This is a genomic window from Erythrobacter sp. F6033, assembly GCF_023016005.1.
In the GTDB taxonomy this organism is placed as follows: Bacteria; Pseudomonadota; Alphaproteobacteria; order Sphingomonadales; family Sphingomonadaceae; genus Erythrobacter.
The window spans coordinates 1-113,923 of the sequence record NZ_JALKAZ010000001.1; the positions used below are offsets into that span (position 1 = coordinate 1).

Below are 113,923 nucleotides of genomic sequence, written 5' to 3' on the forward strand. Positions count from 1 at the left end.
ACCCGAACCCGAACCCGAACCCGAACCCGAACCCGAACCCGAACCCGAACCCGAACCCGAACCCGAACCCGAACCCGAACCCGAACCCGAACCCGTGCCGGAGCCGGAGCCGGAGCCGGAGCCGGAGCCGGAAGACTATGTCGGACCTTGGGAGCGGGGCGGGCGCTATGCCAGTGAGCAGGACATCGTCGACAGCTTCAATCTCGACGATCAACTGGGCATCGGGACTTCGGAAGAGACTTTCGAATATCCCGACTACGATGAGCCGATGGATGACAGCCGATATATTCCGGCAACCCAGAAACCTGTCTCTGCCGAAGATCGTCAGTCGGACACTATCGTCGGTTTTGCAGAGCGTTATCAGCTGCGTAAAAACTGGTTTTGGTGGGTGATCGGGATTGTCGTGCTGACAAGCTATTGCAGCTCAGACGGAGATGAAGACCCCGATCCAATCACGCGCCCACCCTATCAAGCAATCGGACCAGATACGGGGCAACCCGCGGGCGTTCCCGCTTCCCCAGCGATTGCTCCTGCGCGGGCGAATGCAATGGTCGAGGCATTGTTTGGTCCGCAATTCACCTATCCTGATCTGCTAGAGGCCGATCCCAGGCTGGCTGCGGAGTTGGTTGAACGCATTGGAACAGACCCCGAAGGTTTCGGCAGCGCTCGGGCGCATTTGCGCACCCAAATTTTGCGGGCGCGGGCGATTGTGCCGCGCGAACAGGCGTTCTCCATCGCCGAGTTGCACCTCGCTTGGCTTCAAACCGCGCAAAGCTCGGGGTCTGATGCATGCCGCGAAGTGACCAGCGAATTGTTCTTCGAAGGTGCGCCTGAAATGCGCGATGACTGGATCAGTTTTGAAAGGAGTGTTGCGGCGCAATTGCTTGCATCTGGCGCCTACACGACCGTGATCGATAGCGATGCACCACGGGTTAGTGCCATCCCGCAATGGGCGTTTGCAGATGCCGCGACGAACAGTGCTTTGGGCCAAGCTGATATGCGGGCCGCTTTGCGAAGCTACGCCCATCCAGATCGCTGCGAGACCGAGATTTCCCTCATTGTAGCAATGCTCGCGCGCCCGGAAGATACAACGAGCGCGATGCTGTCTGCGATCTAAGGTGTCTGGATACTTGCGCGCGATTGAGTCATTAAGTTGCCAATTCAATTCGGAGACATCGTCATGAAAACCCGCACATTCCTGTCCTCAACCCTTGCATTGACAGCATTCGCCCTAACCCCGTCACCTGCTTTGGCTCAGGATGAAGATGAGCAGGTCGAGATGGCTGAGGGCGACGAGACTGGGGCCGATGAATTGGGGCAAGCGATGGCCATGCTCAGCGGCCTGTTCCCCGTCGAACCTTTGACAGCCGATCAGGAAGCCCGCTTGCCGCTGGCTCAGAACATCATAGCGAAGATGATCCCTGAAGGGACGCTCGGCGAAATGATGGAAGGCATGATGGGAGATATGCTTGGCCCGATCATGGAAATGGGCCCCAAGGCATCGACGACGACCGTTGCAGATAGAATTGGCGTAACGGCATTCGAGTTGGAAATGGACGACGAACAGGCAGCCGAAATCGCCAGCATTTTCGATCCGGCCTGGAAAGAGCGTAGCGATCGTCAAGCGGCGATCATGCCAGAGATGATGCGCGAGATGATGACGGCGATGGAGCCGGGCATGCGCAAGGCCATGTCAGAGCTGTATGCCATCAATTTCAGCGCCACCGAATTGACTGAAATCGACGCGTTCTTTTCAACCGAGACTGGTGCCAATTTCGCCCGCAAGAGCTTCACCATGGCGAGTGATCCGCGCGTGATGAGCGCGAGCATGGAGGCATTGCCGCAAATGATGGGTCAGTTCGCCAATCTTGAAGCGCGCATGGTCGAGGTGGCGGCAGATCTGCCAGAGCAGCGGAATTTTGCAGACCTTTCAGATGCCGAAAAGGCGCGTATCGCCGAGGCTACCGGGTTCACAGTGGATGAGATCGAGTCCAACCTCTCTATGTCGGAAATAGAGTGGGACGAGGAGGCGGCCGAAGAGGCAAGTGAAGACGCCTCATCCTGATCACAGCTTGCGATGATCGGAGGGAAACGCCACATCCATAGATGTGAGTTCCACCTTGATCCCCGATGAAATCCAGCAATGGTTCGATGCGCGCGGTTGGCGTGTGCGCCGACACCAAAGCGATATGCTGGCCAAAGCGCGCGAAGGTCGCCACGCTTTGCTTGTGGCGGATACCGGCGCGGGCAAAACGCTCGCGGGATTTCTGCCGACTCTTTGCGACTTCGCGCCGTCTACCGGTGCTGCGCTGCACGATGGATTGCACACGCTCTATGTCTCGCCGTTGAAGGCGCTGGCGCATGATGTGAAGCGCAACCTGCTGACACCGATCGAAGATATCGGCCTGCCGATCAAAGTTGAAACCCGCAGCGGCGATACGCCGTCTGATCGCAAGAAACGGCAACGCGAACGGCCTCCGCATGTCCTTCTGACTACGCCAGAAAGCCTGTCACTTCTGCTGTCCTATCCCGAAAGCCTAGATTTGTTTGCGGGGCTCAAGCGGATTGTTATTGATGAAGTGCACGCCTTTGCGACGGGCAAGCGAGGTGATCTGTTGGCGCTTTCGCTTGCGCGGTTGCAACGGATCGCACCGGATGCACAGCGGGTCGCGCTTTCGGCGACGCTAGCAAATCCGCTGAGCTTTCAAGAATGGTTGGCGCCGCAGCCGGCGGATGGGACAGGTGAAATCCATGCAGCCGATCTTGTGCTCGGCGAAAAAGGCGCAGAGCCCGAGGTCGAAATTATGCTTCCGATCGAGGAGCGCGTTCCATGGGGAGGGCATGCAGGGCGATGGGCCGTCAGTCAGCTCTATGAAGCAATCAAGGCCAATCGCACGACGCTGGTGTTTACCAATACGAGATTTCTTGCCGAGTTTATTTTCCAGTGCCTTTGGGAAGAGAACGAAGATCACCTGCCCATAGGCGTGCATCATGGCAGCCTGTCTGTGGAGGCGCGCCGTAAGGTCGAAGAAGCAATGGCACGCGGCGAACTGCGCGCGCTGGTCGCCACGGCCAGCCTCGATCTGGGGGTCGATTGGGGTGACATTGATCTGGTTGTGCAAATGGGGGCGCCGAAAGGATCGTCCCGTCTGCTGCAAAGGATTGGCCGAGCAGGGCACCGGCTCGACACCGCAAGCCGTGCCATGCTCGTCCCCGGCAATCGGTTCGAGTTTCTCGAAGCGATGGCCGCCAAAGACGCCGTTGATGAGGGCCAGCGCGATGGCGAGGATTTTCGTGCCGGCGGCCTCGATGTGCTCGCGCAGCATGTAATGGCTTGCGCCTGCGCCGGGCCGTTTCATGAGGATGACTTGCTGGCCGAAATCCAATCATCACTGACCTATTCGTGGGTTGATGAGACCGCGTTTCAGCGGGTGCTCGGCTTTGTCGAGAATGGCGGATATGCGCTGAAAGCATATGACAAATTCAAGCGGATCGTGCGCGCCAAGGATGGCACCTGGCGGCTTGCGCATCCGAACCAGGCGCAGCGGCACCGAATGAATGCAGGCATTATTGTCGATAGCGAAATGCTCACCGTGCGATTCAAGAATGGACGCAAGCTTGGCAAGGTGGAGGAGCGTTTCGCCGCGCAGCTATCCTCTGGAGACACCTTTTTCTTCTCCGGGATGAGCCTCGAAGTTGAGAGCGTCAAAGATATGGACGTGATTGTTCGCGCGGCGAAAAAGAGCGCGACCATCCCTTCTTATGGCGGCCTTCGTTTGCCGCTCACCACGCACCTTTCTTCGCGCGTTCAGGAGATGTTGAGTGATCGTGCGGGCTGGGGCCGGTTCCCCGATGACGTGCGGGAATGGCTGGAGGTGCAGGATTATCGGAGCCGCATGCCAGCGCCGGGTGAGTTGCTGGTCGAAAGCTTTCCGCGCGCGGGTAAGCACTACACCACTTACTATACTTTCGAAGGGTGGAACGCGAACCAGTCGCTCGGAATGTTGATAACGCGGCGGATGGAAGATCGCGGATTGATGCCCGGCGGATTTGTGGCGAATGATTACTGTCTGGCGGTATGGGGTTTGAAGCCAGTTGATGATCCAAAACCATTGCTGTCGCCGGACATCCTCACAGATGAGTTCACCGATTGGGTGACCGAGAGCCATCTGCTCCGCCGCGCCTTTCGCGAAGTCGCCGTGATCAGCGGCCTTGTCGAACGCCAACATCCCGGAAAGCGCAAAACCGGTAAGCAGGTGACGTTCTCAACCGACCTAATCTACGACGTGCTCAAGAAGTATGAGCCCGATCACGTTCTTCTTGAGGCGGCCTGGGCCGATGCGCGGGCGCGGATGACGGATGTCGGGCGGTTGGCGGATTTGCTCGAACGGTCGCAGCACGAATTGGTTCATGTTGAGCTTGATCGGGTCAGCCCATTGGCTGTGCCTGTCATGACCATGATCGGTAGGGAGGCAGTTCCGCAAGGGGCGGTCGATGATGAATTGCTGATCGAAGCGGAAACGCTGGTGGGCGAGGCAATGCGGATTGAGCCTGAGCCTGAGGGTTAGTCGCTGCCTGTTTCTGGCACGCGGTATTTCTCGTTGCCGACAAATCCAAATTTTGCGACGCCGGACTCCCTAATTGCGCCGAGCACTTGGACTGAGACATCGTAGCTCGCATCGGGTGCTGGCTCGAATTGCAGTTCTGGCTCTTTTTCTAGCTCGTTAGTTTGCCTTAACAGCTCGGGGAGATCGGCAAGCGAGACAAGTGCGCCATTCCAATGAATGGTGTCATCGGCTTTGATTTCGAGGCGGTTTCTATCGTGATTGATTGTCGGCTCGTTAATGGCTGATTGCGTTTGCGGTGCGTAGCAACCGGTGATGACGATTGGGATCGCTAGACCGAGCGCTAGCGGTCCCAATCGCTTAAACCGGGCAAGTGTGAGCTTCTTCATAGCAGGAAATATAGCGACTTATGGCCGTGACCAAAAGGCCGCGATTACATTCACCGCCCAAACTCGCGGTGCCTCGCATTGCCCACAAACGCGAAGCTCTCGGCACCGGATTCTCGGATGAGCGCGATTGTGCGGGCAGAGCGATCATAGCTTGCCAGTGCATCCGGCTCGAAGCGCAGCTGTGCTTCGGGCACAGCGGTGCTGGCGTTTTCTACCTCGGCGCGCAATCTGGCGGGCGTAACTGAAGTCCCGTTCCACAGCAGCTCGTCCTGCGCGGTGATTGCTACCACATTGATGTCGGGGTTGGCTTCGCAGTCGAAGCAGGGGGTGGTTGGGAGGTCGACGGTCGTTTGGTTCACTTTGATCGGCACGGCAAGAATGATCATGACAAGCAGCACCAGCAGTACGTCGATGAAGGGGGTGACGTTCATATCCCCCTTGGGCTGGCGGCGGGTGATGCGGGTCTGGGCCGCGTGGCGGCGGGCATTGGCGCTTTCTGAAAATCGGCTCCGGCGGGTTGGTGCGGCACTGGTCACGTCTCTTCTCCACTAATCACAGTTTCGATTTGATAGAGACTGTATATCATAACTGATAAGTTGCCTAACGCATACCTGTATGCAGTTTGCGACTGATCGGTTGGGTTAGCGTACGTCAGGCAAAGAAAAGGGGCGGTCCCTTGATGGGCCGCCCCTTTTCTGTTCCGTGCGAAAGCCAGCTAGCCTTCAGAAGGGCTTACTTACCAAATGCACGATACTTTTCGTTGCCGACAAAGCCAAACTTGGTCACGCCGGATGCTTTGATAATGCGAACAACATTCGCGGAAAGCTCGTAACTGGCCTGCGGTTCAGGCTCGAATTGCAGCTCAGGCTCAACTGCCATAGCAGTGGTCTCCTGAAGCAGGCTAACCAATTGGCCCTGGCTGATTGTTTCAGCGTTCCAGAGGATTTGGTCTGAGTTGGTCAGAACGAGTTTGTTCTTTACCGGCTCAATAATGATGTCTTGCGGCGGGGGATCACCCTGCGGAAGATCAATATCTACCGAGTGCGTCGCCACCGGAATGGTGATGATGAACATGATGAGCAACACGAGCAAAACGTCGATCAACGGCGTCATGTTCATGTCGAGCATTGGCTCGCCGTCAAGCTTGCCTCCTGCCATACCCATAGTCGTTACTCCTTAAACTTTGTACGCCAGATCAGCCGTTAGGGTCGACTGGGTTCGAGATGAAGCCGACTGTCGGATAACCTGCAGCCTGAACATTGTAGATCGCACCAGCAACACAGCGCCAAGGCGCATTCTTGTCAGCGCGAATGTGAACTTGAGGAATCCGTTCCGGATCTTCCATGATCGCTTCTGGGCCACCGGCCGCCTGAACGATTGCATCTAGGCGGTTGAATGCCTGATCAAAAAGTTCTTCCGAGGTTACGGCGGTGATGTTGTTGAAGTACACTCGGCACTCGCCTGTACGGGTAGCGCCTGTAAAACCGGTCCGAGTTGTGCGGGCCGTATTGCCAGCCGCGTCGGTCGTGCTGATCGTCAGAAGCAAGTTCTCGACTTTATCCTTCGACTCTTCCGATCTGAAAACCGGAATTTCGAGTTCCTCAATCGTCTGGATCGCAACCGGAACTGCGATGAGGAAGATGATCAAGAGCACGAGCATCACGTCCACCAAAGGGGTGGTGTTGATGTCCGACATGGGCGTCTCACCGCCTCCCATCGAAATCGCCATTGCCTAATTCCTATCCCTAAAAAGTAATATCGTTCTGTGGTCTTGGTGCGGGGGTGACTAGCTTAGCCGACCCCCGCAGTGATCCTCAGAAAATTAGGCTTTCTTCGCCGGTGCCGGCTTTGCAGCTGGCTTGGCTTTGCCAGCAGGTGCCGTAACGGCGGGCTTAACAGCGCCGTTTGAGCCGATGAACGCAACGATGTTGTTCGAGAAATCGGTCATCAGAGCGTCGATACGGCGGTTGCGCGACTGCAGCCAGTTAAACGCAAGCACAGCAGGAACCGCAACAAGCAGACCAATCGCGGTCATGATGAGCGCTTCACCAACCGGACCAGCAACCTTATCGATCGAAGCAGAACCTTCGATACCGATGTTGATCAGAGCGCGGTAGATACCGATAACCGTACCAAGCAGACCGATAAACGGTGCAGTAGCACCAACCGATGCGAGGAACGACAGGCCGCCTGAAAGCGACTGGTTGATGGTGTTCTGCGAGTGAGCGAGTTCTTCTTCTACGAAGTGGATCTCGTTGCCGGCACCTTCCATTTTGGAGTGGTGCTCTTGAGCGGTCACAGCATCGTCAGCGAGCTGGCGCCATGCGCTGTTCTTTTCGAGCTTGGTCGCGCCTTCTTTGAGCGACGGAGCGCGCCAGAATGCGTTTTTAACACCGTTATACTGCTTCATCACTTTGTTCTGTTCGAACAGTTTCGTGAAGAGAATGTAGAACGAGCCAACCGACATGATGACCATGACGGCAAGGATCGACCAGGCGACTGGGCCGCCTTCTTCCATGGCTTTCCAGAAGCCAAATTCGTTGACCGGCGCTTCAGTGGCAGCGGCAAGAGTGTAAAGGTTCATTGCGAGTAGTCCTCTTAAAAAATCTTATGTCCCAGCAATCGAGGCCTCTTTGAAAAGCCCCGATCGGCGTGCGTTATCAATTCAAACGATACGTAATCCGCGTCGCATAGCGGCCAGTGGTCGGGTTACCAGCATCATCAAGTGCCGGATTGAAACGGGCATACCGTTCCATCCCTTTACAGGCAGCGTCATCGAGAATGCTCGAACCGCTTGATGCGGTGACCGAACATCCAGTTGCGCGACCGTTAGCAGTTACGGTGACGCGAACGCCCACGGTGCCTTCGATCTCCTCACGCAACGCGCGTGATGGATAGTTTTCCTGGATACGCGCAGCCCAACGGCGTTCGCCGCGTGTCGTTGCACCACGTGCCTGTGAAGGCGGAGGTGGTGGCGGAGCAGGCGCTGCGACCGGAGCAGGAGGCGGAATCACCAACGCCGGCGGTGCGGGCGGTGGGATCGTTGGCTGCGTCTGGATCGGTGGCGGCGCCGGAGCAATGCTAATCGGCGGCGGAGGTGCTACCGGCGGTGGCGGCGCAGTTTCCTGCGGCTGCTCGGGCGGTGGCTCATCCGGTTCTTCAGGGGGCGGGGGCTCCTCAATGTCAATCGTGGTAACGCGCTCAGCGATCTCTTTCACGGCAGAAATAGCCAGTCCAGAGATGAGCAAGTACCCGATCAGCACATGGATCAACGCCACGATGATAATGGAAACAACCTTGTTTCCACTCATTTGTTGGTCAGCGTAGGCCATCCAGTCGCTTTCTCTCCATACACAGGCCGGCGGACATACCGGCACAAATTCTCACAACACGCCCGAATCAGGTTTCGCCGAATCGGGCCACAACGATGTGAATCCCAGAATATTAAACCTCATAGATCGAAGCTTAAGGACTGCTTTTGGCAGTCTGTCCTCTCCTTATGAGGCACTCGTCGCAAATGTTGCCACAAGTGCTTGCATCTGTGCGGACGATGTCCCCGATAACCGCACAGACCTTCATGGCTTTAACGGTCAACCCTTAGGCAATCAAACGCTTTATCGGTTCAGATGCGATTCAGGGCTCTGGTACTGGGGTGGCAACCTATGCAATCTAAGCCAATGATGCGGCACAGGAATAACACGCAATGAGCACCGTTAACCGAAATTTAAGAAGTAAATTCAGCAAGCTAGCGCGATTCGCTGGCGCGGCGCTTTTGGCTGTTGGTGCAGCGCCGGGTGCGCTTGCGCAAAATTCGAATTCGATTGTGGAGAGCGCCGCTGATCGCGCAACCTATGTCGATCTGGTGACTTTGGCGGAGCGGAGTGAGCTGGTCATCCGGGTCGAGATTCGTCGGCAAACACAATTGAAACCCGAACGCGCGCCTGGATTGGAACCGGGATTCGCACGGCTCTACATCGAAGCCGACACTCAAGCGCTCATTGCCGGAAACACCTCTATCGGCGAATCGCTTGTCTATCTGGTTGATGTGCCGCTTACAGCGAAGGGTAAGGCGCCAAAGCTCAAAAAACGCCCGATGATCCTGTTCGCAAACACTGTTCCAGGCAGGCCGGCGACCCAGCGCGGGACAGAGATACAGCTCACTGCGAAGAATGCGCAGTTGGATTACTCCCCCGCGTTCGAAGCGCGCCTGCGCCGAGTTTTGACATCGCTTGCCGGTGCTGACGTACCGCCAAAGATCGATGGCATCGCTGATGCTCTTGCGGTGCCCGGCACTTTGGCTGGTGAATCCGAAACACAGATTTTTCTTCGGACCGCGGATCAATCACCCGTATCGATTACAGTGTTGCGGCGCCCGGGTCTTAGACCGGTGTGGGGTGTTTCATGGGGCGAAATCGTGGATTCGGCTGCGCGCGCACCGGCGGAGAATACTCTGCGCTGGTACAGGCTAGCGTGTTCGCTGCCCCGGGAATTGCCGAGCAATGCCAATCTCGCACGCGATTCCTCGGCGCGCCGTCTGGCTGCGAACGACTATCGTTTTGTGGTCGATGGTTTGGGCGAATGTACGCGCGCTATAACAGAGGCTGAGTGACCTGCTGAAGGTTGTAAGGAAGCGCGGCTTTCGCCCTTTGAAGACAAATTGCTTTTCGCCGCCTGTTCCGTGGGTATAGAGCCTCGCGCTGGGTAACGGACAGGGATCAACCACGTGAAACAGAACAACGAAGCCGCGCCGCTGCGCATTGCCATTGCCGGTTTGGGCACGGTCGGTGCGGGTGTAATCAAGCTCTTGAACACTAACGGCGATCTGATTGCCGCGCGCGCGGGTCGCGCGATCGAAGTGGTCGCTGTCAGCGCGCGTGATCGCAAACTCGATCGGGGCGTCGATCTTTCCGGCTATGCTTGGGAAGACGATATGGGCGCTTTGGCAGCGCGCGATGATGTTGATATTTTGGTGGAGCTTGTCGGCGGATCTGATGGCCCGGCCTTGGCGGCATCACGCGCGGCGTTGAAAGCAGCCAAAGGGGTGGTTACCGCCAATAAAGCCATGATCGCTCATCATGGGCTCGAGCTGGCTGAGCTGGCAGAAGGCGCGGGTGTGCCGCTCAAATTCGAAGCCGCCGTTGCGGGCGGAATTCCGGTTGTCAAAGGGCTGCGTGAGGGCACCAGCGCCAATGCGCTGGCAAAAGTGTACGGCATTCTCAACGGCACCTGCAATTACATCCTTTCTGAAATGGAAGAGACCGGCGCGGATTTTGCCGAGACGCTCGCAGAAGCCCAAAAGCTGGGTTATGCCGAGGCTGACCCTACCTTTGACATCGAGGGTATTGATGCCGCGCACAAGCTGGCCATCCTTGCAGCCATCGGATTTGGCGCAAAGGTTGATTTCGACGCGGTTCGCACAACAGGTATCGTACAAGTTCGCGCCGCAGACATCGCCCAGGCTGATGCTCTCGGTTTCGTGATCCGTCTGATCGCTCAGGCTGATGTCGAGGGCGAAGGCAGCGATGCCCGATTGCTGCAGCGCGTCCGTCCATGTCTGGTGGCAAAGGACCATCCGCTCGCTCCGGTCGACGGTCCGACAAACGCCGTTGTGGCTGAAGGCAACTTCTCGGGCCGCTTGCTCTTTCAGGGTGCGGGTGCTGGCGATGGACCAACCGCCAGCGCAGTGGTTGCTGATCTCATCGATATCGCGCGTTCAGAGGTGGGCGCGCCATTCTCTATGCCTGTGGCTCAGCTTACGGCTTTGCCTCCGGCCGAACCGGGTCACCGGATGGAGCGTACTTATCTGCGCTTTACTGTGAATGACCGGCCTGGCGTGCTCGCGGAAATAACGGCGGCAATGCGCGATGCCGATGTGTCGATCGAAAGCCTGATTCAGCAAGGCCGCGCCAATCAGGGCGGCGATGTTCTTGTCGCGATGGTTACGCATGAAGGGCCTGAGGCGAATGTCCGCCGCGCAATAGAGCTGCTGGACGGTTCGGACAGTCTGACGGATGAGCCTCTAATTCTACCCATCCTGCCGGCTTAAGTCGTCAGTTATTGTTGGCGCGGGCAGGTTCAGTTCGCTTTCCGTGATCGGGCCGCGCCCTGCGTCACCATCTGCGCCAAGCGGCGGAAGACCGCGGGCAATACGATCTGCGTCCGAACCAGCGGGCGCTTTCGGCAGAGCCTGTACGTCGACATAGAGGACTGGCTCCGCGACGCGGCCAAACTTCACCGTCACGAGCGGTGCCATCGGCGCGCCGCCCGGTGCGCGAAGACCCGATCCGTCAACTGGCACTGGCTTTGGCCCCTGGGTTGCCTCGGCATAGCGGCGCTCGAAATCTTCTTTGTCAAACCCGCTGAAGCCGGCGTCGTCACGGCTGCGACAAACGATGATCTCATTGGCGATGCGCGCGGCATCGGCCTCATCTTCGCATTCTTTCACGATGATCGGGTCTGGAGCTTTTGAGGGGACGTTTGCCTTCACATCAATTTGAAGCGTTCCACCATCTGGCTCGATGTCTTGCGCGGGCTCTTGGTTTGCGGCGGTTATGATCGACGCAGGTGCCAGCAAAAGCGGGGCAAATCCTGCAACAATCTGTCCGCTGAGCATCCTACTCTGGGTCGCTTCTAACGGGCGGCGCGTCGAGCCCCAATTTCCGGCGGCGCTCGGCAATCTCGTCGGGGGAAGGTTCCGGATCTTTGCCCAATGGCGGAAGTCCGCGCGCGATTCTGTCAGCATCCGAACCTTCGGGAGCCTGCGGTAATGCCTCAACGTCGATAAAGATTGCGGGCGGCGGAACGCTGCCAAAGCCGATTGCGTTGCCGTGATTGGCGATGCCAAACGTATTCGGAGTGCTGCGACCTTTGGTCTTTTCTGCGTAGCGCTTTTGCCATTCTTCTTTGTTCCATGAACCGTCGGTGGCTTCGCCCAATTGGCGGCACACGATGATTTCATTGGCAATACGCGCGGCATCGGCTTCTTCTTCGCAGTCTTCCTCGAGCAGTTGATCCGATTCTGCTTTGGGTACGGTTACGGATAGGTCGAGGCGCAAAGGTTCCGGTGGCGGCCCAGCTTCTTCGGCTGCCTCTTCGGTGTCGTCTTCCGAAGTCACATTGCCGTCATCTTGCGCGCTCACAGGCGCTGCGAGCCCGGCAAAGGCGGCAAAACAGATCGCAAAAGTGGAAAAGCGCAGGTCTGGTTCAGCTTTACTCGACAAGCGCGTCTCCTTCGGCCTAAGCGCGTCAGCATACGAATGCACACGATACATGCACTTAAGCAAGCGCCATGTGAAAGAGAATAGGGACTGAATTTCCGATGAATATCCCCGCAAATACCGATGTCCTCGCAGAAAAAGAGTCAGACACAGAGGGCGCTCTCAACCGTGTTCTCGTGCTCGAAATGGTCCGCGTGACCGAGGCTGCCGCGGTTGCCGCTGCGCAGCTCGTTGGTCGCGGCGATGAAAAAGCTGCCGATGCGGCTGCTGTTGAGGCAATGCGCCGTGCCTTCGACAATCTCTACATGGATGGCACTGTTGTAATCGGTGAGGGCGAGCGTGACGAAGCGCCAATGCTCTATATCGGCGAAAAAGTTGGCGGCGCTCCGGGCAAAGGGCCCAAAATCGATATTGCGCTCGATCCCCTGGAAGGCACAACCATTACGGCAAAAGCTGGCCCGAATGCACTCGCCGTTCTGGCCGCTGCGGAGGAAGGCAATCTTCTCAACGCACCTGATACTTACATGGATAAGCTTGCTGTTGGGCCGGGATATCCAGAGGGCGTGATTGACCTTGCGAAATCTCCGACTGAAAATGTGAAAGCCGTTGCAGCAGCGAAAGGTGTTGAGCCGGGCGAGATTAACGTTTGCGTTCTCGATCGCCCTCGGCATGCTGATCTGATTGCCGAACTGCGCGCGCTTGGATGCGGCGTTGTCCTTATCGGTGATGGCGATGTTGCTGGCGTGATCGCGGTGACCGATCAGGATACTACTGTCGATATGTATATGGGCCAAGGTGGCGCGCCAGAAGGCGTTCTTGCCGCCGCAGCCCTGCGGTGTGTTGGCGGCCAGTTCAACGGCCGGCTGGTGTTCCGCAACGACGATGAAAAAGCCCGTGCCAAGAAATGGGGCATCACCGACTATGACCGCATATATAAGCTGGAAGACCTTGCGAAAGGCGACTGCATCTTTGCGGCAACGGGTGTGACAGATGGCTCGCTGCTCGATGGTGTGAAAAAGCGCAAGAAAGCGACCGGCGCGACGATCATGACAACCGATAGCGTGGTTATGCGTGCATCAAGCGGCACTGTGCGTTGGATCAAAGGTGAACACCGCATCACGCCGCATAGCGCTGGCTGAACTGAGGATAGCGCAACACGCTCTGTTGCGTTTCCATGACTCTGGTTTAGGCAATTTCCAACAAAACAGCCGAGGATTCGCGCAACCATGAAGATCATGTCCGGCAATTCAAACTTGCCACTCGCCCGGGCGATCGCGGCCTATCTCGAAATACCTCTGACCGATGCCAGCGTGCGCCGGTTCGCTGACGAGGAAATCTTCGTCGAGATTCACGAGAATGTGCGCGGCGAAGATGTGTTTATCCTTCAGCCAACAGGCTTTCCGGCGAACGACAATCTTATGGAATTGTTGATCTGTATCGATGCGCTGAAACGCGCTTCGGCAAAACGGATTACGGCTGTTATTCCTTACTTCGGCTATGCACGTCAGGATCGCAAACCCGGTCCGCGCACGCCAATCTCTGCCAAGCTGGTGGCAAACCTGATCACCGAAGCCGGTGCTGACCGTGTGCTGGCCGTTGATCTGCACGCAGGGCAGATTCAGGGCTTTTTCGATATCCCGACAGACAACCTTTATGCCGCGCCTGTCATGGCTGCCGATATTCAGGCGCGCTACGGCGATCAGGACTTGATGGTTGTCTCTCCCGATGTTGGCGGCGTTGTCCGTGCGCGTGCTCTTGCCAAGCGGCTCGACAACGCGCCGCTCGCTATTGTCGACAAACGCCGCGATCGCCCCGGCGAAAGCGAAGTGATGAATATCATCGGTGAAGTCGAAGGGCGTCACTGCATTATGATCGATGATATCGTCGATTCAGGTGGCACGCTTTGCAACGCGGCAGAGGCTTTGCTCGCCAATGGCGCGAAATCGGTCGCTGCCTACATCACGCACGGTGTGTTGTCGGGCGGAGCTGTGGCGCGCATCAACGGCTCGAAATTGAAAGAGCTGGTCATTTCGGATTCGATCCGGCCGACAGAAGCCGCCGAAGCAAGCGACCGTATCCGCATCCTGACCATGGCGCCGCTGGTCGGCGAAGCGATCCGCCGGATTGCCGACGAAAGCAGTGTCAGCTCGCTGTTTGATTAAGCGGCAGGCTATGCTCGCTGGGTCAGAAACGGCTTGCGCATCCACGGTCTGACAGCGCCCGGCTCAAGCCGGTCGAGCAATTCAAGCCTGCGTGCTTGCCTAATCTCGAGACTGAGTGTGAGCAGAGCCGAGCGATTGCGCTGAAACTCCATTGGAGTCATGCCGAAGAACACCTGAAATTCGCGGATCTGATGCGCCTGATCGAAGAAACGGAGCATGATCTCTTCTTCCTCTTCATCTGCCACCCCGCAAAGCCTTGCAGCGAGATCGAGGATGCGCGCACGCCGCATAATCTGACTTGGCTGAAGGCCGAAATCGCGTTTGGCGGTGCGCTCAACCGTTCTCTGCGAAACGCCCTGACGATCGGCGAATTCATTCAATGAGCCGTTGGGGTCGGTAAATGCCTGCAATTCTAGCGCTTGCGCAATCGGGCTGGGGTGCTTTGCCCCTGTGCGTTGAACAAATTCCGCAAGCCAGTTTTCAATTCTCAAAAGCCATGCGGTCGGGCTGAGGGATTCGTCAAAGAGGCTGGTGACATCGTCATCATCGACCCCGCCGCGCTCAATCGAAACGATCCGGTCCAGCATCGCGCTGTCCTTTAACCCAAAGAGAGTGCGCAACGCGCCGGGGCGCAGCATCAGACCGGCCACTTTGATGCCGCCTGAATATCTGAGCGGCATTACCTGACTGTGCTGTCCGCAAAGGAATGTCTCGTCGCGAATGGACAATTCGCCATCCTTGGTGTCCACGGTCCAATCAACGCCAACGGCACTGCGGAGATACGGTGCGTCATTGCAGAGCACCCCTTGAAGTGTCTCTGTTCCGTTCGGGTACGCGTAAGCCACCATTGATCGGCTTACCCACGGTCTGATCCGCTTATCCGGCGCCCTGTTAATCGATAGAGGGTCGCCTTCATCGGTCGCTCCGGTCCGTGACCGAAGCTTTGTGCCAGCATCTGTTTCGGATTTCATTTCGACCCTATCCGCATTTTCGAGGCTATTTTGGACGCAGAGCTAGGTTTTGTCACGTAGTCTTAAGCACATGCCGCGAGCGACGCTGAATTGGACCATCATTACCGGTGAAGTTTTGACCGCAGTATTTGACCGCAGCATTGTTCAAGTGTTTAGGGGCGGGGTCGATTTTCGCGCCAATACTTGAGGCATAAATGACCCCTGCAGATTTAGAACTCGCCCATGCACTTGCCGACGCAGCCGGTCATGCAATCCGCCCCTTGTTTCGGGGCGAATGGGACCATGAGCGCAAATCGGATGCGTCTCCGGTAACCGAAGCGGACCGCGCTGCAGAGGCGGCTATGCGTGCGATCATCGAAGAGCGCCGGCCTGATGACGGGATCATCGGCGAAGAATACGGGACGCGAAACGAAGGCGCAGGGCGGCAATGGGTGCTGGACCCGATCGACGGTACAATCAGCTTCATGGCTGGCCGTCCGATTTTCGGCACACTGATCGCGCTGATGCAGGATGGCTGGCCCGTACTAGGCGTGATCAATCAGCCGATTGCCGGGGAACGCTGGTCCGCGCGGATTGGTGAAGGGACCATATTCAACGGCAAGCCCGTAAAGACACGGGCGTGCAAGGAATTGTCCGATGCGACCATCGCATCATCCGGGCCGCAATATTTCACCGATGATCAGGGCGCGGCATTCATGTCGCTTGCGGCGCAAACATCGCAAATCGTGGTGTGGGGCGGCGATTGCTACAATTACGGCCTGCTCGCGGGCGGGCATCTGGATGTCGTGTGCGAAGCGGGGTTGAAGCTTTACGATTACGCTGCGCTCGTGCCGATTGTTGAAGGTGCGGGCGGCATGATGAGCGACTGGCAAGGCAATCCGCTCGACGCGAACAGCGACGGTATGGTTTTGGCCCTTGGCGAACCAGCGCGTTTGGAAGAGGTGTTAGAGGCGATGGGGTAGCTTTGTCCTTCGATCCATCTGGCGGATTTGGCTTGATCTGATTTGGCAAAACCTCTTACTTCAATCCATGGATATAAGGACAACCTCGGATTCCGAAATCGGAATACTTCGCAGTTTGAATGATGATGAAATATTGGCGAATATTGGTCTTGAGGACAGCGGGGTTACCGCAACGAAAGCTCTGGGCGTCGCTGGTAAAAACTTTCTGAGACAAGGCGATTTCTCGACTGCTGGTATTTCAGAGACATTCGATGATCTTGTCGCGCGGGGTAGAGCGTTCTTCGCAAAACTTTGGGGCCAAGCCCGGAACGTCGTTTGTGCTCTGTATGATCAGCTCAATTCCAACAATCCGGACCGGGAATGGCTCAAGCTAGTCGCGGAGGAGCTCGTCAAGCTCCTCGGGATCGGTGGAAGGCTTGCTTTGCTGGTGGTGCAAGCGGCGATTGGGCGAGGGTTGCAAAACCTTTGTCAGATGAAAATCCAGCCCGCTTAATGACGCGCCGAATCGCTTGCAAACCCCGGCAAAACCGTTATGCGGGCGTCCTTCACGACACAGATTTCGAGTCCGGCCTGGCGAATAGGGCTGCCAGGGCTGGTCCAATGTGTCTCTGATAAAGGAGATAGAAATGCCCAAGCTTAAGACCAAAAGCGGTGTGAAGAAACGCTTCAAAATCACCGCAACCGGCAAAGTGAAGCACGGCGTCGCTGGTAAGCGTCACCGCCTGACGCACCACAATGCCAAGTATATCCGCCAGAATCGCGGTACTTCGGTGATCTCTGATCCCGATACCAAGACGATCAAGAAATGGGCGCCATACGGCCTCGATTGAGGGTGACGCGAGCCTCGTGCTCCTCCCCATCAGAATAAGGATATACTGATATGCCACGCATTAAACGCGGCGTTACCACGCGCCAAAAACACAAGCGTCTTCTGGACCAGGCCAAGGGTTACCGCGGCCGCCGTAAGAACACGATCCGTATTGCTCGCCAGGCTGTCGAAAAGGCCGGCCAATACGCATACCGCGATCGCCGGATTAACAAGCGCAACTTCCGCGCTCTGTGGATCCAGCGTATCAACGCTGCGGTTCGCGCTGAAGGTCTCACATACTCGCAATTCATGCACGGCGTGAAACTTGCCGGTATCGAACTTGACCGCAAAGTCATGGCGGACCTCGCCATGAATGAAGAAGCGGCGTTCAAGACAATTATCGCTCAGGCCAAGGCTGCACTGCCAGCCTAACGCGCCTTTTCGAAGTTCAAAAAGGGCTCCGCTGCAGTTCGCAACGGGGCCCTTTTTGTGTCTGCGTGGCACAGCGATTTGTACAGAACCGCCAAAAGCCTTGTACAAAACCGTCATTCTCGGCACATAGCCGCGCATGGCAACGAGTAAGCGCGATGTCGGAGGATCTTCGACGGACTATACAGTCCGCAGCAACTTCCACTCGCCTCCAAAGCAGTTCGATGGTTGCTTTACGACTTTCTATCACTTGTCTCTGAATGTCGGCGATGGCGGCAGTGTTCATGATTATCTGCAACCCGAATGGGGCAATATCCGCTTCTTTTGCGGCGGCCGCCCCACGGCAAAGATCGGCTCGTCGATGGTATCGGGGGCCAGCTTCAATGCCACGGGCCCCAGTTCGCTTCCCGCAGAGTTTGAGCTGGGAACATCCGAGATGTGGGGCATAGGGTTCCTGCCGGTTGGTTGGGCGCGCTTTGTTGAAGCGGATGCCCACGAGCTGGCAAACACTGTGCATGACGGCACGCAGCATCCGGCCTTCGCCAAATATGCTCCGCTGGAAAGCGCACTTTGCGATCCCGATGTGACCCGCGAAGAACAATTTGATGCGATTGTGGAATTGATGGGCCGGTTGATGCGGCCCAATCGGGATGAGCCAAAAATCGTGCGGGTCCATCAAGCGTTGGTTGATGGCGAGTTTTTGGCGGTCAGCGATCTGGCCGATGCATGCGGCATGTCGATCCGCACTCTGGAGCGAGTGTGCAGGCGCTATTTCGGCTTTACGCCCAAGAAATTGATGCGCCGCCAGCGGTTCACGCGGTCATTGACCAGCTTCATGCTGCATCAAGGCAGCCGCTGGACCGAAGCGATGGACGGGGAATATCACGATCAGGCGCAATTCACGCGCGAATTCCGTGAATTCATGACGATGAACCCGAGCGAATATGCGGCACTCGATCATCCGATATTGTCTTCCTTTATGGAGGCGCGGGCACGGGTGTGGGGCAGTGCCGCTCAGGCGCTCGATAAACCCAGTCGCTAAAAGAGTTTGCCGCCTAGGCGTTATCGCGTTTTACATTTTCCTCCGATAAATCCATTACATAGTCGCGCTCGGCGGGAACCGTCTGTCCGCGCCTTTACCACCGCTTGAATCGGAGCAGAAATGCACGCCAGTACGGGAAATGCGGTCACGATCCGCTTCGCGCTGCCCGCGCCCGAACTGCGTGCCTACGTCACGACATATTACCACACCGATGTGCTTTGCAGCCCGTCAGAGCCTGTTCTCGAAGATTATCTCCACCCCGAATGGCCGAATTTGCGGTTCCTGACCAAAGGCTCATCGCATTCAGCGATCGGCAGTGAGCCTTTGTCCGAAAGCCCGGAATTTTCTGTCACTGGCCCGACCAGCCGCGCGGCGCGGTTCAGGCTTTCCAGCGGACGGAATTGGGGCATTGGCCTGCTCCCGCTTGGGTGGTCTGCATTGATCAATGCGCAGGCGGGCGATTACGCAGATCGCTCTGTTGACGGAGCACAGGACACCGCCTTTGAAGCGTTTCTGCCCCTTGCAAAAGCCTTGGTCGAAACTGATGGTGATTTTGATCGGGGTCTGTCGGAGATCGAGCGGCACATGGCTGGCTTGGCGGACAAAGTATCGCCGCAGGACCGCGCAATTTCCGCGATCAACGCGGCTCTCGTTGACCCAGAGCTATCAAGCGTCAAAGATCTCGCCGAGCGTGTGGGTATGAATGTTCGTTCTTTGGAGCGTTTGTCGCGCCGTGCATTCGGCTTCACGCCCAAACTTCTGCTGCGGCGGCAGCGTTTCTTGCGCAGCCTTTCCCGGTTCATGCTCGACCCTTCGATGAAGTGGCTGAGCACTTTGGATTATCAATACCATGACCAGGCGCATTTCGTGCGCGATTTCAAACGCTTCATGGGGATGAGCCCGAGCGCTTACGCCAAATTGGAGAAGCCATTCCTGATCGCGGCTGCGCGGGCGCGGATGGAAATTGCGGGCGCGGCGGTGCAGGGCCTCCACAATCCCGACCGTGACGTTTGAGCAAAGAGTGATGTGAAAACGCGCCGGGTTTCCAATCGCGCTTTGCAACGCGCCCGATAGAACGCTAACGGACGCGCTCATTCTATTGAGCCGAAACATGACTGATTTGACACCACAAAAAGACGCGGCCCTCGCCGCAATTGCTGACGCCGCTTCGTTGGAGGCGCTGGACGAGCAACGCGTCGCTGCGCTGGGTAAGAAAGGCTGGGTCAGTCTGGCCCTGAAAACACTCGGCGGAATGAGCCCTGAGGAGCGCCAAGAGGCGGCTCCCGCGATACAGGCCGTGCGCGGCGAAATCGCCCAAGCTATTGATGCGAAGAAAGCCGCATTGGAAACAGCCGAACTCGAAGCGCAGCTGGCCAGCGAGACGCTCGATCTGACGCTCCCGGCTCCGGCCACGCCGCAAGGTTCCATCCACCCTGTCAGTCAGGTGATGGATGAGTTGGCGGAAATTTTTGCCGACCTCGGCTTCTCGGTCGCAACCGGACCTGAGATCGAAGACGATTGGCACAACTTCACCGCGCTCAATATGGATGAAAGCCATCCTGCCCGCGCGATGCACGACACGTTCTATTTCCCTGATGCGGCACCTGATGGTGGGCAGATGCTCTTGCGCACGCACACGTCGCCCGTCCAAATCCGCAGCATGAAAGAGCACGGCGCGCCGATCCGTCTCATCGCGCCGGGCCGTGTGTACCGTTCTGACAGCGATGCGACCCACACCCCTATGTTCCACCAAGTCGAAGGCTTGGTCGTGGACCGTGACATCCATCTCGGCCATTTGAAGTGGACATTGGAGACATTCTTCAAGGCATTCTTTGAGCGCGAAGACATCACTTTGCGCCTGCGTCCGTCCTACTTCCCGTTCACCGAACCGAGTGTGGAAGTTGATGTGGGCTATTCCAACGAGGGCAACCGCCGCGTTGTCGGTGGCCACGGCGATGCCGAGGGGCATGACTGGATGGAGCTTGGCGGCAGCGGCATGGTCAATCGCCGTGTGCTCGAAATGGCGGGCGTTGATCCCGATGAATATCAAGGCTTTGCCTTCGGCCTCGGGATCGACCGGATTGCCATGCTCAAATACGGCATGAACGATCTGCGCGCTTTCTTTGACGGCGATCCGCGCTGGCTTTCGCATTACGGATTTGCTGCGGTTGATCAGCCGACCCTTTCCGCCGGTGTGGGAGCAGCCTCATGAAGTTCTCTGTCACATGGCTCAAAGACCATCTGGAAACCGATGCGACGCTTTCCGAAATCACGGATTGCCTGAACGCAATCGGCTTGGAAGTCGAAGGCGTCGAGGACCCGGCACAGAGGCTTGCGGGCTTCACCGTTGCTAAGGTTCTGACCGCTGAAAAGCACCCTGATGCTGACAAGCTTCAGGTGCTGAGCGTTGATACTGGCGCGGGCGACCCTTTGCAGGTTGTCTGCGGCGCGCCCAATGCGCGTGCTGGCATGATGGGTGTGCTCGGCCAGCCGGGTGCGGTTGTTCCGTCCAACGGTATGGAGCTGCGCAAAAGCGCCATTCGCGGTGTCGAATCCAACGGCATGATGTGCAGCGTGCGCGAGCTTGAACTGGGCGAAGATCACGACGGCATTATCGAATTGCCTGATGATGCACCCGTTGGCCACAGCTTTGCCGATTATCACGGTTCCTCTCCGATCATCGACGTTGCGATCACGCCGAACCGGCCGGATTGCATGGGTGTGTACGGCATTGCCCGCGATCTCGCGGCGGCTGGGCTGGGCAGGCTCAAACCGATTGCGTTTCCGAAATTCGACGCATCCGGCGAATGCCCGGTCGAAATCCGCACCGATGATGCAGAGGGTTGCCCTGCATTCTATGGCCGCGTGATCAAAGGCGTGAAAAACGGTCCGTCGCCTGATTGGCTGCAGCAACGTTTGCAAAGCGCTGGCCAGCGCCCGATCTCGCTGCTGGTCGATCTGACCAATTATCTCATGCTGGCCTATGGCCGTCCGGCGCATGCTTACGATCTGTCTAAGCTGTCGGGTGCAGCTATCGCGCGTCGTGCAAAGACCGGCGAGCAGGTCCTCGCGCTTAATGAGAAGACCTATACTCTCGATGACAGTATGGTTGTGATCGCGGACGATAAAGAGGTCCACGACATTGCCGGCATTATGGGCGGCGAGAATTCGGGTGTATCCGATGACACGACCGATCTGCTGCTGGAGATCGCCTATTTCGATCCGCCGCGCATCGGTGTGACGGGCCGGAAGCTTGGCCTTGCTTCGGATGCGCGCACGCGTTTCGAGCGCGGGGTTGATCCGGAATTTTTGGATGATGGCCTGGACCTGCTCACCGGCTTGATCGTCGAACTGGCGGGCGGCACGGCGAGCGGAAAAGTGCATGCAGGTGCAGCACCGGGCGACGCCAAAGTGGTGGCTTTCGATACCGCGCTCACCGCAAAACTGGGCGGCGTCGAAGTCGCGGGTGATGAACAGCGCCGTATTCTCGAAAGTCTCGATTTCGCGGTTTCGGATGATTGGCAGGTCACCTGCCCGCTGCGTCGTCACGATATCGAAGGGCCAGCCGATCTTGTCGAAGAGATCGTGCGTATTCACGGCCTCGACAAAGTGGAAAGCGTCGCCTTGCCGCGCGCCGAAGGCGTTGCGAGGCCGACCGCTACGGCGGAGCAAATCCTTGAACGCAAGCTGCGCCGCGCAGCAGCGGCAAGCGGGCTCAACGAAGCGATTACGTGGTCGTTCCTTCCCGAAGCGGAAGCTGCGCATTTCACCGCGACCGATGATCTTTGGAAGCTCGCCAATCCGATCAGCGAAGACATGAAAGTGATGCGCCCGTCGCTCATTCCCGGACTGTTGATGGCGGCGAAACGCGCGGCAACGCGGGGCAGCACGTCGAGCCGTCTGTTCGAAATCGGGCGGCGGTATTTCCGAGGCTCTGACGGCATGAGCGATGAACGCGCTACGGTGGGTGTTGTGCTGTCGGGTGAGAAAGTGGCGCGCGGCTGGGCCAATGGCAAAGCTGCGATGTTTGACGCTTATGATGCGAAGGCATCGGCGCTCGAATTGCTGGCCGCTGCGGGCGCGCCAGCGGACAAGCTGATGGTTATGGAGCCTGTCGTCGATGGCGAGGGCACGCAATTCCATCCGGGGCAATCGGCAACTCTGCGCCTTGGTCCGAAGAAGGTGCTTGCGCGGTTTGGCATGATCCATCCTGCGACGCTCAAGGCGTTTGATGTGGATGGCCCGATCGCCGCGGTCGAGATTTTCCTCGATGCGATCCCTCAGAAGAAAGCCGGCAAAGGCCCCGTCAGCTTCGCACGGCCAAGTTTCACGCCGCCGGCCTTGCAATCGGTGACCCGCGATTTTGCGTTCCTAATTCCTACAAGCACAAGCGCAGCCGATCTCATTCGCGCAGTCCGATCTGCTGATAAGGCGAACATTACAGACGCCCGAGTGTTCGACGTTTTCGAAGGCCAAGGCGTGCCGGAAGGCAAGAAATCGGTCGCAGTCGAAGTGACGCTTCAACCGCAAGAGAAGTCTTACAAAGACGCCGATCTCAAAGCGATTTCGGATGCGATTGTGGCCTCTGCAGCCAAACAGGGGGCGGAACTGCGCGGTTAAGCCGTTCGGGTCTGACACATCATGTCCAATCGCCGCACCTTCGCGATCATTTCGCACCCCGATGCCGGTAAAACGACGCTAACGGAAAAGCTGCTGCTGCAAGGCGGCGCGATTCACTTGGCGGGCGAGGTGAAAGCTCGAGGGGCGCAGCGGCGTGCGCGGTCTGACTGGATGAAGATCGAGCAGCAACGCGGCATCTCGGTCACGTCTTCTGTGATGACATTCGAGAAAGAATACGAGGGCGAAACGATCACCTTCAACCTGCTCGATACGCCGGGCCACGAGGACTTTTCAGAAGACACCTACCGGACCCTAACCGCCGTAGACAGCGCCGTAATGGTGATTGACGCGGCTAAAGGTATCGAGCCGCAGACCAGAAAATTGTTCGAGGTTTGCCGGCTTCGCAATGTTCCGATCATCACCTTCGTCAACAAGGTAGACCGCGAAGGCCGCGATCCGTTTGAGACGCTCGATGAAGTGGCCGACATGCTCGCCCTCGACGTGTCGCCGCAAATGTGGCCCATCGGAATGGGTGGCCAATTTGAAGGCATACTGGATTTCGCCAGCGGCGAAGTCAGCCGTCCCGAGGGGCCGTCCAAAGAGTTTCTCGGCAAGCGCGATAGCGATCCTGAAATCCCTGACAATTTCGCCGAAGAAGCCGAACTGGCGCAGGTCGGCTATCCCGAGTTTGACTTGGAGGCCTATCGCAGCGGCGATTTGACGCCTGTCTATTTCGGATCGGCTCTCAAGAACTTCGGCGTTACCGAACTGATCGATGCGATTGCCAAGCACGCTCCGCCGCCGCGTCCTCAACCGGCTGGCGATGAGCAAATTGCGCCTGATCACGATGAAGTCACCGGCTTCATCTTCAAAGTGCAAGCCAATATGGACCCGAACCACCGTGACCGGATCGCCTTTATGCGTCAGGTTTCGGGCACGTTTAAGCGTGGGATGAAGCTGACACCGTCCGGTCTTGGTAAACCGATTGCGATCCATTCGCCGATCCTGTTTTTCGCGCAGGACCGCGAGATTGCGGATACCGCCGAGGCAGGCGACATTATCGGCATCCCGAACCACGGCACTTTGCGCGTCGGCGATACGCTTTCTGAAAAGGACGTGCTGCGCTTCACAGGTCTGCCAAATTTTGCACCGGAGATCCTGCGCCGCGTTCAGCTGAAAGATCCGACCAAGACGAAACAACTTCGCAAGGCGCTCGACGATCTTTCCGAAGAAGGCGTCATCCAGGTGTTCTACCCGGAGCTGGGTGCGCAGCATATTGTTGGTGTTGTCGGACAGCTTCAACTCGAAGTGCTGATCTCGCGTCTATCGGCGGAGTATAAGGTCGAGGCTGCTCTGGAAGCAGCGCCCTTTGCAACCGCGCGCTGGGTTAAGGGTGATCAGAAGGCGCTGGATGAATTCGAGCAGTTCAATCGCGCCAACCTCGCAAAAGACCGTGATGGCGACATGGTGTTCATGGCCAAGAGCCCTTGGGATGTGAATTATCAGGTCGAAAAGAACCCCGACCTCACCTTTTCCGCCACCAAGGAAAGGTAGTCTTGCAGGCTTGGCCCATTCGCGGCAAAGCCTGATCCATGACTGTATCCGGCCCGACTTCGCAGACCTTTATCTCGCAGCGCCTCAAGCTGAACTATTTCGACTGGGGCAATCACGAAAAGCCGCCGCTTGTTCTCGTCCATGGCGGGCGTGATCATGCGCGTAGCTGGGATTGGACTGCCGAGCAGCTGGCGCAGGATTGGCATGTCGTTGCGATGGATCATCGCGGGCACGGGGACAGCGATTGGGTGTCTGACGGCAACTACAATTCCAACGATATGGTCTATGATCTTGCGCAGCTGGTGCATCAACTGGGGCGTGGGCCCGTTACGATTGTGTCCCATTCGATGGGAGGCAATGTCTCGCTGCGATACGCCGGTATGTTCCCAGATATGGTAACAAAGCTGGTCGCGATCGAAGGGTTGGGGCCGTCGCCAGAGTGGAAAGAAAAGCAGCGTTCCACCCCCTATCCCGAGCGGATGCGTGAGTGGATCGAGAAAAAGCGCAAGGCCGCTGGTCGAAGCCCGCGCAAATACGACACTATCGAAGCTGCCTTCGCCCGGATGATTGAGGAAAACTCCTACCTTACCGAGGTTCAGGCCAAGCATTTGACTGTCCATGGCGTGACCCGCAACGAAGATGGCACCTATACATGGAAATTCGATCCGCATCTGAACGTGTGGGGCGTGGAAGATGTCGCTGATGAATTTATCGAGGCGACATGGGCGGCGATCTCCTGCCCGACTTTGCTGCTTTATGGAGCGGACAGCTGGGCTTCCAATCCGGAGAAAGACGGCCGGATCAAACACTTCAATAATGCGGAGGTGGTCGAATTCAAGGAAGCCGGGCACTGGCTTCATCACGACCAGTTCGACAAATTCATGAAAGTCTTGCAAGACTTTCTCTGAACTGACGGAGCGAAAATATGGCTGATTTCTTCGATGCGCTTGAGCCCAAGCATGTGGCGATGATTGAGAAACAGCCAGTGTTCTTTGTGGCCACCGCTGCCGCCGATGGACGGATCAATCTCAGCCCCAAAGGCTATGATGCCTTTCGCGTCATCTCGCCAACACGGGTTGCCTATCTTGATCTTGCCGGATCCGGCAACGAGACGCACGCGCATCTGATCGCTGACCAAGATGATGCGGGGCGTATCACGATCATGTTCACCAACTTTGACCGGCCTGCACTAATCCTGCGCATTTATGGCAAGGGGAAGCCCGTCCTGCCTCAGGATGATGGCTGGGATGAACTGGCGGATCATTTCACAATGATGCCGGGCACGCGGCAAATTTTTGATATTGCCATCGAAAGCATCCAGACCAGCTGCGGCTGGGGTGTTCCGTTTATGAGCCTTGAGGGCGAGCGCGAAACACTCAAAAAGGCGCACCGCCTGTCTGAGCCAGCCGAGTGGGAGGCGAAAGCCGCTACCAGAACCAAAAGCATCGATGGGCTGCCTACCCGGGCAACAGACAGGTATATTACGGGTGAGTAGATTCATCTGAAATTTTGTATCTTGCTCTAGCCCGGCCAGAGCATTCTTATGAATGTGATGCCTAAAAAATAAACAAAAGATTAAATGTTGGGCAAGTTATCTGTCTGTTGTGCCGCCATAAGGGATGCCCGCCGCTCGGGAATTCGATGAATCGAGATTTGGCACACCGTTTGCACTCCTAAACCCGCCGGGATGAACCCGGTGAGCCAAAGGGGGCACAGATGAAGTTCATCATCGCCATCATAAAACCATTCAAGCTCGATGAGGTCCGCGAAGCGTTGGGCTCTATCGGCGTCGCCGGCATGACCGTTTCCGAAGTTAAGGGTTTCGGTCGCCAAAAAGGCCAAACCGAGATTTATCGCGGTGCGGAATACTCCACCAACATGCTGCCGAAAGTGAAGCTCGAAATAGCTGCCAGCGATGAAGTCGCCGCGCAGGTTGTCGAGACGATCCAGCAGACCGCCAACACCGATGCAATCGGTGATGGCAAGATATTCGTGCTCGATCTCGCATCGGCAACTCGCATTCGCACCGGCGAAGCGGGCGAAACAGCGCTCTAAAGGGGACAACGCATGATCCGCAAATTTCTCACCGGAGCAGGTGTCGCTGGCTCCTCGCTCTTCATATCAACTGCCGCCGCCGCGCAAGAAGCCGCTGCGGCAGTTCCCAATCCGGGCAACAATGCCTGGATGATGACATCAACCGTTCTGGTTCTGTTGATGATCCTTCCGGGTCTGGCCCTGTTTTATGGCGGTTTGACCCGTTCGAAGAACATGCTTTCGACCATGACCCAGATCGGCTCGACCGCCGCTCTGGCGATGCTGATCTGGGTGATGTGGGGCTTCTCGCTCGCATTCGGATCGGTTCCGATTGAAGGCTTTTTGGGCCAGTTTATCAGTGGGGGCAGTTACTTCCTTGCTGGCATGAGCGCAGAATCCACGGCCGCGACATTCACTGATGAAGTCATCAGTGAATATGTCTTTGTCAGTTTTCAGATGACATTCGCCGCGATCACTGCCGCGCTGATCCTCGGCGCCACTGCCGAGCGCATGAAGTTCAACGCCGTGATGCTCTTCGTTCCGATCTGGCTGACAATTGTCTATTTCCCGATCGCCCACATGGTATGGGCAGGTGACGGATTGCTGTTTGAGGCGGGCGCGCTTGATTTTGCTGGCGGTACTGTTGTGCACATCAACGCAGGTGTTTCGGGTCTGGTTCTCGCATACCTTCTTGGCAAGCGTCGCGGCTACCCGGCTGAGCCGATGCCACCGCACTCGCTTACTATGACAATGGTCGGCACTGGCCTTCTGTGGGTTGGCTGGTTCGGCTTTAACGCTGGCTCCGCCTTGGAAGCCGATGGCTTTGCTGGTCTTGCGATGATCAACACATTCGTTGCGACTGCCGCTGGCGCGCTGACATGGATGGTTATCGAGCGCATGGCAGGACACAAGGGCTCCGCTCTTGGCTTCTGCTCTGGCGTGATCGCTGGTCTTGTTGCTGTCACACCGGCTGCGGGTAACAGCGGACCATTTGGCGCCATCCTGCTCGGCATCGCATCTTCTGTCGTTTGCTACTTCTTCGTTGCGAAGGTGAAGGCGAAGTTCGGATATGACGACTCGCTGGACGCATTCGGCATCCACGGCATTGGCGGCATTGTCGGCGCTATCGGAACAGGCCTTGTCTATCAGCCATTCCTCGGTGGTCCTGGCGACGGTTCTACCCCCCTCTTGGCTCAGCTTTGGGTTCAGACTGAGGGTGTGCTCGTGACGATTGTATGGGCCGGTATCGGCACTCTGATCGCTGGCTTCATTGTCCAGATGCTGATCGGATTGCGTGTCGAAGAAGAAGCCGAAGTCGACGGGCTCGACATCTCCGAACACGGGGAACGCGCCTACAATTAGACAACCAGTTTGGCGGGGGAAGAACTCTCTCCTCTCCTTTTCTCCCGCCTCCACACGTTCCTCCTGCGAACGAACAAACTGATAAGGGCCGGAGCGGCATACCCGCTCCGGCCCCTTTTTTTGGTATTTGCCCTTTAAGCAGAGACGCTTGAGTCAGATCAGGCTTTTTCGGCTGCCTTGATAAAGTCAGCGCAGCGTTCGCCGATCATAATGCTGGGCGCGTTGGTGTTGCCGCTTACGATCTTGGGCATGACGCTCGCATCGGCGATCCAGAGACCTTCCAATCCGCGCACTTTCAGCGTCGGATCAACAACCGCATCGTCGTCTGCGCCCATGCGGCACGTGCCGACCGGGTGATAGACTGTGTCCGCTCGGTTGCGGATCATTTCATCGAGAGCGGCGTCGTCATTCAGATCGACTGGGTGCCGATCGGTCGGACCATAGACCTGCAACGGCGGCGCATCCGCAATCCGGTGCGACAGGCGAATACCTTCGCGTAAAGTTGCGATATCGCGATCATCGTCGAGGAAGTTCGGGTCAATCACAGGCGCCGCCGCAGCATCACCCGACCCCAGCCGAACCGTGCCTTTGCTTTCTGGACGCAGCACACAGGCGTGTAGAGAGAAGCCGTAACCTTTCACATTTTCGCGGCCATGATCTTCGAGCACAGCAGGAACAAAGTGCCACTGAATATCCGGTGCTGGAGCGTCTTTCATCACGGTCCAGAATCCGCCTGCCTCGGCATATGGCGTGGTCATCGCGCCGGTGCGTTTGCGGCGGTGTTCGAAAATGGCGCCAGCCATCTTGAGCGTACCTTTCAGCGTGCCGCCAATCGGAACGTCGCTTTCCGTTTCCCAGCCGGACACATAGTCGATGTGATCCTGCAGGTTCCCACCGACATCCTTGCGGTCCAACACTACGTCGATACCGTTGTCTTTGAGGTGCTCCGCCGGGCCGATGCCCGATAGCATCATGATCTGCGGCGAATTGAATGCACCAGCAGAGAGAATCACGCCGCGCTGGGCATAGATCATCTCGCTGCGCTTCCCGCGCCGGACCATCACACCTGTCACACGGCCGCCTTCAACAACGAGCTTTTCAACCAGTGTCTTTGTGCGGATGGCGAAATTGCCCTGCTCACGGATCGGTTCGACATAGGCGCGGGCAGCGGACCAGCGTTCGCCGTTTCGCTGCGTCACTTGATACAGGCCAAAGCCTTCGTGCCGCTCGCCGTTGAAATCATCATTGGGACGCATTTGGAGCGATGCAGCCGCTTCGACAAATGCGTGGCTTGTGGGGTTGGGCGATCCTTGATCGGAGACGAACAATGGCCCGCCTTCGCCATGATATTTATCGCCTCCGCGCTCATTCGATTCCGCCCTTTTGAAATAGGGCAGCACATCCTCATACGACCAACCGTCGCAACCCATCGCCGCCCAGTTGTCATAATCCCATTTGTTGCCGCGAATATAGACCATCGCGTTGATTGCGGATGATCCGCCGAGCCCTTTTCCGCGCGGTTGATACCCGATCCGGCCATTCAGCCCCTTTTGCGGAACAGTGTCGAATTTGTAATTCGAGGAATTGCGGATGAACGGCATAAAGCCTGGCGTTTTGATAATGACATTGTCATTCCGTCCGCCCGCCTCAATCAAACAGACACGGCGGGTGCCATCAACAGCCAAGCGCCCGGCGACTGCGCTGCCACCACTTCCTCCGCCGATAACGACGTAATCGAAACTCTCCATGATCTCTCCTCTTGAGAGACAGGACTACGCAGCTTCGCCTTGGCTTTCAATCGGGTTTCTCGAAGCAACTGGTTTTACAGCGTCGCTTTGGCCGGTTCTGGCGCGCCAGCGTTCGCGGATCGTGTCGGAGGTTTCGCGCGAGCCATCATGGCTCCAGCCGGGAGGACGCAGCAAATAGGACAGCTTATGCTTCCACGGGCTGCGCCAAATGTCGGTGATCATTCCGATCCACTCGTGGAACACGGCCCACAGCAGGTTGAAACTGCCTAGCTGTTTGATGATGCCATACCGGATTTTCTCATCATCGCGTTCGGCCTCGAACGTGCCGAACATCTTGTCCCAGATAATAAACACGCCAGCGTAGTTGCGATCGAGATAGCGTGGGTTGGTCGCGTGGTGCACGCGGTGATGGCTCGGCGTGTTCATTACGGCTTCAAACCAGCGCGGCATCCTATCGATGGCTTCGGTGTGGATCCAGAATTGGTAGATCAGATTGAAGCCGCCGACGATGGCGATCATGGCCGGGTGAAAGCCAAGCAGCACCAATGGCAGGGCAAAGAGCAATCCGAACGTGAATGATCCGGTCCACGACTGCCTGAGCGCGGTTGATAGGTTGTAATGCTGGCTGGAATGGTGGTTCACATGGCTTGCCCACATCCATCGGATCCGGTGCCCCGCACGGTGAACCCAATAATATTTGAGGTCATCAAGAATAAAGACAAGCGGCCATGCCCACCAAACGATCCACCATTCAGGACCGAGGTCAAACAGGCGATATTCGTAAGCAGCGATAAACACATAAAGGGCAAAACCGCCGAACAAAGCGCCCGCGACTGTCGAGCCCAGTCCGAACGCCAAGCTTACCAATGTGTCCATCGGCTCATATTTCTCGGGTGCGCGGAACCTCGCCCACAGCATTTCAGCCAGGACGGCGACTACGAAGAGAGGCACGGCAAATTGGGTGGGGGAGAATTCAGGCATCGTCTGTGCTGTTTAGCCGATTGATCGCTTCTGCCCAAGGCGCAGAGTTTGCGAGCGTTAGGTCAACGTCGCCAAAGCGCGCCTCCCCAGTGGAAACGGTGATTCTCTCGTCTGAAATTGAAGCCATTGCATCGGGCGTGAGGATGCGGCCCGCAAACTGATTGCCATGCGGCTTTATGACCATGATCCGCCCCGACGAATCTTTCAGCAACGCGCCCGCTCCGCTTGCATCCAAGGCGACTGCGACCGCCTCATACCCGTCCTCCACTTCGGCGGCGGCGCGCCGTGCCTCGGCCTCATCGCAGAATGCCGTCTCGCCCCCGAGCCGGAGCAGTTTGGCTAATCCGGTTATGGCAAGAATTGCGATCAATGAACCAGCGAAGATCAGGATTTGCGGATGAATTTCCATGTTCATCCGGGATTGGCATGAGCTGCGCTTTGCGGCAAGCATGGCCGCAACAGGAGATTGCCATGAAATTGCCTTTCACCACGCTCACCGCCGCTGCGTCTGCCACGCTTCTTGTTTCGGCTGCACCGCTGGCTGCCGACGATCACGCAGTCGATCCGACTGCCTTCGTCGAGGCCGATGCAAAGCGGACCGAGCGTGTGGCTCAGCAGCTCTGGGAATTGGCGGAGCTCGGATACCTCGAGACCCAAACAACGGCATTGTTGCAAAGCGAGCTGTCCGGAGAAGGTTTCCGCATTGAGCAAGGCATTGCCGATATTCCGACAGCCTTTCTGGCCGAATGGGGTGAAGGCGGGCCGGTCATCGCGATTATGGCGGAAATGGATGCGCTGCCCGGTATCAACCAGTCTGCCTCGCCTTTGCGGGAAATAATCGAAGGCAAGAATGCGGGCCATGCCTGCGGGCACAACCTGTTTGGCGCCGGATCGCTGGTCGCCGCCATCGCCGTAAAAAAATGGCTGGAGGAAACAGGCACACCGGGCCGTATTCGGTTTTACGGCACGCCAGCCGAGGAAGGCGGGTCAGGCAAAGTCTATATGACCCGCGCTGGCATGTTCGATGATGTCGATGTGGCGATCCATTGGCATGCCGGCGATGAAAACAGCGCGGCGGCGCAAACGAGCCTCGCCAACCGTTCCGCCAAGTTCCGTTTCAAAGGGATTTCTGCTCACGCGGCCGGCGCACCGGAACGCGGGCGCAGCGCGCTCGATGGGGCTGAGGCCATGAACATGATGGCGAACATGCTGCACGAGCATATGCCGCAGGATGCGCGGATGCACTATGTGATCACTTCGGGCGGTAACGCTCCGAATGTCGTTCCTGATTTTGCCGAGGTTTTCTATTACGTCCGCCATCCCGATCCCGATGGAGTTGAAGAGATTTGGGCGCGGCTTGAGAATGCTGCACGCGGCGCCGCTACGGGAACTGGCACCGAAGTCGAATGGGAAGTAATCCACGGCAACAATCCACTTTTGGTCAACGAAACATTGGCCAAAGTGATGGACCAAAAGCTTCGGCAGGTCGGCGGCGTAGAATACACCGATGAAGAGCGCGCCTGGGCGGAGCAGTTGCAAGAATCGCTCGGCGATGCGGCAAAGCCTCTCGCAAGTGCGGGTGAAATCGGTGAATACGAAAAGAGCCTGGGATACGGATCTACTGATGTCGGTGATGTATCATGGGCGACTCCAACGGTAGGCGTCCGTACGGCCACTTGGGTGCCAGGAACGAGCGCGCATAGCTGGCAAGCGGTTGCAGCGAGCGGGCACTCAATAGGACATAAGGGGACACAAGTCGCCGCGAAGTCGATGTCCTTGATGGCTGTGGAGCTGTTCACCAACCCCGAACTGCGCGCGGCCGCTCGGGCCGAATTCGATGCGGCTCGCGGCGAGGACTATGAGTACCGCTCTCTGCTCGGCGACCGCGCACCGCCGCTCGATTACCGTAAGTAGAGTTAGCGCGCGGCGAGCATGTCGATCATCGGACGGATCGGGCTGATGTCATAACCAGCCTGCATGGCCGCTGCGGCGATTTCATCGGGATTGCCGCCGTTTTTCGCTTGGGCAAGCGACCATAGGAATGTCGAGCGGGTGCCCGAGCGGCAATAGGCGAGCACTTTCGCATCATCGCTAGCAAGCGCTGCGACCATCTCGTCGACTTGCGGTTCACTGAACCCGGAATGGCCGATGGGAATTTCTAAATAGGCGATGCCTGACTGTTCAGCTGCCGCAGCAATCTCGCTCCCTTGCGGCGCACTTGGATCTTCACCATCTGGCCGATTGTTGATGATCAGGGTGAAGCCGTCATCCTTGGCGGCCGCGACATCGGGAAGCTCAATTTGCGCGCTGGCGAATACCGAATCGGTTAGTTTGCGAAATTCGTTCATGGAATGATGGCCTCATCTGATTTCGGTTCGAACTACGCTGCGCAGCAATCGAATTCAATTTCGCATTTTGGCGTGATCATCATAAATTCCGTGCGAAAATGTCATAATTATGCGCGATAGAGGCTCTGCAAGTTAAAACATTCGCAAAGCAGGGCTTTGTGCGCTATGACACGCTTAAGAGGGCTGTTCCGATCCATCGGATTATTGCCCGCGTTCGGTACGGATTACTGTCCTCGCTATCGGCGTTTTGAAGGTTTGGGCAGTGTGACAAGGTACGTACGGAATTATGGGTTACGATAGAGGACGTCGGCGCGGCAAGGACAAGCGCGACGGATTCGGCGAGGACAGCTTTGATCCTTTTGGCGGCGGCATGGATGGATATTCCCCGCCGAGCGATTTCGGCAATGACCGTGGCGGCGACCGTTTTGGCGGCGGCGATCGCGGTGGCGACCGTTATAGCGGCGGCGATCGCGGCGGACCTCGCGGTGGCGGTGGTTTCGGCGGCGCAGATCGCGGTGGCCCACGTGGCGGCGGCGGTGATCGCGGCGGCGGCGGTGGTGGCGGTGGTTTCAACCGCATGCCAGCGCAGGTCGTTGGTACCGGCAAAGGCACCGTGAAATTCTTCAATAGTCAAAAAGGCTTCGGCTTTATCGCTCAGGAAACTGGCGGCGAAGATGTGTTTGTTCATATCAGTGCAGTCGAGCGGGCTGGTCTTGAAGGCTTGGCCGAAGGTCAGGAGCTTGAATTCAACCTCGTCGATCGCGGCGGAAAAGTTTCGGCTCAAGATCTGCAGATTGTCGGCGATGTTATCGCAGCGCCTAAAGCCGATGCAGGCCCACCGAAGCGTGAGCTTACCGGTGAAAAAGCGACAGGAACGGTCAAATTCTTCAATTCGATGAAGGGCTTTGGCTTCCTCGTGCGTGATGATGGCCAACCAGACGCGTTTGTGCATATCAGCGCGGTCGAACGTTCGGGCCTTACGGAAATTGCCGAAGGTGAACGGTTTGAATTTGACCTTGAGGTGGATCGACGCGGAAAGCATTCTGCGGTCAATCTTTCGCCTGTTCAGGAGTAAACCTCCTAAAACTTGTCAGGCCGTTTGACCCAGCGAACGAGCGGCCTTATCTCAATCCAGATGGCGGCTCATTTATGGGCCGCCATTTGTTTTTGCACTCGATTTCGGAATTGGGAATCACCGTATGTCCATTACCCCGCTTATGCCTGTTTACCCGCGCTGCGGCGTTCGTCCGGTCCGCGGCGAGCACTGCCATTTGATTGATGAAGATGGCACCCGTTATCTCGATTTCGCGAGTGGTATCGCGGTGAACTTACTCGGCCATTCACACGAAGGCCTGATTGGCGCAGTGCAAAAACAGGCGGAAACGCTGATGCATGTGTCTAATCTTTACGGCAGCCCTCAGGGTGAGAAGCTGGCCCAACAATTGGTCGATAACACCTTTGCCGACACGGTGTTCTTCACCAATTCGGGTGCGGAAGCAGTTGAAACAGCGATCAAGTGCGCGCGCGCTTATCACCAAAATGCAGGTGACGAAGGCGATGCAAACCGGTTTGAGATCATCACCTTCACCAATGCCTTTCACGGTCGGACGATGGCGACGATCAGCGCTTCGAATCAGACCAAGATGCACCATGGCTTCTCGCCATTGTTGGAAGGGTTCAAATACGCTGAGTTTGACGATCTTGAAGCCGCGAAAGCGCTGATCGGGCCGAACACAGCCGGCTTTCTGGTTGAGCCAATTCAGGGTGAAGGCGGTATCCGCCCAGCGTCCGATGAATTCATGAAAGGCCTTCGCGCGCTGGCAGACGAGCATGATCTGATGCTCGTGCTGGACGAAGTGCAATGCGGCGTCGCGCGGACTGGCAAGATGTACGCGCATGAGCACTATGGGATTGATCCCGACATTCTTGCGAGCGCTAAGGGTCTCGGCGGGGGCTTTCCAATAGGTGCGTGCCTCGCAACGGAGAAAGCGGCGCGCGGGATGACCTTCGGCACACATGGCTCGACTTACGGCGGGAATCCGCTCGGGATGGCTGCGGGCAGCGCGGTAATGGACGCAGTGGCAAATGATGAATTTCTCGCCGAAGTCACCGACAAAGGCGAACGCATCCGCTCGCGTCTCGAACAGTTTATCGGGAATTATCCTGAACTGTTTGAATTGGTGCGCGGTAAGGGCCTGATGCTTGGCATCAAGATGAAGGTCGAAAGCCGCCCGTTCTTTGTCCATCTCCGCGATAACCACCAGTTGCTTACGGTGGCTGCGGGCGATCAGACCTTACGTGTGATACCGCCATTGGTGATCGGTGATGCTGAGATCGACGAGTTCTTTGAAAAACTCTCGGCCGGTGCGGCGAGCTTCAAGGTGCCTGAATCAGCATAATGGCCTATCAGCACTTCCTGGATTTAGGCGACGCAGGTCCTGATGCTATCGCGGAGATGATCAATGACGCGATTGATCGCAAATCGGCGCGCGCTGGTTGGCCAAAAGGCAGGGCCGACGCTGATCGTCCGCTCGACGGACGTGTGCTGGCGCTGGTGTTTGAGAAGAATTCGACCCGAACTCGGGTAAGCTTCGACATCGCAATGCGTCAGCTAGGCGGCACGGTTCTCATTCTCGAAGCGGGGTCAAGCCAACTTGGACGGGGCGAAACCATTGCGGATACAGCGCGCGTGTTGAGCCGGATGGTCGATGCAATTATGCTGCGAACGGATGATCACGCGAAGATTGAAGAAATGGCGCGTCATGCGAGCGTGCCCGTGATCAATGGCCTTACGGACCGGTCCCATCCGTGCCAGATCGCAGCAGACCTCCTCACCGTGATCGAGCATGGCAAAGCTCTCCCGGGTCTCGAGGTCGCATGGTTGGGTGATGGCAACAATGTGCTTCACTCGATCCTAGAAGCGGCGGGATTGATGAAATTCAACGTTCGCATCGCGACACCCGCTGGATACGAACCGGAGGGCGAATTCGTCGAAATGGCGAGGGCTGGCGGGGCAATTGTCACGCTCACGCATGATGCGAAGGCTGCCGCAAGCAAAGCCGATGTCGTTGTAACCGATACGTGGATTTCGATGGGTCAGGCTGACGCTGATGAAAAGCGGGCTGCGATGGAACCGTTTCAAGTTAATTCAGAAGTGATGGCCTCGGCAAAATCTGATGCGATATTTCTGCATTGTCTTCCGGCACATGTCGGCGAAGAAGTAAGCGAGGATGTGTTCGAAAGCGATCAGTCCGTCGTCTTCGATGAAGCCGAGAACCGCATTCATGCGCAGAAGTCGGTTCTTCTCTGGAGCTTCGGCTTGCTGGGATAGCCCCGCATAAACCTCGCAGATTTCGCTGAGGGTCTTCCACAGCTGCCTGGGAGGCACCATATGCCCGGTTATGAACACGCAAACGGAAACATTCTCAGATAAAATCCTGGGGTTCACGCTGCCTGCGCGAAATGCCCGTGCTCGCATTGTGCGTCTTGATCAGGTTATCGCGGATGTACTCTCAGCACATGACTACCCTGCACCCATCACGCATTTGTTGAGTGAAGCGCTTGTACTCGCAGCTCTTATGGGAGGCTTGTTGAAGGGGGAGCAGGCACAAATGACGCTGCAGGCTCAATCGCAGACGGGCGTTGTATCCTTGCTCGTTTGTGATTTTCGCGCTGGTGATATGCGCGGCTATGCCGAGTTCGACGGGGAGCGATTGGAGGGGCTTGGTGCGAATCCATCATTGTCCGCAATGTTCGGAGATGGCTATCTCGCGATCACTTTCGAAACCGGACCGGGGCAGCGATACCAAGGTATTGTGCCGCTTGAGGGTGAGACGCTTACCGATGCGTGCGAAGCGTATTTTACTCAATCAGAACAAATCCCGACGATGATTCGCGTGGCCAGTCAGGCGGGAGCGAGCGGCTCGTTCGCGGGCGGTCTTTTGCTTCAGCACCTTGCGGATGGTGAGGAAGGCCGCGAGCGGTTGCATGTCAAAATGGACCATCCGGACTGGGAGCATGTAGCCGTGATGGCGTCGAGCATCAGCCATGATGAATTGCTCGATCCGGCACTTTCGATGGAAGGAATCGCTTGGCGTCTCTTTCACGAAGAAGAGGAGGTGCGAGTGCAGTCTGGCGCCAGCCTATCGCGCGGTTGCCGGTGCAATCAGCAATATTATGAAGGCGTCATCCGACGCTTTCCGACCGCTGAGCAGGCCGAGATGCGCAATGAACAAGGGAAGATCGTGGTGGATTGCGCGTTTTGTGCAAAGGCTTTTGAGCTACAGATTTAACAATTGGCCGCTATTCAGAAACGGCTCATCGCTCAATGGCCACTATGTGCAAGCGATCTTCCGCAAAAAGGCGATGATACACGAATGAAAAAGCGCAAACTTAATCCAGTTAGAAATGTGGCCGCTTTGCTTGGTGCAGGAGCGCTAGGTTTCGCATTGCCCGCGCTCGCGCAATCCGGTGGCCTTTCCATGCTCACTGAGCTGGTCAAAGGCGAATGGACGATCAAGTATCGTGATGGTTCGCCAGAGCGGAAGATTTGCGTTCGTAGTGGACAGGAGCTTATTCAACTCCGGCACGGCGACGGTGGGTGCAACCGCTTTGTAGTCGAAGACAGCGCTTCACGTGTTACCGTTCAATACACCTGTCCGGGCAACGGTTATGGGCGAACATCGATCCGCCGTGAAACTGGCTCGCTCGTGCAGATTGAAAGTCAGGGTATCGCATCCGGAACTCCATTTCAGCTTGCAGGTGAAGCTCGCCGAACGGGCAGCTGCTGATTGCTTAATAAGTGTATCCGGCTAAGTGACTGGCCATGAAAGACACGACTTCCAAACCAACAGCTATCGTCCTGCTCTCCGGCGGACTGGATTCTATGGTAACCGCCGCGATCGCAAAGGAACGGGGTTATGAAGTTCGAGCGCTATCGGTCGATTACGGCCAGCGGCACAAACTTGAGCTGAATTCTGCCAAGAAGATTGCAGAAAAGCTGGGTTTGGCGAGCCAAGTCGAAATCGCGCTAGATCTTCGTGCCTTTGGCGGTTCGGCTCTGACCGATTCAATTGACGTTCCGAAGTCGGGGGTCGGTGACGATATTCCTGTCACCTACGTTCCAGCACGAAACTTGGTATTCCTGGCGCTAACGACGGCATGTGCAGAAGCGGCCAATTCGCGCGATGTCTTCATCGGCGTGAACGCGCTTGATTATTCTGGTTATCCAGATTGTCGCCCAGAATTCATCGAGAGTTTCACCGAGACGGCGCGATTAGGCACAAAGTCGGGGATCGAAGGGCGCCCATTCACGATCCATGCGCCGCTCCAAAATATGACGAAAGCGGACATCGCGGCGGAGTGTGAGCGACTGAATTTGGACCCTTCGTGGAGTTGGTCTTGTTATGATCCAACCGAAGCTGGCAAGGCCTGCGGACTCTGCGATTCCTGTCGTTTACGCAAAAAGGGTTTTGCCGAAGCGGGAATAACAGATAGCACTGCATACGCAGCCTGACGCTTCCACGGCGCAAGCTCAAAAAAATAGTAGCGTGGACGAGGGGATCAATTTTGTCAGAAGCGAAGACTGTCGAGCCGGAGCAGGTCGAACAACCAGTTCCAGCTTATAGCTGGTATGCCCTAAGCGTTCTGGTCCTTATCTACGTTTTGAACTTTATTGACCGGCAAATTCTCTCGATCCTAGCCAACGATATCAAAGCGGACCTTGGCGTTGATGACGCATATCTAGGCTTCTTATATGGTACCGCATTCGCGATTTTTTATGCGTTGTTCGGGATACCGCTTGGAAAACTCGCGGACAGTTGGAAGCGCGTGAGACTTATGACCCTTGGTTTGACCTTATGGTCGGCCATGACAGCCGTTTCTGGATTTGCGAAAGATGCGGCGACTCTTACAGTTGCGCGGATCGGTGTTGGTGTAGGTGAGGCGACGGCAAGCCCTTCAGCATACTCGCTGATCTCCGATTGGTTTCCGGCTCGCTTGCGGGCAACGGCGCTCGCGATCTATTCCTCCGGCCTTTATATTGGCGGCGGCGTTTCACTCGCCATTGGCGGGCTGATTGTCGATAACTGGAATCGCACATTCCCAGATGGCGACCCATTTCTAGGTCTTGCTGGCTGGCAGGCTGCGTTTATCGCGGTCGGACTGCCTGGGCTGCTCCTCGCGGTTTGGGTTTTCACTCTTCGGGAACCGGTTCGAGGGGCAATAGATGGTCTGCCAACTGAAGAAGACCCACACCCATTCCGTGGTTTCATTCAAGAACTCTACACGGTGATTCCACCGTTCACATTTGTCGGGGCTGCCCAACGCGGTCTTGGCTCTTTTGCCATCAACATCGCGGTTTTTCTGGCTGCACAAGTGGCTGCTCACTTTATCACTGTGTGGCTCGGGTCCGGCCAAGGGATAATTATCGCAGCCCTTGGCAACTTGATTGGTTTAGAGATGCCCGCCATTTCGGACCAATGGGCCTTGTTGGCTATCGGCTATTACGCGGTCTTTTGTTGGGCGAGTGCGTTGCGCATTCGAGACTATCCGACATTTGCACTGACATGGGGCTCGCCGGCATTTCTCTGCACGATCTTAGGTTACGGCACTGTGGCCTTCATGGCCTATTCCGCATCATATTGGGGCGCGCCCTACGCAGAACGCGTCTTTGATGTGTCAAAAGCAGAGTTGGGTTTCTGGCTCGGCGGTGGAGGAGCTGCAGGCGGTTTCCTGGGGGTAATACTCGGCGGCCGCATGGCTGATTCGTTGTATCTCAAGACGCAAGGAGGGCGGATATGGGTGATCCTTTTCGGTCTGCTCAGCCCAATTCCTTTTGCTTATGTTCAATATACAACGGAGAGTTGGGCACTGTTCCTTGTGCTTAACGTGGTTGTGGGTGCATTGGCGGCGTCAGCTCTTGGCGCGGCGGCGGCGAGCAGCCAAGCCTTGGTCCTACCGCGGATGCGTGGGACGGCCACAGCAACATTTTTCCTCGCGACAACATTGGTCGGTTTGGGCCTTGGGCCATATACCGCAGGATACGTGTCGGCCCTCAATGACGGTGATTTGAGCGCCGGAGTTTTGTCGACTTTGTGGATTACACCGATCGGATTTGTGTTGCTTGTGTCAGCTCTGAAATTGGTGCCTAAGGCTAACAAGACCGTTGTTGAGCGCGCAACCGCTGCAGGTGAGCCAGTTGGAGCAAAGCAGGTCACCGCTTCATAGGAGCGTGAGTTTCCCCTAGCTGGCCGCTGGAATGAATCGGCTCCGTAGGCACTTGCGTGCACTTTGATGACCGCGATTGCCTAACCCCTTAGATCAACGAGGGCACTTCAGAGGCATTCAAGCGGTTCTCGGGATTTCGTTTTACAAAGGCTATGCTGTCTAACCGCAGGAAGTTTCTTGCGAAGGCACCGGCGTGCCCGCATCCCTCTACTTCAACCTTCGAAGAACTTTCCAAGTGAACTGAATATAAATGTTGGAGTTCGGACTGAACGGTCGTCGATCCTGCCGTTAGACTTAGAGTGGATTGCTTTCGGCGCATCATAGCGCTGCTCCCTCCAAGCTATGATTCATTTCCCGACCTTAATGGCAACAAAAAAGGGGCCGGATTTCTCCGGCCCCTTAATTCGTAGAGCGTGAAGCTCAGTCTTACATGCCCGAACCTGGACCGTAAGATACTTCAACGCGGCGGTTCTGCAGTTCGCGAACGCCATCGGCGGTTGGTACGCGTGGCTGCGATTCGCCAAACGCTTCGCTACTGATGCGAGCACCTGGGATACCACGACCGGTGAGGTAGTCGGTAACCGAAGTGTTACGACGCTCAGCCAGACCCATGTTGTAGGTCACGCTGCCTGAACGGTCGGTGTGACCGGCAAGCATAACGTTCGCCGTTCCGCAATTCGCATAAGCAGTGACAGCGTTATTAAGAACTGTCGCGGCTTCCGCAGTGATGTCTGACTGGTCGAAATCGAAGAATACGATGTACGGGCCAGTGTTGCACGGCGGTGGCGGTGGCGGTGGCGGTGGTGGCGGAGGCGGTGGTGGTGGAGGCGGTGGTGGTGGTGGTGGTGGCGGAGGCGGTGGTGGTGGTGTGTCTTCGCCGCCAAAGTTGTACGTCAGCGTACCCAGCAGCGAGTGCGAGCTAGCATCTGTATCAAGTGTGTTGCCAACCGTATCGAACAATTCGATCGATGGCGCGTTGAAATAGCGATAGCGAAGACCGGCATCCCAGCTGTCGCTGATTGGAGCACGAACGCCCGCAAGAATCTGCCAAGCCAGACCAGTGTCGGAATCATCGATCACTGGCGAAAGGTTGGAGAAATACTGCGCTTCGAAGTCAGTCCGAGCAACGCCGATACCACCGCCGAAGAATGCTTGAAGACCATCATCCGAACCAAAGTCAAAAAGACCGTTCACCATGAAGCTCAGAGCGTTGAATTCGCCGTTTGCAGCTTGCGATGTGCCAGCTGGCACTTGGTTAAGAAAACCTGGCGAAACAGTGAACGTTTCAAGGTTTGCAGTACGATAGCTGGCTTCAGCTTCAAGGCGGAAGGCACCGAAATCGTAGCCAACCAGGCCACCGAAATCTGCACCATTATCATAGTCGCCTGAATACTCTTCTGGGCTACCATTGACGTCGAATTCGATGTCTTCAACGAGCATCGGGCCACCGCCGATCTCGACATACCACTCGCCCTCACGAGCTGTGGCAGGCGCGGTAAGCGCTGTCGAAGCCATCGCCATACCTATGACGAGTTTGCGCATTTCTATATTCCCCTTTTTATAGGATTGAGGCACTGGCTGTATCTAACTTCTCGGCAAAAGGGAGGCAAGCAATCAATACACCGAAACTGTTGCAAGAATGCCGCTATAAGGTGCTCAGTGCGGAAAAATTGAAGCAAGATTGGTAATTATCGCGAAAATCGCGCCTCAACCGCACGCCTTTGACTCAAGCAGCAGCGAAAATGCCAGCGTTTCGAAGCGCTTGAATCAGGTCTTCGATTGCCGCCCTTGCTTGATTGTCAATGATTTGACCACCTGAAGGAATGTCTGGAGCAATGGCCTCGACCCAACCCGATCTGAATAACAAGAATCGGTCAGCGGTACGATCAAAGACTCGCATTCCTTCGTTGGGTTCGAAATAATTCCAACTATCTGCGATCTTGATCGCGATCTTGTTATCTTGTCCCATCCATTCCCCGGTGCCTTCGGGTGTGATCCTGAAGGTTGCGCCATTTTCGGCGTTTGTCGGTGGTTCGGATAGGCTTGCGTCGACAGCTAGCTGAAGCAACCCATCGATCATCGCAAAGCTCTGATTGACAAAGAACTCTTTCTGGGCCTGCCCGGAGAGCGTGGCTGTGTTGAGGGCCTCGAAAAGATTCCGGTTCTGCCGCCGAGAAAATCTGCGCTTGGGCACCATTGGGCCAACGAAGACGTCTTAGAGAGGCCTCGAAAATGGGTGCACGATCAGGTGGGGAGCAAGCCATGATGCCGCTTTCTCCTTCGACCATTACGGCTCGCGCTTCAGCCAAAGATGATGACACAAGAGCGACCCTCGCATTGCAATCCGTTTCCGCGATGTTGCGCACCCATTCTGAGCCAGCCCGTGTCTTCCCAAATCCGCGTCCCGCCATCACAAGCCAAACCCGCCAATCGCCAGCCGGCGGCAGTTGGGCTGGGCGGGCTGTCATACCCCAATGGTAGTCAAATTCGGCCCGTTCGGTTCCGTTCAGAGCATCGGCAATCCGGGAACGAACCTGTTTCGGCTCACAAGCCAGCCAATCCAATCCTGGTGTCACTTCGATTGGCCTGCGCGGTCTTTTTCTTCTTTGACCTTCTGCCTGATGGCTTCGACTTTCCGGTCAATCGAGGCGCGGATCTCTGCCGCGCTGACATTGCGTTGATCGGCCTGAGCGCGAACTGCGCTTTCCCTGTGTACGTTCAACAAACGGATTGCATTGGCGAAATCGTATTTGTCGGAATCGTCGGTTTGTTGGTCGCCTTCCCTAAGCCGGCGCAACACCTCCATTTCCAAATGCACATATCCTTCCCACAGAGCGGCGAGCCACTGACGGGCGAATTCGGGCTCTTCACGGCGAACTTTGTAGGCGCGGCTGGGATTGATGCCCGCTTTGCTCGCTGACTCGGAAACGTTCGAACTTTCCGCCAGATAATCGAGGAACAGGCCGCGCCAGTGACGGTTTAACTTCGCACTTTCACCTTCTTTGAGCTGTTTTTTGATCTTTGTACGCTGCCTTCCCTTGGCGGCCATAAGCAATCTCCGGACCAAGAACGAAAAAAGGCAGCACCCCGGACCGGGAGGCTGCCTGCTGGCGAATCGCTATTTTTTGACTATGCCCTTCTCTAACCAGAGAGCGTGACAATGTCAATCATAAAGTGCCAAATAGGTTAATTATTTCGTGCTTGCTCCCATGTGGTGGCTCGCCTAATCCGTCTACTTAACACCGGATAGGAACTTTTACATTGGCTTGGTTGCGCGCGCTTTACGATTGGACGATGGACAAGGCCGCGCATCCCAAGGCGGTATGGTGGCTGGCCTTTTTCTCTTTCATAGAATCTAGCTTCTTCCCGATCCCGCCGCACCCGCTTCTTGGCCTTATGTGTTTGGCAGAACCGAAAAAGGCGCTCCGATTTGCAGCGGTGGCTACAACAGCTTCGGTCGCGGGCGGCTTGTTCGGATACGGGATTGGGTACTTTCTTTACGAAGCTGTGGGTGCGTGGATCATCGGCGTATTGGGCCTGACAGAGAGCTTCCCGGTCGCGGCTTGTTATATCCGTGAGCAAGGCGCGCTTGCCGTGTTTTTCGCCGCTGGCACACCCGTACCGTTCAAATTGATGACGATCACGGCAGGCTTCATCGAAATGAACTTGCTGACCTTCACGCTGGCCGCCATCGCTGGGCGTGCTCTGATCTTTATGGTCGTGGGGATCCTCTTCCAGCTGTTCGGCGCGCCGATCAAAGCCATAATCGACAAATATCTCGGCTGGGTCACAACCGCATTCGTCGTGCTAGTGGTCGGCGGATTTGTAGCTTTCACCCAGCTCGCTGGCGGGGATGATGAAGCAGCCTCGGACAATGTTTGTGATTCTGTTACAGAGGTTCGCGGAAGTTAGGCTCAAGGTCAAAGGCTTGAGTTTCATCGGCCGTTAGAGCGCTTCCTGCGATATCTCAAACAGCTCGCCATCTCCATCAAGCAGGTAAAAGAAGGTCGAGGCGATACCTGCGCCATAGCCGACAATTGTATCAATCTGCCCTGCATCAGGCACAAAATCATTGGTTTTGTCCTCAAACACATCGGATGAATTGCGGAATCCATTGTTCAACGTCGCTGTCGGGATTGAGAATATGGATCCGTTCACATCGAAGAAGACATAAGCATCGCCAAACGCGGGATCAAAATCACTGCGGAACAGCTGCCCAGCGATAATACCTTGGCCTTCCTTTCTTCCATCTCCGACGCGGTAAACAAGGCTTGGCCCATTTACAGCTGCAGGAGGGTCAGTTCTGACTACCTCACCGCCTTCATAAAACGGCCATCCAAAGTCGAGAGGACGCCACTCTGGACGCAGGATTGTTAGCTCGTGCTCAACGCTTGAACCCTGATCAACCAAATAGGAAAAATCAGCCGCCGACGAAAAACCTCCAGGCCGCTGGATGCCATCTCCAATAATCTCTGGAAGCAAAATCATATCCGAAGGACCAGGAACGCTTGCAACTGCGTACGGGTTGAAATTTCTGAGCTGAATCAGCTTGCCATAGGCGGTCGAACCATCCTGCGCATCAGATTCTGACGGGGAGCCTACGGCGATTAGGGGTTCGCGCTGATTAATAAATGAAACGGTCGTTGGCGCGGACCATGGTTCTGCCAGCTTTGTCCAATTGAAGGCGTTTCGGTCCGGATCGAAGGCTTGCAACAATAGCCCCTCTGTCGGACTATGCGTCACCATGTAAACGCCCCTCTGATTGGGGCCGTTTGGAAAAGCAAACCCAATTGCTAGGATTTCACCTGGCAACCGAAAATCGCGAATAAATGTATCTTCGACGATTGAGTTATCAATCTGGTCAAATCTCAAAACGCGGCCTGATGCCTCGGCTATCAACAAAGTCGGCTGCCCGCCAATTTGCGCAATCGCTACCGGATCTTGGAAACCAGTCGCAACGCGCTTTACGACAATGCCTTCGCGTTCGTTGGTAACGTCAATACGGATTCCAAAGGTCCGTGATCCGCCTCCTGCCGTAAGACGAAGGTTCATTTCGTAAATGTTGTCGCCATTTGCATCGGTCGGCAGATCGAAATTCGGACTCGTGTTGAAGCGGATATTGCTGCCAGCCTCCATCACGAACTTATCAGCATCGGGCCCGGAGAATATCTCGATTGCCACTGTGCCGCCCTGAGGATCGGTTGCGGTGGCTGTGTAGAAAGGCTCTGCAGTATTTTCGGCAACGCTAACCGACGTGCTTGATGTCAGTGTAGGAGCGGTTTGTACTGGTGTCGGTGACGGCGCTGTTGAACCGCCACCGCCGCCACAAGATGTCAGCGCAAGAGCGGCAACGCACACGTAAGCGCCCAGCGCCACTCTAGAAGTTAATACAGCATGCATTGTGTTGAATGTCCCCATTTCATTGAGGAGACTAGGGGAATGCAAATTAATTTCAACAAACCATTGAAATTAGGAGCCAATAATTCCCACTGCCTTTCCCGCACGCTCAAACATATCGAGGATCATCTGCACTTCTTCGGCTGAATGTTCAGCGCAAAGCGAGCAGCGCAGCAGCGTCATGCCCGCCGGAGTTGCCGGTGGCCGCGCAAGGTTGACGTAGAGACCCTCTTTCAGCAGCGCTTCCCACATCATCGCACCCTGCTGAAGGTCTGGCATGATCACCGCGATAATCGCGCTTTGCGGTTCTTGCGTGCCAAGCTCGAAACCGAGGTCCAAGAGACCTTTGTGCAGCGTTTTTGAGTTCTCCCACAAATGCGCGCGTTTGTTTGATCCGTGCATTAGCTTACGGATCGACGTGGCTGAAGTCGCCACAACACTCGGCGGGAGGCTGGCGGTGAAGACATACGGGCGGCAGACGAGACGCATGATGTCGAATTTCGGGTGGTTGGACACGCAGAAACCGCCGACCGTCCCGACGCTCTTTGAGAATGTACCGATGATGAAATCGCAGTCGTCCATGACGCCTTGCTCTTCGGCGACGCCGCGACCATTCTCGCCGATAAAGCCCATGGAATGCGCTTCGTCGACCAGCACCATTGCACCGTACTTTTTAGAGATGGCGACCATCTCTTTAAGCGGAGCGACGTCACCCATCATCGAGTAAACGCCTTCCAGAATAACGAGTTTGCCAGCATCTTCAGGAATACGGCGGAGACGCTTCTCGAGCGCTTCGACATCGTTGTGGCGGAAAGGGACGATTTCAGCATTGCCCATCGCACAGCCATCATAAATCGACGCGTGACTATCGATGTCGAGGATCACGTAATCGCCCTTGCCAGCTATTGTCGAGATGATCCCGAGATTGGCTTGGTAACCGGTTGAGAAGACCATGGCATGGTCCATCCCGTAAAACTCTTTAAGTGCGTCTTCGCACTCTTTGTGCCCCTGGAATGTGCCATTCAATACGCGGCTGCCGGTGGTGCCGGACCCATAATCGGCCAGCGCTTGCTTACCCGCATCCAGAACATCCGGATCAAAGGTCATGCCCATGTAATTATACGTGCCGAGGAGCACCGTATCACGCCCGTTGCAAATCGCACGGGTCGGCGACAGGACCTTTTCCATCACCAGATTGTATGGGTCTTCAACACCGCTCGCGAGAAGCGTCTCGCGGGTTTGAATGATGTCGTCGAATTTCGAGAACAGATCGCCTTTGGGCGCTGTATCCGTGGTCACGTTATCAGTCATGCGCAGAGCCTTTATCAGCTATCCTGCAGTTTGTGCACTGCTGCGACGAGCTGACCGTAATTTTCAATCTCGGCCTGCTGGTTCATGCTGATGATAATATCAAACTCGTCTTCAATCTCGGCGACGAAATCCATCACAGTGAGGCTGTCAAATTCGAGGTCATTTGCGAAGGTTGTGCCTTCGGCAATATCGACGCCTTTCTTATTGAACGGCTCGATCAAAGCGCGGATGCGTGTGTCGACTTCTGCTTCGGTCATAGTGAAACGGGTGCTTTCGTTTTTCCTGCTTGCGGGAATGGTATGCCACTTGAATACGGCTGCAAAGCGGCTGTGGATGCGGCTTGTCAAGTTTTCGTGCGGCTGGCACATCAAGTCTGCGGGCTTGATTTGGGGGTAAATTGACATGGCTCAAGACGAGAGCGATGGATCAGAGCGGATTTCCGACGAGAAAATTGTGCCGAGGCAATTTTCGGCTAATGCCATCCATCTCGCGCGGACCGCACAGCTCAACACGCTCACTCTGTCGCAAATGGCCGATCAAAAAGCCAACATCCTGATCGGTGCGACTTTTGTCGTATTTTCGCTTTCGGTGACGCGCCTGCTGGGCAGCGAGATAACTTTGGCGACAGTCTGTCTCGCGCTTACTGCGTTCATTTCCTCTTTGTTCGCTGTGCTGTCAGTCCTTCCGACGACGGGCCGCATTGATCCGAAGGATGAGAGTTTCAACATCCTGTTCTTCGGGCATTTTACGGGGATGGATGAAGAGGAATGGAAACGGAAGCTGCTCACCGAATTCGAGCGAGACGAAACGGTTTACAGGGCGATGCTGCGCGACATCTACCAGAATGGGCAGGTGCTCTACGGTAAGAAATACCGTTACCTGGCCTATGCCTATCGGATATTCTTAAGCGGCCTGTTCATAACGATGATTGTGTATGCCGGAGAGTATGCCGCTTCCTTAAACTAAGCGGGCAAGAGCTCTTTCACGGCATTCATAAACGGCATGATCGATACGGGCTTGGACAAATAGCCCGAAGCGCCTGCCTTTCGAATTCGTTCCTCGTCACCCTTGGCGGCGAAAGCTGTCACGGCAAGCACCGGAATCTGCGCGAGCAGCATGTCTTGCTGCGCGGCTTCGATGAGATCGACACCAGAAATCCCTGGCAATTGGATATCCATAATGATCAGATCCGGCGTTACAGCGCGAGCTGTTTCAAGCACACTCTCACCATCGGCAACGGGCTCAACGTCAAAGCCATTGGCTTTTAAAACGTCACAAAACAATTTCCGGTTGAGGTCATTGTCCTCGACAACCATTATTCGCTTTGCCACTGCTCGCCCCGATCCGTTAAGTTACCTTCGCTTACCCCGACCAAGAGGCCTTCACAATCCCGCATATGGACGAGTCTTTGCCCGAACCTACTTCATTGTCAGCAAGCACTCTTGCGCTGGCCGTTCTTGGCTGGGTGTTGGAGAATGATGATCGTGCGGAACGTTTCTTGAGCCTGACGGGTTTGACCCCTGACGCCCTGCGCGCCGGTTTGGACGATCCGTCTATCTTGGCCGCACCACTCGATTTTCTTGCCAACCACGAACCCGATCTGATCCGCGCTGCCGAAGCATTGGCTGTAACACCGGAAGAACTGATCGCCGCCCGCCAGGAGCTATCCCGATGAGCCGCCCGCTAATTATCTCCGATTGTGACGAAGTGCTGTTGCACATGGTCGTACCGTTCAAAGAATGGCTTGAAGAAAGTCAGGGTATCAATTTCAACCTAGATGGCGCCAATTTCGGTGAGGCTTTGCGTTGGCAGAAAAGCGGCACTCTGCTCGAAGCGAACGAAGTCTGGCGGATGCTGGGTGGATTTTTCGACACAGAGATGAGCAGGCAGACGCCAATTGCAGGCGCTGTGGAATCGATCAACGCTCTGGCCGAACATGCTGACATTGTGATCTTGACCAACCTGGTCGATAAACGCCGCGATATGCGCGCCGAGCAGCTTGCTGATCACGGCATTCAAGCGCCCGTTTACACCAATCAGGGGCCCAAAGGCCCGGCCTTGCAAAAAATTGTCGAAGAGCTCGCGCCAAGCCGTGCGTTCTTTATCGACGATCTGCCGCAGCACCACCATTCGGTTTCCGAGATCACGCCTGATGTGGTCCGTCTGCATATGTGCGGGGAGCCATTGGTCGCGGGCGCTATAGATTGCGCTCACAAAGCGGGTCACGCTGATGCGCGGATCGACGTGTGGTCGCAGGCCTTGCCTTGGTTGATGAACAAATTGGAGGAGACACCCGCATGAGTATTGAATCGTGTTTGGCTGAACTCGGCATCACTTTGCCAGAGGCTGCTGCTCCTGTTGCGAGTTATCAGCCGGTGGTGGTGCATAGCGGATTTGCCCATGTTTCGGGCCAGTTACCTTTCATCGATGGCGAGCTGGCAACGGGCCGTTTGGGCGAAGATGTTGATCTTGATGGCGGAATGGCCGCAGCGCGCGCATGCGGGCTCATGATCCTAGCTCAACTGAAGGCAGCAGGCTTGCTGGAGAGGGTCGAACGGGTCGTCAAGCTAGGCGCCTTTGTCAGTTCGACAGCCGATTTCACCGACCAACCTAAAGTCGCCAATGGTGCTTCGGATTTGATGTTCGAAGTGTTTGGCGAAAAAGGGCGTCATTCGCGCGCAGCTGTCGGCGTGCCAGTCTTACCGCTCGGCGCTGCTGTCGAAGTCGATGCAGTCATCGCCGTATCTGAAGTGAGGATTGCCGCATCCTTGGCTGGCTGACGAAATGGGAGTATGCTCATCGCGGTTTGCATGGGAAGGGCGTGCCCGAGAACTCTCTAGCCGCCGCTGAAGCCGCTATTGCGGCAGGCATGGGCATTGAGTGCGATATTCAACGCAGCGCTGATGATGTCGCAATGGTGTTCCACGATTGGGATGTCGAGCGATTGACCGGCGCGGCGGGTGCGACGGGCGCTTTGAGCGCTGAGGAGCTTCATCAGTTGCAGTACTCCGGTAGCGACCAGCGCCCGGCGACCTTGCGCGAATTGCTCAGTCTGATTGAAGGATGTGCGCCGCTGCTGATCGAGATCAAGTCAAAGCCCGGGTATGGTGTCGAGCGTAGCTGCGAAATTGTGGCTCAAGATCTCGCCTCATATTCGGGCGATGTGGCGATAATGAGCTTCGATCCGCGAGCTGCTGCTTGGGTGCGAGAGCATTCCCCTGATACGTGCTGCGGCTTGGTGATGCGCGAGGATGAGCATGGTTACACCCAGACCGCTGCGGAACGGTGGGAGGCGTTTGAGTATGCTCAGCCTGATTTCCTCGCCTATCACATCGCAGCGCTGCCAAATGACTGGGTCGAAGGTCTTCGCGCCGACGGGTTGCCAATCTTGAGCTGGACCGTGAATTCTCCGGAAACGCGTCAGCGGGGCTTGTTACATGTCGATGCGTTGGTGAGCGAAGGTGCCGGCTTGCCGTGAGCGACACCGATCCTCCCAACAGCGAACTCACCGTCCGTCTCGCGCCATCTGTTGGCTCGTTTGGACGTGAGGAATGGAACGCGCTGGATAAGACGGGCAATCCGTTCGTGAGCCATGAATTCCTGACTGCAATGGAGGACTCCGGAAGCGTGGGCGAGGGGACCGGCTGGGACCCCGTGCCGATTGTGATCACGGATGATGCGGGCCAGCTACTCGCCGCCATGCCAAGTTATGCGAAGGGGCACAGCCAAGGTGAATATGTGTTCGACCATTCATGGGCCGATGCACTGCACCGCGCTGGTGGTCAATATTATCCAAAGCTCCAGATTGCCGCACCGTTTACGCCTGCCAGCGGCCCGCGCCTCTTGCTATCGGACGATGCGCTCGCGCCGCATCTGTTGAAAGGTGCGGAGGCAGTCTGCCTCCAGAACAACCTTTCATCGGCTCACGCGACTTTCATTGATCCCGCTCAGGTGCAGCTCTTCGAAGCGGGCGATTGGCTGATCCGCAACGATATCCAGTTCCACTGGCTCAATCGTGACTATGACAGCTTTGATGGTTTCCTCGGCGCGCTGACATCGCGCAAACGCAAGGATTTGCGTAAGGAACGGGCCAAAGCGGTCGAGGGTTTGCGGATCGAACGCTTGCAAGGCGGCGATATCAAGCCGGAGCATTGGGACGCCTTCTGGATATTCTATCAGGACACTGGCGCGCGCAAATGGGGCACGCCTTACCTAACGCGTGAAGCCTTTACTCTGCTTGGCGAGCGAATGGGCGATCAAATGATCCTGATCCTCGCGTTTGACGGGGACACACCGATTGCTGGTGCTCTGAATTTTATCGGGTCAGAGGCGCTGTACGGACGGTACTGGGGATGCACGCAGGATGTGCGATTTTTGCACTTCGAACTGTGCTATTATCAGGCGATCGATATCGCCATTGAATTGGGCCTGCCGCGCGTCGAGGCGGGTGCGCAAGGCGGGCATAAACTGGCCCGCGGATATGAGCCAGTGCAGACGCATTCAGCCCATTGGCTAGCCGATCCCGGTTTCCGAGCAGCGGTATCGGGCTTTCTCGAGCGAGAGCGCGAAGGTATCGCGACCGATCAGCTTTATCTGGACGATCGAACGCCCTTTAAAACCAAGAATTAGGCTGCTTTGCGGCGCTCTTCGCTAAGCCATTGGCGAGCGCGACGTTGAGCTTCGGCGATTTCGCGGGCGGTCATTTCATCGGACACATCTGCACGGCACCAGCCAGCTTCTTCATGACCGCGCGATGCGGCGATATTGAACCATTTGTGCGCTTCGACCAGATCGCAGGTCACGCCATTGCTACCAGTGGAAAATGCAACGCCCAAGTCAAACAGTGCAGCGTTGTCTCCGTTCGACGCAGCAGCAAGACACTTTGCAACAACCATATCGACTTCGGCGCTATGGGCTGTTTCAAACTCGCCCCCGTTAAGCGGTGTCAGTTTCATTTTCTAATTCCCCGTTACTGTTTCGATCCACCCCCTCGCGGATCGGGCAAACACAGAAGTCGCGGAACATGGTCAACAAATGGTTAACGCGCTTAAAGCTTTTACATAATCGTGGCTTACCCACTCAGGCAGGATGCGGCGAAAACTCCAATCCACCGATTGCAGACATTCTCTTTTCAAAGCGACTTGTGCCGTAAGGTCGCGTTGCCTATAGGCGCGCCAAGCAACGAGTTGCTGGGGTAAGAGATGCTCTGAAGAAATTCAGGCGTTTTGATGGGACAGTCTCGCGGGAAGTGATTGGGATAAGAGGATCACATGGCCACGGCGGTGTCTAAAGAAACTGAAGTTTTGGAAAATGCGAAGTCGATGTTCGCGGCGGATTATACGCCGAGCGAGAAAGAAGACTATATGTGCGAAAAGCACAAAGCGTATTTTCGGATGCTCTTGATCGAATGGAAACTTTCGATCCGGGATGCGGCTGACCAAACGCTGCAATCGCTCGCGGACGGACCGATCCGAGAGGCTGACCTCAATGATCGCGCCTCCAGTGAAACCGATTGGGGCATTGAGCTGCGCACGCGTGATCGTCAGCGCAAACTCGTTTCCAAGATTGAATCTGCTCTTCACCGGATCGATGACGGTGAATACGGGTACTGCGAAGTAACTGGCGATCCGATCGGCCTGAAACGCTTGATGGCGCGTCCGGTCGCAACGATGACAGTCGAAGCGCAAGAAGCGCATGAGCGGCGCGAGAAAGTCTCCCGCGACACTTAGCAGAACTGAGGGAACATCCCTCTGCAGATGCGCTCGGAATAGACCGCGAACCGTTTTACCTACGACCCCGGTTCGTCTCAGATTGGGACGCACATAGCTTCTCTGTGTCCGCCGCGTACAAATTTTACGAAGCATTTACCTCAAAATCATAGCCAACATGCACGCGGTGCACGTAGTCCCTTTGCAATTCAGGGCGCGTAAGCCGCAGGTGGATTAACTTTGAAGCGCCAAGGAGGCGACCCGAATATGTCAGCTGTTGAAACAAGGACGGTGAGCCGTGACAGTCTATTTCTGCTCGCCAGCATCCGTGTGGAGCAGGATGATGAAGTGCACAAAGTGCGCGTGCGTAATCTCTCTGATGGCGGCATGATGGGCGAAGGCAATATTCGCGTTAAGCGCGGCAATCGCCTGCAGATCGAACTGCGCAATATCGGCAAAGTCGAAGGCAGCGTAGCGTGGGTCCAAGATAATCGTTTCGGCATTGCATTCGATGAAGAAATAGATTCGCAGTCTGCAAGGAAGCCTGCCAGCGAGGCGGATCCCCTTACAAAGCCGAAAAGCGAGAATTCGTGGGCACACCGGGCACCGCCGACACCTACACCTCAGTCGCTTCGCAAAGTCTGACATTCAACATTGCTGATTGTGGCGCTGTGAAGCGCTGACCTTCACGCTGCAAGCTGCTAGGCATCGCAGCGTGAAGAGATTCTCCGTCCTATTTGCGCTGTGCTGGGCGCTTGCCGCGTGCGGACCCTCCAATGGCTCCGGCCCCGTTGCCGTGGCTATTGTCGGCGAGCCGGAAAGCCTTTTTCAACAAGGGGTTCGCCTTTCGCCAGCAGCTCAGCATGTGAGAGCTGCATCGTTCGAGGGGCTCGTATCTCTCGATCCCGCCGGACAGATTGTCCCCGCCCTCGCAGAGCGCTGGATCGTTACCGAAGATGGCCGCAGCTACATTTTCCGATTGCGGAACTCATCTTGGCCGGATGGCGAAGATATAACGGCTCGCGATATCCGTGTTTTGCTGCGTGATACGATCGCGCGGCTTGAGGGTACGTCGCTCGATCTGGACTTGGCAAAAGTCGTCGAAATTAGAGCCATGACCGGTCGTGTCGTAGAGGTGCGCCTTTCCAGCCCGATGCCCGAATTTCTGCGCTTACTTGCGCAGCCCGAGCTTGGCTTGGTCAAGAACGGCGGCGGAGCAGGTCCGATGATTGCTTCGCGCGATGAAGAGGCTCCAATTGTCACGCTAAACGCTCTGCCACCAGAAGCGCGCGGTTTTCCGGCTCGTCAGAACTGGGAGGAGCTGGCCCGGCCGCTCACCGTGCGAGCATTGCCTGCTGAAGCTGCTGTAGAGGCATTCACAAATGGCGATATCGATTTGCTGCTGAACGGCAGGCTTTCAAGCTTCCCTTTGGCGCAGCTAGGACCTTTGTCCCGAGGGGCAATTCAGGTTGATCCATCGCTGGGCCTGTTCGGGCTGGCTATTCGCAATGACAGCGGCTTGCTAAGCGATCCGTCTCGGCGTGAGGCGCTGTCCATGGCGCTTGATCGCAATGCCCTTATTGAGCCGTTCGGGCTTGGTGGCTGGCAGCCAACGACTTGGATCGTTCCCCCTATTTTGTTTGCGACACCTGCCTATCCGGAATCTCGGTGGTCGAACCTGTCCATCGAAGAGCGTCAGAATATGGCGGCTACAAGGATCAGAGGGTGGGAAAGCTCTAGCGGTCAAGACGCTGTAATTCGCGTCGGAATGCCTTCTGGCCCGGGCAGTGATTTGTTGTTCGAACAATTGAATGATGCGTGGTCTGCGATCGGCGTTAATGCTGTGAAAGTTGCCCCGGGTGCCGGAGCCGACGTTGAGTTGCGCGACCGTTTGGCACGATATTCCTCTCCCCGTTGGTTCTTAAATCAGTTCAACTGCGAGTTGGAAATCGGCCTTTGCTCATCCGAGGCGGACGCATTGGTCCGCGAATCTCTGACGCAATCTGATCTCGCGGCCAAGCAGCAACTTCTCGCCGAAGCTCACGCAGAATTGGTCGCGCAGGAGGTTTTTATTCCGCTTGGTGCTCCGGTTCGTTGGGCCTTGGTGCGGGGCGCTATTGGGTCTTATCAAGCCAACCAATGGGGCCTCCACCCCTTGTTCCCGCTGTCTCAACCCACCACATAGGAGGCGTAAGGAGATCGCATGGAAGGCCCTCAGCGCCCGCAAACCCTCAGTCTACAACTGCCTACGGGCACCGACCCTGCTGCAATCCGCGCTCGGGTCGAAGCGGTGGAGTTACTGCTCGAACGGAGCCTGCGTGTTCCTGGCACCAACGTGCCAATCGGGCTCGACGCGATCATCGGATTGGTGCCAGTCATTGGGGACATTGTCACAACCGCATTGGGTGCCTACATCGTTTGGGAAGCGCGCAATCTGGGCCTGTCAAAATGGCACCTGACCCGGATGGGCGCAAATGTGGCATTCGATACGGTGCTGGGTCTTGTTCCGCTCGTGGGTGACGCGGCTGACTTTGTTTTCCGCTCCAACACGCGAAATTTGCGGATTATCAAGAAGCATCTCGACAAGCATCACCCTGAGACGCGTGTGATTGAGGGCTAGTTTCCTTCTTGGCTTGTGGGGTGAGGCTTTGCAGCGCTAGAGCAGCGGCATGACCAACACAGTCACCTATTCAAGCTATCTCGATCTCGGCAAAATTCTTGATGCTCAGCATCTTAGTTCTGGCGCGCATGATGAGATGCTGTTTATCGTCGTTCATCAGGCGAGCGAGCTGTGGCTAAAACTGTGCTTACATGAGCTCACCGAAGCGCGCGAATGCATCGAACGCGATGATTTGCGCCCTGCTTTCAAAATGCTTGCCCGTGTTGCCAGAGCGCAGCAGCAATTGATCCAGAGCTGGGATGTGCTCAGCACAATGACCCCGCATGATTATTCACGCATTCGCCCGCATTTGGGCGGGTCGAGCGGGTTCCAATCGCCGCAATACCGGATGATGGAATTCATGCTGGGCGGACGCGATGAAAAGCATATCCACCTGCATGAAAAAACCGGCGATTGGGCCGCGCGTTTGAGCCATGAAGTCACCCGCGATAGCCTGTATGATGCGGCAATCCGCCTACTTGCGCGGCGCGGTTTTGAGATTGACCAGAAAGTGACAGAGCGCGACTTAAGGGCTCCGTATCAGCATGATCCCAGCGTCGAAGAAGCTTGGGCGGCCATCTATCGCGATCCACAAGAGCATTGGGATTTGTACGAGCTGGCCGAAAAGCTTGTCGACCTTGAATATCATTTCCAACGCTGGCGTTTTGGCCATCTCAAAACTGTTGAGCGGATTATCGGCTTCAAACGCGGCACTGGCGGGACACCGGGCGTTCCCTATCTGGAAGGCGTGCTCAAACAGGCATTCTTCCCTGAACTGCTTAGCGTGCGGACAGCAATATGAGCCGCGTTTGGGACATTTCTCAAAAACTGCGCCCTGACCTGCCGGTTTGGCCAGGTGATACCGCTTTTTCGCATGAGCGGACGTGGCAGATGGAGGAGGGCTCTCCGGTTAATGTTTCGGCTGTCACTCTATCGACTCATACCGGAGCGCATGCTGATGCGCCGCTTCATTATTCACCGAGCGCGCCTGATATCGCCGAGGTGGCGCTGGCCCCGTATTTGGGTGAATGCCTTGTTGTTGACGCGCGCGGCTCTGGCTCATTGATTATGCCTAGCGATCTTCCTGAGCTGGGTGGTGTTACGCGGGTTCTGATGCGGACGTTCGATGCCTTTCCGCATGACACTTGGGATGAGGGCACAACGGCCATTGCGCCCGAAACTATTGACTGGCTCGCCGCGCAAGGCGTGAAGCTTGTTGGTCTGGATGGCCCTTCGATTGACCCGCAATCTTCCAAAGACATGCTGGCGCACAAGACCGTTCTCAAACATGACCTGCGCATACTTGAAGGGCTAGTCCTCGATGATGTGCCGCCGGGCCAGTACGAGCTGATTGCTCTGCCTTTGCCGATTGTCGGAGGCGACGCTTCACCTGTGCGCGCTATTTTGAGGGAACTGCCATGACGGATGCGATGGTGGACCGCGCGAAAACTCTCGACGCAAGCGATCCGCTGGCCGAATTTCGCGGGCGTTTCACATTGCCCGAGGGTGTGATCTATCTTGATGGAAACTCTCTCGGCGCGCTGCCGAAAGCGACACCCGCCGCGATGGCTTGTGTGGTCGAGCAAGAGTGGGGTGAAGGGCTGATCCGTAGCTGGAATGACGCCGAATGGTTTGAAATGGGCGGCCGGGTTGGCGGCAAAATCGCCCCATTGGTAGGGGCGCGGCCGCACGAGGTCATGGCGTGCGACACGGTCAGCGTGAACCTGTTCAAACTCATCTCTGCTGCTCTGGCAATGCGACCGGGGCGCAAAGTGATCCTGTCCGAACCCGGTAATTTCCCGACTGACATTTATATGATCGAGGGGCTGGAGCGTCAGGGATTGGCGACCCAGCGGCTGGCCGAACGCGATCAAATTCAGGAAGCGCTGGACGATGATGTCGCGCTGCTGATGCTGACCCACGCGCATTACAAAACCGGCGATCTGTTCGACATGGCAGCGATGACGAAAGCAGCGAATGATGCTGGCGCCTTGGTCCTATGGGATCTCTCGCACAGCACCGGCGCGTTGCCGGTCGATCTGAACGGTGTAAATGCGGATTTCGCCACCGGCTGCGGATACAAATATCTGAATGGCGGCCCCGGTGCGCCGGCCTTCGTCTATGTCGCCGAGCGGCACCATGGCGACCTCGCGCAGCCGCTTACCGGCTGGTTCGGACATGCGCGCCCCTTTGCTTTCTCGGACAAATACGAAGCCGCGCCGGGCATCGAGCAATTGCAATGCGGCACCTCGCCAATCCTTGGCCTGACAGCGCTGGAAGTGGGCGTTGATCTGATCGCAGAGATCGGTGTTGACCGGCTCTACGCCAAGTCGCGCGCGCTGTCGGAGTTCTTCCTCGATTGTTTGGGCGAACATAGCCTCGAACTCGATTTGGTCAGCCCATCTGAGAGTGGTGCGCGAGGAAGCCAGCTAAGCGTCCGCCACGAAAACGCCTACGCCCTGTGCCAAGCGCTCATCGCGCGCGGCGTGATCGGCGATTTCCGCGATCCGGATATCCTGCGACTGGGCTTTGCGCCTGCCTATTTACGGTTCGAAGATATGGCAGAGGCCGCAAGGCATTTGGCCGAAGTGATTCAGAGCGGCGAATGGCAGCGCGATGAGTTCAGCCAGCGCGCGGCAGTTACCTGAGTACTTGCAAGTGGCGGTGGAAGAAGAGGCCTAACCGTGCAGCGTTCAACGCGGCTTTTCGATCAAGCCAGCCGCGTCATAGACTGCTCTGCGAAATTTGGCCTGCGCATTCAAATCGAATGGCATCATTTGAGTAAAGAATACCGCCGTAATGTCGTTTGCAGGATCGACCCAAAACAATAGGCTTGCGGCACCGTCCCAAAAGAACTCGCCTTTAACGCCAAAGGGTTCAGCATCGGAGTTCGGCGGACCTGTCCTGACGGCAAAATTGAGACCAAAACCCATCTGGCCCTTTGTCATCAGAAAATCTCTGTCCGTCACGCCTTCTGGCAGATGATCACGAGCCATCAGCGCCACCGTTTCAGGCTTGAGAATCTGCACGTCTCCTAGCTTGCCCTCGTTTTGGAGCATAAGTGCAAACCTCAGGTAATCGTCGATTGTAGAGATCAGCCCATGACCGCCATTTATCTGGATCGGTTTCGTCTCACGAAAGCCATAAACGCGATCATCGGATTGCCGGACAATAGTTCCGTCATCTTCTCGCATGTACCCTGCTGCAAGACGGAGTTTCCTCTCGCTGGAAACAAAATAACTGGTCTCCGTCATTCCTAACGGCTCCAATACCCGTTCGGTTACCAGTTCCTCATAAGGGCGGCCGGTGACGACCTCAGCAAGCCGAGCTTGGACATCGACCGAAACACCATACTTCCACGCTTTGCCCGGCTGGCAGAACAATGGGAGCGAAGCCAGCTCGGTGCTGAACTGAGACAAGGGTTTGGATGCGTTGAACAGGTCCGCTTTGGCCATGAAAGCAGCCGCCGGTGCACTGTCCCATTCATAGCCGAAGCATGCTGTGTGGCGAAAAACATCAATGACCTTTATCGGGCGCACTGGTTCTACAAGGATAGGGGTCCCGTCTTCGCGCACTCCGTCAAGGACCTGCACCCCTGCAAACTCTGGAAGATACTGGGATAGAGGATCGTCAAGATCGAACAGGCCGTCCTCGTAAAGCGACATCAGGGTCACCCCTGTGACCGGTTTGGTCATGGAATACAGCGTGGCTAGGGTATCGCGTTGCCAGGGCCGCTCAGCCTCTCGATCTGCAAACCCGAAGTTACCGTAATAGACCTCTTCCCCGCGCATATGAACGACAGCCGATACGCCGACGAGAGATCCGTCCTCTATAAGCGCAGACAGGGCTCTATCTACCCGGTTGCCGTCGAACTCTGCTGAGGCTGGTTGAGCATTCAACGGAGCCAGTCCGACAGTCAGAAGCAGGAGACCCAACATCAATCGAACGTCTAAAATCGGCAATCGAATCATTATTGTTCTCCGCGCAAAAATCAGTTGGAACGTGACCCAAAGAAAAGGAAAGGCAATAGCGAACCGTTCTTGATCGGATCCAAAACAGCGGGCCCGCAATTGGGTCGGCAGCGGAATCTCAAGCCTCCAGCTCGATATCCCAATAGAGCCGATATTGTGTCACTCATTTGCGGTAGGCCAGCGTTAACCTGACGATCGCCCAGATTGGACCTGCGACTGCCGCTGCTACCATGGCCCATCCAAAGTCGGGTTGAAACAGCAGCATCGTTCCGATTGAGCCACCAAACATCTGAGGCACAACAACAATCAGTGCGAATGCCATCGCAGAGGTAGCGATCAAGGGGAACCACAGGCTGAACATGCCAAGAGCGCCCGATTTCGCTCGAAGCTGCTCTCTGCGGAGCCATGCCCAGCCTGCGCTCAAAGCGAAGATGATGGGCAACGATACCATCATTAGATAAGTGAATTGCGGCCAAAATCTCGACCCTTCGCCGGAATAGTCTAGGTTCAGCGCTCTGGCGGTGATCCCATTTCGAAGTTCAAAATTTTCGCCAAAACCTATCCCGCCATTGGCATTGACCAACACCACCACACCCTTTCCATCGGCGGGCACAAGGGTGGCGAGCGTTTCAGTACCCGGAACCAATCCGCTGTGTGATGCGGTCCTCGCTTCGACGTCGATAAACCAGCCTAGGCCGTAGAATGGTGAGGCATCGCTCGCGGGCTGCAGCATTTGCGATTTGCTCGCGGCGGTGATGATGTTGTCTTCACCATCGAGCATCATTGCGAGGTAAAGCGCGAGGTCATTTGCGCTGGCAAAGATCCCTCCCGCAGGAGCACCAACAGGTGTTGTGCGGCCCATATCATACGCGCGTTTGCCGCCGAACCACGGTCGATGCGGGATAGCGATTTTGCCGGGTATCCGGCCATCGGAAACAAAGCTGCTGTCCATACCAAGCGGCCGGAGAATGTTGGCTTCGATATAGCTGGCATAGTCCTGACCGCTGACAGCCTCAATCACAGCGCCCAACACGTGATAATTCGCGTTGGAATATTCCCAACGTTCTCCCGGAGCGTAGGCAGGTTCCCATTGCGCCACATCGGCGACGTGATCCGCCAGCTTGCCCTCGCTCCGACTTGCGTTGCCATGCAAGCTGTTGCCTTGCACCGTCGAATAGCCGCTGGTGTGCGAAAGCAATTGCCGGATCGTGATCGCGGAGGACGGGCGATCAGAAAACGCATCAAGATAGGTGCCGACGCTTGCTTCAAGGTCTATCTTCTCAGATTCGACCAGCTGCATAATGGCCAATGCAGCGAAGCTCTTGGAAATCGACCCGATCAAAAACGGTGTATCGGGAGTGATCTCATCCGTTCCACCGGACAATGTCTTTCCGCGAACACCGGTGCGGACCTTCCCGTCCTCAATAACGGCATATGCGACGCCAGGAGCGCCGGATTCGGGCCAGGATTTGTCGACGAATTCTTCGATGGATTGCGGTGGTTCGCTTGCTTGCAACCCAAATGGAATCGCAAGCACGATCAACGCCAATAACAGCCGCATACATCCCTCTCGGTGCTTTCTAAGCCTCCAGCTCGATGTCCCAATACAGCCAATCGCGCCAAGTTTCGTGCAGATAATTCGGCGGGAATTGCTTGCCGAATTGCTGCAATTGCCAGCTTGTCGGGCGGATCGGCTTCATCTGCACCGGCATATGCGCTTGCTTGGGTGTGCGTCCGCCCTTTTTCATATTGCATGGCGCGCAGGCGGTGATGATGTTTTCCCACGTGGTTTTACCGCCCAGACGGCGCGGGATCACATGATCGAAGGTGAGAGTATCGCCGCTGCCGCAATATTGGCATTCAAACTTGTCACGCAGGAACACGTTGAAGCGGGTGAAAGCGGGAAATTCGCTTTGCTTTACATATTGCCTGAGCGCGATGACGCTCGGGATTTGCATGTCGAGGCTGGGCGAGTGGACCTCGCGGTCATAGCTCGCAACGATATCCACCCGGTCAAGAAACACCGCCTTGATAGCGGTCTGCCATGGCCACAAGCTGAGCGGGTAATAGGACAGCGGAGTGTAATCCGCGTTGAGCACCAAAGCGGGGCAACCTGAAAGGCTGCGCGTCGGATCTTCCTGAGCGCTGCGGAATTTCGCCGCTGTTTCGATCAGTTCGCTTTTGAACACGTCCTGCGTTCCTCCCTGATTGACACGAACATGACTTGGCATGCGCAGGAGTCAAAGCCGTGACACTGTGTATATCCACAGGGATAAACCTGTGCAGGACAAGTGGATGGCGCGCAGCGGGTGCCTGTGGCAGAAGATCGGCGTGGAAATTGTGACCCGCTTTGCCCCAAGCCCGAATGGCCATTTGCACCTGGGCCATGCCTATTCCGCGATCTATGCGCATGATCTGGCAAAGGATGCCGGTGGGCAATTCCTGATGCGGGTTGAAGACATCGACGGGCCGCGTTCGCGCGCCGAGTTTGCCGATGAGTTTCGCCGCGACCTCGAATGGTTGGGGCTGGAATGGGACGATGTGCCTGCTCAATCGACCCGTATTGAAAGCTACGATGAAGCCGCCAATCGCTTGCTTGAGGACGGCTGGCTTTACGCCTGCAGTTGCAATCGCAAGGACATTGAAGCGCTGGAGCCGAGGCAAGGAGCAGATTGCATCGTCTATCCCGGTTCGTGCAAAGGTGCGGCGTGCGGCTCAGGCGAACCGGCGGCCCTGCGGCTGGATGTCGACAAAGCCATGGCGGCGCTGGGCGAGCTGGTCTGGACGGACGAAACAGCAGGCTCTGTGATCGCCGATCCGCGCGAATTTGGCGATGTGGTGATCGTACGCAAAGACTTGCCCGCCAGCTACCACCTCGCCGCCACTTTGGATGATGCCGCCGACGGGATCACGGCAGTTACGCGCGGGGAGGATCTGTTCACGTCGACCCATGTGCACCGTATATTGCAGGAATTGCTCGAACTGCCCGTTCCGCACTGGCATCATCACAAATTGCTGCTGGATGATAACGGACAAAAGCTGGCCAAACGGCGCGGTTCGCCTGCGCTGAAAGACCGCCGGGAGGCAGGCGAAGACGGACTGGCGCTTGCCGAGCAATTGCGGTTGCAACAAATGCAGTCTGGAACTTAGCGCGCGCAGGACTATTTAGACCCTATGGACATATTCCTCAAAATCGTACTCGCCGTGCTTTGTGTGCTTGTGGTCGTTTCGCTCGTCCGCGGCATTATTGCATTCCTGAAAACGACCAAGATCGATCTGGAAACCGGTGAAGGCGAAACCGTCACCGAAATGCAGGCGGTTCAGAACAAAGCGATGTTTTCGCGTATCAAGTATCAGGCGCTGGCCATCGGTGTGGTCGTCCTGATCGCTGTTGTCGCTGGCGGCAGCCAATAGACTGGACCGGTCTGGCACCGACGCCTAACGAGGCCGCATGGTAAAGCTCAACAAGATTTACACGCGCACGGGAGACGACGGGACCACAGGCCTCGTCGACGGATCGCGTTGTCCGAAGCACTCGGCGCGCATTGCCGCCATTGGTGAAGTGGACGAGGCAAACAGCGTCATCGGCCACGCGATTTGCGCAATCGAAGATGAAGCGCAGCGGGCCACTCTCACTCGCATACAAAACGACCTGTTCGATCTTGGAGCGGACCTCGCGACCCCTGCCGAGGATGGTGATTTCGCGCCGTCCGAAATGGTTCTACGCATGGTTCCCGAACAAGCAATCTGGATTGAGGAGCAGATCGATGCTCTCAATGATCGTCTTGAACCGCTGACCAGCTTTGTTCTGCCGGGTGGCAGCGAAGCGGCGGCGCGCGTCCACGTTGCCCGCGCAACGGCGCGTTCGGCAGAGCGCGCGATGACTGCGATGGCGGCTGAAACGCCGGTCAACCCATCGGCGACTGCTTACATCAATCGGCTATCCGACTTGCTTTTCGTGCTTGCCCGCGTGCTCAACGATGATGGCGCTGCCGATGTGAAGTGGGTGCCGGGCGCCAATCGGTAGAAACACCCCGCTAGCAATTCCACGATGCCGCCGCTAACAGGCGCGCAGACACAAATTGCTGCACTTGCGAAGTGCACTTTACGCGAGGGAATTGAGCCATGCGGAATATCGCTGTTATCGGAGCGGGTCAGATGGGGACGGGCATCGCCCAGACCGTGGCCCAGCATGGCATGAATGTGATGCTGTCAGACGTTGATCTGGCGCGTGCTGAGGCTGGTAAAGCGGCCGTTGAAAAAGCCTTGGTCAAGCTGATGGGGCGCGGCAAGATCGAAGCTGACGCAGCCGAGGCACTGCTCGCAAAGATCACCCCTGTTGCCGATTACGCGCCGATGGCCGAAGCCGATATCATTATTGAAGCCGCGACCGAGCGCGAAGAGATCAAGAACGCGATTTTTGAAAGCGCCGGCAAGGTCCTCTCAGCCGATGCGGTGATGGCATCGAACACCAGTTCAATCCCAATCACCCGCATGGCGAACCACTCGCCCGACCCAGAACGCTTTATCGGCCTGCACTTTTTCAATCCGGTCCCGGTTATGGGCCTGATCGAAGTGATTCCCGGTCTTGCGACGTCAGCGAACACGACCGAGCGTGTGACGGCTTTTGCCGAAGCGCTTGGTAAGCAAGTCGTGACAAGTCAGGATGAGCCGGGCTTTGTGGTCAACCGTATCCTGCTGCCGATGATTAACGAGGCGGTGTTTGTGCTGGGCCAGTCGACTGCGGGCATTGAAGATATCGATAAGGGCTGCCGCCTTGGCCTGAATCACCCGATGGGCCCGCTGCAACTCGCCGATTTTGTGGGCCTTGATACCTGTCTCGACATTATCAACGTGCTCTATCGCACGACGCGCGACACAAAATATCGTCCGGCGCCGTTGCTGGTGAAGTATGTTGAGGCTGGTTGGCTTGGCCGGAAAACGGGCCGCGGCTTTTACGATTACTCAGGCGAAGCGCCCGTTCCTACGCGCTAAATTTGCGATGTGTTGAGGCTGCCACCCGGCGGATTATTCGCCCAGATCGCCTATACCGTTGAGGTTGGGTTGTACGTTCGATTTTTTCCGTGAGAACCGGATTTTCGGTTTCTTGCTTGGGGCAGGCGCTGCCGCCGCTCTTGAGCCGCCGCCGCGTGAAATCGATCCGCTTGGTTTAGGAGGTGCGACACCGCTGCCGGGTCCGCCTCCGGGGCCGCGCGCGCTGCGCGAAGGACTGGACGGCGTGATGATCGCCGTTTGATCGTTGGGATTGGCGTCGAAACCGTCCGGGCTGAATCCTGACGCATCATCGATAAGAGCTTCGTCTTCAGCGAAAGCCATATTCCCGAAATCTTCTGCCGGAGCGTAGTCTTCAAAGACCGTTTCTGGCTCTTCGGTCACTTCGGCGACCTGTTCATTTTCATCCGAAACACCACGTTCGCGCTCAGCCGATGGGGACGCAAATCCACCATCGCCCATCGAGCCTGCAAAAATTGCGGCTCCAAAAAGCGTTACGCCGGCAAACGCCAGCGCCACTTTGCTACTTTCGAACATCGTCTTCGACATGCGCCGACAGGTAGCAGAGCGCCGGTTAATATATGGTAGAAATGCTGCTCTTAGAGGTCGCGCTTGAGATCATAGAGCAAGTCCAAGGCATCGCGCGGTGAAAGCGCGTCCAGATCGGCTTCGGACAGGCGCTGGGCCAGCTGCTCTGCTGGAGAAGCTTCAGGCTCGCTTTCCTGCGCTGCTGCGGCAAACAGCGGGAGCTCTCCCAAACCAGCGGCAATCCCTCCCGTTTCGCTGCGCGCTTGTTCGAGCTTTGACAGCACTTGTTCGGCGCGTTTGACGACGGTGGCTGGTACACCGGCAAGCTTCGCCACAGCGAGACCATAGGACCGGTCGGCAGGCCCCTCTGCCAGTTCATGCAGCAAAACGAGATCGCCCTTCCACTCGCGGGCGCGAACATGGTGCAGCGAAAGCGCTTGGCAGGTTTCCGCAAGCCTTGCGAGCTCATGGTAATGCGTTGCGAAGAGGCAGCGGCACGCGATGCGCGAATGCACCGCCTCGACCACAGCCCATGCCAGCGCGAGGCCATCATAGGTCGATGTGCCACGCCCAACCTCATCAAGGATCACGAAACTGCGCGTCGTCGCCTGAGCGAGAATGGCCGCCGTTTCGACCATCTCGACCATGAAGGTGGAGCGTCCGCGCGCAAGGTTGTCCGACGCTCCAACGCGGCTGAAAAGCCGGTCAACCAAGCCGATTGATGCGGCCTCTGCGGGCACAAAGCATCCGGCCTGAGCCATCAACACGATCAGCGCGTTTTGGCGCAGGAAAGTCGATTTACCGCCCATATTCGGGCCGCCAATTAACCAGAGCCGGTCATCGGGTGCGAGCGCGCAATTGTTGGCAACAAAGCGGTCGCCTGACTTCACCAATGCCGCTTCGACCACTGGATGCCGTCCGCCTGTAATCGACAATCCTGCATCAGCGGTGATTTCAGGCCGCGACCATTCGCCTTCGGAAGCGCGCTCGGCATTGCTTGCGGCAACATCAATCCGTGCTAGCGCAGCTGCGGTCGCTGCGATCGCTTCGCGCGCTGCGGTGACCGCTTCGATCAATTCTTCGAAATGCGCCTCTTCGGCGGCGAGCGCTCGCCCGCCAGCTTCGGATATGCGCGAGGCTTCTTCGTGCAGGCTAAGCGAGTTGAAGCGCACTGCGCCTTTCATGGTCTGACGATGCGTAAAGCCGCTTTCCGCATCCATCAGGCTGTCGGCATGGCGGCTGGGCACTTCGATGAAGTAACCGAGTACCCCGTTATGCTTTATCTTGAGCGAGGAAATGCCTGTTTCCTCGCGGTAGCGCGCTTCCATTGCGGCGATGGCGCGCCGGGCATTGCCCGAAACTTCGCGCAGCTCATCTAGGCTCGCGTCGTAACCGTCAGCGATATAGCCGCCGTTTGATCGCTCCGTCGGCGGGGAGGCGACAAGCGCGCGGGACATATGATCGACCAGAGCGCCATGCCCGATCAGGCGCGGCAACAATTCATCGAGCAGGGCAGGGCGGTCCCGCTCCAGCTCCAATCGCTCATGCAACCGGCCCGCTTCGGCCAGACCATCGCGCACCTGCCCAAGATCGCGCGGGCTTCCGCGCCCAGCAACGACCCGACCCAGCGCGCGGCCAATATCGGGTAGCGCGCGCAGAGTATCGCGCAGGTCCGCGCGTTCTATCGGGCGGGCGTGCCAGAACTCGACCAGATGGAGGCGCGCTTCGATGGCGGATTGGTCCAGCAAAGGCGCCGAAAGGTCTTCAGCCAGCAGCCGCGATCCTGCGCCCGTAGAGCAGCGATCCAGAGTGGCGATCAGGCTTCCGGTGCGGCCGCCTGTCGAACTTTCAAGTATCTCAAGGCTGCCGCGGGTTGCTTCGTCCATGGCCATGCCGCTGGCGCTTTCGCGGATGGTGGGAGGCAGCATTAGCGGCAGGGAGCCGCGCCCGACATGGTCGAGATAGGCGATCAGCCCGCCAGCTGCCGCAAGCATAGCGCGGGAGAAATCACCGAAGCCATCGAGTGTCGCGACCCCGTGAACGCTTTTGAGCCGTTCCGCTCCGGCATCGCTCGAGAAAGTGCCGTGCGAATGATAGGTCAGCTCGTCCGGCCCGTGGCTCCAATCTTCGGGTACGACCACTTCGGTTGCGCCAATCCGGGCAAGTTCAGCGCCAAGCATTTCGGGCGCGCATTCTTCCAACGTCATCGTGCCCGTGGAAATGTCGATGCTGGCAATGCCGATGGTGCCGCGAACTTCGGCAAGCGCGGCAAGGAGATTGGAGCTGCGCGGATTGAGCAGCGCTTCTTCGGTCAGGGTGCCCGCCGTGACAAACCGAACAATGTCGCGCTTTACGAGCACTTTGGAAGAAGGTTTGCCCTCTCGCTTGGCGCGCGCTTTGGCTTCGTCAGGTGTCTCGACCTGTTCGGCAATGGCAACCCGCTGACCCGATTTGATAAGCCGCGCGAGGTACCCTTCGGCTGAATGCACGGGCACGCCGCACATCGCGACCGGTTCGCCATCATGCTCGCCGCGCGAGGTCAGAGCGATGTCGAGAATGTTTGCGGCAATGCGCGCATCATCGAAAAACAGCTCGAAGAAATCGCCCATCCGGTAAAACAGCAGCGATCCCTCGGCCTCTTTCTTGAGGGCGAGATATTGCTGCATCATCGGAGTCGCGGTGCCTGCCATCGGAGTGGCGTAGACAGGCCGCGAGTGATTCGGAACGGGCGGCGCGTATCCTTTCCCCTATCGTTTGCGTTTGGGTGCCGCTAAACGGTTCATCAATCGACATTTGGGGCAAGGAACAATCCACCATGGCTGATGATCGCAAGAGCGGTTTTACCACGCGCGAGGCACTGTTTTACCACGAGACGATTCGTCCGGGTAAGCTGGAGGTGGTCGCCACCAAGCCGATGACGTCGCAGCGCGATCTTAGCCTTGCCTATTCGCCCGGTGTTGCAGCGCCCGTTGAAGCTATTGCTGCCGATCCATCACTCGCTGCGCGCTACACCGCGAAAGCGAACCTTGTCGCGGTTATCTCGAACGGGTCTGCCATCCTTGGCCTTGGCAATCTTGGCGCGCTGGCGTCCAAGCCTGTGATGGAAGGGAAAGCTGTTCTCTTCAAACGCTTTGCCGATGTTGATTCGATCGACATCGAACTTGCGACCGAAGACCCCGAAGCTTTCATCAACGCGGTTGCGCTGATGGAGCCGACTTTTGGGGGCATCAATCTCGAAGATATCAAAGCGCCCGAATGCTTCATCATCGAAGCCGCGCTGCGCGAGAGGATGAATATCCCAGTCATGCATGATGATCAGCACGGGACGGCGATCATCACCGCGGCAGGCTTGCTGAATGCGTGTCACCTGACTGACCGCGATGTGAAGAACGTAAAGGTCGTCGTGAACGGCGCGGGTGCGGCGGCAATTGCTTGCACCGCTTTGATCAAGGCGATGGGTGTGCCTCACGAAAACGTGATCATGTGCGACCGTTCTGGTCCGATCACTCCGGGCCGCGACAATGTTGACCAGTGGAAGAGCGCGCATGCAGTTGCGACCGAAGCGACAACACTGGAAGAGGCTCTCGACGGAGCGGACATCTTCCTCGGCCTGTCAGCGGCGGGTGCGCTTAAACCCGATTGGGTGAAGAAGATGGCCGATAAGCCGATTATCTTCGCGATGGCCAACCCCGTCCCGGAAATCATGCCGGACGAAGCCAAAGCTGTCCGTCCTGATGCGATTATCGCCACGGGGCGCAGCGATTTCCCGAACCAAGTCAACAATGTGCTGGGCTTCCCGTTCATCTTCCGCGGCGCGCTTGATGTGCAGGCGACAACGATCAACGAAGAAATGAAGGTTGCCGCCGCCTCCGCGATTGCCGAACTGGCCCGTGAGCGCGTGCCCGAAGAAGTTGCCAGCGCTTACGGCAAAAACCAGAAATTCGGCACCGACTACATCATTCCCGCGCCGTTCGATCCGCGCCTGATCGAAGTCGTTTCCTCCGCCGTTGCCAAAGCGGCAATGGATTCCGGTGTAGCCAAAGCGGACATCGCGGATTTTGACGAATACCGCACCAAACTGCGCTCACGCCTCAACCCGACCACATCGGTTCTTACCGGCGTGTACAACGAAGCGAAATCCAATCCCAAGCGGATGGTTTTTGCAGAGGCCGAGGAAGAAGTCGTGCTGCGCGCCGCAATTCAATACCGCGATTTCGGCTATGGTACGCCGGTTCTTGTGGGCCGGACCAAGGCTGTGCTCGACAAGCTGCATCAGCTTTCGGTCTCCGACCCGAGCAGCTTTGAAATCCAGAACTCCGCCGATAGCGAGCATGTCCCCGCAATGGTGGACTATCTCTATAACCGGCTTCAGCGCAAAGGCTTTACAGAGCGCGATGTCCGCCGTCTCGTCAATCAGGAGCGTAACGTGTTTGCTGCGCTGCTCGTGGCGCTTGGGCACGGCGATGGCATGATTTCCGGCCTTACGCGGACTTTTGCGCAGACCGTGCGCGAAGTGAATATGGTGCTCGATAAGAAACCGGGCGCGTTGCCGTTTGGCATTCATATGATGCTGGGCAAGAACCACACGACGTTCCTGGCTGATACGACCATGAATGAGCGGCCAAACGCGGAAGAGCTAGCGCACATCGCGAAAGAGACCGCCGCCGTTGCCCGCCGCATGGGCCATGAACCGCGCGTTGCGTTTCTATCCTATTCGACCTTCGGCAATCCATCGGGTCAGTGGCTCGGCAATATCCGTGAAGCGGTTTCTATTCTAGACCGCGAAGATCCCGGTTTTGAGTATGAAGGCGAAATGGCGCCCGACGCTGCGCTCAATCCGAAGGTCATGAAGCTGTATCCGTTCAGCCGCCTTTCAGCGCCTGCCAACGTGCTCATCATGCCGGGGCTGCAATCAGCGAACCTTTCGGCAAAGATGCTGCGCGAATTGGGCAGCAACGCGACAATCGGTCCGATGCTGCTGGGCATGGAGAAACCGGTCCAGATCGTACCGATGACTGCTCTTGCGCCGGATGTTCTTACTCTTGCTGTGCTCGCTGGTGCAGGAGTGGTCGGCTAGACCCGCTTAGGTTTCATCGCGGCGCGCGGCTTTGCCAAATGAGCGGCGCGTCTCGCCAAATCGCCAAGGCCGGTCTTCGTCTTGCGAGGCTGAAACTGTCACATTGTCGACATCGACATAGCTCTTTTTGCTGTTCTTTGCGGAGAGATAGACCGGGACCTGATCGCCTTTTTTCGCGCCGATCGGGCGCTCCCAAAGAGCGTCGCTCTTGAATTCGGTCATTATGCCAGTGCGAGGATGTTCGGCTTCGGCGATGATGCGCCACGGATGCCGGTCATTAACGGCAAATCGGCGGTCCTGGCTGACATCGGTGATCGTCCCTCTGACCTGTAGGCCTGCTTGGACCAGTCCTCTGATCGCGCGAGCACGCAGCATGGGGTAAACGACCATACCGCCGCCGATCAGGACGAACAGGCTGCCTATCGCCGTGAAAATGGTTGGCAGCAAGAAGCGTTGCCCGAAAGTGTCAATTCGCGCGTCTTGCGGCCTGAGTGGATCATAGATGATGTCGACCTGCTCTCCGACTGAAAAGCCGGGAGAACTGCTGCTTGTCTTGCTGGAAAATTCGTATCGTCTGCCGCTCGTATCATAGAATTCGGCAACGGGGCGGTACATGGTTGTACCTTCGCTGTCGCGGTAATCGGCAAGCTCGATAATTGTGCCTTGGGCGGAAAAGCTCACATCGGAAAGGGCAAGCTCGCCCCATAGCATCCAGCCGCCGATCGCAGCGAAGATCGCGCCAATGCCGGCGAAGAACATCCCCGTTATCGATATCGTTTTCATGTCTGCCCCCTCTAACCGCTGCTATAGCACGAAGTGGCCAACCAAACGTGAATTGGATTCTATTGAGCTCTAAAAGCGGCTATTCAATCAGTTAAGCCAGCCGTTCTTCAATCGGCATGTAGTCAATATCATATCCGAAATAGCGCGGATTGAAGACTGCGAGGCCCGCTTCGCTGCGCCACAGCGGATCGCAGCGAAAGCCCAACGCTGCAACTGCCTGCCCGCGTTCGAAACCTGGATTGATAACGCCATCTGCGGTCTCGAGATCGATCAAGGAAACCAGATCGGGACAGGTCGCAATCACCGCGCCATCGCGGCGAGCGACAAGGTGTTCATTCTTAACATTGGTTTGGAAGGTTTGACCGGCAAATGCACCAGTGCCGCTTACATCGACGGTTCCGACAAGGAAGCCGTCTTCGTCTTTCCACTCGAAGTCCGAAACGGTGCCAGTGAATAGCAGATAGCCATCGCCTGCGACCCTTGCAGCCTCGATCGGGTCCGTGCCCGCCGCTTTCGCTTCGCGCACTGCTTTGCCAATGCTTTGGGCAAGCGAGAGGCTGTCTGTGACCAGCGTTCCGGTCTGTTTGGCCTGAGTTCCCGTAATCGGGCTGTCCGTGACGCCGCATTCCCGGCTGACCACTGCGATACTGCGTAGAATGTCTTCGGCGCGTGTGGGATCGCCAAGGGTCTCGACGATCATCGTATCGCCAAAGGGTGTGGCCGCGCCAATCGGCGTAAGCGGAACGCCCGCAACCTTCACCGAATGCTGATTGATTTCAGGCACAGCGCGGCCAACCGTGTCAGCATCAAGCGCCGGAACGCCCAAACGGGCGGCGGTCGACAATCCTTCAGCGAGGCTGAGAGGGCCGATTTCGCCCATGATTACGCCTGCGAATTTCTGTCCGATATGTTTCTCAAGCGCTTCGAAAGCGGCTTGCACTGGAACTTCGACAGGGTTCTCAACCGCGTCGAGCTTTGCCTGCATTTCCTCGCTCGTTTCGGCGAGGCTGGCGAGACCATAGGGGCAAGCGACGCGGTCTGTATCGGAAAGCGCGCTGACCGGTATCATCGAGAATGTCAGGCCTGCCGCGAGGTCTTTGGCGATCAACTCACGCGCTGCGCTCAAGCTGCCGCCGCCTCCGGTGCCGAGGTATGAGCTTCCGACAAGTGCGTCCTCAAGGCTGGTCGCGTCCATCGACACAGCATTCTCGTTACTCGCTCCTCCACCGCCTGCAGGGATTTCTCTGCAAGCGGCGAGAGTTCCGGCGGCCACTGCCAAACCGCCCAGAAATTGCCGCCGTGATGCCATTGCTTTTGCCCCTAGTTTGGGCAGGCTACATGTTTGGTGTTCGCAGCGTGCCGATTTCGTTGAGAGCAGGGTTCGACAGATTTGTCTGGAATTGCAACATCTGCTCTGTCGGCATTAACACTTGCCCTCGATCATTGATGGTCGCGTACTGATCGACCGATTGCTGTGCCTCGGTCAACGCGACATCATAGTCGAAGATGGTTGGAGGAGCATAGCTTTCGGAACTGAAGTTGGCTGCCCCCTCTGATCTTATTCTGGCTTCTACATCTCTCGCCACTTCAAGTTCCCAAGCTTCCTGTCTGCTGCTTGCGATAGACCGAGCGATCCGTTTGCTTGGATCGAAAGAGAAACTGATACCTGTCGCGCCTCTTAAGCGTTTCTTTCCGTACTTGCCGGTCCAGCGATGCGTTGAGTCCCAGCGTGGGCCAAGAAGGTCGACAATCTCATATTTGATTTTGGCTTCGACAGGATCCACTCCGCGAGCAAGCATACCGTGGTGGAACACTTTGTGCGTCGCTTCCCACGATCTGCTCATCGTATCGCAGTAGTAATCGTGAATAATCGCCGCGTCTTTGTAGCTGCCTGCCCATGGTCCGCCGGCAAGAGCCCAAACGGCCCGGGGAATCGATGCGCCGTCGGACTTGTAGCCCTTAGGAACAGACCAAAGCAGGCCCTGCGGATCGCGAAAGCTGAACCTGCTTAGCAATTGCATGTACTGGCCTGGCAGCGAGCGTAGTTCGGCGTATCCGAGAAACGTGTTGTTTTGTGCTCTGGACAGCGACGGAAGGCCGAAAGCAAAAGCTCCAACGCTATAAGTAATGAAACTACGCCGGTTCATATAATCCCCCTAACAATGCAGAGTGACTATTTCAGAGATATTCCTTGGCAACAAGCTTTTCGGAAATACCTAGTATTATTCAAATCCGCCGAAAGCGGAAATACCAGACTTCGTGACCGAACGTGTTGCGGGCTTTGTATTCGTAACGTGTTTCGCACCAGCCGCTCGGGCGGTTTTGCCAGTTGGATGGGCCTTCTACGACCCATTCGAACTTATCCGTATGGCGCTGCATCACCATCAACGCGTGGCGCAAATAGATGTCGTGATCGGTGCCAAAGCGGAATTCGCCGCCGGGTTTCATCTTTTGCGCGATGAGTGAGATCGGACCGTCATTCACCATGCGCCGTTTGGCGTGTTTGTTCTTTGGCCATGGGTCGGGATGCAGCAGATAACACATGGTGAGCGCGCCATCGGGCAGGCGTTGCAGCACATCGATCGCATCGCCGTGGTGCAGGCGGATGTTGGCGAGCTTTTCATCATCGACATGCCCCAGCGCCGCAGCAACGCCGTTTAGAAACGGCTCCGCACCAATAAAGCCGTGATTGGGCAGAAGATCTGCGCGGTAGGCAAGGTGTTCTCCGCTGCCAAAGCCGATTTCGAAATGAAGCGGGCAATCCTCGCCAAACAAGTCTTTAGCTGTGACCGGACCTTCGGCTGGAACCGCAATTTTGGGGAGCAGATCATCGACCAAACCCTGCTGCCGCCCGCGCAAAGGTTTCCCGATGCTGCGGCCGTACATTCGGTTAAGGGTGGTTGGATCGCCTTCTTTAAATGCTGACATAATGCGGGCGGGTAATGGCGCGAGTAGGGCCTGTCTAGTGCCGGTTTGCGTCCCGATCCGCGACTATCGCGGTAGGCGTGTCTGAGAGAAAGGTTGAGCCAATCCTCACGGCGCCTATATCCCGAACCTCTATGCAAGCTCTTTCCGAAACCTTTTATTCGCAGCCCCTCTGGGCCCAATCTCTTATCGGATTGGTATTGCTGGCCGCGGCAGCGCTGACTCTCAATTATGTGCTCAAGCATGTGATTTTGCGCCTCGCGGCGCCGTATCTGGATGAAAAGACGACCACAATCGACAAGGCCGCAGCCTGGCTCGCAACGGCGGCACCGCTGCTTGTTATTTCGCGCGGGATCTATCTCGTCCCGCATTTGCAGGAAGAGGTCTACACGGTTGTACGCAGCGTCGCGCAAGCTTTGATTGTCATCTCGGTCGCCATGGCGATCGTAAAAGCGCTGACCTATGCGAACGAGCTTTACGAGCGGATGCCGCGTTCGAAGAACAAGCCGATCAAAGGCTTTGTACAGGTTGTAAAAATCCTCGTCCTGTGCGGCGCGGCGATCATTCTGATCTCGGTCCTAATCGACGAGTCGCCGCTGCTGCTGCTGTCGGGGCTAGGCGCGATCACTGCGGTGTTGCTGCTGGTGTTCAAAGACACGATCCTGAGCCTCGTCGCGAGTGTGCAACTGACCACGCAGGACATGCTGCGCGTTGGCGACTGGATCACGATGCCCAGCATGAGCGCGGATGGTGATGTGATCGATATCTCTCTGCATACCGTGAAAGTGCAGAATTTCGACAAGACGATCGTCACTATTCCTACGCACCGGTTGGTTTCGGATTCCTATCAGAACTGGCGCGGGATGAGCGAAAGCGGCGGGCGGCGGATCAAACGTTCGCTGGCCATCGATCAGAATTCGATCCGGTTCTTGAGCGACGATGAAGTTCTCGATCTGAAAAAATTCCGCATTCTCAAACCCTATCTCGCTGGCAAGCGTGATGAGATTACGGAGTGGAACGAAGCCGAATTGTCGGGAGAAGAAGCGGTTCCGGTCAATGCTCGCCGCCTAACCAATATCGGGACGTTGCGCGCCTATATGGCGGCTTACATCCGCTGGCACCCGCAGATCAGCGACAACTTCCTGATCATGGTGCGCCAGCTCCCGCCGGGCCCGCAGGGTGTCCCGTTGGAGATTTACTGCTTTACCGACACCACCGCATGGGAGGTCTATGAAGGTATTCAGGCGGACATTTTTGATCACCTTCTGGCGATCCTTTCCGAATTTGACCTGCGGATATTCCAAGAGCCGACAGGCGGCGACTTCGCTGCTCTCACCAAAGCAGGCTGAAACGAAAAACGCCCGCTGACCTCTCGGTCGCGGGCGCTTTCAATCTCTTTGGCTTTGGGCGCTTAAGCGGCCTCTGCCTCTTCGTTCGGATCGCGCAGCACATAACCGCGGCCCCAAACAGTCTCGATATAGTTTTCGCCGCCGCATGCATGGCTGAGCTTTTTGCGCAGTTTGCAGATGAAGACGTCGATAATCTTGAGTTCCGGTTCGTCCATCCCGCCATACAGGTGGTTGAGGAACATTTCTTTGGTCAGCGTGGTGCCCTTGCGCAGTGAGAGCAGCTCAAGCATCGCATATTCTTTACCGGTCAGATGAACACGTGCGCCGTCGACTTCAACAGTCTTGGCATCAAGGTTCACGGCCAGTTTGCCGGTGCGGATGATCGACTGGCTGTGGCCTTTCGAACGACGCACAACAGCGTGAATGCGGGCGACCAGCTCTTCGCGGTGGAACGGCTTGGTCACATAGTCATCGGCACCGAAGCCGAACGAACGGATTTTGCTGTCCATTTCGGCAATACCCGAAAGGATCAGAACCGGCGTTTGCACCTTGGCAACGCGCAGCTTCTTAAGCACGTCATAGCCGTGCATATCTGGCAGGTTCAGGTCGAGCAGGATGATATCATAATCATACAGCTTACCCAGATCGAGGCCTTCTTCACCTAGATCAGTCGCATAGACGTTAAAGCCTTCAGTAGTGAGCATGAGCTCAATGGCTTTCGCCGTTGTCGGCTCGTCCTCAATCAAAAGCACTCGCATATCTGGTCCCCTACGTTGCCCCAGAAGGTGGCGCTCACCTCTTGGCAAGCTTTGGTGGTAACGCCTCGGTAAGAGGTGTTGTCATGTATTAACCACACAAGTTCTGAACGGAAAAGGTTAACGCGCCGTAAACGGATGGCTTGAAAAATTGTGAGTCTTTGAGGTCACAGGTGTTTTTGCGGGCAGGCAATACGCACGAAAGGCCCCCTGAGCTAACACCCAGCTTCGCTTCAAATCCCGCTAAGCTTCTTTGCCCGCCGCCGCTGTGCGCTGGACCCGATCCCGATGGCTTCGCGATATTTCGCGACGGTGCGCCGTGCGAGATCGAAGCCTTCTTCTTTCAGGAGATCCACCAGCTTTTGATCAGACAGCACCTTTTTCGGGTCCTCGGCATCGGTGAGAGATTTGATCCGCGCCTTAATCGTTTCCGACGAAGCGCCTTCGCCGTCGCTCGATCCGACACCGCTGTTGAAGAAGTACTTCAGCTCAAAACAACCGCGATCGCAGTGGAGGTATTTGTTGCTGGTCACACGGCTAACCGTGCTTTCATGCATGTCGATCTGCTCTGCGACCTCACGCAAGGTCAACGGACGCAATTCGGAGACGCCTCTACGGAAAAACCCGTCCTGCTGCTTTACGATTTCCGCAGCGGTTTTGAGGATGGTTTTTTGCCGCTGGTCAAGAGCCCGGATGAGCCAATGGGCATCGGCCAGCTTTTCCTTGAGCCAGCTTTGTGCCTCTGCGCCGGGTGAACCCTGATTAAGCTCGACATAGTAATCGCGGTTCACGACCAGCCGAGGCAGTGTCGCCTCGTTCAGTTTGATATCCCAGCCGCCATCGTCCTTTGATGAAAGCAATACATCGGGCACGACTGCACTGTCTGTTGCGGGTGCAAAAACGAGACCGGGTTTGGGATCAAAGCTGCGCAATTCGCCAAGCATATCGGCGAAGTCTTCATCATCGACGCCGCACAGGCGTTTCAACTTCTCGACTTCACCGCGCGCGACCAATTCGAGGTTGTCGATCAGCTTTGCCATGCAGGGATCATAACGGTCTGCTTCGCGCGCCTGCAGCTCAAGACATTCGGCCAGGCTGCGCGCTCCCACTCCGGTTGGATCGAGCATTTGCAGTACGGTGAGACCGTCATCAACCTCGTCCCGGGTGACGCCGAGGTCGTAGGCAACTTCGCGTAGGTCGCTGCTCAGATAGCCCGCATCATCGAGCAAGCCGACCAAATGCCGTGCGATAAAGGCTTCTTTGGCATTCACAGCAATTGCGCCGATTTGCTCGTTAAGATGCTCGGTCAATGTCGTTTCCGCAGCGCGGGTGGCATTGATATCCGGAAAATCCTCGCCGCTCGCTGCGCCGCTGGATGCAGCAGAACCCCATTCGGCATCACCCGAAGCGCTTGCCGCGTGCGAGCCATCGCCCGTATCGCGGTCCCGGTCGAGCGCGCCAGTATCTAGATCAAGCGGGGCCTCTTTCTCGCCCCCACCCTGCGCCATCAGCTGGTCTGAAGTGAACTCTTCGCGCGGGATGTCATCCGGCTCTCCGCCTCCCGTGTCCTCGCTGGACACCGACCCGGCTTCCAGCAGAGGATTGCCTTCAAGCGCATCGCCGATGAAGGTTTCGATTTCGAGGTTTGATGCAGCCAGCAGTTTGATCGCCTGCTGCAATTGCGGCGTCATCACCAATTGTTGCGATTGGCGTAGGTCCAGTCTGGGTCCGAGCGCCATGGCGTCTATGTCAGAGCGTGAAGCTCTCTCCCAGATAAAGCCGCTTTACATTCTCATCAGCGACAAGGTCTTGCGGTGTACCAGCGAACAGCACCTGCCCGCCATAAATGATGCAAGCGCGATCAACGATGTCGAGCGTTTCGCGGACATTGTGATCGGTGATGAGAACACCGATCCCGCGCCGCTTGAGGTCTTTGACGAGATCGCGGATATCGCTGATCGATAGCGGATCGATGCCTGCAAAGGGTTCGTCCAGCAGCATGATCGATGGCTTTGCCGCGAGCGCGCGGGCGATTTCACAGCGACGGCGTTCACCGCCAGAAAGCGCCATGGCTGGGCTTTCGCGGAGCCGCTCCAGACCGAATTCGCCGAGCAGGCGCTCCAGTTCGGCTGCGCGCGTATCGGCATCAGGTTCAACCATTTCGAGAACGCAATTGATGTTCTGTTCGACAGTCATTCCGCGAAAGATGCTTGTTTCCTGAGGCAGATAGCCGAGGCCAAGGATCGCGCGGCGATACATCGGGAGCTTCGTAACATCCTCGCCATCCATCAGGATCCGCCCGGAATCCGGTTTGACCAGACCCATGATGGAATAGAAGCAAGTGGTCTTCCCGGCCCCGTTCGGGCCTAGCAGGCCAAGCACTTCGCCTTTGCCGACGCTCAGCGAGATATCGGTGAGGACAGCGCGCTTGTCATAGCTTTTGGCAATGGAAACAACTTCCAGCCCGCCATCGGGCAGCGGAACGGTGGCATTTGCCGGTTCTTCGAGAGTGGTGGACTCGCTCATAGGCACTAGCTTTAGCAGCCTCTTCTTAACAGAAAAGGGGGTTGATCCGTTTTGGCAGGATTTTTGCTTTGACGCGCTCCGGATAGCAGGAAACCTAGGCGGGCCGGGCAGAATCCAAACGATTCCGGACCTTTGGCTGTCCGCAATTGCGCCCAGTGCAACAGCATTTCAATTTGGTTACTGCGCTTGCAAGCGGGCGATGTCTTTGAGATACTGCGTGCGGAGAGACACTAACCGTTGGGGAGCGGTCAAATGGTAAATCAAGAGACACGGGCGGCGGTTCGCGCCAATGCCGAAGAGCGCGGGACTGACTGGCGCAAATCGATCAGCGATCATGTCGCCTATGCATTGCTGGTGTACACTGGATTGCAGATTTTTGTGACGGTGAAGGCGCTGTCCGAGGGCATGTCTTCGATCCTCCCGTACTTCGCTTTGATCATTCTCGTCGCTGCGATCATTCCCGCCTGCCGCTGGTTTGAGAAGCGCTGGAAAGACATGCCCGACGAAGAAGCGTTTGATCCCGCTTATGCCGGCGCGTTCCGCCGCGACATCATCATGCTCTGGACGCTGGCAATCGGTCTGCCTCTGCTGCTGACAGGCATTTTCAAAGCGGCGTTTACGCTCGTCTAGTCAAACGGGGCGGCTTTCACCGCCCCGCTTTATTCAGGCTTCTTTTGCGCGCTCGATCGCTTCGAGCACGATTTGACGTGCTTCGGCGCGGTCGCCCCATTTGCCGATGCGGACCCACTTTTCAGCTTCCAGATCTTTGTAGTGGGTAAAGAAGTGTTCGATCTGTTGGAAAATGATCGAAGGCAAATCTTTGGTTTCGCCAACATCCGAATAATACGGGAATGTCGTGTCCACCGGCACACAGATCAGCTTTTCATCGCCGCCATGCTCGTCTTCGAGGTTGAGCACACCAATCGGGCGGGCGCGAACAACGCAGCCAGCCATAAATGGCGAACGCGCGATAACAAGCGCATCAAGTGGATCACCATCAGGTGAAAGCGTATGCGGGACAAAACCGTAATTCGCCGGATAGCGCATTGGTGTGTGCAGGATACGGTCAACAAACAATGCGCCTGACTCTTTATCGAATTCGTACTTCACCGGCTCACCGCCAGTAGGCACTTCGATGATGACGTTCAGTTCGTCTGGGGGATTTTCGCCGGTGGGGATTTTGTCGATACGCATATGGGGTTCCTGTATTGATTGCGGCCCCTCTCCCAAGGACTTCGCGCGGCCCTTAGCCCAGCGACGAGCATTGCGAAAGACCTCACTTGTCCTTAACTGCGCCCAAAAGACAGGACAGGCATGAGCAAGAATACCCCTAAAGCCATTCGCGGAACACAGGACATCTTTGGCGCAGATGCGGAGGCGTTTGCCTATGTGGTCGAAACGTTCGAGCGTGTGCGTAAGCTTTACCGGTTCCGCCGGGTCGAAATGCCGGTTTTTGAAAAAACCGAAGTTTTCAGCCGGGCCATTGGTGAGACAACCGATGTTGTTTCCAAAGAGATGTATTCGTTCGAGGATCGCGGCGGGGATTCGCTCACGCTGCGCCCGGAATTCACCGCTGGTATTGCCCGCGCTTTCCTGACCAATGGCTGGCAGCAGCATGCGCCGTTAAAGGCCGCAACGCACGGCCCGTTGTTCCGGTATGAGCGCCCGCAGAAGGGCCGTTATCGCCAGTTCCACCAAATTGACGCGGAGATCATCGGCGCGGCTGAGCCTCAGGCGGATGTCGAATTGCTCGCTATGGCCGATCAGCTTTTGAAAGAACTCGGCATTGAAGGGGTGACTTTGCACCTTAACACTTTGGGTGATGCCGATAGCCGTGATCAATGGCGCGCTGCGCTGATCGACTATTTCAAGAAAGTCGAAGGCGGGCTGTCCGAAGACAGTCAGGAACGGCTTGAGAAAAACCCGCTGCGTATTCTCGACAGCAAGGATCGCCGCGATCAGCAGTTCCTCGCTGATGCGCCCAAGATTGATGATTTTCTGACCGATGAGGCCACGGCGTTTTTCGAGGCGGTGACGAGCGGTCTCGACGCAGCCGGCGTCAAATGGAAACGTGCCGAAAGTCTGGTGCGCGGCCTCGATTATTATCGCCACACCGCGTTCGAATTTATTCCTGATGAAGGCTCTGCAGCAGCAGAAGCCTTAGGCGCGCAAAGCACCGTGCTAGGCGGCGGGCGCTATGACGGTTTGATGGAGTCGCTTGGAGGCGCGCCAACGCCCGCAGTCGGCTGGGCTGCAGGCATAGAGCGGCTGGCGATGCTGGTGGGTCAGCGAGCAGAGCAGCCATTGTTGGATGTGATTGTTGCTGTTGAAAATGACGAGGCTATCGGTTCTGCATTAAAGTCAGTCAGCGCCATGAGGCATGCTGGTCTGTCAGTCGATTTGATCGCGTCGGGTTCGCCCAAGAAAAGGTTTGATAAGGCGTCAAAAGTGAACGCACGGGCGCTCCTTTCGATTGACATCCGCGATGGCGAGACTCAGGCCAATGTCAGGTCCGCAGACGCGACCGGCCTGACTTCACAAATAGACGCCCTTCTGAAGAACTTGCTCTAATGCAAATTCCCGCCGCTCGTCTTGATCAGATCGCCAACCGTTTTGCGGAGCTTGAGGCGCGCATGGCGTCGGGCACGCTTGAGGGCGACGAGTTCGTCAAGGCAAGTCGCGACTATGCCGAGCTGGAGCCGGTCGCCAAGATTGCCCGCGAAGTGAAGGCAATGCGCGAGGAGACGGCCGGGCTGGAGGAGATGCTCGCCGATCCGGAAATGAAAGCGATGGCGGAGGAAGAACTTGCTGCGATCCGCGAGGCTCTTCCGGAAAAAGAGCGCGCGCTCGCCATTGCGCTGCTTCCCCGCGATGCGGCGGACAGCAAGCCCGCGATGCTTGAAATTCGCGCTGGCACTGGCGGGGATGAAGCCGCTTTGTTCGCGGGCGATCTTTACCGGATGTATGAACGCTTCGCCGCCGATAATGGCTGGAAAGTCGAGCCGGTCAGCATGAGTGCCTCCGAAGTGGGCGGGTTCAAGGAAGTGGTCGCCAATATCACCGGCGCAGGCGTGTTCGCACGGCTTAAATTCGAAAGCGGCGTCCACCGTGTCCAGCGTGTACCAGTGACTGAGAGCGGTGGCCGGATTCACACTTCTGCTGCGACGGTGGCGGTCCTGCCTGAGCCGGACGATGTGGATGTGAATATCGATCCCGGTGACCTAAAGATCGACACATATCGTGCGAGCGGGGCGGGCGGTCAGCACGTCAACACCACCGATAGCGCGATCCGTATTACGCATGAGCCTTCGGGTATCGTGGTCACCTGTCAGGACGGGCGCAGCCAGCATAAGAACCGCGAAAAAGCGATGCAGGTTCTGCGGGCGCGGCTGTTCGAGAAAACCCGCGATGAAGCCCAAGGCGCCGAAGCCGAAGCGCGCAAGGCGATGGTCGGCAGCGGCGACCGTTCGGAGCGCATTCGCACGTACAATTTCCCGCAAGGCCGCGTGACCGATCACCGTATCGGGCTAACGCTGCATAAGCTCGAAGAAGTGCTGGCAGGGCCGGGGCTTACCGAGATGGTCGACGCGCTGATTGCCGAAGATGAAGGTAAGCGGCTCGCCGCGCTAAACGAGTGACGGTTGCTGAGGCGATCCGTGCTGCGGCGGACAGGTTAGCGGCAACCAGCGATACCGCGCGGCTGGATGCGGAATTGCTGATGGCGCATGCGCTCGGTGTCAGCCGTTCGGATATGCTGATCGGCAAAATGCGCGATGCTGCTCCGGCTGAATATGAGGCTCTGATCGCGCGCCGTGCTTCGCGGGAGCCGGTGGCGCATATCATTGGTGAGGCCGAGTTTTACGGGCGGACATTCGCCGTATCGCCTGACGTCCTGATCCCGCGAGGAGACAGCGAGGTTTTGATCGACGCGGCGATTGAGCTTGCGCCGTCTGCCGGGCGGGTGTTCGATCTCGGGACGGGCTCTGGTGCATTGTTGATTACGGCAATGCTTGAGCTTGGTTCGAAAGAGGGGTTTGGACTTGATGCTTCACCGCCCGCCGTCAAGATTGCCCGAAGGAATGCGGACTCCTTGGGCCTGACCAAAGAAATGGCGCAGTTTTTGTGCCGCGATTGGCACTCAGAAGGCTGGAGTGATGATGTCGGCACATTCGACCTGATCCTATGCAATCCGCCCTATGTCGAAGCGGACGCTGATCTTGATCCTGATGTTCGAGACTATGAACCAGCCAGCGCCCTTTTCGCTGGAGAAGAGGGGCTTGACGACTATCAGGCGATCATCCCGCAATTGCGCAAGTTGATGAATGACGATGCGGCCGCGATCTTTGAAATCGGCCACACGCAAGCAGGTCCCGTAAGTGAAATGGCCGAAAAGGTGGGTTTCTCGGTCGAAATGCGACGCGATCTTGCAAATAGGCCACGCGCTTTGATCTTCCGCGCATGAAAACATCACTAGGGCTTGGCAAAAGTGATTCGCCTCGCTACCTCCGAATCAGGACACCGATCTGCGAAGGGCGCAAATCGCTGTACCAAGCTCCAAATTCGATGTCAGACGGCCATCAGGGCACGCCCATGGCCATGACAACGCGGAGCGCGCGTCGTTACAGACGCATAGACGAAAGGTCTGTTGACCACAGTGCTCTCATTTCATTGCACCACGGTCGCAAACGGGAAGATTTTCCTTGAACAACAATCGCAATAACAATCGTCGCCGCGGTCGCGGCAATCGCCATAGTCAGGGCGGGGCCAACAATCAGAACCGGATTGATAGCCGTGCGCGCGGAAATGCTCCGCAGCTTCTCGACAAGTACAAGAAGCTTGCTCAGGATGCGCAGCACCACGGTGACCGGGTGCAGATGGAACAATATCTGCAATTCGCCGACCACTATTTCCGCGTGATTGCCGATAACAAGGCGCGTCAGGACGAAGCCCGGGCCAAGCGCAATGAAGAGCGCGGTCAGGCCAATGACGATAGCGATGAAAATGAGGATGGCGATAATCGGCGCCGCAACAACCGCCGCCCGCGTGGTCGCCGTGAAGATGGCGAAAGCCAGCATGATGCTGAAAATTCGGCGGAAAACGAAGACGAATTCTCGGAGGATGCTCCGGAAGAAACCGAAAAGCCCAAGCGCCGGGCTCGCAAACCTCGCAATGATGGCGATGGCGAAGAAAAGCCACGGCAGCGCAAACCGCGCCAGCCCCGCCGTGAAAAGAACGACGAGGCCGCAGAAATCGACTCGTCTGTCCTTCCGCCAGCAATCGGCGGTACGTCAGACAAGGACAGCGACGACAGCCTAGAAGCAGTCGGCTAAGCCTAGGCTCTGGCGGCCAATCGGCTTGATGGAAAAGCTAACGCAGAGACTGATCGAGCTTTCGGGTGATTGGCCGAAACTGACTGCGCTGTTGCTTGGTGCAATTGCTGCACTGGGGTATCCGCCGCTTCACGGCTGGTGGATCGCGCTACCGGCAATCGCGCTATTTGTTTGGCATTTGCATCGGGCTCCAGATTGGCGCGCTGCCATGGGGCGCGGTTGGTTATTTGGTTGGGCGCATTTGACGCTCGCGAATAGCTGGATCGCCACTGCATTTACGCATCAAGCAAAGATGCCTGAATTCCTCGGCTGGATCGCTGTTCCGTTGCTTTGCGTCTATCTCGCAATTTATCCTGCAATTGCCGCGCTCGCGGCGCATTTGCTGGCGAAGCGAGCAAGTCCGCTTGCTTTCGGCACCATCTTGGCTGGCGCTTGGATAGCAACCGAATGGCTGCGTAGCTGGGCCTTTACAGGCTACCCGTGGCCGCCGCTCGGACTGATATTTCTTGGCGGATGGAATGTGCCGGGGATTGCTGCTGTCCTTCCTTGGACTGGTACTTATGCGCTGTCCGGTTTCGTTCTCTTCGTTGCGACGATTGCGTTGTGGCTATTGAGCACTCGCCGATGGTGGCAAACGGGGGTTTTGGCGCTTGGCGTGTCGGTTTTGATGCTGTTTCCGGCTATCACTGTCACCTCGCCTAACGATGGCGTTGAATATACATTGGTCCAACCTCTGCTGATGCAGGATGAGATTAACGATCCGACTAAGTTCGAAGAGCAGTTTGAGCGCATCAGTAATCTCACCGTTCCAAGCAACAACCGCTCGCGGCTTGTGTTGTGGCCGGAAAGCGCGGTGCCGGATTACCTCGAAGACGGCTACCCGCAGCGATATTATGACCGGATGACAGTGGGCGGCGATCCTGATTTTGCACGGCGACGCATCGCAGCGGTAATCGGGCCAGATGCGACTTTGCTAACTGGTGTGGTCAACCTCGATTTCCGGGAAAAAGCCGGCATAAAAAGCGTTGAATCTGCGCGAAATTCTGTGCTGTCGATTGATGGGTCGGGTGATATCACGGGGCATTATGCGAAGGCGCATCTTGTGCCCTATGGTGAGTACCTCCCTATGCGCGAGGTTCTGCAGCCGCTTGGCCTATCCCGACTGGTCGCCGGTTCTATCGACTACAAGGAAGGCCCCGGACCGGGTACGATAGATTTGGGAAAGCATGGCAAGGCCGGCATCCAGATTTGCTACGAAATAGTGTTCTCAGGCCAGGTCGTCGACCAGACCAATCGCCCGGACTACATTTTCAATCCCTCCAATGACGGTTGGTTCGGAGTGTGGGGACCGCCGCAGCATCTGGCTCAGGCACGGATGCGCGCAATCGAAGAGGGCCTGCCTGTGCTGCGTTCTACCACGACCGGCATCAGCGCCGTGATCGATGCAGGCGGTGTCGTTCGCAAAAGCATCCCATCGGGCGCTGCCGATACGGTTTCAGGCATTATCCCTCCGGCTAACGCACCTACTCTCTTTTCAAAGCTGGGAAATGCACTTGCATTGATGTGGGCTGCCTTGCTTCTGGTGCTCGGAATTAGCCTGCCGAGAATGCTTGCGCTGACTCGCTCGCGCGGCTAGTGCAGGCGCAAGACATAAAGGTTTCCTTATATCTGCATGAGGCGCCTTTAAAGGACACTATCTCCATCGCGGAAAGCCCAAGGATTATTCATGCGCAACGATTTTCTCTTCACATCGGAAAGCGTTTCCGAAGGCCATCCAGACAAGGTTTCGGACCAGATTTCTGACGCCATCGTTGATTTGATGTTGGCAAAGGATGCGGAAGCCCGTGTCGCGTGCGAAACTATGACGACGACACAGCGTGTGATCCTGTCTGGCGAAATCCGCTGTGCTCCGATGTATGACGAGCGCAACGAAGAATGGGCAGTCAACGGTGGATGGGCCCCCGGTGCCAAAGAAGAGATTGAAAAGGCTGTGCGGGCAACTGTGCGCGACATCGGCTATGAACAAGACGGTTTTCACTGGAAAACTCTGACTTTTGAAAACCACCTTCATGGTCAATCCGATCATATCGCGCAGGGTGTCGATGCGGGCGCTGATGGTTCGAACAAGGATGAAGGGGCGGGCGACCAAGGCATTATGTTCGGGTTTGCCTGTGACGAAACGCCTGACCTTATGCCGGCCACGCTCGACTACAGTCACAAGATTCTCGAGCGTCTGGCAGCGGATCGCCACTCGGGCGCCGCGCCATTCCTTGAGCCGGATGCGAAGAGTCAGGTCACTCTCCGTTACAAAGACGGCAAGCCCGTCGGATGCACAGCGATTGTTGTGTCGACACAGCATGCCGAGGGGTATGACGACGGCGAAAAAGAAGCAGAATTGAAAGCCTATGTGAAAGGCGTTGTCGCTGACGTTTTGCCTGAAGGCTTTCTTTCAGACGAAACGCAATGGCATATCAATCCAACGGGCAGCTTTGTAATCGGCGGTCCGGACGGAGACGCCGGATTGACGGGGCGCAAGATCATCGTTGACACTTATGGCGGGGCCAGCCCTCACGGAGGCGGCGCGTTCAGCGGCAAAGACCCGACCAAGGTGGATCGCAGCGCGGCTTACATCACGCGCTACCTTGCGAAAAATGTGGTTGCAGCCGGTCTCGCCAAACGCTGCACTATCCAGATTGCCTATGCCATTGGTGTGTCCGAACCGCTTTCGCTTTATGTCGACACACATGGTACTGCTGCCACTGGCGTGGACGATGCAGCGATTGAGAATGCTATTGAAAGCATCGGCAAGCTCGGTGGGCTTACGCCGCGCGCAATCCGGACGCATCTGGGTCTCAACAAGCCGATTTATCGAAAGAGCGCAGCATACGGTCATTTTGGCCGCAAGGCTGAAGGCGATTTCTTCCCGTGGGAAAAAGTCGATTTGGTCGAAGACTTGAAGGCAGAGCTATCCTGATCTGATAAACGCCACTGACCATGGTGGCGCTTTCATCTGGACCAAAACGCATTGTCGAGCTCGACGCGCTGCGCGGGCTCGCGGTGATCGGCATTGTCTGGATGAACGTCTATGTTTTCGCGCTGCCTCTGGCAGCGTACTACAATCCCATTGTCTGGGGCGGCGAAAAGGCGATTGATCAGCTGGTCTGGGCGATCAGTTTTGTTTTCATTGAAGACAAATTTCGCACCCTGTTCGCGATGATGTTCGGGGCAGGTTGCCTCATCTTGCTAGAGCGGGATGGGCACGCGAATTGGCGTCCTCACTTTGCCCGAATGGCGATCCTATTCGCCTTTGGCATCGTCCATTCGGTGCTGCTTGCGAGCAATGATGTGCTGCGAGTTTATGCGCTCGCCGGGCTAGTTTTGCCTTTCTTCGCCACGCTCTCTCACCGGGCGCTCTATGCTCTCGCCATTGGTTTTTTGGCGGTCCACGTGGGCGGCGGAATTGTTGCTTTTGGTAGCGTCGTTGTCGATTTCTATGCTGGCCGTTTGGAAAGCGATGCATCGCTGTTCGCCCAAAGAGCGTTCGGCGATAATGAACCGGCGCTTCGGGTTGCGCTCGAATGGGGGCGGGAAAGCTTTTCAGAACGCATTGTGAGACGTGCAGGCGACATCCCCGCCCAAATATGGACCATCGCAGGTTCGCTTCCGATCAATCTTGCCGGGATGACACTTGGCATGGCGCTTTGGAAGGATCGGATGCTGGCGCGCGAATGGCGCATGTTCAGAATGCAGAGACTGGCGGCGCTCTGCGCACTCGTCTCGATCCCTGCATTGCTGGCGTTAGCATGGTGGGTTTCAGACGAAGGATTTCCGGGCGCATTGGTCGGGCCGGTCGCGCTTATCCTGTCTGCTCCGTTCGACACTTTGCTTGCGCTCGGATACGCTGCGTTGGCGATGGCCTTCTTTTCTGCGAGCGGGTCAATCACTCAGCTGTTGGCCAGCGTGGGGCGCCTTTCCTTGACCAATTATGTGATGAGCAGTGTGGTCCTTGCAGCGATCTTCGCAAGTTGGGGCTTTGGGTTGTTTGGCAATGTCTCACGAAGTCAGGCATTCGTGATCAGCTTCGTACCGATCGCAGCCATGCTCGTCTGGTCTCCGCTATGGGATGTCCGGTTTGGCCGCGGACCTTTGGAACGGCTGTGGAGGCGCGCTGCAAAAGCGCTGACCTAACCGTCTTCCCCAAGCATGGGTGAAGGGCGGTCCATAGCCAATTCCGCATCCGAAAAGGTAAAGGGAGAGCGCACGCCGGGCATTCCCCCCAGATCGACGCGCATTCCGCGCGCCATCACCTGAGGGTCTTCAAACACCTCATTCAGCTCGTTTATGGGGCCAGCAGGAACGCCGTTTTCTTTGCATGCGGATAGCAAGTCGGCCTTGCTCCATTTGGCGGTCTCGATCGCAATTTGCGCATCGAGTTTAGAGGCGTTGGCGACCCGATCGCCATTGCTTGCAAAATCGGGATCATCGGCCCAATCAGCGCGGCCGAGCACCGTCGCAAGCTTCGCGAACAACCCGTCATTTGCTGGTGCAAGAATGACATGCCCATCGCTCACCGGGAACACACCATACGGCGCGACCTGCGCATGCGCATTGCCCATGCGTGGCGGGTTGGAGCCGGTATTGAGCAGATAGCTCGCCTGATTGGCCAGAAGCGCGACCGAACAATCCATCAATGCCATATCCAAATGTTGGCCGCGCCCTTGCATCGGGCCGGGCCGTTCGCGTTGTAGCAAAGCGGCCTGGATACCGTTCGCGGCCCATGTGCCGGTGGTGAGGTCGGAAATGGAAATGCCCATCTTCATCGGGTCCCCCTCCGGCTCTCCGGTGACAGACATAAACCCGCTCATACCCTGAATGACGAAATCATATCCGGCTTCATAAGCGCGCGGGCCGGATTGGCCGAACCCCGTAATTGAGCAATAGACCAGCCCCTGATTGCTTGATCTCAACGAACCGTAGTCGAGGCCAAATTTGGCCAGGCTAGCAGTCTTGAAATTCTCGATCACAACATCGGCTGAGGCGCAAAGATCGCGTACACGCTTCAGGTCGGTCTCATCGCGAAAATCAGCCACGATGGACCGCTTTCCCCGGTTGCAGGCATGATAGTATGCTGCCTCGCGTTGCACCTTTCCGTTCTTATCGGTCCGTTCCACCCACGGAGGTCCCCAAAGCCGTGTCCCATCACCCTCCGGGCTTTCGACCTTGATCACGTCCGCGCCAAGATCGGCAAGGATTTGTCCGGCCCAGGGGCCTGCGAGAACGCGCGCGAGTTCGACGACCTTGAGACCGGCAAGCGGCGATTTTTGATTGCGAGGATGATCTAGCCACATAGCGCCATCGCTCGACCAAAGCCTGCATCTCGTCAAGGGTGACAAGCGGAGAAAGATGCTGGCAAGTCTAGGAACGGTTTGCCCGACCGTTTCAGTCATGCCAGAACATGCTGAACTCGGGAGGTTTTGTATGCGTAGGTCGATGAAAAATGTCGCGTTGTTGGTAACAGCGGCAGCAACTGTGCTCGCGGGTCCGGCTTCTGCGCAGCGAGCGATAGAACTTCCCGAGGAAGCCTGGGTCCACCCACACAGTGAAATCACGGTTCCGACTACCCTTGCAGGATTGCCGCGCAATCGGGTGACCGAGTTCGCACCGGATTATCTCAATATCGGCATTTCGTTTCGCGATGAAGCGGAAGAGCTATCGCTGTACATATACCGCGACACGAATGGCGGGGTTCCGGTCTGGTTTGAGCAGGCGCGAACAGGAATTGAAAATCGTGATACTTTTGGCAGGCCCAAGCTGCCTTATCTGATTGAACCTTATGCGTGGCCTGGGGCCGAAGCCTGGCAGGGCCAGCGCGCCATTTATGCGACCCCGAAAAGTTCGGTCGGGAAAAGCACAGGTTTGGTTCTGTTCTCGGTCAAAGGCTGGTACGTTAAAGTGCGCGCGACTTCGGCCAATCGATCAGCAGAGGAATTGGGAGCATGGATTGATTCAGCGTTTGCAGAGCTTACTCCACCTGAGGCGCGCGTAAACCAACCTGCAGTCATTCCGGTTACAGACTGCGAAGAGAAACTTGTCTTCAAAAAGAAGGCCAAGGACGCCAAAGTGGATGGTGCGTCAAGCCTCATAAGCGCGTTGCTAGGCGGGATGATCGCCGAAAAAGTGCAAGAACAACAGCAAAGCGCAGAGCCGAAGAAGGCTGTCGCATGGTGCCGTGATTCCGCAATTAGCACCATGCAGGTCGCCTATCGCGCAAACGCATCGAAAGATTCATATCTGATCGCTTTTGGCGATAGCGGCATGGGGGTTTCAGTGGCACCTGATAGCGGGTCGGATTTGCTTGCCGATCCCAAGAAGAACAAGAAAAAGGTGTTCTCGATAACGGTGATAACCGATGATCAGCGGATCAATTTCGTCCCGCAAAACCGGCTACCATCGCTCAAGCGGGTTCTTGAAATCATCAACGAAAATCGCCGTACCAGCGCCGTATCGACGTGGGGCGATGATTCAACGATCGAACTAAATCCTGACTCGCTTTAGATTTGCCCGGCCAGGCTAGGCCGTTTCCAAAGCCACTTCGTATTTGGCCGTAGTTTTTGCAGCGACTTCGTCAGCTGTAACGCCCGGGGCCAATTGAATGAGGCGGAAATCTGCATCTTTCGATGGTCGGTGAAACACACCCAGATTCGTGATGATCATATCGACCACACCTGCACCTGTGAGAGGCAGAGTGCATTCAGGAATAAACTTAGCGCTGCCATTTTTGGCATTGTGATCCATCACCACGATTATCTTCTTCACGCCAGCGACCAGATCCATCGCCCCGCCCATTCCTTTGATCATCTTGCCGGGGATCATCCAGTTGGCGATGTCACCATTCTCTGCGACCTCCATTGCGCCCAGAACAGTCAGGTCGATATGGCCACCGCGGATCATCGAAAAGCTCGTTGCGCTATCGAAATAGGCGCTGTGCGGCAGTTCGCTTATGGTCTGTTTGCCGGCATTGATTAGGTCAGGGTCCACTTCGTCATCGTAAGGGAACGGGCCAATGCCAAGCATCCCGTTCTCGCTCTGAAGCGTCACCAGCATGCCTTCGGGAATGTGGTTCGCGACAAGTGTTGGAATGCCTATGCCGAGATTGACGTAATAGCCATCTTGCAGCTCTTGCGCCGCGCGTGCCGCCATCTGATCGCGGGTCCAACCGATTGCATCTTGGGTCATTAATCTTGCTTTCCGTCTGGATCTGGCAGGGAAGGTGTTTCTGTTTGTGTTGCGTCTACCGGAGTATCGATTTCAGTTTGAGCTATCGGGTCATCCGCGTCTCTTGAGGACGCTCCGGCAGGAGTATCGGGGCCGATCAGGAACCAGCCATTGTTGATCAGTTTTTCAAGCCTGAATGCTGTATCGCGATTGTTGAGATAGTTATACAATTCATCAAAGTCGCGGCGATTATCGCCGGCGATGGCAATCAGACAATTCTCGCTGGCAAATTCTTTGCGGCGGGTTTGTTTGCGATCACCGGGGTACCGCATCAAAAGCAAGGTGTCTTCAGCGTTGGGGTCAAGGCCCGAGGATGTCAGCGCATCGCGGACAATGTCTGCCTCTGCGGCTGAGTTTCCGGAAATCCACGCAATTGTTACGCCTTCGCTTCTTAGCACCTTCAAACTGAGCGCGATGGAGGTTGAAGTTGGCAGGGGCGAAGCGCTGGAGAAATTATTCTCTCCCGGGTCTAGATCGATCAGGACCGCTGGATCGAGTTCATCGTCCGGTTCGCATTCGATCCGATCAGCCTTAAGCGAAGCGGGATTGCGCAGAACCGCAGAGGCGAGTGGCTCTTCAACTTCAGAAAATCTGAAAGCTTGCTGTGTCGAGTAACGGATAAATTCGGCAAGACGCGGCGACTGGATCGAGCGGTCCGCTGCCGGCGTTGGCTGTTGTTCGGCCAAAGTATTAGTGGCAAGATCAGTGCTGCTGACCGAGGATGCATCAGGTGCCATTGCATCGGACTCTGGTGTCAGTTCTTTAGCTGCCTCACGTGGCTCACTGTTCACCCCACCGTTCTTCTCGGATTGCGCGATCGCTCCGCTTGCGACGAGCGGAATGACTGCTGCGACGCAGCCTGAAAGGCACAGGCTTGCCAAGCCCAAAACAAAAAAGGTTGGGGCGGTTGGACGAATTACGCTGTCTCCCGCTCCCGCGTGGTGCGGAATTCGATTTGTTTGTCATATGGCGCGCCGACGATCATGCGGTTCACAAACACCCCAGGAAGGTGGATCTCATCGGGATTGAGCGCCCCAGCCGGGACGACTTCTTCAACTTCTACAATACAGACCTTGCCGCAGGTTGCTGCGGGCTGGTTGAAATTGCGCGCGGTTTTGCGGAAAATCAGATTACCGGTTTCATCCGCTTTCCAAGCTTTCACGATCGCAAGGTCAGCGAAGATTCCATGTTCCATTATGTATGTTGATTTGACACCGTCGGCATCGACGAACTCTTTATGCTCTTTCCCTTCGGCGACCTGAGTGCCGACACCCGTCTTTGTGTAGAAGCCAGGAATTCCCGCGCCGCCAGCGCGCATGCGCTCTGCAAGTGTTCCCTGCGGGCAAAACTCCACTTCCAATTCGCCGGCCAGGAATTGTCTTTCGAATTCTTTGTTTTCGCCGACATAAGAGGAGATCATTTTTTTGACTTGTCGCGTGCGAAGCAGCTTGCCGATGCCTTCATTGTCGATACCGGCATTGTTGCTCGCAAATGTCAGCCCTGTCGCCCCGTTGTCGCGGATGGCGTCGAGCAGACGTTCTGGAATGCCGCAAAGTCCGAAGCCCCCAGCAGCAATCAAAATGTCATTCTGCAAGACGCCTTTGAGCGCGCTTTTTGCATCGGGGAAAAGTTTGCTCATAATGGCACTCGCTTCTTTGCTTAAAAAGGTCTGGGTTTCAGGAGCCCAATCAAAGAATGGAATAATCGGTCAAGCGCGCCGTGTCACGCTTTGCAAACCCGGTAATTCTTGAGTGACTTATGCTGCGCCGCACAATTTCTGTGATCAAAATTTGCACTAGATATGCGCCAATGCTCAAATTTCAGGCAGAAAATTTGCACAGTTTTGTATAAATTGCCTCAAATTCCCTAATGTGTTGCGCAAATCGCAATAAAGAATGCGGCTTTCGCACTTGCGAAGGAAGTGGTTCGGCGCCATATCTCTCTTCGCCTTTTAGGCATCCTCTCCCAAACTTTTCCAGCCCGGCCTTTGTGCCGGGCTTTTTTTGTCCAAGTACGCATCATGGCGGCTTCGCGCCTCCTACTCGGTTGTGCTGTGACAACTTGCCTGGTCGATTGCCCGCAGCTCGTTCAGCAAATTGGCCCGGCGGGCTTTTTCCCAGAGCATGGATGTTGCTACGGGTGGCGAAGACAAAAACGAATCAATGTGTTCGAGAGGAAGTAATTGATGGCAGACGCCGAAACCGCCACTCCCAGCCGCACTGCGCGACTTCAGGTCGCTCCCGCTCGGCAGGAAGAATCGGGACAGGGCATCGCCCGAATGCCGCGATCTGCCTTTCAGACGCTGGGGATCACAGAAGGCGATGTGATCGAGATTAAAGGCAAACGCACCACGGCTGCAATTGCGATGGCAGCCTATCCAGAAGACGACGCTCTTGAAGTTGTGCGTTTGGATGGCTTGCAGCGCGGCAATGCCGAGGCAGCTTCAGGTGAGCATGTCGAAGTTTCGGTCGCCGAATCGCGCCCTGCGACGCGCGTTGTGTTTGCACCGGCGCAGCGAGAAATGCGTCTGCAGGGGCCAACACAGGCGCTAAAGCGCAACTTCTTCCGCAAGCCGCTCCTCGCCGGTGATCTGGTGGCGACGACAGGTCAGCAGCCCGTTCAGAACATGCCGCCTGATGTCCGCCAACTGCTGCGCGCGCCTGCCTACGCGCTGACACAAATCCGGCTTTCCGTCGCATCGACCAGCCCCAAAGGGATTGTCCATATTGACGAGAACACCGAAGTCGAACTTCGCGCCGATTTCGAAGAACCGCGTGATGCTCGTGGCGCGGTCAATTACGACGATGTCGGCGGTATGGGAGAAACTATTCAGGCGTTGCGTGAAATGGTTGAACTGCCACTGCGCTATCCAGAATTGTTCACGCGCCTCGGTGTCGATCCTCCCAAAGGTGTCCTGCTCCATGGGCCGCCGGGCACTGGCAAGACTCGCCTCGCGCAGGCGGTCGCGAACGAAAGCGACGCGGAATTTTTCACCATCAACGGCCCTGAAATTATGGGATCGGGTTATGGCGAGAGCGAAAAGAAATTGCGGGAAGTCTTTGAAGAGGCAACCCGCGTCGCACCAGCTATCGTATTCATCGATGAGATTGATTCTATAGCTCCAAAGCGGACGCAGGTGCCGGGCGAGGCCGAAAAGCGTCTTGTCGCACAATTGCTGACTCTGATGGACGGGCTGGAAGCTCGCGCCAATCTCGTAGTCATCGCTGCCACAAACAGACCGGACGCCATTGATGAGGCCCTACGTCGGCCAGGCCGTTTTGACCGCGAAATAGTGATTGGTGTGCCCGATCAGGGTGGCCGCCGGGAAATTTTGGCGATCCACACCCGCGGGATGCCGCTCGAAGAAGCCGTGAATCTTGATGAACTCGCCCGCGTCACGCATGGTTTTGTCGGGGCTGACATTGCTGCGCTTGCGCGTGAAGCTGCAATCGATGCGGTTCGCCGGATTATGCCGCGCCTTGATCTGGATGAACGGACAATCCCTCAGGATGTACTCGAGGATCTGTGCGTCACTCGTGAAGACTTCCTTTCGGCTCTTAAGCGGGTCCAACCGTCGGCGATGCGCGAAGTTATGGTCCAAATGCCCGATGTGGGGTGGGACGATATAGGCGGTGTCGGCGATGCTATCGACAAACTGAAAGAGGGCATCGAACTTCCGCTTAAAAACCCGGATGCATTCCGCCGACTGGGCATTCGCCCGGCAAAAGGCTTCTTGCTCTATGGCCCGCCAGGAACTGGCAAAACCCTCTTGGCGAAAGCCACCGCTAAGGAAGCTGACGCCAACTTCATTTCTATGAAAAGCTCCGATCTGCTTTCCAAATGGTACGGTGAAAGCGAGCAGCAGATTGCCCGGTTATTTGCCCGCGCCCGCGCTGTGGCGCCATGCGTCCTATTTATCGATGAGATCGACAGCCTCGTGCCTGCGCGAGGAAGCGGTCAAGGTGAGCCGCAGGTTACTGGCCGGGTGGTCAACACGATCCTCGCGGAAATGGATGGCCTCGAAGAATTGCAGTCTGTTATCGTTATTGGCGCGACGAACCGTCCGACCCTGGTTGATCCGGCTCTCCTGCGTCCGGGCCGGTTTGATGAATTGGTCTATGTTGGCACGCCGGATCCAGAGGGCCGTGAACACATCCTCAAAATCCATACGTCAGAAATGCCGCTGGCTGATGACGTTGATCTGAAGTCCATCGCAGTGCGTGCAGAGCGGTTCACTGGCGCGGACCTTGAAGATATCGTTCGGCGCGCCGGTCTTGGCGCTCTTCGGCGAGTTGGCGGCGAAGTGACGACGGTTGCGATGGAAGACTTCGAGGATGCTCTCAAAGATTCTCGTGCGACGGTCACGTCCCGCATGGAAGCCGAGTACCGGAAAATGCGCGGCGAATTGAAGAAGAGAGCGGCTGAGGTCAATCCGATCGGTTTCTTCTCGCCAGACACGCTTGAGCCCACCAATGCGAAGAAGCATAGTTGATCAGAGTTAAGGCGCGGCGGCTTCACCTGCTTTCGGGTGGCCGCCGGGGACTTCAAGACGGTGCCGAATGAGTGCGTCAGGTGCGTGTTCGCGCATCCAATCCAGCATATGCTCGCGCGTGTCGCAGCGTAGCTGCCACAATTCGCCAATTGTCTTAGCGCTCATCGATAGCCGCATTTCGATGCTTTCGGGGTAGGATTCGGTCATCAGCATTCCGAGGTTACGCCCGTCAAAGAGGCTATGCGCTTTGACATAGCGCTCAAATTCCTCACGGATTGGTGCAACAGATGTCGCCGGATCGAGATGCAGGAAGACAGGCCCCGTGAGCTCTTCATTGCTGCGGGACCAGTTTTCAAAACTCTCGTCCAGAAAGCGGCTGGTGGGAACGATTAGAACGCGTTCGTCCCAAGTGCGCACTGTGACGAACGACATTTTCATCTGCTCGACACGGCCAACTTCTCCATCAACCTTCACCAGATCACCGATCCGCATCGGTTCGGTAAGTGCGATTTGCAGCCCTGAAATGAGCGATTTGAGCGCTGGTTGTGCAGCTGCACCAATTGCCAACGCTGCCAGACCAGCTGATGCCAGCATTGTTGTCCCGATCGACCGGACAGACGGGATCGCGAACAGCATCAAGCCAACAGTGATCACGATGATTGCAAAGGTGGCGACGCGCGACAGCACTGCAATCCGGGTTTTGCGGCTTCGCATCGCAACCGGGTCTTCATGAACCTCCATTTTTGCTTCGAGTCCGGCGGTGAACGCACGCACGATATTGAAGGCAATCCACCCTAGCAGTGCAGGTCGAAGGAATTGGGCTAACGGTTCCCAAAGCAAACCCAGCGTTTGATCCACTTGGGCCGCAATGGTCACTCCGATCGCGATGAATGACCACTTGATTGGGGAGCGTACCCGGTCGATGAGGAGGTCATCAACATGGTTGTCAGACATACGCGTGAGTCGATTCACCAGCGCAAACACAACCCGGTACGCGAAGTAGGACAGAATGACTGCGACAACTAAGACGATTGTTGAAAGGGCAAGGTCATAGGCGACAATGCTCCAGTCGACGTCCCAATTCGATGGGTTGAGATCGTTAAACATACAGGTTTGGATGGCCCCTTTGATGTGAATTCTGCTGCGGAATCTGCCGCCAACAGGCATTTAAGCAATCAATGCGCGGCATCCCAAGAAGTGCCCGTTCCGATATCGATTGCTAATGGCACATCAAGTTTTACCGCAGGCAATGCGGCGTCTGCCATAACTCTCTCGATCACCGCTGATGCTCTGGATACTTCACTTTCAGGGAGTTCAAATACGAGCTCATCGTGTACCTGAAGCAGCATCCGCACATCGCTCAATCCTGCGCCGCGCAGAGCAGGAAGCATGCGGACCATAGCCCGCTTGATTATGTCTGCGCTCGTCCCCTGAATAGGCGCGTTGATCGCCGCGCGCTCGCTGCCTTGCCGTTCAGCTTGGTTCTTCGACTTGATCCGAGGGAACCACGTCTTGCGGCCGAACAGAGTTTCTGAATACCCACGCTCACCGACGGTTTCGAGGGTCTCGGCGATGTAGCGTTGAATGCCGGGGAAGCGTTTGAAGTAGGTGTCGATCATATCCTGTGCTTCATCGGGCTCGACTTCGAGACGGCCCGCAAGGCCCCAGCGAGATATCCCGTAAAGTATCGCAAAGTTGATAGTTTTGGCGCGTGCACGGGTGTCCCGTGTCACTTCACCGAACATCTCGGCTGCAGTCCGTGAGTGAATATCCTCGCCCTTGGCAAAGGCATCCTTCAACGTGTCGACATCGGCCATATGTGCGGCCAACCGAAGCTCAATCTGCGAATAATCGGCGGCGAGCAATACATTGCCCGGCTCTGGCACGAATGCTTCGCGAATTTGTCGACCTAACGCTGTCCGAATTGGGATATTCTGCAAGTTCGGGTCGGTTGAGGATAGCCGACCGGTTTGCGCTCCGGTTAGGCTGTAGCTTGTATGTACCCTCTGAGTTTTGGGGTTGATGGCCTCTTGCAGGGCATCGGTATAGGTGGATTTCAGTTTCGAGAGTTGGCGCCACTCCAGCACTTTGTTGGCAATCGGGGCATCATCCCCAGCAAGTCTTTCAAGCACGCTTTGATCGGTCGAATATTGCCCGCTCTTTCCTTTCTTGCCGCCTTTATAGCCAAGTTTATCGAACAAGATTTCGCCAAGCTGTTTCGGGCTGCCAACGGTAAATGCCTGTCCCGCCAGCTCATGGATTTCACCTTCAAGCCGGCCGATTTCCTTTGCAAATTCTTCAGAGAGTTTCGCAAGGCGTGCGCGATCAACTTTTACACCTTCCCGCTCCATTTGGGCGACGACCGGGATAAGAGGGCGATCGACGCGCTCATAAACCGTGCTGCCGCCCTCGATCGCAAGGCGTGGCTTTAGGTGCTGATAAAGCCGCCACGTAACGTCGGCATCTTCCGCCGCATATTCGGTTGCGCGGTCCAGCGGAACCTCACCAAACGAAATTTGCTTCTTCCCTGTGCCGCACACGTCTTTGAAGGAAAGCGGCGCATGGTCGAGATGGCGCTGAGACAACTCATCCATCCCGTGTCCGCCGCCCATACCTTCGCCGCGTCCTGCATCCAGATCAAAGCTTATGATCATTGTGTCTTCGATCGGCGAAACCGAGATGTCGTATCGCGCCAAGACGTTGAGATCGTATTTTCCGTTCTGAAAAATCTTGGTGACGCTCGGGTCAGAAAGCACTGGTTTCAAGATGTCCAAAGCGGCATTCAGTTCGATCTGCTCCGGCTTTTCTGACAGCAAATCAATGCCGCCATGGGCGAGTGGAATGTAGCACGCATCGTTGGCACCGAGCGCGAGACTGATCCCGACGAGATCGGCCTGCATGGCATTCAGCGAAGATGTTTCGGTATCGACTGCTACCACCCGTGCCGCGGTCGCGCGCTGAGCCCAGACCTTTAATCGCTCAACCGTCTGAACAGTCTCATAGGCTCCGCGATCGACAGCGGGCATCTCTGGTAGCGGCTGACGATTGCCGTCAGCCTGACCTGCATCGCCATCTTTCTCAGACGCTGCCGGATGAAGGTTGTTTGACCGTTCCGGGCTGCCATTTCCTGAGCCCAATCTCCGCAATAGGGAGGTGAAACCATGGGTTTCCAGAAACGCTGAAAGCGGTCCTTCGGGAATTTTTTCAATCCGCATCTCTTCGATTGGTTGCGGAATGTCACAGTCTTCTTTGAGGGTAACGAGGACGCGGCTCATCTCGGCATCGGCGCGCCCTTCAAGAAGGCGCTCTTTGAGCTTCGACTTCTTCATCTCCGGCGCGTAGTCGAGCGCCGCAGTCAATGATCCGTGCTCTGCGATCAGTTTACTGGCGGTCTTCGGTCCGACACCATAGATGCCGGGAATGTTGTCGACACTGTCTCCCATCAAAGCGAGAACATCGCCGACAAGCTCGGGCCTAACACCGAACTTTTCTTCGACCTCTGGAATGTAGATGCGCGCGCTCTTCATTGTGTCGAGCATATCGATCCGCGCGCCATTCTCCTCACCGATCAGCTGCATCAGATCTTTGTCTGATGAAACGATGGTGACATTCCAGCCCTGCCGCTGCGCTTCGCGGGCATAGGTGGCTATTAAATCGTCTGCCTCCAACCCTTCCTCCTCGATGCAAGGAAGGCTGAACGCGCGGGTCGCATCGCGGATCAGCGGGAATTGCGGGCGCAAATCCTCAGGTGGCTCGGGGCGGTTGGCCTTGTATTCTGGGTAGATGTCGTTGCGAAACGAATGGGAGCTTTTGTCCAGTATGACCGCGAGATGCGTCGGACCATCGGCCGCATCGAGATCATCGGCTAGTTTCCACAGCATCGTCGTATAGCCATACACTGCGCCAACCGGAGTGCCCTCTGGATTGGTGAGTGGGGGGAGGCGATGATATGCCCTAAAAATGTAAGACGAACCATCGACGAGATAGAGGTGCTGTTGTTCGGACATGGAGGAGCACTAGCATCCACCTTGGCCTCGCGTAAGCCAGTTTGACGCCCATCTCGGTTTACGCACAGCCCGGCTCGATTGTGTCTGAATTAAGGCTAAAATATGGCGATTTTGCCTCATTTTACTTGCATTGCCACAATACGGCCATTATTTGGATAGGCAGAGTCGGGGGTCAGAATCCGGCTTTGATGCGGGAGGGATAAATCACCTGCATCCAATTCACTCGCTGAATAAGGATTATTATTATGCGTAAGATCGTTCTTGCTGCCGCTGTTGCTACTTCGGCTCTTGGCCTTGCTGCTTGCGGCGAAACCGCTGAAAAAGCTGGCGAAATGGGCGACGCAATGGCTGCTGACGCTCAATCAGTTGCTGACGACGCGACTGCCGCTGCTGGCGACGCTGCTGATGCAACCACTGAAGCCGCTGGCGACGCTGCAGACGCGACCGCTGAAGCTGCTGACGACGCTGCAGACGCAGTTGCTGGCGCGGCTGAAGATGCTGCCACCGCTGCTGAAGAAGCAGTGACCGCTGAGTAATTTACTCTCGGTTTGATCGCTCCATTGATTGGAGCGACAGACAAAAGAAGAGGGCGGTGCCGCGAGGCGCCGCCTTTTTCTTTGATGCGCATTATTCCATTCGGTTTAGCCGCCAGAGCGCGGCGCACTGGTCCAATTTGGTTGCTGTTCCTGCCGGGCACTGGCCGCAAACCCATTATAAAGGGCCCGGGTAATCTCGGCGATGCGTGCATCGCGCATTTTTCGTGCGGTCCGCTTGTTACGCGCTTCGTCAATCAGATTTGCGCTCTGCCCAGTAACATAGATCGCGGCGGCCACTGCGCGTCCATCAGGCAAGCGGAAGATGCCGATATCGCTCGCTGTCCGGCTCAAAGTTCCGGTTTTATGCGCCAATTGCGCACTGTCCGGCAAAACGGCGTTCATACGGTTGCGGCCTGTTGTAGTCTCTTCGAGGGCGGCCATGAGCAACCCGCGACTTTGCGGACTGAGCCAGCGCCCTTGGTAAATGCCGGCGAGCAAAAGCCCCATCGTTCGCGGAGATGCGGAATCGCGCGGGTCAATCCATTCGACCGGATCGTATTCACCGTCGTCGCGCACCAAAGTTGCGATGTCACGGGATAGCTGAAAATCCGCAAAACCTGCATCGCTCATCCAGTCATTCACGGCACCTGGTCCGCCCACAACGCGCAGCAAGGCATCGGTGCAGCTGTTGCAGCTCTTGCTAATCATCAGGCTGATGAGCTCCCAAGCGGGAACATAGTTTCCCGTCCGGACTGGAGCGCGAGTGCTCGAAAATTTCTTTGATTTGACCGGGATCATCAATGGAAACTCGTCGGAGAGTTTCCATTTGCCCTTATCTACGCCGTCAAGGAACGCGACCGCGACAGCAACCTTGCTGGTTGAAGCCATTGGAAACCGTTGATCGCCCAGAACCGAGATCTCTTTGCCAGTGCCCAAGTCGATTGCGTAAACACCAATCCGTCCGCGATCTCCGTCCGCAAGCTCGACGATCCTACGCTCAAAACCCTCCGTGTAGACTGCCTCAAAAGACTGGGGCTCGCGCATGTCGGTGCCGAATGCGCTGTCAAAACTTGCGTTGAGTTCGTTTGCTTGTCCGTCTTCAGCCTGCGCGGTCGCTGGCAAAGCGGTTAGCGATAGCGCGGCTGCGAAAATTGCGGCGAAAGGTAAGCGAGGCTTTGTGTTCATCTACTCAAGGTATCCGAAATATGGTTGCCAGTAACTTAATGTCCGATTCTTGATCGTCCCGATTCGTCGCGGCAAGCGTTCGTTTCATCGATTGCGATGAATAGTGCGCAGGAAGCGACCGACCCCTAAACGACCGCCCAATTCAACTCCGCAGGAACTATGAAGCAAACCATCGGTTCCAAAATGGAGTTCGTCGAACCTGCTCTTGTAAGGCTTGACTGTCTCACTCGGCACAGCCGATGATGCTCGCACAAGACTAAATACGGGGCTTTCATGACTACAGATAATTCCACGATTCGCACATCTCGTGCGCTCTTGACCGCAATGCTGCTGGGCAGTTCTAGCCTTGCGTTTGCACAGAGCGCTCCGATCGTTCAGCCGGGCGCGCCCGGTCAGGCCAGCAAGACGCTCAGCGTTGATGAAGCGACCAAGCTTGCATCTTCCAAATACACTGACGCTGATGTGGCATTCATGCAGGGTATGATCGTGCACCACGAACAAGCGGTGACGATGTCCGAATTGGTCAATGACCGCACCAACAACGAAGACGTAGTAACAATTGCTGGCCGGATACTTTCCAGTCAGGCGGACGAAATCGAGTTCATGAAAGAGTGGCTTGGTGATCGCGGTGAACCCGCTGCTATGCCTGGAATGGCAGGACACGCAGAGCACATGCACCACATGATGGCTGGCATGGCATCGCCAGATCAGATGGCGGCGCTGGCGGCAGCAGAGGGAACCGAGTTTGATCGCCAGTTTCTGACATTAATGATCGCGCATCATGAAGGCGCGATTGATATGGTCGACGAATTGCTGCGTCAGCCGGGTAGTGCCTCTGACCCAATCCTGTTCCGCTTCGTCGGCGATATCGACAATGACCAAACCAGTGAAATCGAGCGGATGGACGGCATGCTGGCCAATCTCTCTGCCGATCCGCGTGCTTCGCTGGCATCCGGTTTTGACAATGCTGAAGAAGCGATCATGAACCTGCGTAAGGTCTCCAGTTTGAGGAAGCCAGCCGGCTTCTTCGATCCTGAGAACCCTTCCGATCTGCGCGCAGTTGTTCCGCCTCGTGACGAGCAAGCGACTGAAGGTGAAGAGACGGAAGAAGCTGCCGATGCAGAAGCCGCTTCTGACGAAGCAGCACCAGAGCGCGAAGAAGAAGAGAGTTTAACTCAATTCGCAGAGCGTTCCCCATTGCTGGACTTTGCAAACACCGACATGGCGTTCTTCAACGACATCATGGTGGCGGGCAATTACCACGGCTTCAACATTTACCGCCTTGGCGATGACGGCGTACCGAACCTCTTGAGCTCTGTGGTGTGTCCAGGCGGGCAGGGCGATGTCTCTGTCGTCGGCGATCTCTTGGTCATGAGCGTTGAGCAAACGCGCGGGCGTGTTGATTGCGGTCTCCAAGGTGTCGAAGGCGAGGTTAGCGAAGAACGTTTCCGCGGCCTGCGCATCTTTGATATCTCCGATTTGGCCCGCCCACGCCAAGTTGGCGGCGTGCAAACTTGCCGCGGCAGCCACACACATTCGATCGTGAGTGCCGACGACGAAAAGATCATCGTCTACAATTCCGGCACTTCGCGTGTTCGCGAGCAGGAAGAGCTGTCACGCTGCATTGATAACCCGTCTGACAGCAGGACCGCTCTGTTCAGCATCGACGTAATCGAAATCCCTGTCGCAAACCCAGCTGCCGCACGGATTATCAGCAGCCCACGCGTTTTTGCAGATCAGGAAACTGGCGAAATCGCAGGTCTTTGGCTTGGCGGTGATAGCGGCGAAGGCACGCAGCGCACGTCACAGACAAACCAGTGTCATGACATCACAGTCTTCCCGAGCCTGAACCTCGCGGCTGGCGCGTGCTCGGGTAACGGCATTCTTATGGACATTTCTGATCCGATGAACCCGGTTCGGATCGATGCTGTCTTCGATAAAGGCTTTGCCTATTGGCACTCTGCTACGTTCAACAATGACGGCACCAAAGTCATCTTCACTGATGAGTGGGGCGGCGGCGGTCGCCCTCGCTGTAAAGCGTCTGACCCGATGACCTGGGGCGCGAATGCGGTTTACGATATCAAGGATGGCAAGCTGGAATTCCGCAGCCACTACAAGATGCCCGGACCGCAAGGGGACACCGAAAACTGCGTCGCCCATAATGGTTCGATCATTCCCGTTCCTGGCCGCGATTTGTTTGTTCAGTCTTGGTATCAGGGCGGGATCAGTGTGATGGACTTCACGGACAGCTCGAACCCGACCGAGATTGCCTATTTCGATCGCGGTGCGATCAGTGATGAGCAGCTTGTGGTTGGCGGATACTGGTCTTCCTATTGGTACAATGGCCGTATCTACGGAACCGAGATCACTCGAGGCATTGATGTCTTCGCACTAGAGCCAAGCGAGTATCTCAGCGCTGAAGAGATCGCGGCGGCAGAGGCGGCGTCTTACGCTAATACGCGCTTCAACCCGCAAACTCAGACCCAAGTAACTTGGGATGCAGACGTGATCGAAGCTGCAGCAGCGAGCCGCAAGGGCGGCTAAGCGTTAACGCTACTCAAGACGTAAAAAAGGGCGGGATGGCGTTGGTCCATCCCGCCCTTTTCTTTGTCCGGATTGCGCCGACTAGGCTGCTTTGACGCTTTCAATCCATTGGTCGACCCGCTTTTCGAGGATCGATAGCGGTAGTGCGCCCGCGCCAAGAACGGTGTCATGGAACCCGCGAATGTCGAAGTCCTCGCCGAGCTCTTTTTCCGCTTTGCCGCGGAGTTCCTGAATACGGATCATACCGATTTTGTATGAGGTGGCCTGACCCGGAAGCACGAAATAGCGTTGTACTTCGGACCGGGCGACAGTCTCTGGATTGGGGGAGTTTTCAAGGCAGTATGCAACCGCCTGATCCTCGGTCCACCCCTTGGCATGAATGCCCGTGTCGACGACTAGACGGATCGCGCGCCACATTTCGCTCTGCAAGCGACCAAATTCGGAATACGGATCTTTGTATCCGCCCATCTCTTTGGCCAGAGCTTCGGAATAAAGCGCCCAGCCTTCGCCATAAGCGGAGATAAAGCCGCCCTGCGAACGGAATTTGGGAATCCCTTCCAGCTCTTGCGCAATTGATACCTGCATGTGGTGGCCAGGGTTGCCCTCGTGATAGGCGATCGCTTCCAGCGGCGGGATTGGCATCGCTTTCATATCCGACAGGTGAGCGTAGTAGATGCCGGGCCGCGAGCCATCGGGCGTGCCAGCGCGATAATGCTGCGCTGCGCCGTCTTGTTCGCGGAACGGTTCCACCCGGCGGACTTCAAGCGGAGCCTTGGGCAAAGTGCCAAAGAACTCCGGCAAGCGCGCCGTCAATTCATCGATATGCATGGTCGCGCGGTCAATATAGGCCTGCGCACCCGCTTCATCATCGGAAAAGAAGAACTCATCATCCTCACGGGTGAAGACAAAGAACTCCTGAAGCGAACCTTCGAATCCGACCTGATCTTTGACAGCTTCCATTTCGGCCCGAATGCGCGCGACTTCGTTAAGGCCGATGTCGTGAATTTCGTCCGCAGTTAGCTTTGTCGTGGTCATCATCCCAAGGCTGTGATTGTAGAAATCGCTACCCTTGGCGAGCTGATTGACGCCCTGAGCTTCCTCGGATGTGTTCACGCGGTCTTCGGTGAACCAATTGATGACCCGTGTGTAAGCAGGAGCAAATGTTCCGGTCAGTGCAGTGCGCGCCTCTTCGCGCAATTCGTCCGCACGCTCTTCGGTGATAGTGCCAGCCTCGACGAGATCTGCGAGGTGCTTTTCGCTGCCTTCCCACAGAGCCGAGTCTTCACCGCTTTCATCGAATGGCACACCGCTGATCAGCTTTTGAGATTCCGCGATCACGGCATCATAGGCGAAACGCGGCGGGCGTGTGCCTGCTTCGGCATTGTTTTGTGCGCGTTCGAGCAATTGATCCATCGCAGTCCCAATTCCGCCAATTCGCGCGATGAAGGCGACCATATCGCTATCGCTTTCGACAGTATGCTGGCTCAGCAAGAAGCTCGGCAGCGCCGCGTGCGTGCCGCCCATCTGGGTCAGGATGTAATCGTGATCTGCGAATTCGAGGGCGCTTTCGGCGCGTTCGGTTCGAAACTGCCACATATCCCAAGACAATTTGGCTTCATCCGATAGTTCATCGTAGTCAAAATTGGCTTCCATCTCGGCTGTTGCTGCTTGCCACCAGCGGAGTTGTTCGCGCTGAGCCTCGAGGCTAAAATCATCGATCTTGTCGTAGTCCGTTTTCATACCAAGCGAGGTTTGACGAAGCGGGCTGAACGCCAATTCCTCTTGGAATTTTTCATCGAACCATGCGTTCAGACACTCGGTCTGCGTCGTCGCGCATTCGAGGGTTTCAACTGTCGGGTTCATCATGTCGCATCCGGTCACAGCGACCGATGCCATTAAGAGTGCTGCGAGTTTCGTCTTCATAATACGGGAGTTCCCCAGATTGTTTTGTTTCTTGCCGCGGATAGTGGGGCAAGCAGGTCAAAATGAAAAGCGTCGTTCGTCGAGACATATTGACAAGCTGCCGTCATGCCGTTCGCTGACTTAATCCTGTCTGACCATCTCGATTGATGCCGACGCCATTGGTTTGCCGAGGTCGAACAGTTTCCGAACCCGTTCGTTTGGCTTCAAATTGCCCTCTGGGAAGTGTTTTTTGTGGAGGTCATGAAGACGAGTCATGTGCTCGTCCCCCAAGCTGGCGGCGAACTCGGGTACGATGGCGCTCTTACCCCAATGCGGTCGCACATCGTCAAAATAGCTAAGCACTTCCCTTTGCAGCCGCTCAAGCCATGCATAGTCACGGACATCTGCGAACAAATCGATGGCGGCTGTCGGACCTTTGTAATTACCAGCAAAAGGCAATGGAGACGTGTCGCTCAGCTCCCGAACCCCGATCAGGCTTTTCATATAGAACCGAAGAGACTGCCACTTCTCGATTTCAATCATGATGAATTTTACGATCTCTTCCGCGCGTTCCAATGGCACATGGAACGCCAGATTATAGGCTGTGTGTGTGGTCGAGAACAATCCCGTCAGAATGTCTGGGGAGCGCTGACTCTTGAGCAAAGGTTCGGGATCGTAAAGGTAGTCGAGGTCACGTTCATCTGTAATGGTGCGGCGGTGGCTGCGAATATCTATCCGATCCGCCAGTCTTTGCAGCGGGCGACGCAAACGCGGAAAAGTTCGGTCAATCGCCCAATATCTCTCGATAACAAACATCGCCAACCGTGCCCAAGAGAATAGCTTTGGCTTGGTCTTCTGCGCTTTCTTGCCCACACTTGCGGGCCGTAAGCTATGGAGCATGATCAACGGGTCTTTAGGGTTACTGTACGGGACCACAGCCCACGATGTGGCTACAGAACCTTTCTTCAGCTTTTCCTTCTTCGACAGCCGGGTGATCCATGCGTCCGATTGATAGCTGACCAATCCGGTTGCCTCCAATGTCACGCTTACGATCGGTCCGATCGTTCCGAACGAAATTGCGGCATAAGGAAAGTCGGGATCTCCGCGTTTGAGCGTAACCGGCAATCCCCGCCCATTAAGAAATGTCAGCTCAGTTACGCTATCGGCCATGGTCGCTTTCTCACCATAGCCATGGGTGCCAGTAACAAGCGCACCGATAACGGTCTGCGCCATGAAGTTTCCGCTGTTGAACATCTTCAAATCGCGTCCGAGCAGGGTGCGTTTCAGTTCTTCGATCGTAGTCGAAGGTCCGCATGTCACAGTGCCTGACGAAAAGTCACAGTCGCAATCATCAAGGGTCGATTTGCCCATGAGTACGGCGTTCATGCCCGGGACAACCTGAACTCCGTTGTAGCTGTGCGATTGCCCAACGCAGGAATATTCGTTCTCGCGAATGAAATCAGCCAGCTTGTCATCTGATGTGAAGCGATGCGGGTAAACATCGCCAAAGAATACCTTCATCCAAGAATGGACTCGCTTGGTCGCCTTTTCGGACAAAATGTCTTTCTTGGAACGACCGGGCAGAACTTTATCGAGTAATCCCATCACAATCCCCCAATTGCATAGATCGCAATATTCTCCCGGTTGGCAAATAAGGCAATCAATATCTGATTGTTATGGTGTAGATTCTTCATCTTATGACCAATGCCATGCCTCGATCGAAGGCTGGGTCGGACAGGTTTTACGGTCATTTGGCAGCAAAGAAAAACCCCGCCGAACCTTGGTTCGACGGGGTTTTCTGTAAGCGTAGAAGCTAGCGGTTGGCTTAGAAGCCCATGCCGCCGCCCATACCGCCCATGCCGCCCATATCAGGCATTGCAGGGGCGCCAGCGCCTTCTTTTTCCGGAGCGTCGGTGATCGCCGCTTCAGTGGTGATGAGCAGGCCAGCAACCGAAGCTGCGTCCTGAAGCGCGGTGCGAACAACCTTGGTAGGGTCGATCACGCCGGCTTCCACCAAGTTTTCGTAGGTGTCGGTCGCAGCGTTGAAGCCTTGGGTTTCGTCACCTTCGCGAAGGAGGTTGCCCGAAACTACGGCGCCATCATGGCCAGCGTTTGCAGCGATCTGACGGACCGGGGCGAGGATCGCACGGCGAACGATGTCGATGCCGCGGGTCTGGTCATCATTGTCGCCTTTGAGGCCTTCGAGAACTTTCGAGGCGTACAGAAGCGCGGTACCACCGCCAGGGACGATGCCTTCTTCAACAGCAGCGCGTGTTGCGTGGAGCGCGTCATCAACGCGGTCTTTGCGTTCCTTCACTTCGACTTCCGAAGCACCGCCAACTTTGATCACGGCAACGCCGCCAGCCAATTTCGCGAGACGCTCTTGCAGCTTCTCACGGTCATAGTCGCTAGTGGTTGCTTCCATCTGGGCTTTGATTTCGCCGACGCGTGCTTTGATATCGTCCTGCGAACCGGCACCGTCCACGATAGTGGTGTTGTCTTTGTCGATGGTGACGCGCTTAGCTTCGCCGAGCATGCCGAGGGTGACATTCTCAAGCTTGATGCCGAGGTCTTCGCTGACCATTTCGCCCTTGGTAAGGATCGAAATGTCCTGCAGCATGGCTTTGCGGCGATCGCCGAAGCCTGGAGCTTTAACCGCAGCAACTTTAAGGCCGCCGCGCAGCTTGTTCACGACCAGTGTCGCCAGCGCTTCGCCTTCGATGTCTTCAGCAATGATCAGAAGCGGACGGCCGCTCTGCATAGCTGCTTCGAGAACCGGCAGCATCGCCTGCAGGCTGGAAAGCTTGCCTTCGTTAATGAGGATGTATGGATTTTCCAGTTCCACCGTCATCTTGTCAGGGTTGGTGATGAAGTATGGTGAGAGGTAACCACGGTCGAACTGCATGCCTTCAACAACGTCGAGCTCAAATTCGAGGCCTTTGGCTTCTTCGACGGTGATCACGCCTTCTTTGCCGACCTTTTCCATGGCTTCAGCAATTTTCTCGCCGACTTCTTTGTCACCATTGGCCGAGATTACGCCAACCTGAGCAACCTCAGCCGAACCGGCGACTTCTTTCGAACGGCCAACGAGATCAGCGGTCACTTTGGTAACAGCCGCGTCAATGCCGCGCTTGAGATCCATCGGGTTCATGCCAGCTGCAACAGCCGTCATGCCTTCGCGAATGATCGCTTGGCCCAGAACGGTTGCAGTGGTGGTGCCGTCACCGGCGAGGTCGTTGGTCTTCGACGCAACTTCCTTGAGCATCTGCGCGCCCATGTTTTCGAACTTGTCTTGCAGTTCGATTTCCTTGGCGACGGTAACGCCGTCTTTGGTGATGCGCGGTGCGCCAAAGCTTTTGTCGATGACAACGTTGCGACCTTTCGGGCCGAGTGTCACTTTTACAGCGTTTGCGAGCGTGTCTACGCCTTTGAGGATGCCTTCGCGGGCATCACGGCCGAACTTTACGTCCTTAGCAGCCATTGGTGTTTCTCCTGAAAAATTGGGGTAGTTGGAAAAGCGTCAGCGTTCGGCTCAGCCGATCACGCCCATGATGTCGCTTTCCTTCATGATCAGCAGGTCTTCACCGTCGATCTTGACTTCGGTGCCGGACCATTTGCCGAACAGGACGCGGTCGCCAGCGTTCACGTCGAGAGCGATGCGGTTGCCGCTATCGTCACGGGCGCCTTCACCAACGGAGACGATTTCGCCTTCGCTTGGCTTCTCTTGGGCTGAATCAGGAATGATGATGCCGCCAGCGGTTTTCTGGTCGGCTTCGATGCGGCGGACCACTACGCGGTCGTGCAACGGACGAAATGCCATGATTGATGACCTTTCACTTGAGTTGATGAGTCGATTGGCACTCTCCTCTTAAGAGTGCCAGCGAGGCGCATGTGGTTGTGCGCCGTGCTCGAGTCAACACTCGGCCGATTAAATTTTTTCAGAAAATTCGATCTGATCAGATGGGGTGGCGGGTTAAGCCCAGCTTCTCTCTTAACATCCAGCGCCACGTAAGTAGAACGGCCGCTGAGGCTAAGCCAACAGCGAGACCGATCCAGACCCCAACACCCTGGAGCGGGGTGAAGAAACCGAGCCAGATGGAAAGCCCGATGCCGGGCACCCAATAGCTGAAAATTGCAATCCACATCGGCACGCGGGTGTCTTGCAATCCGCGTAGCGCACCCGCAGCAACTGCTTGAACACCGTCTACAACTTGGAATGCGGCGGCAAGAACAAGGTATTGCAAGGCAAACCCCACCAGCGCCGCGTTCTTGGCGGCGTAGGGATCCACATAGATGGAAAGCAACGTGTAGGGCGCGAGCACCATCGCGCTGGCTGTGATCGCCATAAATCCTGTACCGATCACCATCGCGACCCAACCTGCGCGCTGCGCACCCACTGGATCGCGGGCACCGTAAAAGTAACCCACGCGAATTGTTGCGGCCTGACCGACACCAAATGGTATCTGAAATGCGAGCGCGGCAAGCTGCAATGCGACGGTATGCCCCGCTAGCTCAGCAGCGCCAAAACGGCCCATCAAGAACGCTGCGGCTCCGAAGATACCTGCTTCTGCCGTAACCGTGAGAGCGATGGGAGCGCCGACCCGGATGATCTGCCAGAACCTTTGCCAGTCGGGCCTCCAAAAGCGATAGAAGATGCGAAATTTGGCAAGTGCTGGATCGCCGAGGATGACAATCACATACACGGCGAGCGTGAAAATCGATGTGATTATCGTTGCCACAGCAGCGCCCGTCAGTCCCAATTCCGGTGCACCGAAGTTGCCGAAGATAAATGCGTAATTGGCACCCGCGTTCACAAAAATGCCTAGGCCTGTAATCGCCGTTGCAAAGATCGGGCGGCCCAATGCCGAGACATAATAACGCAGTACGGCTGCGAGCAGCATCGGCACCATCGAATAGATAATGACAAGGTTATACTCGCGCGCCATTACAATGATGGCAGGCTGCTGTCCCGTCTCAATCATCAACGGTTCGAGCAGCAAGCAAATGCCCATGCCAATGACGCCCGCTATGACAGCCAGCCATAGTGCCATTCGTGTGGAGCGTCGCACTGGCCTGAATGATGGCGCGGATGATCCGAGCGCCTCGGCGATGAGCGGAGCGACAGCCCCGATCAAAGATGTCATCGCCCAAAGCACTAGGCCGAATAGGGAAATTGCCAAAGCCGATGCGGCGAGCTGTTCGTCGCCCAACCGCGCGATGAAGATTACGTCGACGGCGTAGGTGAGCATTTGGAGAAGGTTGGCGAGCGCAAGCGGCGTCGCGAGCATCAACGTTGCCCGCAATTCCTGGCCCCAACTGGGCGTTTCAAGACGCTCTGTTTCATTCATAAAGCCGCTCCGGATAGGCTCTACGGATCAATCGTCAAAGCCCGAAGCGGCGCGTGCCGCGCGTTCGGCTATTGGTGCGGCTCCCCAGCCACATAAGAGATCTCGGAGTTTCCCGAATGCAGCAGAGCCGAAATTGGCCGTGCGGATACGAAAAAGGGCGGCACCTTGCGGTACCGCCCTTCCGTCCGCAGGCGCTTCAAGACACCCACGAAATCTCTTGCAAAATTACTTGAGCTCGACGGTACCGCCGGCTGCTTCGATCTTGCCTTTGATTTCTTCGGCTTCTGCTTTCGCAACGCCTTCTTTGATTGGCTTCGGTGCGCCTTCAACAAGACCCTTGGCTTCGGTGAGGCCCAGACCAGTGATGGCGCGGACTTCTTTGATGACCTGGATTTTCTTGCCGCCGTCGCCGGTGAGGACAACGTCGAATTCGTCTTTTTCTTCAGCAGCAGCTTCGCCGCCGCCAGCAGCTGGACCAGCAACTGCAACAGCAGCTGCGGCGCTTACGCCCCACTCTTCTTCGAGAGCAGTTGCGAGTTCTGCCGCTTCAAGCACGGTCAGCTTCGAAAGTTCTTCAACAAGCTTGGCAATATCAGCCATGATGTTCACTCCAATAAATGCGAGGCAGACTAAATGTTGGTCCAACCTCAAAGTATGTTTCGTCTCTTGCGAGAAACGTCTCTTAAGCAGCGTCCTTGGCGGCATATGCGCCAAATACTCGGGCCAACTTGTTCGCTGGTGCGTTGACGACCTGAGCAACTTTCGTTGCTGGTGCGTTGACGAGACCAACGAGTTTGCCGCGGAGTTCGTCGAGGCTTGGCATCGAGGCAAGCGCCTTGACTCCAGCTTCGTCGAGCACCTGCGTGCCCATCGAACCACCAACGATTTCCAGCTTGTCGTTCGACTTTGCGAACTCAACAGCGGCTTTGGCAGCCGCGACAGGGTCTTCCGACCATGCCAGCGCGGTTGGACCGGAGAGATACTCTTCGAGGCCAACGTAATCAGTGTCTTTCAGGGCGAGCTTGGCGAGACGGTTCTTCGCAACCTTGTAGGAAGCACCAGCTTCACGCATTTTTCCGCGCAAGTCGGTGGACTGGTCCACCGTCAGGCCGAGATTGCGGGTCACAACAACCACGCCTACCTCGTTGAAAACAGCGTTGAGCTGAGCAACCGCGTCGGCTTTTTGCGAACGATCCATGCCTTACTCCTTCACTAATGGCCGAACGGAAACGTTCCGTGCGACCGGCTCATGTTTCACTCTGCCGCTTACCGACAAAGCAAAGTCCGACGATGGGGAAGGAGGGTGTGCCAAGCGGCACGGTTGCAAGCGCTCAAAAAGCGCCGCGAAAATCTCTTTTCCCCGTCTAGGCTGGAAATTAAGGAGACCCGATTGTCTCCACCAACTGTCTTGGACGGATGACCGCTCGAAAGCAGTCGAGGCGCGCATTTATCGTGCGCGCCTCGAGAGTCAAGTGAATAGCGGTATCAGTGTCTTTGAGCTGTGGGTCTATTTGAGAGTGACCGAAACCGTATCGCGGGCATCGCAGGTGAATGATCCGCTATTCTTTTTGTACTTTTTGAACGACCAACCACCGAGCTTGCCTTTGATCCGATATTCGACGCGCATTTTCGTGCGGCGTTTGTTGACCTTTTCGAGATTGCGGGTCTCGCGCCAGGTTCGGTTGTTGTTCAGCGTTTCGTTTTTGATCGGCTCCGAACGCCAACCGCCGTCTCTGCCCTTGGCAGGATCCCAGTAGTCAATGTCGACAATGTTGATTTTGCCGCCAGTGTTATTGATCACTTCCAATTGGACATTCCTACATGTGTTGGCGGCCATCGCGGGTGCGGCAGCGCCGAGTGCTGTTGTCGCTGCGAGGGTAAGAGCCGCAGCCTTTGCGAAAGTACGAGTGTTCATAGTGTCTCTCCTAAAAAAGGTTGGCAGAAACCACCGTGTGTTCCTGCCAACCCTTCTACGGAGCAGCTCGTTTTGGCTGTATGGGGCTGATACCCCATCTATGTTTTCGGCACCTATTCGGCCTGAAAGCTGAGCAAATCACCAGGTTGGCAATCGAGTTCCCTGCAGATCGCTGCGAGGGTGGAAAATCGGATTGCTTTGGCTTTGCCAGTCTTCAGGATCGAAAGGTTGGCGAGGGTCAGGCCCACCCGCTCCGCCAGTTCGGTTAGGGTCATGCGGCGTTCGTGCAGCAGGTCATCCAATTTGACCATGATTGTTGCTCCTTCATCATCAGCAGGCATTACACGGTCCCTTCAAGATCTTCGCGCATCGCCGCGCCATGTTTGAAAACGCGGGCGAGGATGAAAAGCACTACAACCATCGTGATCCCTACAAGATCGATACCGGCGCCTACTGTCACCTCTGTGTTTTCCATCGGTTCGGCCCATTTTGAGACGAGCAACGCGAGTCCGGCAATCGGGATCGAAAGTGCCTGAACGAGCAGCAAAAGCCATGCCATGAAAGTGAGGCGCTCAGCATTATCGGGCACGAATGGGTCACCCTCTCCGACCGTTTCAATGATCGCCCGCAATTTGCCAAAAAACAGAAAAATCATGGCGACTGCGACCAGGGCGAGTGCGAATAGTGCGAGTACAGGGATAGTTGGGAGCGGCCCGACCGCACCTGCAAACTCCGCCGCGATCTCCGCATTAATGGTGTCCGACATGAAGACTACGACCGCCGCGCCAATAGGCATGGCCAGAGCAGCGATCGCCATGACGCATTGCATCAGAATGGTCAGGATCTTTCCGGCCAGTAAGAGCAAATCATTGGGTTTGGTTTGCATATCTAGTCTCCTTTCCTGACCAATTAGGCCAGCTCAATGCTAACCGGAAAAGCTGCCGAGGTGTGCGCCTGAGCAGGCGGAA

At 56.4% G+C, this 113,923-nt stretch carries 113 protein-coding genes (1 of these 113 cut by a window edge); 60 read left to right on the forward strand and 53 right to left on the reverse strand.

Annotation, left to right across the window (positions count from 1 at the left end; translation table 11 throughout):
- The 3 genes from MWU39_RS00005 to MWU39_RS00015 all read left to right on the forward strand — a co-directional run.
- A partial coding sequence (locus MWU39_RS00005) for a procyclic acidic repetitive family protein (RefSeq protein ID WP_247157934.1) occupies window positions 1-1,117 on the forward strand: 1,117 nt, incomplete at its 5' end.
- A gap of 63 nt (window positions 1,118-1,180) precedes the next feature.
- A complete protein-coding gene (locus tag MWU39_RS00010; protein WP_247157935.1) occupies window positions 1,181-2,065 on the forward strand; it encodes a DUF2059 domain-containing protein in 885 nt (294 codons plus the stop codon).
- A 43-nt stretch (window positions 2,066-2,108) separates the two neighbouring features.
- Window positions 2,109-4,568, forward strand: a complete 2,460-nt coding sequence (locus tag MWU39_RS00015; RefSeq protein WP_247157936.1) for a ligase-associated DNA damage response DEXH box helicase — start codon at window positions 2,109-2,111, stop codon at window positions 4,566-4,568.
- On the opposite strand, the gene MWU39_RS00020 is transcribed toward MWU39_RS00015, so the two are convergent.
- From MWU39_RS00020 to MWU39_RS00045, 6 genes are all read right to left on the reverse strand, one after another.
- Window positions 4,565-4,954 carry a biopolymer transporter ExbD gene (locus tag MWU39_RS00020; RefSeq protein WP_247157937.1) on the reverse strand — a complete coding sequence of 130 codons (390 nt, stop codon included), beginning with the start codon at window positions 4,952-4,954 and terminating at the stop codon, window positions 4,565-4,567. The two genes, MWU39_RS00015 and MWU39_RS00020, sit on opposite strands and share 4 nt — an antisense overlap.
- A 50-nt stretch (window positions 4,955-5,004) precedes the next feature.
- Entirely contained in the window at window positions 5,005-5,490 is a 486-nt protein-coding gene (locus tag MWU39_RS00025; RefSeq protein WP_247157938.1) for a biopolymer transporter ExbD, read from the reverse strand.
- A gap of 196 nt (window positions 5,491-5,686) precedes the next feature.
- Window positions 5,687-6,118, reverse strand: coding sequence for a biopolymer transporter ExbD (locus MWU39_RS00030; RefSeq protein WP_247157939.1), 432 nt, complete (start codon window positions 6,116-6,118; stop codon window positions 5,687-5,689).
- 31 nt (window positions 6,119-6,149) lie between these two features.
- Window positions 6,150-6,683 carry a biopolymer transporter ExbD gene (locus MWU39_RS00035; RefSeq protein WP_247157940.1) on the reverse strand — a complete coding sequence of 178 codons (534 nt, stop codon included), beginning with the start codon at window positions 6,681-6,683 and terminating at the stop codon, window positions 6,150-6,152.
- A 93-nt stretch (window positions 6,684-6,776) separates the two neighbouring features.
- Window positions 6,777-7,538: a MotA/TolQ/ExbB proton channel family protein gene (locus MWU39_RS00040; protein WP_247157941.1), complete on the reverse strand. Its 762-nt coding sequence runs from the start codon at window positions 7,536-7,538 to the stop codon at window positions 6,777-6,779.
- Window positions 7,539-7,614: 76 nt separating this feature from the next.
- Window positions 7,615-8,286: an energy transducer TonB gene (locus MWU39_RS00045; protein ID WP_247157942.1), complete on the reverse strand. Its 672-nt coding sequence runs from the start codon at window positions 8,284-8,286 to the stop codon at window positions 7,615-7,617.
- Window positions 8,287-8,657: 371 nt separating this feature from the next.
- Here MWU39_RS00045 and MWU39_RS00050 point away from each other — a divergent pair, with 371 nt between their 5' ends.
- Both MWU39_RS00050 and MWU39_RS00055 read left to right on the forward strand, forming a co-directional pair.
- Complete coding sequence (locus MWU39_RS00050) at window positions 8,658-9,563, forward strand: hypothetical protein (protein ID WP_247157943.1); 906 nt, start codon at window positions 8,658-8,660, stop codon at window positions 9,561-9,563.
- 114 nt (window positions 9,564-9,677) lie between these two features.
- Window positions 9,678-11,000 carry a homoserine dehydrogenase gene (locus MWU39_RS00055; protein WP_247157944.1) on the forward strand — a complete coding sequence of 441 codons (1,323 nt, stop codon included), beginning with the start codon at window positions 9,678-9,680 and terminating at the stop codon, window positions 10,998-11,000.
- Here the strand turns inward: MWU39_RS00055 and MWU39_RS00060 are convergent.
- Both MWU39_RS00060 and MWU39_RS00065 read right to left on the reverse strand, forming a co-directional pair.
- On the reverse strand, window positions 10,980-11,567 hold the full coding sequence (locus tag MWU39_RS00060) for a hypothetical protein (protein WP_247157945.1): 588 nt from the start codon (window positions 11,565-11,567) through the stop codon (window positions 10,980-10,982). The two genes, MWU39_RS00055 and MWU39_RS00060, sit on opposite strands and share 21 nt — an antisense overlap.
- A gap of 1 nt (window position 11,568) precedes the next feature.
- Complete coding sequence (locus MWU39_RS00065) at window positions 11,569-12,174, reverse strand: hypothetical protein (protein WP_247157946.1); 606 nt, start codon at window positions 12,172-12,174, stop codon at window positions 11,569-11,571.
- Between the two features lie 98 nt (window positions 12,175-12,272).
- Here MWU39_RS00065 and glpX point away from each other — a divergent pair, with 98 nt between their 5' ends.
- Both glpX and MWU39_RS00075 read left to right on the forward strand, forming a co-directional pair.
- A complete protein-coding gene (glpX, locus tag MWU39_RS00070; protein WP_247157947.1) occupies window positions 12,273-13,310 on the forward strand; it encodes a class II fructose-bisphosphatase in 1,038 nt (345 codons plus the stop codon).
- Between the two features lie 87 nt (window positions 13,311-13,397).
- Entirely contained in the window at window positions 13,398-14,333 is a 936-nt protein-coding gene (locus MWU39_RS00075) for a ribose-phosphate pyrophosphokinase (protein WP_218403748.1), read from the forward strand.
- A gap of 8 nt (window positions 14,334-14,341) precedes the next feature.
- On the opposite strand, the gene MWU39_RS00080 is transcribed toward MWU39_RS00075, so the two are convergent.
- Complete coding sequence (locus MWU39_RS00080; protein WP_247157948.1) at window positions 14,342-15,304, reverse strand: helix-turn-helix domain-containing protein; 963 nt, start codon at window positions 15,302-15,304, stop codon at window positions 14,342-14,344.
- A gap of 194 nt (window positions 15,305-15,498) precedes the next feature.
- On the opposite strand from MWU39_RS00080, the gene hisN reads away from it, so the two are divergent.
- From hisN to MWU39_RS00145, 13 genes are all read left to right on the forward strand, one after another.
- A complete protein-coding gene (gene hisN, locus MWU39_RS00085) occupies window positions 15,499-16,266 on the forward strand; it encodes a histidinol-phosphatase (protein WP_247157949.1) in 768 nt (255 codons plus the stop codon).
- A 67-nt stretch (window positions 16,267-16,333) separates the two neighbouring features.
- Window positions 16,334-16,759: a hypothetical protein gene (locus MWU39_RS00090; protein WP_247157950.1), complete on the forward strand. Its 426-nt coding sequence runs from the start codon at window positions 16,334-16,336 to the stop codon at window positions 16,757-16,759.
- Between the two features lie 133 nt (window positions 16,760-16,892).
- Window positions 16,893-17,096 (forward strand): 50S ribosomal protein L35, encoded by a 204-nt coding sequence (gene rpmI / locus MWU39_RS00095; RefSeq protein ID WP_142787753.1) that lies wholly within the window; start codon window positions 16,893-16,895, stop codon window positions 17,094-17,096.
- 50 nt (window positions 17,097-17,146) lie between these two features.
- Entirely contained in the window at window positions 17,147-17,506 is a 360-nt protein-coding gene (rplT, locus tag MWU39_RS00100; RefSeq protein WP_218403746.1) for a 50S ribosomal protein L20, read from the forward strand.
- Window positions 17,507-17,642: 136 nt separating this feature from the next.
- Window positions 17,643-18,545: a helix-turn-helix domain-containing protein gene (locus MWU39_RS00105; RefSeq protein ID WP_247157951.1), complete on the forward strand. Its 903-nt coding sequence runs from the start codon at window positions 17,643-17,645 to the stop codon at window positions 18,543-18,545.
- A 120-nt stretch (window positions 18,546-18,665) separates the two neighbouring features.
- The gene (locus tag MWU39_RS00110) at window positions 18,666-19,559 is read left to right on the forward strand and encodes a helix-turn-helix domain-containing protein (RefSeq protein ID WP_247157952.1); all 894 of its coding nucleotides are present in this window, start codon (window positions 18,666-18,668) and stop codon (window positions 19,557-19,559) included.
- 97 nt (window positions 19,560-19,656) lie between these two features.
- On the forward strand, window positions 19,657-20,757 hold the full coding sequence (gene pheS, locus MWU39_RS00115) for a phenylalanine--tRNA ligase subunit alpha (RefSeq protein ID WP_247157953.1): 1,101 nt from the start codon (window positions 19,657-19,659) through the stop codon (window positions 20,755-20,757).
- Entirely contained in the window at window positions 20,754-23,165 is a 2,412-nt protein-coding gene (gene pheT / locus MWU39_RS00120; protein WP_247157954.1) for a phenylalanine--tRNA ligase subunit beta, read from the forward strand. Before pheS ends, pheT begins: the two co-directional genes overlap by 4 nt.
- 18 nt (window positions 23,166-23,183) lie before the next feature.
- On the forward strand, window positions 23,184-24,719 hold the full coding sequence (locus tag MWU39_RS00125; protein WP_247160265.1) for a peptide chain release factor 3: 1,536 nt from the start codon (window positions 23,184-23,186) through the stop codon (window positions 24,717-24,719).
- A 38-nt stretch (window positions 24,720-24,757) separates the two neighbouring features.
- The gene (locus MWU39_RS00130) at window positions 24,758-25,627 is read left to right on the forward strand and encodes an alpha/beta hydrolase (RefSeq protein WP_247157955.1); all 870 of its coding nucleotides are present in this window, start codon (window positions 24,758-24,760) and stop codon (window positions 25,625-25,627) included.
- Window positions 25,628-25,644: 17 nt separating this feature from the next.
- Window positions 25,645-26,214, forward strand: a complete 570-nt coding sequence (locus MWU39_RS00135; RefSeq protein ID WP_247157956.1) for a pyridoxamine 5'-phosphate oxidase family protein — start codon at window positions 25,645-25,647, stop codon at window positions 26,212-26,214.
- Between the two features lie 221 nt (window positions 26,215-26,435).
- On the forward strand, window positions 26,436-26,774 hold the full coding sequence (locus MWU39_RS00140) for a P-II family nitrogen regulator (protein WP_247157957.1): 339 nt from the start codon (window positions 26,436-26,438) through the stop codon (window positions 26,772-26,774).
- A gap of 12 nt (window positions 26,775-26,786) precedes the next feature.
- Complete coding sequence (locus tag MWU39_RS00145; RefSeq protein ID WP_247157958.1) at window positions 26,787-28,115, forward strand: ammonium transporter; 1,329 nt, start codon at window positions 26,787-26,789, stop codon at window positions 28,113-28,115.
- Between the two features lie 158 nt (window positions 28,116-28,273).
- Here the strand turns inward: MWU39_RS00145 and MWU39_RS00150 are convergent, their stop codons facing one another.
- Genes MWU39_RS00150 through MWU39_RS00160 form a run of 3 tightly spaced genes read right to left on the reverse strand, consistent with a single transcriptional unit; the run spans window position 28,274 to window position 31,253 of the window.
- Window positions 28,274-29,863, reverse strand: coding sequence for a GMC family oxidoreductase N-terminal domain-containing protein (locus tag MWU39_RS00150; RefSeq protein WP_247157959.1), 1,590 nt, complete (start codon window positions 29,861-29,863; stop codon window positions 28,274-28,276).
- Between the two features lie 24 nt (window positions 29,864-29,887).
- Window positions 29,888-30,844: a sterol desaturase family protein gene (locus MWU39_RS00155; RefSeq protein WP_247157960.1), complete on the reverse strand. Its 957-nt coding sequence runs from the start codon at window positions 30,842-30,844 to the stop codon at window positions 29,888-29,890.
- Window positions 30,837-31,253, reverse strand: coding sequence for a hypothetical protein (locus MWU39_RS00160; protein ID WP_247157961.1), 417 nt, complete (start codon window positions 31,251-31,253; stop codon window positions 30,837-30,839). Before MWU39_RS00160 ends, MWU39_RS00155 begins: the two co-directional genes overlap by 8 nt.
- A 62-nt stretch (window positions 31,254-31,315) precedes the next feature.
- Between MWU39_RS00160 and MWU39_RS00165 the strand changes: the two genes are divergently transcribed.
- Window positions 31,316-32,758 carry an amidohydrolase gene (locus MWU39_RS00165; protein WP_247157962.1) on the forward strand — a complete coding sequence of 481 codons (1,443 nt, stop codon included), beginning with the start codon at window positions 31,316-31,318 and terminating at the stop codon, window positions 32,756-32,758.
- A gap of 2 nt (window positions 32,759-32,760) precedes the next feature.
- Here the strand turns inward: MWU39_RS00165 and MWU39_RS00170 are convergent, their stop codons facing one another.
- The gene (locus tag MWU39_RS00170) at window positions 32,761-33,192 is read right to left on the reverse strand and encodes a TIGR01244 family sulfur transferase (protein ID WP_247157963.1); all 432 of its coding nucleotides are present in this window, start codon (window positions 33,190-33,192) and stop codon (window positions 32,761-32,763) included.
- Between the two features lie 286 nt (window positions 33,193-33,478).
- On the opposite strand from MWU39_RS00170, the gene MWU39_RS14505 reads away from it, so the two are divergent.
- The 7 genes from MWU39_RS14505 (at window position 33,479) to MWU39_RS00210 (ending at window position 40,419) form a co-directional block, all read left to right on the forward strand.
- Window positions 33,479-34,267: a cold-shock protein gene (locus MWU39_RS14505; RefSeq protein ID WP_281501037.1), complete on the forward strand. Its 789-nt coding sequence runs from the start codon at window positions 33,479-33,481 to the stop codon at window positions 34,265-34,267.
- 124 nt (window positions 34,268-34,391) lie between these two features.
- The gene (locus MWU39_RS00185; protein WP_247157964.1) at window positions 34,392-35,591 is read left to right on the forward strand and encodes an aspartate aminotransferase family protein; all 1,200 of its coding nucleotides are present in this window, start codon (window positions 34,392-34,394) and stop codon (window positions 35,589-35,591) included.
- Window positions 35,591-36,523, forward strand: coding sequence for an ornithine carbamoyltransferase (gene argF, locus MWU39_RS00190; RefSeq protein ID WP_247157965.1), 933 nt, complete (start codon window positions 35,591-35,593; stop codon window positions 36,521-36,523). Before MWU39_RS00185 ends, argF begins: the two co-directional genes overlap by 1 nt.
- A 70-nt stretch (window positions 36,524-36,593) precedes the next feature.
- Window positions 36,594-37,484, forward strand: a complete 891-nt coding sequence (locus tag MWU39_RS00195) for an Hsp33 family molecular chaperone HslO (RefSeq protein WP_247157966.1) — start codon at window positions 36,594-36,596, stop codon at window positions 37,482-37,484.
- Between the two features lie 84 nt (window positions 37,485-37,568).
- On the forward strand, window positions 37,569-37,982 hold the full coding sequence (locus MWU39_RS00200) for a hypothetical protein (protein WP_247157967.1): 414 nt from the start codon (window positions 37,569-37,571) through the stop codon (window positions 37,980-37,982).
- Window positions 37,983-38,017: 35 nt separating this feature from the next.
- Window positions 38,018-38,707, forward strand: coding sequence for a 7-cyano-7-deazaguanine synthase QueC (gene queC / locus MWU39_RS00205; protein ID WP_247157968.1), 690 nt, complete (start codon window positions 38,018-38,020; stop codon window positions 38,705-38,707).
- A gap of 53 nt (window positions 38,708-38,760) precedes the next feature.
- Window positions 38,761-40,419, forward strand: a complete 1,659-nt coding sequence (locus MWU39_RS00210; protein WP_247157969.1) for an MFS transporter — start codon at window positions 38,761-38,763, stop codon at window positions 40,417-40,419.
- A gap of 426 nt (window positions 40,420-40,845) precedes the next feature.
- Here the strand turns inward: MWU39_RS00210 and MWU39_RS00215 are convergent, their stop codons facing one another.
- The 4 genes from MWU39_RS00215 to MWU39_RS00230 form a co-directional block, all read right to left on the reverse strand.
- Window positions 40,846-41,961, reverse strand: a complete 1,116-nt coding sequence (locus MWU39_RS00215) for an OmpA family protein (protein WP_247157970.1) — start codon at window positions 41,959-41,961, stop codon at window positions 40,846-40,848.
- 184 nt (window positions 41,962-42,145) lie between these two features.
- On the reverse strand, window positions 42,146-42,487 hold the full coding sequence (locus tag MWU39_RS00220; RefSeq protein WP_348646357.1) for a DUF2793 domain-containing protein: 342 nt from the start codon (window positions 42,485-42,487) through the stop codon (window positions 42,146-42,148).
- A complete protein-coding gene (locus MWU39_RS00225) occupies window positions 42,375-42,887 on the reverse strand; it encodes a terminase family protein (protein ID WP_348646390.1) in 513 nt (170 codons plus the stop codon). Before MWU39_RS00225 ends, MWU39_RS00220 begins: the two co-directional genes overlap by 113 nt.
- A gap of 104 nt (window positions 42,888-42,991) precedes the next feature.
- A complete protein-coding gene (locus MWU39_RS00230) occupies window positions 42,992-43,468 on the reverse strand; it encodes a hypothetical protein (RefSeq protein ID WP_247157972.1) in 477 nt (158 codons plus the stop codon).
- A 245-nt stretch (window positions 43,469-43,713) separates the two neighbouring features.
- On the opposite strand from MWU39_RS00230, the gene MWU39_RS00235 reads away from it, so the two are divergent.
- A complete protein-coding gene (locus MWU39_RS00235) occupies window positions 43,714-44,331 on the forward strand; it encodes a DedA family protein (RefSeq protein WP_247160267.1) in 618 nt (205 codons plus the stop codon).
- Between the two features lie 33 nt (window positions 44,332-44,364).
- Here MWU39_RS00235 and MWU39_RS00240 read toward each other — a convergent pair whose 3' ends face one another.
- Genes MWU39_RS00240 through MWU39_RS00250 form a run of 3 tightly spaced genes read right to left on the reverse strand, consistent with a single transcriptional unit; the run spans window position 44,365 to window position 47,384 of the window.
- Window positions 44,365-45,837, reverse strand: a complete 1,473-nt coding sequence (locus tag MWU39_RS00240) for a hypothetical protein (protein WP_247157973.1) — start codon at window positions 45,835-45,837, stop codon at window positions 44,365-44,367.
- Between the two features lie 51 nt (window positions 45,838-45,888).
- Window positions 45,889-47,127: an aminotransferase class I/II-fold pyridoxal phosphate-dependent enzyme gene (locus tag MWU39_RS00245; RefSeq protein ID WP_247157974.1), complete on the reverse strand. Its 1,239-nt coding sequence runs from the start codon at window positions 47,125-47,127 to the stop codon at window positions 45,889-45,891.
- Window positions 47,128-47,141: 14 nt separating this feature from the next.
- Complete coding sequence (locus MWU39_RS00250) at window positions 47,142-47,384, reverse strand: acyl carrier protein (protein ID WP_247157975.1); 243 nt, start codon at window positions 47,382-47,384, stop codon at window positions 47,142-47,144.
- Window positions 47,385-47,529: 145 nt separating this feature from the next.
- Between MWU39_RS00250 and MWU39_RS00255 the strand changes: the two genes are divergently transcribed.
- Window positions 47,530-48,093 carry a Pycsar system effector family protein gene (locus MWU39_RS00255; RefSeq protein WP_247157976.1) on the forward strand — a complete coding sequence of 188 codons (564 nt, stop codon included), beginning with the start codon at window positions 47,530-47,532 and terminating at the stop codon, window positions 48,091-48,093.
- Here MWU39_RS00255 and MWU39_RS00260 read toward each other — a convergent pair.
- A complete protein-coding gene (locus tag MWU39_RS00260; RefSeq protein WP_247157977.1) occupies window positions 48,090-48,458 on the reverse strand; it encodes a response regulator in 369 nt (122 codons plus the stop codon). The genes MWU39_RS00255 and MWU39_RS00260 overlap by 4 nt on opposite strands.
- Window positions 48,459-48,523: 65 nt before the next feature.
- On the opposite strand from MWU39_RS00260, the gene MWU39_RS00265 reads away from it, so the two are divergent.
- Genes MWU39_RS00265 through MWU39_RS00285 form a run of 5 tightly spaced genes read left to right on the forward strand, consistent with a single transcriptional unit; the run spans window position 48,524 to window position 51,756 of the window.
- Window positions 48,524-48,802, forward strand: a complete 279-nt coding sequence (locus MWU39_RS00265) for a DUF3572 domain-containing protein (RefSeq protein WP_247157978.1) — start codon at window positions 48,524-48,526, stop codon at window positions 48,800-48,802.
- Window positions 48,799-49,428, forward strand: a complete 630-nt coding sequence (locus MWU39_RS00270) for an HAD family hydrolase (protein WP_247157979.1) — start codon at window positions 48,799-48,801, stop codon at window positions 49,426-49,428. The genes MWU39_RS00265 and MWU39_RS00270 overlap by 4 nt, the downstream gene beginning before the upstream one ends.
- Window positions 49,425-49,907: a RidA family protein gene (locus tag MWU39_RS00275; protein ID WP_247157980.1), complete on the forward strand. Its 483-nt coding sequence runs from the start codon at window positions 49,425-49,427 to the stop codon at window positions 49,905-49,907. The genes MWU39_RS00270 and MWU39_RS00275 overlap by 4 nt, the downstream gene beginning before the upstream one ends.
- 26 nt (window positions 49,908-49,933) lie before the next feature.
- Window positions 49,934-50,605 carry a glycerophosphodiester phosphodiesterase family protein gene (locus MWU39_RS00280; protein ID WP_281501039.1) on the forward strand — a complete coding sequence of 224 codons (672 nt, stop codon included), beginning with the start codon at window positions 49,934-49,936 and terminating at the stop codon, window positions 50,603-50,605.
- Entirely contained in the window at window positions 50,602-51,756 is a 1,155-nt protein-coding gene (locus MWU39_RS00285; RefSeq protein WP_247157982.1) for a GNAT family N-acetyltransferase, read from the forward strand. Before MWU39_RS00280 ends, MWU39_RS00285 begins: the two co-directional genes overlap by 4 nt.
- Here the strand turns inward: MWU39_RS00285 and MWU39_RS00290 are convergent.
- Window positions 51,753-52,082 carry a hypothetical protein gene (locus tag MWU39_RS00290; protein WP_247157983.1) on the reverse strand — a complete coding sequence of 110 codons (330 nt, stop codon included), beginning with the start codon at window positions 52,080-52,082 and terminating at the stop codon, window positions 51,753-51,755. The genes MWU39_RS00285 and MWU39_RS00290 overlap by 4 nt on opposite strands.
- Window positions 52,083-52,397: 315 nt before the next feature.
- Between MWU39_RS00290 and dksA the strand changes: the two genes are divergently transcribed.
- The 7 genes from dksA (at window position 52,398) to kynU (ending at window position 58,142) form a co-directional block, all read left to right on the forward strand.
- Window positions 52,398-52,856, forward strand: a complete 459-nt coding sequence (dksA, locus tag MWU39_RS00295) for an RNA polymerase-binding protein DksA (protein WP_247157984.1) — start codon at window positions 52,398-52,400, stop codon at window positions 52,854-52,856.
- 246 nt (window positions 52,857-53,102) lie between these two features.
- Complete coding sequence (locus tag MWU39_RS00300; RefSeq protein WP_247157985.1) at window positions 53,103-53,480, forward strand: PilZ domain-containing protein; 378 nt, start codon at window positions 53,103-53,105, stop codon at window positions 53,478-53,480.
- Window positions 53,481-53,550: 70 nt separating this feature from the next.
- On the forward strand, window positions 53,551-55,020 hold the full coding sequence (locus MWU39_RS00305; RefSeq protein WP_247157986.1) for an ABC transporter substrate-binding protein: 1,470 nt from the start codon (window positions 53,551-53,553) through the stop codon (window positions 55,018-55,020).
- Between the two features lie 18 nt (window positions 55,021-55,038).
- Entirely contained in the window at window positions 55,039-55,455 is a 417-nt protein-coding gene (locus MWU39_RS00310) for a DUF4112 domain-containing protein (RefSeq protein ID WP_247157987.1), read from the forward strand.
- Between the two features lie 49 nt (window positions 55,456-55,504).
- Window positions 55,505-56,296: a tryptophan 2,3-dioxygenase family protein gene (locus tag MWU39_RS00315; RefSeq protein ID WP_247157988.1), complete on the forward strand. Its 792-nt coding sequence runs from the start codon at window positions 55,505-55,507 to the stop codon at window positions 56,294-56,296.
- Window positions 56,293-56,916, forward strand: coding sequence for an arylformamidase (gene kynB, locus MWU39_RS00320; RefSeq protein ID WP_247157989.1), 624 nt, complete (start codon window positions 56,293-56,295; stop codon window positions 56,914-56,916). The genes MWU39_RS00315 and kynB overlap by 4 nt, the downstream gene beginning before the upstream one ends.
- An 8-nt stretch (window positions 56,917-56,924) precedes the next feature.
- Window positions 56,925-58,142, forward strand: a complete 1,218-nt coding sequence (kynU, locus tag MWU39_RS00325; RefSeq protein ID WP_247160268.1) for a kynureninase — start codon at window positions 56,925-56,927, stop codon at window positions 58,140-58,142.
- A gap of 45 nt (window positions 58,143-58,187) precedes the next feature.
- Here kynU and MWU39_RS00330 read toward each other — a convergent pair whose 3' ends face one another.
- The 3 genes from MWU39_RS00330 to MWU39_RS00340 all read right to left on the reverse strand — a co-directional run bounded on the left by MWU39_RS00330 (window position 58,188) and on the right by MWU39_RS00340 (window position 61,654).
- Window positions 58,188-59,456: a serine hydrolase domain-containing protein gene (locus MWU39_RS00330; protein WP_247157990.1), complete on the reverse strand. Its 1,269-nt coding sequence runs from the start codon at window positions 59,454-59,456 to the stop codon at window positions 58,188-58,190.
- Between the two features lie 172 nt (window positions 59,457-59,628).
- Complete coding sequence (locus tag MWU39_RS00335) at window positions 59,629-61,026, reverse strand: serine hydrolase domain-containing protein (protein ID WP_247157991.1); 1,398 nt, start codon at window positions 61,024-61,026, stop codon at window positions 59,629-59,631.
- A gap of 19 nt (window positions 61,027-61,045) precedes the next feature.
- Window positions 61,046-61,654 carry an HNH endonuclease gene (locus MWU39_RS00340; RefSeq protein ID WP_247157992.1) on the reverse strand — a complete coding sequence of 203 codons (609 nt, stop codon included), beginning with the start codon at window positions 61,652-61,654 and terminating at the stop codon, window positions 61,046-61,048.
- Between the two features lie 106 nt (window positions 61,655-61,760).
- Here MWU39_RS00340 and gluQRS point away from each other — a divergent pair, with 106 nt between their 5' ends.
- The 4 genes from gluQRS (at window position 61,761) to MWU39_RS00360 (ending at window position 64,460) form a co-directional block, all read left to right on the forward strand.
- Entirely contained in the window at window positions 61,761-62,615 is an 855-nt protein-coding gene (gene gluQRS, locus MWU39_RS00345) for a tRNA glutamyl-Q(34) synthetase GluQRS (protein WP_247160269.1), read from the forward strand.
- Between the two features lie 24 nt (window positions 62,616-62,639).
- Window positions 62,640-62,879 (forward strand): hypothetical protein, encoded by a 240-nt coding sequence (locus MWU39_RS00350; protein WP_247157993.1) that lies wholly within the window; start codon window positions 62,640-62,642, stop codon window positions 62,877-62,879.
- 37 nt (window positions 62,880-62,916) lie between these two features.
- The gene (locus tag MWU39_RS00355) at window positions 62,917-63,492 is read left to right on the forward strand and encodes a cob(I)yrinic acid a,c-diamide adenosyltransferase (RefSeq protein ID WP_247157994.1); all 576 of its coding nucleotides are present in this window, start codon (window positions 62,917-62,919) and stop codon (window positions 63,490-63,492) included.
- 98 nt (window positions 63,493-63,590) lie between these two features.
- A complete protein-coding gene (locus MWU39_RS00360; protein ID WP_247157995.1) occupies window positions 63,591-64,460 on the forward strand; it encodes a 3-hydroxyacyl-CoA dehydrogenase NAD-binding domain-containing protein in 870 nt (289 codons plus the stop codon).
- Window positions 64,461-64,493: 33 nt separating this feature from the next.
- Here the strand turns inward: MWU39_RS00360 and MWU39_RS00365 are convergent, their stop codons facing one another.
- Window positions 64,494-65,015, reverse strand: coding sequence for a hypothetical protein (locus MWU39_RS00365; RefSeq protein WP_247157996.1), 522 nt, complete (start codon window positions 65,013-65,015; stop codon window positions 64,494-64,496).
- A 62-nt stretch (window positions 65,016-65,077) separates the two neighbouring features.
- Window positions 65,078-67,696, reverse strand: coding sequence for a DNA mismatch repair protein MutS (mutS, locus tag MWU39_RS00370; protein ID WP_247157997.1), 2,619 nt, complete (start codon window positions 67,694-67,696; stop codon window positions 65,078-65,080).
- A gap of 125 nt (window positions 67,697-67,821) precedes the next feature.
- Here mutS and MWU39_RS00375 point away from each other — a divergent pair, with 125 nt between their 5' ends.
- Entirely contained in the window at window positions 67,822-70,083 is a 2,262-nt protein-coding gene (locus MWU39_RS00375) for an NADP-dependent malic enzyme (RefSeq protein ID WP_247157998.1), read from the forward strand.
- 6 nt (window positions 70,084-70,089) lie between these two features.
- Here the strand turns inward: MWU39_RS00375 and MWU39_RS00380 are convergent, their stop codons facing one another.
- The 4 genes from MWU39_RS00380 to MWU39_RS00395 form a co-directional block, all read right to left on the reverse strand.
- On the reverse strand, window positions 70,090-70,866 hold the full coding sequence (locus tag MWU39_RS00380) for a DUF3592 domain-containing protein (protein WP_247157999.1): 777 nt from the start codon (window positions 70,864-70,866) through the stop codon (window positions 70,090-70,092).
- Between the two features lie 91 nt (window positions 70,867-70,957).
- On the reverse strand, window positions 70,958-72,175 hold the full coding sequence (locus MWU39_RS00385; RefSeq protein ID WP_247158000.1) for a DUF917 domain-containing protein: 1,218 nt from the start codon (window positions 72,173-72,175) through the stop codon (window positions 70,958-70,960).
- Window positions 72,176-72,200: 25 nt separating this feature from the next.
- Window positions 72,201-73,013 (reverse strand): DUF1353 domain-containing protein, encoded by an 813-nt coding sequence (locus tag MWU39_RS00390; protein WP_247158001.1) that lies wholly within the window; start codon window positions 73,011-73,013, stop codon window positions 72,201-72,203.
- Between the two features lie 79 nt (window positions 73,014-73,092).
- Window positions 73,093-73,794, reverse strand: coding sequence for a tRNA (guanine(46)-N(7))-methyltransferase TrmB (locus tag MWU39_RS00395; protein ID WP_247158002.1), 702 nt, complete (start codon window positions 73,792-73,794; stop codon window positions 73,093-73,095).
- 131 nt (window positions 73,795-73,925) lie between these two features.
- Here MWU39_RS00395 and MWU39_RS00400 point away from each other — a divergent pair, with 131 nt between their 5' ends.
- Window positions 73,926-75,140 (forward strand): mechanosensitive ion channel family protein, encoded by a 1,215-nt coding sequence (locus tag MWU39_RS00400; protein WP_247158003.1) that lies wholly within the window; start codon window positions 73,926-73,928, stop codon window positions 75,138-75,140.
- Between the two features lie 62 nt (window positions 75,141-75,202).
- Here the strand turns inward: MWU39_RS00400 and MWU39_RS00405 are convergent, their stop codons facing one another.
- The 3 genes from MWU39_RS00405 to lptB all read right to left on the reverse strand — a co-directional run bounded on the left by MWU39_RS00405 (window position 75,203) and on the right by lptB (window position 78,421).
- Window positions 75,203-75,898 carry a response regulator transcription factor CtrA gene (locus tag MWU39_RS00405; protein WP_247158004.1) on the reverse strand — a complete coding sequence of 232 codons (696 nt, stop codon included), beginning with the start codon at window positions 75,896-75,898 and terminating at the stop codon, window positions 75,203-75,205.
- A 230-nt stretch (window positions 75,899-76,128) separates the two neighbouring features.
- Window positions 76,129-77,634: an RNA polymerase factor sigma-54 gene (rpoN, locus tag MWU39_RS00410; RefSeq protein WP_247158005.1), complete on the reverse strand. Its 1,506-nt coding sequence runs from the start codon at window positions 77,632-77,634 to the stop codon at window positions 76,129-76,131.
- Between the two features lie 10 nt (window positions 77,635-77,644).
- Window positions 77,645-78,421: an LPS export ABC transporter ATP-binding protein gene (gene lptB, locus MWU39_RS00415; RefSeq protein WP_247158006.1), complete on the reverse strand. Its 777-nt coding sequence runs from the start codon at window positions 78,419-78,421 to the stop codon at window positions 77,645-77,647.
- 252 nt (window positions 78,422-78,673) lie between these two features.
- Between lptB and MWU39_RS00420 the strand changes: the two genes are divergently transcribed.
- Complete coding sequence (locus MWU39_RS00420) at window positions 78,674-79,051, forward strand: hypothetical protein (protein ID WP_247158007.1); 378 nt, start codon at window positions 78,674-78,676, stop codon at window positions 79,049-79,051.
- Window positions 79,052-79,084: 33 nt separating this feature from the next.
- Here MWU39_RS00420 and ppa read toward each other — a convergent pair whose 3' ends face one another.
- A complete protein-coding gene (gene ppa, locus MWU39_RS00425; RefSeq protein WP_247158008.1) occupies window positions 79,085-79,615 on the reverse strand; it encodes an inorganic diphosphatase in 531 nt (176 codons plus the stop codon).
- A 120-nt stretch (window positions 79,616-79,735) separates the two neighbouring features.
- On the opposite strand from ppa, the gene hisS reads away from it, so the two are divergent.
- The 7 genes from hisS to MWU39_RS00460 all read left to right on the forward strand — a co-directional run bounded on the left by hisS (window position 79,736) and on the right by MWU39_RS00460 (window position 87,939).
- The gene (gene hisS / locus MWU39_RS00430) at window positions 79,736-80,992 is read left to right on the forward strand and encodes a histidine--tRNA ligase (protein WP_247158009.1); all 1,257 of its coding nucleotides are present in this window, start codon (window positions 79,736-79,738) and stop codon (window positions 80,990-80,992) included.
- Window positions 80,992-82,059 (forward strand): peptide chain release factor 1, encoded by a 1,068-nt coding sequence (prfA, locus tag MWU39_RS00435; RefSeq protein ID WP_247158010.1) that lies wholly within the window; start codon window positions 80,992-80,994, stop codon window positions 82,057-82,059. Before hisS ends, prfA begins: the two co-directional genes overlap by 1 nt.
- Entirely contained in the window at window positions 82,056-82,883 is an 828-nt protein-coding gene (gene prmC / locus MWU39_RS00440) for a peptide chain release factor N(5)-glutamine methyltransferase (protein ID WP_247158011.1), read from the forward strand. Before prfA ends, prmC begins: the two co-directional genes overlap by 4 nt.
- A 238-nt stretch (window positions 82,884-83,121) precedes the next feature.
- Window positions 83,122-83,751 (forward strand): DUF4167 domain-containing protein, encoded by a 630-nt coding sequence (locus MWU39_RS00445; RefSeq protein ID WP_247158012.1) that lies wholly within the window; start codon window positions 83,122-83,124, stop codon window positions 83,749-83,751.
- A gap of 28 nt (window positions 83,752-83,779) precedes the next feature.
- Entirely contained in the window at window positions 83,780-85,387 is a 1,608-nt protein-coding gene (lnt, locus tag MWU39_RS00450; RefSeq protein WP_247158013.1) for an apolipoprotein N-acyltransferase, read from the forward strand.
- A 90-nt stretch (window positions 85,388-85,477) separates the two neighbouring features.
- Window positions 85,478-86,725 carry a methionine adenosyltransferase gene (gene metK, locus MWU39_RS00455; protein WP_247158014.1) on the forward strand — a complete coding sequence of 416 codons (1,248 nt, stop codon included), beginning with the start codon at window positions 85,478-85,480 and terminating at the stop codon, window positions 86,723-86,725.
- 20 nt (window positions 86,726-86,745) lie between these two features.
- Window positions 86,746-87,939 (forward strand): DUF418 domain-containing protein, encoded by a 1,194-nt coding sequence (locus tag MWU39_RS00460; RefSeq protein WP_247158015.1) that lies wholly within the window; start codon window positions 86,746-86,748, stop codon window positions 87,937-87,939.
- On the opposite strand, the gene MWU39_RS00465 is transcribed toward MWU39_RS00460, so the two are convergent.
- A complete protein-coding gene (locus MWU39_RS00465; RefSeq protein WP_247158016.1) occupies window positions 87,936-89,099 on the reverse strand; it encodes a CaiB/BaiF CoA-transferase family protein in 1,164 nt (387 codons plus the stop codon). The genes MWU39_RS00460 and MWU39_RS00465 overlap by 4 nt on opposite strands.
- 130 nt (window positions 89,100-89,229) lie before the next feature.
- Here MWU39_RS00465 and MWU39_RS00470 point away from each other — a divergent pair, with 130 nt between their 5' ends.
- Complete coding sequence (locus MWU39_RS00470) at window positions 89,230-90,306, forward strand: hypothetical protein (protein WP_247158017.1); 1,077 nt, start codon at window positions 89,230-89,232, stop codon at window positions 90,304-90,306.
- Window positions 90,307-90,321: 15 nt separating this feature from the next.
- Here MWU39_RS00470 and MWU39_RS00475 read toward each other — a convergent pair whose 3' ends face one another.
- The 3 genes from MWU39_RS00475 to MWU39_RS00485 are packed head-to-tail and all read right to left on the reverse strand — an operon-like array spanning window position 90,322 to window position 92,665.
- Window positions 90,322-90,987: a CoA transferase subunit B gene (locus MWU39_RS00475; protein WP_247158018.1), complete on the reverse strand. Its 666-nt coding sequence runs from the start codon at window positions 90,985-90,987 to the stop codon at window positions 90,322-90,324.
- Entirely contained in the window at window positions 90,987-91,907 is a 921-nt protein-coding gene (locus tag MWU39_RS00480; protein ID WP_247158019.1) for a hypothetical protein, read from the reverse strand. Before MWU39_RS00480 ends, MWU39_RS00475 begins: the two co-directional genes overlap by 1 nt.
- Window positions 91,908-91,942: 35 nt before the next feature.
- A complete protein-coding gene (locus tag MWU39_RS00485) occupies window positions 91,943-92,665 on the reverse strand; it encodes a CoA transferase subunit A (protein WP_247158020.1) in 723 nt (240 codons plus the stop codon).
- A gap of 546 nt (window positions 92,666-93,211) precedes the next feature.
- On the opposite strand from MWU39_RS00485, the gene MWU39_RS00490 reads away from it, so the two are divergent.
- Entirely contained in the window at window positions 93,212-95,518 is a 2,307-nt protein-coding gene (locus MWU39_RS00490) for a CDC48 family AAA ATPase (RefSeq protein ID WP_247158021.1), read from the forward strand.
- Window positions 95,519-95,524: 6 nt separating this feature from the next.
- Here MWU39_RS00490 and MWU39_RS00495 read toward each other — a convergent pair whose 3' ends face one another.
- The gene (locus MWU39_RS00495; RefSeq protein WP_247158022.1) at window positions 95,525-96,625 is read right to left on the reverse strand and encodes a mechanosensitive ion channel domain-containing protein; all 1,101 of its coding nucleotides are present in this window, start codon (window positions 96,623-96,625) and stop codon (window positions 95,525-95,527) included.
- A 68-nt stretch (window positions 96,626-96,693) separates the two neighbouring features.
- Window positions 96,694-99,525: a DNA polymerase I gene (gene polA, locus MWU39_RS00500; protein ID WP_247158023.1), complete on the reverse strand. Its 2,832-nt coding sequence runs from the start codon at window positions 99,523-99,525 to the stop codon at window positions 96,694-96,696.
- A 245-nt stretch (window positions 99,526-99,770) separates the two neighbouring features.
- On the opposite strand from polA, the gene MWU39_RS00505 reads away from it, so the two are divergent.
- On the forward strand, window positions 99,771-100,061 hold the full coding sequence (locus MWU39_RS00505; RefSeq protein ID WP_247158024.1) for a hypothetical protein: 291 nt from the start codon (window positions 99,771-99,773) through the stop codon (window positions 100,059-100,061).
- Window positions 100,062-100,166: 105 nt separating this feature from the next.
- Here MWU39_RS00505 and MWU39_RS00510 read toward each other — a convergent pair whose 3' ends face one another.
- On the reverse strand, window positions 100,167-101,246 hold the full coding sequence (locus tag MWU39_RS00510; RefSeq protein ID WP_247158025.1) for a serine hydrolase: 1,080 nt from the start codon (window positions 101,244-101,246) through the stop codon (window positions 100,167-100,169).
- A gap of 273 nt (window positions 101,247-101,519) precedes the next feature.
- Here MWU39_RS00510 and MWU39_RS00515 point away from each other — a divergent pair, with 273 nt between their 5' ends.
- The gene (locus MWU39_RS00515; RefSeq protein ID WP_247158026.1) at window positions 101,520-103,790 is read left to right on the forward strand and encodes a DUF305 domain-containing protein; all 2,271 of its coding nucleotides are present in this window, start codon (window positions 101,520-101,522) and stop codon (window positions 103,788-103,790) included.
- 81 nt (window positions 103,791-103,871) lie between these two features.
- Here MWU39_RS00515 and MWU39_RS00520 read toward each other — a convergent pair whose 3' ends face one another.
- From MWU39_RS00520 to MWU39_RS00570, 11 genes are all read right to left on the reverse strand, one after another.
- Window positions 103,872-105,713 carry a DUF885 domain-containing protein gene (locus MWU39_RS00520; protein ID WP_247158027.1) on the reverse strand — a complete coding sequence of 614 codons (1,842 nt, stop codon included), beginning with the start codon at window positions 105,711-105,713 and terminating at the stop codon, window positions 103,872-103,874.
- A 120-nt stretch (window positions 105,714-105,833) separates the two neighbouring features.
- Window positions 105,834-107,297 carry an FAD-binding protein gene (locus tag MWU39_RS00525; protein WP_247158028.1) on the reverse strand — a complete coding sequence of 488 codons (1,464 nt, stop codon included), beginning with the start codon at window positions 107,295-107,297 and terminating at the stop codon, window positions 105,834-105,836.
- A 220-nt stretch (window positions 107,298-107,517) separates the two neighbouring features.
- A complete protein-coding gene (gene groL, locus MWU39_RS00530) occupies window positions 107,518-109,173 on the reverse strand; it encodes a chaperonin GroEL (RefSeq protein WP_247158029.1) in 1,656 nt (551 codons plus the stop codon).
- A gap of 51 nt (window positions 109,174-109,224) precedes the next feature.
- Window positions 109,225-109,512, reverse strand: coding sequence for a co-chaperone GroES (gene groES / locus MWU39_RS00535; protein WP_247158030.1), 288 nt, complete (start codon window positions 109,510-109,512; stop codon window positions 109,225-109,227).
- Between the two features lie 136 nt (window positions 109,513-109,648).
- Window positions 109,649-111,040: an MATE family efflux transporter gene (locus MWU39_RS00540; RefSeq protein ID WP_247158031.1), complete on the reverse strand. Its 1,392-nt coding sequence runs from the start codon at window positions 111,038-111,040 to the stop codon at window positions 109,649-109,651.
- A gap of 225 nt (window positions 111,041-111,265) precedes the next feature.
- Window positions 111,266-111,640, reverse strand: a complete 375-nt coding sequence (rplL, locus tag MWU39_RS00545) for a 50S ribosomal protein L7/L12 (RefSeq protein ID WP_247158032.1) — start codon at window positions 111,638-111,640, stop codon at window positions 111,266-111,268.
- Window positions 111,641-111,722: 82 nt separating this feature from the next.
- Entirely contained in the window at window positions 111,723-112,238 is a 516-nt protein-coding gene (gene rplJ / locus MWU39_RS00550) for a 50S ribosomal protein L10 (RefSeq protein ID WP_247158033.1), read from the reverse strand.
- Between the two features lie 309 nt (window positions 112,239-112,547).
- Window positions 112,548-112,955: a hypothetical protein gene (locus MWU39_RS00555; RefSeq protein ID WP_247158034.1), complete on the reverse strand. Its 408-nt coding sequence runs from the start codon at window positions 112,953-112,955 to the stop codon at window positions 112,548-112,550.
- A 113-nt stretch (window positions 112,956-113,068) separates the two neighbouring features.
- A complete protein-coding gene (locus tag MWU39_RS00560; RefSeq protein WP_247158035.1) occupies window positions 113,069-113,296 on the reverse strand; it encodes a helix-turn-helix transcriptional regulator in 228 nt (75 codons plus the stop codon).
- Window positions 113,296-113,841: a DUF2975 domain-containing protein gene (locus MWU39_RS00565; protein WP_247158036.1), complete on the reverse strand. Its 546-nt coding sequence runs from the start codon at window positions 113,839-113,841 to the stop codon at window positions 113,296-113,298. The genes MWU39_RS00560 and MWU39_RS00565 overlap by 1 nt, the downstream gene beginning before the upstream one ends.
- Window positions 113,842-113,864: 23 nt before the next feature.
- On the reverse strand, window positions 113,865-113,923 hold the end of the coding sequence (locus MWU39_RS00570; protein WP_247158037.1) for a hypothetical protein. It continues 82 nt past the right edge of the window; 59 of the gene's 141 nt are visible here — the last part of the coding sequence; its start codon lies off the right edge, out of view; it ends in the stop codon at window positions 113,865-113,867.

Bases quoted from the DNA above. Each gene is read 5' to 3' on its own strand.
- MWU39_RS00010 (WP_247157935.1), top strand. From the start codon at position 1,181: ATGAAAACCCGCACATTCCTGTCCTCAACCCTTGCATTGACAGCATTC.
- MWU39_RS00020 (WP_247157937.1), bottom strand. From the start codon at position 4,954: ATGAAGAAGCTCACACTTGCCCGGTTTAAGCGATTGGGACCGCTAGCG.
- MWU39_RS00030 (WP_247157939.1), bottom strand. From the start codon at position 6,118: ATGGGTATGGCAGGAGGCAAGCTTGACGGCGAGCCAATGCTCGACATG.
- MWU39_RS00035 (WP_247157940.1), bottom strand. From the start codon at position 6,683: ATGGCGATTTCGATGGGAGGCGGTGAGACGCCCATGTCGGACATCAAC.
- MWU39_RS00040 (WP_247157941.1), bottom strand. From the start codon at position 7,538: ATGAACCTTTACACTCTTGCCGCTGCCACTGAAGCGCCGGTCAACGAA.
- MWU39_RS00045 (WP_247157942.1), bottom strand. From the start codon at position 8,286: ATGGCCTACGCTGACCAACAAATGAGTGGAAACAAGGTTGTTTCCATT.
- MWU39_RS00050 (WP_247157943.1), top strand. From the start codon at position 8,658: ATGAGCACCGTTAACCGAAATTTAAGAAGTAAATTCAGCAAGCTAGCG.
- MWU39_RS00060 (WP_247157945.1), bottom strand. From the start codon at position 11,567: ATGCTCAGCGGACAGATTGTTGCAGGATTTGCCCCGCTTTTGCTGGCA.
- glpX (WP_247157947.1), top strand. From the start codon at position 12,273: ATGAATATCCCCGCAAATACCGATGTCCTCGCAGAAAAAGAGTCAGAC.
- MWU39_RS00075 (WP_218403748.1), top strand. From the start codon at position 13,398: ATGAAGATCATGTCCGGCAATTCAAACTTGCCACTCGCCCGGGCGATC.
- MWU39_RS00080 (WP_247157948.1), bottom strand. From the start codon at position 15,304: ATGAAATCCGAAACAGATGCTGGCACAAAGCTTCGGTCACGGACCGGA.
- hisN (WP_247157949.1), top strand. From the start codon at position 15,499: ATGACCCCTGCAGATTTAGAACTCGCCCATGCACTTGCCGACGCAGCC.
- MWU39_RS00090 (WP_247157950.1), top strand. From the start codon at position 16,334: ATGGATATAAGGACAACCTCGGATTCCGAAATCGGAATACTTCGCAGT.
- rpmI (WP_142787753.1), top strand. From the start codon at position 16,893: ATGCCCAAGCTTAAGACCAAAAGCGGTGTGAAGAAACGCTTCAAAATC.
- rplT (WP_218403746.1), top strand. From the start codon at position 17,147: ATGCCACGCATTAAACGCGGCGTTACCACGCGCCAAAAACACAAGCGT.
- MWU39_RS00105 (WP_247157951.1), top strand. From the start codon at position 17,643: ATGGCAACGAGTAAGCGCGATGTCGGAGGATCTTCGACGGACTATACA.
- MWU39_RS00110 (WP_247157952.1), top strand. From the start codon at position 18,666: ATGCACGCCAGTACGGGAAATGCGGTCACGATCCGCTTCGCGCTGCCC.
- pheS (WP_247157953.1), top strand. From the start codon at position 19,657: ATGACTGATTTGACACCACAAAAAGACGCGGCCCTCGCCGCAATTGCT.
- pheT (WP_247157954.1), top strand. From the start codon at position 20,754: ATGAAGTTCTCTGTCACATGGCTCAAAGACCATCTGGAAACCGATGCG.
- MWU39_RS00130 (WP_247157955.1), top strand. From the start codon at position 24,758: ATGACTGTATCCGGCCCGACTTCGCAGACCTTTATCTCGCAGCGCCTC.
- MWU39_RS00135 (WP_247157956.1), top strand. From the start codon at position 25,645: ATGGCTGATTTCTTCGATGCGCTTGAGCCCAAGCATGTGGCGATGATT.
- MWU39_RS00140 (WP_247157957.1), top strand. From the start codon at position 26,436: ATGAAGTTCATCATCGCCATCATAAAACCATTCAAGCTCGATGAGGTC.
- MWU39_RS00145 (WP_247157958.1), top strand. From the start codon at position 26,787: ATGATCCGCAAATTTCTCACCGGAGCAGGTGTCGCTGGCTCCTCGCTC.
- MWU39_RS00150 (WP_247157959.1), bottom strand. From the start codon at position 29,863: ATGGAGAGTTTCGATTACGTCGTTATCGGCGGAGGAAGTGGTGGCAGC.
- MWU39_RS00155 (WP_247157960.1), bottom strand. From the start codon at position 30,844: ATGCCTGAATTCTCCCCCACCCAATTTGCCGTGCCTCTCTTCGTAGTC.
- MWU39_RS00160 (WP_247157961.1), bottom strand. From the start codon at position 31,253: ATGGAAATTCATCCGCAAATCCTGATCTTCGCTGGTTCATTGATCGCA.
- MWU39_RS00165 (WP_247157962.1), top strand. From the start codon at position 31,316: ATGAAATTGCCTTTCACCACGCTCACCGCCGCTGCGTCTGCCACGCTT.
- MWU39_RS00170 (WP_247157963.1), bottom strand. From the start codon at position 33,192: ATGAACGAATTTCGCAAACTAACCGATTCGGTATTCGCCAGCGCGCAA.
- MWU39_RS14505 (WP_281501037.1), top strand. From the start codon at position 33,479: ATGGGTTACGATAGAGGACGTCGGCGCGGCAAGGACAAGCGCGACGGA.
- MWU39_RS00185 (WP_247157964.1), top strand. From the start codon at position 34,392: ATGTCCATTACCCCGCTTATGCCTGTTTACCCGCGCTGCGGCGTTCGT.
- argF (WP_247157965.1), top strand. From the start codon at position 35,591: ATGGCCTATCAGCACTTCCTGGATTTAGGCGACGCAGGTCCTGATGCT.
- MWU39_RS00195 (WP_247157966.1), top strand. From the start codon at position 36,594: ATGAACACGCAAACGGAAACATTCTCAGATAAAATCCTGGGGTTCACG.
- MWU39_RS00200 (WP_247157967.1), top strand. From the start codon at position 37,569: ATGAAAAAGCGCAAACTTAATCCAGTTAGAAATGTGGCCGCTTTGCTT.
- queC (WP_247157968.1), top strand. From the start codon at position 38,018: ATGAAAGACACGACTTCCAAACCAACAGCTATCGTCCTGCTCTCCGGC.
- MWU39_RS00215 (WP_247157970.1), bottom strand. From the start codon at position 41,961: ATGCGCAAACTCGTCATAGGTATGGCGATGGCTTCGACAGCGCTTACC.
- MWU39_RS00225 (WP_348646390.1), bottom strand. From the start codon at position 42,887: ATGACAGCCCGCCCAGCCCAACTGCCGCCGGCTGGCGATTGGCGGGTT.
- MWU39_RS00230 (WP_247157972.1), bottom strand. From the start codon at position 43,468: ATGGCCGCCAAGGGAAGGCAGCGTACAAAGATCAAAAAACAGCTCAAA.
- MWU39_RS00235 (WP_247160267.1), top strand. From the start codon at position 43,714: ATGGACAAGGCCGCGCATCCCAAGGCGGTATGGTGGCTGGCCTTTTTC.
- MWU39_RS00240 (WP_247157973.1), bottom strand. From the start codon at position 45,837: ATGGGGACATTCAACACAATGCATGCTGTATTAACTTCTAGAGTGGCG.
- MWU39_RS00245 (WP_247157974.1), bottom strand. From the start codon at position 47,127: ATGACTGATAACGTGACCACGGATACAGCGCCCAAAGGCGATCTGTTC.
- MWU39_RS00250 (WP_247157975.1), bottom strand. From the start codon at position 47,384: ATGACCGAAGCAGAAGTCGACACACGCATCCGCGCTTTGATCGAGCCG.
- MWU39_RS00255 (WP_247157976.1), top strand. From the start codon at position 47,530: ATGGCTCAAGACGAGAGCGATGGATCAGAGCGGATTTCCGACGAGAAA.
- MWU39_RS00265 (WP_247157978.1), top strand. From the start codon at position 48,524: ATGGACGAGTCTTTGCCCGAACCTACTTCATTGTCAGCAAGCACTCTT.
- MWU39_RS00270 (WP_247157979.1), top strand. From the start codon at position 48,799: ATGAGCCGCCCGCTAATTATCTCCGATTGTGACGAAGTGCTGTTGCAC.
- MWU39_RS00275 (WP_247157980.1), top strand. From the start codon at position 49,425: ATGAGTATTGAATCGTGTTTGGCTGAACTCGGCATCACTTTGCCAGAG.
- MWU39_RS00290 (WP_247157983.1), bottom strand. From the start codon at position 52,082: ATGAAACTGACACCGCTTAACGGGGGCGAGTTTGAAACAGCCCATAGC.
- dksA (WP_247157984.1), top strand. From the start codon at position 52,398: ATGGCCACGGCGGTGTCTAAAGAAACTGAAGTTTTGGAAAATGCGAAG.
- MWU39_RS00300 (WP_247157985.1), top strand. From the start codon at position 53,103: ATGTCAGCTGTTGAAACAAGGACGGTGAGCCGTGACAGTCTATTTCTG.
- MWU39_RS00310 (WP_247157987.1), top strand. From the start codon at position 55,039: ATGGAAGGCCCTCAGCGCCCGCAAACCCTCAGTCTACAACTGCCTACG.
- MWU39_RS00315 (WP_247157988.1), top strand. From the start codon at position 55,505: ATGACCAACACAGTCACCTATTCAAGCTATCTCGATCTCGGCAAAATT.
- kynB (WP_247157989.1), top strand. From the start codon at position 56,293: ATGAGCCGCGTTTGGGACATTTCTCAAAAACTGCGCCCTGACCTGCCG.
- kynU (WP_247160268.1), top strand. From the start codon at position 56,925: ATGGTGGACCGCGCGAAAACTCTCGACGCAAGCGATCCGCTGGCCGAA.
- MWU39_RS00335 (WP_247157991.1), bottom strand. From the start codon at position 61,026: ATGCGGCTGTTATTGGCGTTGATCGTGCTTGCGATTCCATTTGGGTTG.
- gluQRS (WP_247160269.1), top strand. From the start codon at position 61,761: ATGGCGCGCAGCGGGTGCCTGTGGCAGAAGATCGGCGTGGAAATTGTG.
- MWU39_RS00350 (WP_247157993.1), top strand. From the start codon at position 62,640: ATGGACATATTCCTCAAAATCGTACTCGCCGTGCTTTGTGTGCTTGTG.
- MWU39_RS00355 (WP_247157994.1), top strand. From the start codon at position 62,917: ATGGTAAAGCTCAACAAGATTTACACGCGCACGGGAGACGACGGGACC.
- MWU39_RS00360 (WP_247157995.1), top strand. From the start codon at position 63,591: ATGCGGAATATCGCTGTTATCGGAGCGGGTCAGATGGGGACGGGCATC.
- MWU39_RS00365 (WP_247157996.1), bottom strand. From the start codon at position 65,015: ATGTTCGAAAGTAGCAAAGTGGCGCTGGCGTTTGCCGGCGTAACGCTT.
- mutS (WP_247157997.1), bottom strand. From the start codon at position 67,696: ATGGCAGGCACCGCGACTCCGATGATGCAGCAATATCTCGCCCTCAAG.
- MWU39_RS00375 (WP_247157998.1), top strand. From the start codon at position 67,822: ATGGCTGATGATCGCAAGAGCGGTTTTACCACGCGCGAGGCACTGTTT.
- MWU39_RS00380 (WP_247157999.1), bottom strand. From the start codon at position 70,866: ATGAAAACGATATCGATAACGGGGATGTTCTTCGCCGGCATTGGCGCG.
- MWU39_RS00385 (WP_247158000.1), bottom strand. From the start codon at position 72,175: ATGGCATCACGGCGGCAATTTCTGGGCGGTTTGGCAGTGGCCGCCGGA.
- MWU39_RS00390 (WP_247158001.1), bottom strand. From the start codon at position 73,013: ATGAACCGGCGTAGTTTCATTACTTATAGCGTTGGAGCTTTTGCTTTC.
- MWU39_RS00395 (WP_247158002.1), bottom strand. From the start codon at position 73,794: ATGTCAGCATTTAAAGAAGGCGATCCAACCACCCTTAACCGAATGTAC.
- MWU39_RS00400 (WP_247158003.1), top strand. From the start codon at position 73,926: ATGCAAGCTCTTTCCGAAACCTTTTATTCGCAGCCCCTCTGGGCCCAA.
- MWU39_RS00405 (WP_247158004.1), bottom strand. From the start codon at position 75,898: ATGCGAGTGCTTTTGATTGAGGACGAGCCGACAACGGCGAAAGCCATT.
- rpoN (WP_247158005.1), bottom strand. From the start codon at position 77,634: ATGGCGCTCGGACCCAGACTGGACCTACGCCAATCGCAACAATTGGTG.
- lptB (WP_247158006.1), bottom strand. From the start codon at position 78,421: ATGAGCGAGTCCACCACTCTCGAAGAACCGGCAAATGCCACCGTTCCG.
- MWU39_RS00420 (WP_247158007.1), top strand. From the start codon at position 78,674: ATGGTAAATCAAGAGACACGGGCGGCGGTTCGCGCCAATGCCGAAGAG.
- ppa (WP_247158008.1), bottom strand. From the start codon at position 79,615: ATGCGTATCGACAAAATCCCCACCGGCGAAAATCCCCCAGACGAACTG.
- hisS (WP_247158009.1), top strand. From the start codon at position 79,736: ATGAGCAAGAATACCCCTAAAGCCATTCGCGGAACACAGGACATCTTT.
- prfA (WP_247158010.1), top strand. From the start codon at position 80,992: ATGCAAATTCCCGCCGCTCGTCTTGATCAGATCGCCAACCGTTTTGCG.
- lnt (WP_247158013.1), top strand. From the start codon at position 83,780: ATGGAAAAGCTAACGCAGAGACTGATCGAGCTTTCGGGTGATTGGCCG.
- metK (WP_247158014.1), top strand. From the start codon at position 85,478: ATGCGCAACGATTTTCTCTTCACATCGGAAAGCGTTTCCGAAGGCCAT.
- MWU39_RS00460 (WP_247158015.1), top strand. From the start codon at position 86,746: ATGGTGGCGCTTTCATCTGGACCAAAACGCATTGTCGAGCTCGACGCG.
- MWU39_RS00465 (WP_247158016.1), bottom strand. From the start codon at position 89,099: ATGTGGCTAGATCATCCTCGCAATCAAAAATCGCCGCTTGCCGGTCTC.
- MWU39_RS00470 (WP_247158017.1), top strand. From the start codon at position 89,230: ATGCGTAGGTCGATGAAAAATGTCGCGTTGTTGGTAACAGCGGCAGCA.
- MWU39_RS00475 (WP_247158018.1), bottom strand. From the start codon at position 90,987: ATGACCCAAGATGCAATCGGTTGGACCCGCGATCAGATGGCGGCACGC.
- MWU39_RS00485 (WP_247158020.1), bottom strand. From the start codon at position 92,665: ATGAGCAAACTTTTCCCCGATGCAAAAAGCGCGCTCAAAGGCGTCTTG.
- MWU39_RS00490 (WP_247158021.1), top strand. From the start codon at position 93,212: ATGGCAGACGCCGAAACCGCCACTCCCAGCCGCACTGCGCGACTTCAG.
- MWU39_RS00495 (WP_247158022.1), bottom strand. From the start codon at position 96,625: ATGTTTAACGATCTCAACCCATCGAATTGGGACGTCGACTGGAGCATT.
- polA (WP_247158023.1), bottom strand. From the start codon at position 99,525: ATGTCCGAACAACAGCACCTCTATCTCGTCGATGGTTCGTCTTACATT.
- MWU39_RS00505 (WP_247158024.1), top strand. From the start codon at position 99,771: ATGCGTAAGATCGTTCTTGCTGCCGCTGTTGCTACTTCGGCTCTTGGC.
- MWU39_RS00510 (WP_247158025.1), bottom strand. From the start codon at position 101,246: ATGAACACAAAGCCTCGCTTACCTTTCGCCGCAATTTTCGCAGCCGCG.
- MWU39_RS00515 (WP_247158026.1), top strand. From the start codon at position 101,520: ATGACTACAGATAATTCCACGATTCGCACATCTCGTGCGCTCTTGACC.
- MWU39_RS00520 (WP_247158027.1), bottom strand. From the start codon at position 105,713: ATGAAGACGAAACTCGCAGCACTCTTAATGGCATCGGTCGCTGTGACC.
- MWU39_RS00525 (WP_247158028.1), bottom strand. From the start codon at position 107,297: ATGGGATTACTCGATAAAGTTCTGCCCGGTCGTTCCAAGAAAGACATT.
- groL (WP_247158029.1), bottom strand. From the start codon at position 109,173: ATGGCTGCTAAGGACGTAAAGTTCGGCCGTGATGCCCGCGAAGGCATC.
- groES (WP_247158030.1), bottom strand. From the start codon at position 109,512: ATGGCATTTCGTCCGTTGCACGACCGCGTAGTGGTCCGCCGCATCGAA.
- MWU39_RS00540 (WP_247158031.1), bottom strand. From the start codon at position 111,040: ATGAATGAAACAGAGCGTCTTGAAACGCCCAGTTGGGGCCAGGAATTG.
- rplL (WP_247158032.1), bottom strand. From the start codon at position 111,640: ATGGCTGATATTGCCAAGCTTGTTGAAGAACTTTCGAAGCTGACCGTG.
- rplJ (WP_247158033.1), bottom strand. From the start codon at position 112,238: ATGGATCGTTCGCAAAAAGCCGACGCGGTTGCTCAGCTCAACGCTGTT.
- MWU39_RS00555 (WP_247158034.1), bottom strand. From the start codon at position 112,955: ATGAACACTCGTACTTTCGCAAAGGCTGCGGCTCTTACCCTCGCAGCG.
- MWU39_RS00560 (WP_247158035.1), bottom strand. From the start codon at position 113,296: ATGCCTGCTGATGATGAAGGAGCAACAATCATGGTCAAATTGGATGAC.
- MWU39_RS00565 (WP_247158036.1), bottom strand. From the start codon at position 113,841: ATGCAAACCAAACCCAATGATTTGCTCTTACTGGCCGGAAAGATCCTG.